The sequence below is a fragment of the Streptomyces spinosus genome, from assembly GCF_020400655.1.
Lineage (GTDB): Bacteria > Actinomycetota > Actinomycetes > Streptomycetales > Streptomycetaceae > Streptomyces > Streptomyces argyrophylli.
In genome coordinates this window covers 170,023-283,090 of sequence record NZ_JAINRC010000012.1, presented here as the reverse complement: position 1 = coordinate 283,090, position 113,068 = coordinate 170,023, and the positions used below count along the sequence as shown (strand labels likewise).

The following is a 113,068-nucleotide window of genomic DNA, read 5'->3' as shown; positions in this document are numbered from 1 at the left end:
AGCGGTGCGCGCGGTGGCGGTGCAGGGCCCTCCCCCCGGCCGGGCACGGCGCGCCCCACTCCGGTGCCGCGCGGCGGCGGTCCGCGCTCCGGTGGCGGCCGGCCCGCTCAGCGCGGTGGTTCCGGCCGGCCGGGGCAGCGCCCGGCGGGCAGCCTACGGCGGCCGGCCAATCCGCGGCTGCTGCGGCAGCGGCTGTTCGTGTTCGTGGTGGTGACGCTGCTCGTGGCGCTCGGCATCGCGGTGGCCCAGGGCTGCCAGGGGCCGGCGCGCGGGCTCGGCGACGACGGCGCCCCCCGGCAGCAGCAGACCCAGCCGGGCCACTCGCCGCTGGGCGACGCGACGTTCGTACCGAACCCGGACACGTCCGCCGTGAGCCGCGACGCCGGCAACTGAGGGCCGCCCGCGGGTCGGTTCGGCGGGCCGGGGTCTGCCCGGTCAGGACTCCGGCCGGCCCGTGGCAACCGCGTAGAAGGCGACCGCGGCCGCCGCGCCCACGTTGAGCGAGTCGACGCCGTGGGACATCGGGATGCGGACCCACTCGTCGGCGGCGACCAGTGCCCGCCTGGACAGTCCGTCGCCCTCGGCGCCGAGCATGAGCGCCACCCGGTCCATCCGGTGCGGGGCGGCCTCGTCCAGGGTGCGGGCCTTCTCGTCCGGGGTGAGCGCGAGCAGCGTGAAGCCGGCCTCGCGGACCGACTCCAGACCCTTGGGCCAGCTCTCCAGACGGGCGTACGGCACCGAGAACACCGCGCCCATGGAGACCTTGACGCTCCGCCGGTACAGCGGGTCGGCGCAGTCGGGCGACAGCAGCACCGCGTCCATGCCGAGGGCCGCCGCCGAGCGGAAGATCGCACCGATGTTGGTGTGGTCGTTCACCGACTCCATGACCACCACCCGGCGGGCGGAGCGGAGCAGTTCGCCGGCCGTCGGCAGCGGCTTGCGCTGCATGGAGGCGAGGGCGCCGCGGTGCACGTGGTAGCCGGTGACCCGTTCGGCGAGTTCGGGGCTGACGGCGTAGACCGGCGCCGGGAGTTCCTCGATGACGTCGCGCATGACGTCGATCCACTTGGCCGAGAGCAGCATCGACCGCATCTCGTAACCGGCGTCCCTCGCCCTGCGGATGACCTTCTCCCCCTCCGCGATGAACAGGCCCTCGGCTGGCTCGCGCCTGCGGCGCAGCTCCACGTCGGTCAGGCCCGTGTAGTCGGTCAGGCGCGGGTCGTCGGGATCCTCGACGGTGATGAGATCGGCCACGGGGTGATACTGCCTTGTCCTGGGTGTGGTGCCAACGGTCGGAAGAGAATGGGTTACCCCGGGTTACGCGTGCTCAGGCCGAGGTCAGGCCACCGGCGCGGGGCCGACCCGCACCACCTCGCCGATGACGATGACCGCCGGGGGCCTCACGTCCTCGGCGCGGACCGTCTCGGCGACCGTGGCCAGGGTGGCGTCCACGCGCCGCTGCGCGGCCGTCGTCCCCTCCTGCACCAGGGCGACCGGCGTCGCGGGCGACCTGCCGTGGGCGACGAGCGTCTCGGCGATCTTCCCGATCTTGTCGACGCCCATCAGGACCACCAGGGTGCCGGTGAGCCTGGCCAGCGAGGCCCAGTCGACCAGGGAGCGCTCGTCGTCGGGCGCCACGTGGCCGCTGACCACGGTGAACTCGTGGGCGACCCCCCGGTGCGTGACCGGGATGCCGGCCGCGCCCGGCACCGAGATCGAGCTGGAGATGCCCGGGACCACCGTGCACGGGATGCCGGCCTCGGCGAGCGCCTGGACCTCCTCCATGCCCCGGCCGAAGACGTACGGGTCGCCGCCCTTGAGCCGGACGACCGCCTTGCCCTGCTTGGCGTGCTCGACGAGCGCGTTGTTGATGGCCTCCTGGGCCATGTACCGGCCGTACGGGATCTTCGCCGCGTCGATCACCTCGACGTGCGGGGGAAGTTCCGCGAGCAGGTCGCGCGGGCCGAGCCGGTCGGCGATGACGACGTCCGCCTCGGCCAGGAGGCGCCGGCCGCGGACGGTGATCAGGTCCGGGTCGCCCGGGCCGCCGCCGACCAGGGCCACGCCGGGGGTGCGGGTGCGGTGGTGCGGGGCGACGAGGGTGCCGTCGCGCAGGCCCTCGACGACCGCGTCCCGGATGGCCGCGGTGTGCCGGGGGTCGCGGCCCCGCGCGTGCGTGGTGAGCACGGCGACGGTGACGCCTTCGCTGTGGCCGGTCGCCGGGGTCCAGGCGGTGGCCTGGTCGGCGTCGTCGGAGCGGACGCACCAGACACGGTGGCGCTCCGCCTCGGCGGAGGCGGCCGTGTTCGCCGCGGGGTCGCTGGTGGCGATGAGGGCGTACCAGGCCTCGGCGAGGTCGCCGTCCGCGTACCCGCGCCGCACCCAGGTGATCTCGCCCGCGTCCGCCATGGCCTCCACCGAGGGCGTCGCCTCCGGGGAGACCAGGACGATGTCCGCGCCGGCCGCGATCAGCGCCGGGAGGCGGCGCTGGGCGACCTGGCCGCCGCCGAGGACGACCACGCGACGGCCGGAGAGGCGGAGACCTACGGGGTAGGCGGGGTGTTCGGCCATGAGGGACGGCTCCTCGTGCAGCTGTGCGATGGGCGCGCTGCACCTTCGGAGCGGCCCTGACGTGCAGATTTTAAGCGGAGGGCAGGGCACGGGACACGGGTGGTCCGGCAGCTGAACACCGGACCGCCCGTGCCGTCCGGCCTACTTCTCCGTGACCCCGGCCGAATCGAACGTGGCCACCTCGTGCATGGCCCGCGCCGTGCTCTGCACCAGCGGCAGCGCGAGCAGGGCGCCGGTGCCCTCGCCGAGACGGAGGTCCAGGTCGACCAGGGGGCGCAGGCCCAGCTTGTTCAGGGCCGCCACGTGGCCCGGCTCGGCGCTGCGGTGGCCGGCGATGCAGGCCGCGAGGACCTCCGGGGCGATGGCACGGGCCACGAGGGCGGCCGCGCCGGCGCTCACGCCGTCCAGGATCACCGGCGTGCGCAGCGAGGCACCGCCGAGCAGCAGGCCCACCATGGCCGCGTGCTCGAAGCCGCCGATCGCCGACAGGACGCCGATCGGGTCGGCCGGGTCCGGCTGGTGGAGTTCCAGGGCCCGGCGGACGACCTCCGTCTTGCGGGCGAGCGTCTCGTCGTTGATGCCGGTCCCGCGCCCGGTCACCTCCGCCGGGTCGGCGCCGGTGAACACGGAGATCAGCGCGGCGGACGCGGTGGTGTTGGCGATGCCCATCTCCCCGGTGAGCAGGGCCTTGTTGCCGGCCGCCACCAGGTCGCGTGCGGTCTCGATGCCGACCTCGATGGCCGCCCTGGCCTCCTCACGGGTCATCGCGGGGCCGGTGGTCATGTCGGACGTGCCGCCGCGGATCTTGCGGGGCAGCAGGCCCGGGGTGGCCGGCAGGTCGGCGGCGACGCCCACGTCGACGACGCACACCTCGGCGCCGACCTGGCCGGCGAAGGCGTTGCAGACGGCGCCCCCGCCGAGGAAGTTGGCCACCATCTGGGCGGTGACCTCCTGCGGCCAGGGGGTGACGCCCTGGGCGTGCACGCCGTGGTCGCCGGCGAAGATGGCGACGGCGGCGGGCTCCGGGATCGGCGGCGGGCACTGCCGGGACAGCCCGCACAGCTGTGCGGAGATGATCTCCAGCATGCCGAGCGCGCCGGCCGGCTTGGTCATGCGCTTCTGGCGCTCCCACGCCTCGCCGAGCGCCTTGGCGTCGAGCGGGCGGATCTGTGCGACGGTCTCGGCAAGCAGGTCGTGGGGTTCCTCTCCGGGCAGGGCGCGGCGGCCGTACGTCTCCTCGTGCACCACCCAGGACAGGGGGCGTCGCTTGGACCAGCCGGCCTGCATCAGCTCGGGCTCGTCCGGGAACTCGTCGACGTACCCGACGCACAGGTAGGCGACGACCTCCAGGTGCTCGGGCAGGCCGAGCGCGCGGACCATCTCCCGCTCGTCGAAGAAGCTGACCCAGCCGACGCCGAGGCCTTCGGCGCGGGCGGCGAGCCAGAGGTTCTCCACCGCGAGCGCCGAGGAGTAGGGCGCCATCTGCGGCTGGGTGTGACGGCCGAGCGTGTGCCGGCCGCCGCGGGTGGGGTCGGCGGTGACGACGATGTTGACCGGGGTGTCGAGGATGGCCTCGATCTTCAGTTCCTTGAACTGCTTGGCCCGGCCCTTCGGCAGCGACTTGGCGTACGCCTCGCGCTGCCGCATCGCCAGTTCGTGCATGGTCCGCCGGGTCTCGGCGGACCGGATGACGACGAAGTCCCAGGGCTGCGAGTGGCCCACGGACGGCGCGGTGTGCGCGGCCTCCAGGACCCTGAGCAGCACCTCGTGCGGGATGGGGTCGCTGCGGAAGCCGTTGCGGATGTCGCGGCGCTCGCGCATCACCTTCAGCACGGCCTCGCGCTCGGCGTCGGCGTAGCCCGGCGCGGCGGGGCCGGCGGACCGGCGTGCCTCCGTCACCGGCGCCGTGTCCTCTTCCTGGTCGGCGCCTCCGGTCCGCAGGTCCTCCGCGTGCTGGACGACGTCGGGGGCGGGTACCGGGGCCGGCTCGCCGTCGTGGGGTACGGGCACGACGAGGGGGTGCGGCGGGGTGGGCGCGAGGTGCGGGGTGGTGGGGACCTGTCCCTCCACCGGCACGAACTCCCCGAGCGGGCGCGGATCCGCGCCCGCGGGGAGCCCGGAGGGCAGCGGCTGCTCCGGGTCCTGCGCGGGGTCCTGCGGGTGCGGGCCGTCGGGTACGGCGGCGTCCGGCTGCGGGGCGGCCGGGGCGTCGGCGGCGTGCGGGAGGCTCTCGGCGAGCTGCGGGCCCTGGAGCACGACCGGCTCGGCGACCCCTACGACTCCGGCGGCGCCGTCACCGGCGGGCTGGGCGGGTACGGGGGACTGCCCGGCGGGCACGGCGGTCTGTCCTGCGGCGGCTGCGGGTACGGCGGTCTGAGCCGGGTCGGCGTGGGGTGCGTCCGCGGCGGCCGGGAGGACCGACTCCGGCGCCTGGACGCCGTCACCGTGCGGTGCCTCCGCGACCGGCGCGGCGGTCTGCGGTGCCTGGGCGGCGACGGGGGGCTCGGCGACGGCCGGGGCGGCGCTGTCCGCGGTCGGCTGGACGGGCACGTCCTGAGGCTGGGCGGTGGCCGCTTCCCGGGTCGCGCCGGGGTTCCGGGCGGCGATCGCGTCGGCGGGCTCCACCGCGTCCTGGAGGGTGACGGCGGCTTGGGCTTCGGCGGGCGCCTGGGCTTCTGCCGGAGGGTGAGGCTGTGCGGCTCCGGCCGCGTGCGCGACGGCACCCGGCTGCGTTTCCGCACTCCACGGCTGGTCGGCTACCTGCTCGGCGCCGGTCGGCTGCGCGAAGCCGGCGGGGTGCGGGGCAGCGACGGACAGGGCGGCCCCGGCGGCCTGCCCGGCGGCGGCGAGCTGCACGCCGTCGGGGGTCTGGGCGACGTCGGCGGGGGTCTGGGCGACGTCGGCGGGCTGCGGGGCACCGGCGAGCTGCTCCGAGCCGGTCGGCTGCGTCGGCTCGACGGGCTGAGCCGCGTCAGCGACATGCCCGGCCTCGACTGCCTGCGGCACCTCGGCACCCTGCACGCCATCCGCAGTCCGCACCGCGTCAGGAGCCTGTCCGATGACCGCACCCTGCACCGGCTCGACGGGCTGAGCCGCTTCGACGGCGTGCGCGGCCTCAGCGGACTGCACGGTCACCTGTTCCCCGGGGACGACCTCCCCGGCACCGGGAACCTGTACGGCTTCTGCGACCTGCACGGGCTCCGCGGCCTGCGCGGGCTCGGCAAGCTGCACCGGCTCCCCGGCCTGCACGGGCTCCGTGGCCTGCGCGGGCTCCGTGGCCTGCACGGGCTCGGCCAGCTGCACCGCTTCGGCAGCCTGCGCGACCTCAGCGGACTGCACGACCACCTGCTCCCCAGGGACGGCCTCCCCGGCACCGGAAACCTGCACGGCCTCCACGACCTGCACAGGCTCCACGACCTGCACGGGCCCGGTCGGCTGCATGCCGCCGGCCGGCTGTACGCCGTCGGCCGGCTGCGCCGGTGTCGTCGGCTGAGCCGCGTCCCCGGCCACTTCCTGGGCCGGGGCACCGGCGACGGCGACCGCGTCCGCAGCCCCCTCCGCACCGGTGGCCTCCGAGGGCGGCGCGCCGGTCGGCGCGGCCTGTCCCGGCGCCGCCCCGTCCGCAACAGTCTGGGTCTCCGGAGCCGAAGGCGCCTCGTGTGCCGGCCCCGGCACCGCCTCGGCGGCCTGTACGGCAGCGGGCGCCGCGTCGGCGACGGCCCCCTCGTCACCGGAGGTCACACCCGTCGGATCACCCTCGGCGCCCGGCGTCGCCGGTGCCGTGTAGACCCCGTCGTGCGCGTGGGCCGGCTGGACCCCGTCGTGACCGTGGACGACCTGCACGTGGCCGGTGTCGGCCGGGGACGACGCCTGGCCGGTGAGCCGGGCCACGGCCGCCTGGGCCGCGTCGGACGGGCCAACCGTTTCGGCAGCCGGGGCCTGGGGGGCGACCTGTGCCGCACCCCAGGGAGCCGCGCTCTGCGGGGCCGCCTGCGACTGGGCTTCGAGGTATTCGGGGCCGCTCGCCGCCGGTCCGGGCTGCCGCACCGGCGCTCCCGCGGGGCCGCGGTCGGCGAGGGAGCGGACCGGGCTGGCGGAGGTGTCGGGGATCGGCGGGCCGAGGTGCAGCGGGCGGCGCGGCGGCTGCGGGGCGGCCGAAGGGTCGTGCGGCGCCGAGAGGATGGGCGACGGCGGCACCGACGCCGGTCCCGAATCGGGCAGGCGGACACCGCTGAGGTCGACCGAGCCGCTGTCACGTCCGGCCGTCTCGTGCGGGCCCGGCTCGTGGACGGCCTCCACCACCGGTTCCGGAGCGGGTGGCGGCACCTCGTTGCCCCACGCGCCCTGGGCACCCGGCAGCAGCAGGTCTTCGTCCTCGGCGGGAGCCTCGGCAAGGTAGGTGTACGCGCCGTGCGCGGGGACGCCCGGCTGCTCCACCATGCCTGCGCTCTCCGGCTGCCCCTCGGCCGGGACCTGGCCGGTGTCGGTCATGCGTACCCCTCGCCCATCGGTTAGTGCTCCTACGACCAGCTCACCCGGAACGGCGCACCGACCGCCCGCAGTGAAGAACGAGCGTCCGTGCCCAGCGGCACGAACGACCCGCCGGAAAAGGCGACAAAGCCATTCAGTGGCATTGTCCCGGTCGTCGTGCCGTCGCGACAGCAAGATCCGCGACAGCCCGCTGTGGACTGCGCCACGTTGCGCGTCCTCCGGCTCCGCCGTACCACACCCACCCCAAAACGGGCGTGCGTTCCGGACATTGGTGAACGAAGTTCGGCCCACCGGTGCGGTACAACGATCGGCCAGCCTACCGCGCGCGGTACGACAACAGGATCACGGGGCGCGGTCCGGCCGTCCCGTCCGTCGCCCGGCCGCCGCCCCTCAGCGAGGCGCTTCGCGCCGCCGCAGTTCCCCGCTGAGCAGGAACGCCACGTTCCGCTCGGTCTCCGTCCAGGCCTGGGTGTCGAGTTCGACGGACTGGAGCAGGGCGCACTCGACCCGGTATCCGTGCTCGGTCAGGTCGCGGCCGACGCGTTCGGCGACGTCCCGGGTGGCGGCGTGCGTGACGATCCGCTGCGGGCGCCGGTCGGCGACCGCGGAGACGACGGCCGGTCCCCCGCCGCCGACCCGTACGACGTCGGGCTCGTGCAGGTTTTCGAGGACGTGCGGGGCGCTGCCGTGCACGATCTGGAGCTGGACGCCGAAGCGGCGCGCGGCGTTCTCGGTGCGGGCGCAGGCGGCCGGGTCGTGGTCGACGGCGATGACGGCCGCGCCGGCGCGCGCGGCCTCGGTGGCGAACGCGCCGCTGCCGCAGCCGATGTCCCAGACGAGGTCGCCGACGCGCGGGCCGAGGCGGGCGAGTTGGGCGGCGCGCAGCAGCTGGTTCTCGCCCTCGCCGAGACCGCCGGCCGGGCCGGCACCGTAGCTCTCGTCGGGCTGGACCCAGCCGCGCGGTCCGGCGCCCGGGTCGCGTCCGGCGATCCAGCCGCCGTCCTCCTGCGCGCCGGCCGGTCCGCCGATGACGATGACGACGTTGGGGTCGCGCCAGGTGTGGTCGGCGGCCTTGTCGGAGGTGACGACGCTGACCTGCTCGCGTTCGGTGCCCAGTTCCTCGCAGATGACGAAGGTGCGGTGCACGCCCTCCAGGAGGAGGCCGAGTTCGGCGGGGCCGGCACCCGGCGAGGTGAGGACGGCGACCTTGGTGTGGGCGCGGCAGACGTTCACGGCCCGGCGCAGGCTGCGCGGGTGGGCGACGACGACCTGGGCGTCGTCCCAGGGCATGCCGGCGCGGGCGAAGGCGGCGGCGACGGAGGAGACGGCGGGGACGACCTCCACCTCCAGGCCGAACTCCGGGGCGCGCAGGGTGCGCACGACACCGAAGAAGCCGGGGTCGCCGTCGGCGAGCACGACCGCGGTGCCGCGGTGGGCGGCGATGCGGCGGGCGGCCAGGGCGAGGCTGCCGAGGCGGACGCGTTCGGCGGTGGGCGGGAGCTCGGGCAGCGCCAGGTGGTGGGCGGCGCCGGCCACGAGGGTGGCGGCTGCGAGGGCGGCCCGTGCCGCGTCGGTCAGCGGCGAGCCGTCCCAGCCGATCACCGTGACCCGGTCGGCCATCGTCGTCAGTCTCCAGTGGTTCTGCGCGGGGCTTGAGGGAGCCCGGGGCGGGCTCCGTGAGAGTACCTGGTGAAGCGGGGGAAGCTCAGTTCCAGTCCGAGTACGACGTGAATCCCCCGGTGTCGGCCGGCTGCTCGCCGGCCCCGGCGAGGTCCTCGGGGAGCAGGCTCCAGACGATGACGTCCGTGCGCACCTCGGTCCAGGAACCGTCCCCGGTCCTGGCGCGGGCTGTCCAGGCGTTGCGCAGGACGCCCTCGCTGATGCAGCCGATCTTCTGGGCCACCTGCTGGGAGGCGGTGTTGTCGGCGGCGGTGCGCAGTTCGAGCCGTTCGAACTTCTGGTCGTGGAAGAGCCACTGCGCGGTGGCGAGGACGGCTTCGGAGGCGTAGCCCTCGCCGCGCGCCCAGGGGGCGATGACGTAGGCGATCTGGCTGGAGCGTACGCGCCAGTCCGTGTTCCTGAGGTGGACGACGCCGACGAGCCGCTGGGTGAGGAACTCGGTGACGGCGAGGACTATCCCGCGCCCCGCGGTGCGTTCGTCGGGGGCGACGCGGGTGATCCACCGGTGGGCGTCGGCCTCGGTGTACGGGTGGGGGACGGTGGTCCAGGCGACGACCTGTTCGTCGTTCATCATGTCCGCCAGTGCGGGCCCGTCGTCCTCGTCGAGGGGACGCAGCACCAACCGCTCCGTGCTGATGGAGATGTTGGGGAAGGTGCTCGTCATGCGCCGCTCCGTAACCTTCGGAAATTCCTCGAGAGACCGTCAGGACCGTCAGGTCTGCTGAACTGCCCAGCATGCAGCATCGAACCACTGAACCGCACGACGGGGTCCACACCCGGTGAGGGAGTGGACCCCGTGCGTCGCCGAACGCGGTGCGGGTGCCGTCAGCCGCCGGTCGTCGGCAGGACGGACCCGCTGTACTCGTCCTGGATGAACCTGCGCACCTCGGGCGAGAGGAGCAGCTTCGCGAGCTTCTTCACCCGTGTTGTGGTCAGGCCGAGGGCCAGGGCCGTCACGGCGACGACGGGCACGCGCACCGGTCCGTTCCTCCCTCGCGGCTCAGAAGGACGGGATGACCGAGCCCTGGTACTTGTCCTCGATGAACTTCTTGACCTCGGGCGAGGTGAGGAGCTTGGCGAGCTTCTTCACGCGCGGGTCCTTCTGGTTGCCCTCCTTGACGGCGAGGAAGTTGCCGTACGGGCTGTTCTTCGCGGACTCCAGGACCAGGGCGTCCTTGGCGGGCTTGATGCCGGCGGAGATGGCGTAGTTGCCGTTGATCACGGCCGCGTCCACGTCGTCCAGGGAGCGCGCGGTCTGGGCCGCCTCGACCTCCTTGAACTTGAGGTCCTTGGGGTTCTTGGTGATGTCCTGCGGGGTCGCCTCGGTGCCGACGCCGTCCTTGAGGGTGATGAGCCCGTTGGCGGCGAGCAGCTTCAGGGCGCGGGCCTCGTTGACGGCGTCGTTCGGGACGGCGATGGTCGCACCGCTCTTGAGGGCGTCGGCCTTCTTGACCTTGTGGGAGTACAGGCCGAGCGGCTCCAGGTGCACCGTGACGACGGGCGCGATGTGGGTGCCGCGCTTCTTGTTGAAGTCGTCCAGGTACGGCTGGTTCTGGAAGTAGTTGGCGTCCACCGAGCCGTCCTCGGTCGCCGTGTTCGGTGTGATGTAGTCGGTGAACTCCTTGACCTCCAGGTCGAGGCCCGCCTTCTTCGCCAGCTTGTCCTTGACGAAGTTCAGGATCTCGGCGTGCGGGGTCGGGCTCGCGGCGACGACCAGCGGTCCGCTGTAGTCGGAGGAGCCGGAGTCCTTGTCCGAGCCGCAGGCGGTGAGCCCGAGGGTGACGGCTCCGGCGGCGAGGACGGCGGTGGTGAACTTGGCGGCGTTACGCACGAAAAGTGCCTTTCCTTAAGGGTGGTACTGCCCCGGATCAGGGGCTGCCGGCGCGGAGCGCCGTCGGTGGGGGGTGGTGGTCGGGTGACGGGTGGACGGACGGGGTGTCCGGGAGGGTGGCTTACGCGACCTTGCCGACGTCGGCCGCCGCCGGCTCCTTGGCCTTGAGCAGGCGCAGCCTGGGCGCCGGGCCCGACCGGCCGCCCCGGCTGTACAGGGAGCGGGCCGCGAAGTCGCCGGCGAACTGGATGAGGGAGATGACGACGGCGAGGATCGCGACGGTGATCCACATGAGCTGGGTCTCGAAGCGCTGGTAGCCGTAGCGGACGGCGAGGTCGCCGAGGCCGCCGCCGCCGACGGTGCCGGCCATGGCGGAGTAGCCGATGAGGGCGATGAGCGTGGTCGTGGTGGAGGCGATCAGCGAGGGCAGGGCCTCGGGGATCAGGACCTTGCGCACGACCGTCCAGGTGTTGCCGCCCATGGACTGCACCGCCTCGACCAGACCGTGGTCCACTTCGCGGACGGCCGTCTCGACCAGGCGGGCGAAGAACGGGATGCCGCCGATGGCGAGCGGCACGATCGCGGCGGTGGTGCCGATGGTCGTGCCGGTGACCCAGCGGGTGAAGCTCATCAGGGCGACCATCAGGATGATGAACGGCATGGACCGGCCGATGTTCACGACCTGGCCGACCACCTTGTTGGCGACGACGTTCTGGACCAGGCCGCCCCGGTCGGTGACGACGAGGAGGAGACCGAGCGGGAGGCCGGCCGCGACGGCGATCAGGGTGGACCAGAGCACCATCGTGAGCGTCTCGGAACACGCCTGGGACAGCAGCGGCTGCATCTCGGACCAGGTCACTTGGCACCTTCCTTCACCAGCGGGGCCTCCTGGCCCACCACGTCGATCTGCAGGCCCTGTTCGCGCAGGAAGCCGACCGGCACCACGTTGTCCTCGTAGCGGCCGGGCAGTTCGATGCGCATGCGGCCGATCTGGAGGCCGCCGACGGTGTCGATGGCGGCGCCGAGGATCGATATGTCGATGTTGTAGGTGCGCGAGAGCTGGGAGATGACGGGCTGGGTGGCGGCCTCACCGTGGAAGGTGACGTCGAGGACGGTCCGGTCGCTGCCGGTGGCCTCGCCGCCGACGGGGAACAGCGCGGCGGCCAGCTCCGAGCCCGGGGTGGCCAGCAGCTCGCTGACCGTGCCGGACTCCACGATCCGGCCCCGCTCCATCAGGGCGGCGGAGTCGCAGATCGACTTCACGACGTCCATCTCGTGGGTGATGAGCAGGACGGTCAGGCCCAGCTGCCGGTTCAGGTCGCGCAGCAGCTGGAGGATGGAGCGGGTGGTCTCCGGGTCGAGGGCGCTGGTGGCCTCGTCGGAGAGCAGCACCTTGGGGTCGCCGGCGAGGGCGCGGGCGATGCCGACGCGCTGCTTCTGGCCGCCGGAGAGCTGGGCGGGGTAGGCCTTGGCCTTGTCGGCGAGGCCGACCAGGTCGAGCAGCTCGAGCGCCTTGCGGGAGCGGGCCCGGCCGGACTGGCCGAGGATCTCCAGCGGCAGTTCGACGTTGTCCTGCACGGTCCGCGAGGACAGCAGGTTGAAGTGCTGGAAGACCATGCCGATCCGGCTGCGGGCCCGGCGCAGTTCCCGGCCGGCGCGCGGGCCGCGTCCGGCCAGGGCGGTGAGGTCCTGCCCGGCGACGGTCACGGTGCCGGAGGTGGGGCGCTCCAGCAGGTTGACGCAGCGGATGAGCGAGGACTTGCCGGCGCCGGACTGGCCGATGACGCCGTAGACCTCGCCTTCGCGGACGTGGAGATCGACGCCGTCGAGGGCGGTGACCTCACGGCCGCGGGAGCGGTAGACCTTGGTCAGGCCCGAGGTGGTGATCACGTGGGTTTCCGTCACTGTCGAGTGCGCGGGCGTGGGTGTGCCCGGGCACGGGTGCATGCGGTTCCGGCAAGGAAGCGGTGTGCGTCTCGTACGGCCTACGGCGCACGGACATGCCAGGGGTCTCGCTTCGGGGCTCCCCCACTCTCGCCTTCGCTCGAGCGGGGTCCCCCATGGCTCAGCTGATGCGGGGGCCCTCTAGAAGGTGCACATTCGACACATCAGGCGACACATACAACGAGCACCGGGCGTCGGGGTCGCCTCGGTCGCAAGGGTGCGGCAGCTCGTCGTGGTCATGTGAGAAGTAAAGCAGACGAACGGTGCTGACCAGCCGCCGCTGTCCGCATGCTGGACAGCGGCGGACAGCGGCGGTGGGACATCCGGCCAGGCACGATGACCCCCGCTCCCCCGCCCTTCACCAGTGCGGACAAGGGCGGCGGGGCCCTCCCACCGGGCCGGCGTCCGGCTCGGCCGCCCGGCGGGTTGTGGCCAATGCCACGATGGCCGCGTCGGACCGCGTACGGCGGGGGCGGGGACGATGGGCTGTTTCCGCCGTAATAAGGTCACGGCATGCTCAATGCCCTGACGCTGGTGACCGGGGTCGCCGCGCTGTTGCTCGCCGCCTGGTGCGGCTGGGCCGCCTACCGCGACCAGCCGACCAAGGACTGGCACTTCATCGGCATGGCCGTGGTGTCGCTGCTGGCCCTGGTGCAGCTGGTCATCGGGGTCGTGGCGCTGGCGCGGGGCGAGAAGCCGGAGCAGGGCACGACGATCTTCGTGGCGTATCTGCTGGGCGCGTTCGCGTGCGTTCCGGCGGCGGGCTTCATGTCGCTGGCCGAGCGGAGCCGCTGGGGCTCCGTGACGGTGGCCGCCGGCGGTGTGGTGCTGGCCGTGCTGGAAGTGCGGCTCTTCGACATCTGGGGAGGCTGAGGTGACGGTGGCGCAGGAGAAGCCGGCCCGTTTGATCAGCGGGCCGGGCATGCTGCTCGTCTGGTTTTACGGCGTGATGGTGGTCGGCGCCGTGTCGCGGTCCGCGTACCAGATCTCCACGGAGTTCGACCGGGCGCCGCTCGCGTACTCCCTGTCCGCCGTGGCCGGCGTGGTGTACGGGTTCATCACGTACACGCTGGTGCGCGGCGGGGAGACGGCTCGCCGGGCGGCGCTGGTGTGCTGTGCGGCGGAGCTCGCGGGCGTGCTGATCGTCGGCACGTGGACCCTGGTCGAGCCGTCCGCGTTCCCGGACGCGACGGTGTGGTCGAAGTACGGGATGGGGTACGTCTTCATCCCCGTGCTCCTGCCGCTCTCCGCGATGTACTGGCTGCGGAAGGCGTCGGTGCGCAGGGGCGCCTGAGGGGCGTGGGCCGGGGGCACGGCGCGGTCGCTCGCGCGGCCGGCCGCGCCCCTTGCGGGGCGCGCGCCCTCACGCCGTCTGCGCGTACGCGCCCGCCTGCTTCTCCAGGATGATCATCTCTACGCCGTCGGCGCCCTTGGCCCTGCCGACCGTCTCGTAGCCGGAGCGGCGGTACAGGCGGAGGTTGCCCTCGCTGCGGTGGCCGGTGAAGAGGCGGAACCGGGTGGCGCCCCGCTCGTCCGCCAGCGCGGCCTCGGCCGTGCGCAGCAGCCTCGCGCCGATGCCGTGGCCCTGCAAGCGGGGGTGGACGCAGAGCTTGCCGATGGCCGCCGCGCCGTCCTCGGTGACCCTGCCGCGCACCGAGCCGACCACCTCGTCGCCGAGGCGGGCGACGAAGACGCAGTCGGAGACGACCTCCTCGCGGACGGATTCCAGGGTCTGCACGAGCGGGTCGATGCGGTAGTTGCCGTACAGCGCCGCCTCGCTCTGGAAGCACAGGTACTGGAGCCGGAAGATCTGCTCCGCGTCCTGTTCGGTCGCCACCGAGATGGTCACGCTCATGCCCATGTGCGCATGCCTCCCGCTCACCTGATCACCTGTCGTCCCCCACTCCTATCCCCGCGCTTGGCGTGCCGCAACCTCCGGTGTGAGCAATCGACGCAGACATCCGAGACATCTGGAGCGTTCCGGGCCGAGACTGCCCTGTGAGATACCCAACTCCCCCGCGATCTCCCGGTAGGTGAGGTCGTCGGGTGAGAGCAGCGCTTCGAGGAGACGGGGGCAACGGCCGGGCAGGCGGCGGACCGCGTCCCGCAGGGCGCGGTACCGGGCGGTGGTCAGTGCGTGCTGTTCCGGCCCGGCGCGCAGGTCGTCGGCCGGGTCGGTGCCGTAGGGCCGTTCCAGGCGGGTGGTGCGGCGGGTGCGGCGGGCCTCGGCGCGCACCGCCTTGCGCAGCCAGCCGTGCGGGTCCGGTGGTGGCCCGTCGGTCTCCAGCCGCTCCAGGAGCCGGAGCCAGACGGCCTGCTCCAGGTCGCCCGGCTCACCTCCCCCGGCATATGCCTCGGCGGAGGCCTCGGCGGTGAGCAGGGGATGCAGGGAGGCGACCAGGTCGTGCGTCATATGCGGAACGACGAACCGCCCCGGCGGCGGGTTGCCGGGGCGGCGCACAGTCAGCCCGAACGGGGCGCCGGACGGCACGGCGTTGACGCGCGGGGTGCCGCCGGCCGTCCGGAAGGGGGCCGTCAGCCCTTCAGGAAGTCGGCGCGGGCCAGCACTCCGGTGTCGGCGTTGTCGGTGAACACGCCGTCGATCCCGGTCGCGAAGTACTTCTTGAAGGCGCCGAAGACGTCGCCGTAGGCGTCGGCCGCGGTGCCCTTGCGGTACTCGGCCGGCAGGAAGGGGTTCTCGTTCCGCATGGTGTAGGGGTGCAGGATCAGGCCGACCTTGTGCGCGTCGGAGACCAGCGTGGTCGGCTCGGCCAGGGTGCCGTCCGCCTTCTTCGGGATGACCAGGTCCAGGGTCGGGCCGATGCCCTGGGCGTAACCGGCGATCTCCCGCAGGCCCTTGGGCGTGATGAGGTCGGCGACCGTGCGCGGGTCGTTCGCCTCGACGAAGTCGTACGGGCGGCTGTCCGCCGAGGACAGCAGGACGACGAGGGGGTTGTCGACCAGCCGGTTCAGCCGCTGGATGCTGCCGGGCTCGAAGGACTGGAGGATGACCGGGGAGTTCCGGCCGTCCTTGCCGTACTTGCGCAGCAGCTTGGCGACCCGCTCCTCCAGGCCGAGGCCCAGCTTGCGGAAGTAGGTGGGGTGCTTGGTCTCCGGGTAGATCCAGACCTGCTTGCCGCGCTTGCGGGTCTGCTCGTCCTGCCACCGCAGGACCTCTTCGAAGGTGGGGATCTCCCAGCGGCCGTCGTAGAGGGTGTTGTGCGGACGGTTGGCGGGGACGCGCTCGACGGCGCGCAGCGTCTTCAGTTCGGCGAGCGTGAAGTCCTCGGTGAACCAGCCGGTGGTGGGGACCCCGTCGAGCACCTTGGTGGTCCTGCGGTCGGCGAACTCCGGGTGGGAGGCGACGTCCGTCGTGCCGCCGATCTCGGGCTCGTGCCGGCAGACCAGGTGGCCGTCCTTGGTGGGCACCAGGTCGCCCGCCTCGACCACGTCGGCACCCAGGTCCAGGGCCAGCTCGTACGAGCCGAAGGTGTGTTCGGGGCGGTAGCCGCTGGCACCCCGGTGGCCGATGACCGTCGGCACCGGCAGGCCCTTCAGCCCGCGTCCCCCGTGCCCGGCCGCCCGGGCCGTGCCGGACAGTCCGAGGACCGCTCCGCCCGCGCCGAGCACCGCGGCGCCGAGCAGCGCCCTCCGTCCCGTCGTCTGCGTCTGCTCGTTCGCCTGGTCGCTGTCCATGAGCGCCCTCCTGCCGCCTTCGTCCATCGGTGCGGCCCGATCGTAGGGGCGTGCACATGACGGGAGGGAGGCTCCGGTCCGAACACCCGGGTGCTGTCGGATGTCCTGCGAACGGCGGAAGGTGACGCGTCGTCGGGGGCGGCGGCTCGTGTGCGGCGCGATGTCCGTCACATCGGCGCACGGCGGTCACGCGCCGTTCAGCGCACGCCACCGCAGGTAAACCCGCGTCAACACTTCGTAAGACCTCGGTGAACCGGACGTCCCCGATGTGCGCGCGGCCCGGCGCCGCGAGTAATGTCCTCACCTGCACAGACTCATATCGCCCCCTTTGACATCGGAGGACCCGTTGTCCCGCTTCGCGCTCATCAAGGCAGTGCTCGGACCGATCATGCGCCTGATGTTCCGCCCACAGGTGGAGGGCGTGGAGAACATCCCCGGCGACGGTCCGGTGATTCTGGCCGGTAATCACCTCACGTTCATCGACTCGATGGTGCTGCCGCTGGTCAGCAAGCGGCAGGTGTGCTTCATCGGCAAGGACGAGTACGTCACCGGCAAGGGCTTCAAGGGCCGGCTGATGGCCTGGTTCTTCACCGGCGTCGGCATGATCCCGGTGGACCGCGACGGGGCGAGCGGCGGGGTGGCCGCGCTGATGACCGGGCGGCGCATCCTGGAGGAGGGCAGGATCTTCGGGATCTACCCGGAGGGCACGCGCTCGCCCGACGGACGCCTGTACCGGGGCCGCACCGGCATCGCCCGCCTCACCCTGATGACCGGTGCGCCGGTGGTGCCCTTCGCGATGATCGGCACGGACAAGCTCCAGCCGGGGGGACGGGGCATCCCGCGGCCGGGCCGGGTCACCGTCCGCTTCGGCGAGCCCATGGAGTTCTCGCGGTACGACGGCATGGACCGGGACCGGTACGTGCTGCGCGCGGTGACGGACTCGGTGATGGCCGAGGTGATGCGGCTGTCCGGGCAGGAGTACGTGGACATGTACGCCACGAAGGCGAAGGCCGCCTAGGGTCTTTCGTCCGAATCGGGCGAGGGCGGCCGGCCGGGCGGCGGGCCGGCCGCGGGGGCGGTGCCGCCGAGGCCGGCCGCGCGGGGCTCCCGAAGGTCCGTCAGACGGTCCCCGGACGCCTCGGCGGACCGGTGTTGGACCGGCTGCCGTCCGCCTGCCGGTGGAATCTGCCGCCGACACATCGGGCATTCGGCCGTATCAGACGGCCATATGACCACACAACATGTCTGATTCAGACATGTCCAAACCTTCTCGGCGTACTCTGCTCCGTACCCCGGTCGCCGTCGCCGGCGCGGGATTCCTGGCAGCCTGCACCAGCTTCGGTTCCGAGCCCAGTTCCGGCCCCCAGCACAACGGCGGGGAGAAGTTCGTCCCAGCCGGACCCCGGGGGTACGTCAACCCTTCGGATCCGGAGGTCCTGGCCGCCGAGCGCAAGCGCGGGTCCGGCCGCGAACGCACCTTCAGCTTCACCGCCGCCGAGGCCAAGCTGGACCTGGGCGGGCGTTCGGTCCGCACATGGGCGTACAACGAGGAGGTACCCGGCCCGCTGGTGCGGGTCACGGCCGGCGACATGCTCGACCTGACGCTCACCAACCGGCTGCCGGCCACGACCACGCTGCACTCCCACGGGGTGCGGCTGCGCTGCGACATGGACGGCGTGCCGGACCTGACCCAGCGGGCCATCCACCCCGGGACCGACTTCCGCTACCGCTTCGTCGTCAAGCACCCGGGCACCTACCTGCTCCACTCCCACGTGGGGATGCAGCCCGACCGCGCCCTGTACGCGCCGCTCATCATCGACGACCCCAAGGAGCCCCTCTCCTACGACAAGGAGTGGGTCGTGGTCCTGGACGACTGGCTCGACGGCGTGCAGGGCTCCACGCCCGAGGGCGTCCTGAGCCAGCTCAAGCCCGGCGGCGCCATGGACATGGGCGGTATGGCCATGGGGCCCGGCCACGGCGGCCCGAGCGCCCACGGGCCGGACGCTCACCGGTCGGGGTCCGGGAAGTCGGCGGCGAGGTCCACGGGCCCCAACCGGGTGCTGCACGGCTCCCACAGCCGCATGCTGCACGGTGAGGGCGGCAGCGTCGCCTACCCGTACTACCTGGTGAACGGGCGCCTGCCGGACAATCCGTCGGTGTTCCGCTGCCGTCCCGGCGACCGGGTGCGGCTGCGCATCATCAACGCCGGTTCCGAGACCGCCTTCCGGGTCGCGCTGGGCGGCCACGCGATGACCGTCACCCACACCGACGGCTACCCCGTGCAGCACCGGGGGACCGACGCCCTCCTCGTCGGCATGGCGGAGCGGTACGACGTGCTGATCACCGCCAAGGACGGGATGTTCCCCCTGGTCGCGCTGCCCGAGGGCAAGAAGGGCAGGGCCGTCGCCGTGCTGCGCACCGGCAAGGGCGGCGGGAACCCCCCGGCCGACGTCCACCCGAACGAACTCGACGGCAACACCGTCCCCGCGCGCCGACTCCTGCCCGCCGACTCGGTGGCGCTCGACGACCGGGACCCCGACCGGGAGATCCGCATCAGGATCACCGGCACCATGCAGAAGTTCGACTGGGGGTTCGACCACAAGCCCTACTCCCCGCAGCAGCGCCACCCCGTGCGCGCCGGTGAGCGGGTACGGCTCACCCTCATCAACGCCACGGACATGTGGCACCCGATGCACCTGCACGGGCACACGTTCTCGATCACCGGGCTGGATTCCGCCGGGGCGCGCAAGGACACCGCGCTGGTGCTGCCGCACCGCAAGCTGGTGCTCGACTTCGACGCCGACAATCCGGGGCTGTGGATGCTGCACTGCCACAACCAGTACCACTCGGAGAGCGGCATGATGACGGTGCTGGGGTACAAGCGCTGAGTCCGGGTGGCCCGGCCGTGGTCCGGGCGCGGTCGCGTGCCGGCTCGTGGCGCGGTCGCCCGCGCCCGTGGTCCGGCCGGATCACCCGGCGCCCTCCAGCGCCTGGTCCCTCAGCAGGAACCACGCCGCCGCCGACGCCGTCAGGAGGACCGCCGCCCCTGCCCCGCAGGCCAGGTGCAGGCCGTGGAGGAAGCTGTCCCGGGCCGCGTCCAGAAGGGCCTGAGCCCGGTGCGGGGACAGGTGCGCCGCCGCCTCCACCGCCGCGCCCAGCGACTCGTGGGCGCCGTCCGGGGTGCCGGACGGGCCCGCGAAGCCGCGGTAGACGCCGGTCACGATGGAGCCCAGCAGGGCGATGCCCAGGGCGGCGCCCAGTTCGTACGCCGTCTCGGACACCGCCGAGGCCGCACCCGCCTGGTCCTTGGGGACGCTGGAGAGGATGACGTCGGCGGTCACCGTGAAGGAGAAGCCCGCGCCGACGCCCACGACCAGCAGGGCGGTCCCGAGGACCGGGTAGCCGGTGGACTCGCCGAGCGTCGTCAGCGCGGCCAGGGCGGCACCGACCGCGGCCAGGCCGCCGCAGACCACCGAGCGGACCGAGAAGCGCCGGGCGGCGCGGCCCGCGACCAGGCCGGCCGCCACCGCGCCCACCGCGGCGGGCAGTTCGGCCAGACCCGCCTCGAACGGACGACGGCCCTGGACGAGTTGCAGGTACTGGGAGAGGAAGAACACCAGGCCCGACATGCCGAGGACGGTCAGCAGGTCGGCGAGGACCGCCCCGCTGAAGCCACGGCGCCGGAACAGCCGCATATCCAGCAGCGGGACCGGCATGGTCAGCTGGCGGTGGACGAAGCCGTACAGGGCCGCCGCGCCCAGCAGACCGGCGCCGAGGCCCGTCGGGGTCGCACCGTGGGTGGCAGCCTCCTTGACCGCGTAGACCAGGCCAATCATGCCGGCCAGCGAGAGCAGGACGCTGCCCAGGTCCCAGGGGCCGGGGTGCGGGTTGCGCGACTCGGGCAGGGTACGGATGCCGACCAGGACCAGGACCGCCATCACCGGCAGGTTGATCAGGAAGACCGAGCCCCACCAGAAGTGCTCCAGGAGGAACCCGCCGGCGATCGGGCCGACGGCCGTACCGGCGGAGGCGGTGGCGCCCCAGACGCCGACGGCGAGGCTGCGCTCGCGCGGGTCGTGGAAGATGTTGCGGATCAGGGCCAGGGTGGCGGGCATCAGGGTCGCGCCGGCGACGCCGAGCAGCGCCCGGGCCAGGATCATCAGTTCAGGCGTCGTCGCGTAGGCGTTGAGTACGGACAGCGCGCCGAACGCCGTGGCCCCGCCCAGCAGGATCCGCTTGCGGCCGACGCGGTCACCGAGGCTGCCCATGGAGACCAGCAGACCGGCGATGACGAAGGAGTAGACGTCACCGATCCACAGCAGCTGGGTGCCGGAGGGGTTCAGGTCCTCGCTGATGTAGGGGGTCGCCAGGCCGAGGACGGTGGCGTCGACGGCCACCAGCAGCACGGCCAGGACCAGGACGGAGAGCGCGACCCAGCGGCCCGGGCGCTTCACCGCCCCGGTCGTCCGAGCCGGCCGCACCGTGCTGGTCATGATTCCTCTCTTCGCACGGCGCCGCCGAGCAACAGCTCGGCGATCATGGTCGGGAAGTCCCGGGAGGCCACGCGGCCGTCCAGGGTGGCCCAGGCGCAGGAGGCGATCAGCCCGTACAGCGCCTCGGTGAGCCAGACCGGGCTGAGGTCGATGCGGAACTCGCCGTCGCGCTGTCCGCGCTGGAAGAGGGCGCCGATCCGGGCGTCCAGGCGCTGCCAGCCCTCGTTCTGCCGGTCGCCCTCCCACAGCTGGTTCTCGCCGTACAGGAACGCGAGCAGTCCGGCGGCCGGCTGGATCTCGCGGACCAGTCTGCGCACGGCCTCGGCGGCGGACCCCTCCTCCGGCCGGGCCCGGTTAAGCGCCCCCTCGCACTCCGCGATGCCGAGCTGCTCCAGGGCCCGGACCAGCGCGTCCCGGCCGGCGAAGTGGCGGTGCAGCGTGGCCCGGCTGATCCCGGCGGCCTTGGCGACCTCGTCCATGGTCGCGGTGGATCTGCGGGTCAGCAGGGCGGCGGCGCTGCGCAGCACGTGGTCACGGTCGAGAGCCATGAGACAAGGGTAGCTCATGCGAGACATCAATGTCTTAGACTGGGCACGGCCGCCTCACGCAGGGTGGTCGGGGCGGGTGCTCGTCAGTGCCAGGGCAGCTGTCCGCGCCGCTCCCAGTAGGCGCGGGGGTCCTCCGCCAGCGTGTCGAGGCGGGCCAGCTGGTCCTCCTCGAGGTCGACGGCGGGGGCGTGCAGGTTGGAGACGAGCTGCGGGACGGTCGCGGCACCGGAGAGCACGACGCCGGCCCAGGGCCGGCGCAGGATCCAGGCCAGGGCGACCGCGTCACTGCCCATGCCGGTCTCGGCGGCCACGGCCTTGAGCGCGTCCGGGGCGTGCGGCTCGGCCAGCCGGCCGTTCGCCATGCCCTCCTTGACGATCACGGTGAGCCCGGCGTCGTGCGCCTCGGCGAGGGCGGGGCCGGCCGACGTCTCCAGCGCGTTGTACGTCGACTGCACGGTACGGAAGAGGGGTTCGCCGTCGACCGTGACCGCGAGGGCGGCGCGGATGGCATCGGCCTGGGCCGGGCCGCTGGTGGAGAAGCCGACGGTGAGCCCCTGGGCGGCGGCTTCCGCCAGCCTGGCGTGCAGGTCCTTGTCGGTGAGGGCCGGGCTGTCCGGGGTCACCGAGTGGATCTGGTAGAGGTCGAGCCGGTCGCCGAGCAGGGCGTCGGTCTCGGCGCGCTGCCGTTCGTAGGTGGCGAGGCCGTGGTCCTTGACCTCGTGCCGCTCGGCGTCGGTGGACCAGCCGGCGGTGTAGGTGTAGCCCCACTTGCTGCCGACGACCACGTCGCCGGCCTCGGGGTGGGCGTGCAGCCAGTCGGCGAGGAACTCCTCGGAGCGGCCGTAGGAGCGGGCGGCGTCGACGTAGCGGACGCCCTGGGCGTAGGCGGCGTCGAGGAGTTCGTGGGTCCGGGTGCGCAGTGCCTCGACGCTGCGGTCGTCCCCGAGGTCCTCCTCACGGCCGAGGTTGATGTAGCCGGGGCGGCCCACCGCGGCCAGGCCGAGTCCGATGTGGCAGGTGGGGGTCGTCGCTGTGGCCAGTCGCGCGAAGGGCATCGCGGGCTCCGTTCGGTCGGCTCGGTGAGGCTCGCGACCAACGTAACCCGCGATGCCCCGGTGATCGCGGTGGAGGGACGGGGACCGTCCCTCAGCTCTGCTGCTTGGCCTGCGCCCACTGGTGCTGGGCCGCGACGTCCGCCTTGACCTCCGCCAGCTGGACCGCGACCGCGCTCGGGGCCGTACCGCCGCGCCCGTTGCGGGAGGCGAGGGCGCCCGGGACGTTGAGGACGGAGCGGACCTCCGGGGTGAGGTGCGCGGAGATCTTCGCGAACTGCTCGTCCGTGAGGTCGTCCAGCTCCTTGCCCTCCGCCTCGGCGACCTTGACGCACTCCCCCGCGACCTCGTGCGCGACGCGGAACGGCACCCCCTGCTTGACCAGCCACTCCGCGATGTCGGTGGCGAGCGAGAAGCCGGCCGGGGCCAGTTCCTCCATGCGCTCGCGGTGAACGGTGAGGGTGGCGACCATGCCGGTGAAGGCGGGGAGCAGCACCTCCAGCTGGTCGCAGGAGTCGAAGACCGGCTCCTTGTCCTCCTGAAGGTCGCGGTTGTAGGCGAGGGGCAGTGCCTTGAGGGTGGCGAGGAGCCCGGTGAGGTTGCCGATCAGACGGCCGGACTTGCCCCGGGCCAGCTCGGCGATGTCCGGGTTCTTCTTCTGCGGCATGATCGACGAGCCCGTGGAGAACGCGTCGTGCAGCGTGACGAAGGAGAACTCCTTCGTGTTCCAGATGATGATCTCCTCGGCGATCCGGGAGAGGTTCACGCCGATCATCGCGGTGATGAAGGCGAACTCGGCGACGAAGTCCCGGGAGGCCGTGCCGTCGATGGAGTTGGCGGCGCTGCCGTGCTCGAAGCCGAGGTCGCGCGCGACCGCCTCCGGGTCCAGGCCGAGGGAGGAACCGGCGAGGGCGCCGGAGCCGTACGGCGACACGGCTGTCCGCTCGTCCCACTGGCGCAGCCGCTCGGCGTCCCGGGTGAGGGACTGGACGTGGGCCAGGACGTGGTGGGCGAAGAGCACCGGCTGGGCGTGCTGGAGGTGGGTGCGGCCGGGCATCGCCACGTCGGGGTGGGCCTCGGCGAGGCCGATCAGGGCGTCCTGGAGGTCGGCGATCAGGCCGCCGATGATCCGGGCGTGGTCGCGCAGGTACATCCGGAAGAGGGTGGCGACCTGGTCGTTGCGGGACCGGCCGGCGCGGAGCTTGCCGCCGAGGTCGGGGCCGAGGCGCTCCAGGAGGCCGCGCTCCAGGGCGGTGTGCACGTCCTCGTCGGCGATCGTGCCGACGAAGGTGCCGGCCGCCACGTCGGCTTCCAGTCGGTCCAGTCCGGCGAGCATGCGCCGGAGCTCGTCCTCGGTGAGAAGCCCCGCCGTGTGCAGGACGCGCGCGTGGGCACGCGAGCCGGCGATGTCGTAGGGGGCGAGCCGCCAGTCGAAGTGGACGGACGCGGACAGCTTCGCCAGGGCCTCGGCCGGACCGTCCGCGAAACGGCCGCCCCACAGCCGTACGTCACCGCTGTTGCTGCTCACTTGCGTTGCTCCTCGAAGCTCTAGGTGTGCCACCGCCTCCCCGCCTTTCCAGGCGAGGAGGCGGCCGTCAGGCTGGTGCGTGTGAGGTGGACCCGTGCGTGTGACCGGTCGCGGCTACGCCAGGTCCCGCTTGGCCGCGATCTTCGACGACAGGCTGTAGATGTCGATGAAGCCCTTGGCCGCCGACTGGTCGAAGGTGTCACCGGTGTCGTAGGTGGCGAGGTTGAAGTCGTACAGCGACTCCTGCGAGCGCCGGCCGGTGACGACGGCGCGGCCGCCGTGCAGGGTCATCCGGATGTCGCCGGTGACGTGCTGGTTGGCCTCGTTGATGAAGCCGTCCAGGGCGCGCTTGAGCGGGGAGAACCACTGGCCGTCGTAGACCAGTTCGCCCCAGCGCTGCTCGACCTGCCGCTTGTAGCGGGCGAGTTCGCGCTCGACGGTGACGTTCTCCAGCTCCTGGTGGGCGGTGATCAGGGCGATGGCGCCCGGAGCCTCGTACACCTCGCGGGACTTGATGCCGACGAGGCGGTCCTCGACCATGTCGATCCGGCCGATGCCCTGGGCGCCGGCGCGCTCGTTGAGCTGCTGGATGGCCTGCAGGACGGTGACGGGCTTGCCGTCGATGGCGACGGGGACGCCTTCCTTGAAGGAGATGACCACCTCGTCGGCCTCGCGCGGGACGGCCGGGTTGGAGGTGTACTCGTAGATGTCCTCGATCGGGGCGTTCCAGATGTCCTCCAGGAAGCCCGTCTCGACCGCGCGCCCGAAGACGTTCTGGTCGATGGAGTACGGGGACTTCTTGGTGGTGGCGATCGGGAGCTGCTTCTCCTCGCAGAAGGCGATCGCCTTGTCCCGGGTCATGGCGTAGTCACGGACCGGGGCGATGCACTTGAGGCCGGGGGCGAGGGCGACGATGCCGGCCTCGAAGCGGACCTGGTCGTTGCCCTTGCCGGTGCAGCCGTGGGCGACGGTACTGGCGCCGTGCTTCTCGGCGGCGGCGACGAGGTGCTTGACGATCGTCGGCCGGGACAGCGCGGAGACCAGCGGGTAGCGGTCCATGTAGAGGGCGTTGGCCTTGATCGCCGGGAGGCAGTACTCGTCGGCGAACTCGTCCTTGGCGTCGGCGACCTCGGCCTCGACGGCGCCGCACGCGAGGGCGCGCTTGCGGATGACGTCCAGGTCCTCGCCGCCCTGGCCGACGTCGACCGCAACGGCGATGACCTCGGCGCCCGTCTCCTCGGCGATCCAGCCGATGGCGACGGAGGTGTCCAGACCGCCTGAGTAGGCGAGTACGACGCGCTCGGTCACGGGTTTCTCCTCACAGTGCATTCGCTGACATGCATGAGTATGCAGAACTCTGCATGATTCGTCAATCTCCCTGGGGGTTGAACACGGGCAACCGCTTTCTCGTACTCCCCGCCGAACGCAGGCGCCGCGTTCGTCCGACGACGACACTCCCCGACCCGAGTGAGGCATCCGCATGTCCAGGGCTCTTCCGAAGAACGACAAGCGTCGCGTGGCGGTCATCGGCGGCGCCGCCGCCGCGGTGCTGTCCGGCGCGCTGATCGCCGGCTCCGCCCTCGCCGGCACCCCCGCGGGCAACGACGGCTCGGCCGGTGTCCGGACCCTGGCGGGCCCCGGGACGATCACCTGCCCGGACGTCGCCTCGAAACTGCCCGCGATCCCCGCCTCCGCGCGCGCCGAGGTCGACCGGAACCTCGCCCTCCTCCAGACGCAGATCAAGGAGGCGAACACCCGGCTGGCCGACACCGTCGGCCAGGGCGGACCGAACTTCGTCGACAACGCGATCCTCGGTCCGCTGAAGGACAAGCGCGTGGCCACCGTCAACCGCATCGCGACGGCGATCGGACGGACGGCGGCCAAGCCCGCCGGGCTGGACGCGCTGGCGCCCTGCACCCTGAACGCGGGCGGCGGCGGGGCGTCCACCGGCGCGGCCCCGAGCGCTCCCGGCACCCGGCAGCCGGGCGGGGGCGGCACGGCGGCGGGCGGCGGCGCGGCCGGCGGGAACACCGGGGCGGGGACGATCACCTGCCCGGACGTCGCCTCGAAACTGCCCGCGATCCCCGCCTCCGCGCGCGCCGAGGTCGACCGGAACCTCGCCCTCCTCCAGACGCAGATCAAGGAGGCGAACACCCGGCTGGCCGACACCGTCGGCCAGGGCGGACCGAACTTCGTCGACAACGCGATCCTCGGTCCGCTGAAGGACAAGCGCGCCTCGGCCATCGACCGCATCGCCATCGCCATCGGCCGCACCTCCGCCAAGCCCACGGGGCTGGGCTCGCTGGCCGCCTGCACCCTCACCCGGTGAGGTGACAGGCAGCCGTGGCCGCCCCGTGGAAGCGCCGGCCGGGGCGGCCACGGTGAACCCTCCCGCGCCCGATCCGGCAATTACTTAGACAGCCGAAGAAGTTCCGCCGATACTCGGCAGACATGGGAAAGACCTATGAGCGCATAGACGGCAGGCTGCGCACGTTCATCGAGGAGCAGCCCCTCTTCTTCACCGCGACCGCCCCGCTCTCCGGCGACGGCACGGTCAACCTCTCCCCCAAGGGCCTCAAGGGCTCCTTCGCGGTCCTCGACGAAGTCACCGTGGCCTACCTGGACTTCGCCGGGTCCAGCGCCGAGACCATCGCGCACCTCCGGGAGAACGGGCGGATCACGCTGATGTGGTGCGCCTTCCAGGGCCCGCCGAACATCGTGCGCGTGCACGGCCGGGGCGAGCCCGTCTTCCGTGACGACCCGCGTTTTGCCGGACTGCTCGCCCGCTTCCCGGACATCGAGCCGAGCCGGCACGGGCTGCGCGCGGTCATCGTGGTGCACGCCGAACTGATCCGGGACAGCTGCGGATACGCCGTCCCCCACATGGCGTACGAGGAGGACCGCGAACTGCACGGCAGGCGCTTCGCCCGCGAGGACGACGTCTCGCTGAACGCGTACTTCGAGAGGAAGGAGCACATCGCCACCAGCCTGGACGGCCTACCCGGGCTGCCGTTGCCGCTGCCGCCCTCTACCGTCTGAACCATGCGCCCCGGTGTGGTCCCCGCCCTCGTCCCCGCCCTCGTCTGCGCCTCCGTCCTCGCCCTGCTCGGCGCCGCTCCCGGCCGCGGCCCGGTGCCGCTGCCCGCCGGGATGGCGGACACCGGCGGCGGCCGCCAGCTGATCGTCGCCCAGGCCCCGGGCACCGGGGCCACGACGGGCACGGTCAGCTGGTGGGACCTGCGGAACGGCCGGTGGGTCCGGGCCGGCTCCGCACCGGCCCGGTTCGGGGCGGGCGGGCTGGTCGACGGCGCCACCCGCGTGCAGGGCACGAACACGACACCGACCGGGCTGTACGGCCTCCCCTTCGGCTTCGGGATCAAGGCCGCGCCGGCCGGCACACGGGTCGGGTACCGCCCGGTCCGGGACAGTTCCTGGTGGTGCCAGGACAACGGCTCCCGCTCCTACAACCGCTGGGTCGACCCGCTCCCCGCCGACTGCCGCGCCACCGAGTCCGAGCACCTGATCGACTACGCCACCCAGTACGCGTACGGCCTCGTCGTCGCCTTCAACTACCACCGGCCCGTGCGCGGACGCGGAGCCGGCATCTTCCTGCACGTCAACGGCAAGGGCGCGACGGCCGGCTGCGTGTCGGTGCCACAGGACGCCATGCGCCGCATCCTCACCTGGACGGACCCGGCGGCGAAGCCGCACATCGCGATCGGCACGGAGAAGGGGGCCACGGCGGTCGGCCGTTACTGAACCGCGCGGCGCAGGGGCCCGTCAGGACGCCGTGGGCAGGCTCATCGTGAACGACGTGGCACCCGGACGGCTCTCCAGTCCCACGCTCCCCCCGTGCGCCTCCGCCACCGCCGCCACGATCGACAGGCCCAGGCCCGCTCCCCCGCCGGGGGCACCGGTGCGACGGCGGTGTTCCGCCCGGGTGAAGCGTTCGAAGACGGTGGGCCGGATGTCCTCCGGGACGCCGGGGCCGTCGTCGTGGACGCGGAGGACGGCGTGGGCGGTGTCCGCCTCCAGGGTGACCGTCACCTTGGTGCCGGCCGGGGTGTGCAGACGCGCGTTGGCCAGCAGGTTGGCCAGCGCCTGGTGGAGGCGGTGGGCGTCGCCGGGCAGCGTGACCGGTTCCTCCGGCAGGTCCAGGGCCCAGCGGTGGGCGGGGCCCGCGGCGCGGGCGTCCGTCACCGCGTCCAGGACCAGTCGGGTCAGGTCCACCGGCCGGCGCTCCAGCGGGCGTCCCGCGTCCAGGCGGGCGAGCAGGAGCAGGTCGTCGACCATCTCGCCCATGCGGGCGGACTCGGCCGTGATGCGGCTCAGGGCGCGGGTCACCTCCGGGGGCACCGGACCGGGGTGCAGGAGGGCCAGCTCGGCGTGGCCGCGGACGGAGGCGACCGGGGTGCGCAGTTCGTGGCTGGCGTCGGCGGCGAAGCGCCGCAGCCGCTCCTCCACGGCGTGCCGCTTGGTGAGCGCGTCCTCCACGTGGCCCAGCATGCGGTTGAAGGCCGTGGCCACCTGGCCGACCTCGCCGTGCGGGTCGGTGTCCGGGGCCCGCGGCGGCAGCGCGACCTCGCCGCTGGCCAGCGGGAGCTCACTGACCCGGGTGGCGGTGGCGGCGACCCGGCTGAGCGGCCGGAGCGACCAGCGGACCCAGCAGGCCCCGGCCACGCCCGTGACCACCAGGGCGAGGCCGAAGACGACGCCGGCCACCAGTTCCAGCCGGTGGACCACTGCCTGGACCGGCTCCAGGGGGAGGCCGACGAGCAGCACGTCTCCGTCCCGGCCCGGGGAGGCGACGACCCGGTAGTCGTGCAGGGCGGACAGGCCGACGGTGTGCGGTCTGCCGTCGGCAGGTACCCGGGCCAGCCGCTCGGTGTCCCGCGCGGTCAGGTCGACGTCCAGGTCGGCGGCGGGGTCGCCGGAGCGGATCAGCCCCGTGTTGGTGACCGTGCCGTTCAGCAGGCGGGCGCCGAAGGTGCCGGTGGCCATGCGGCGGGTGTCGCCCTGTTCGTCGCCGTCGTGGTCGTCGTGTGCGTGGGCCGGCCGGCCGTCGTGTTCCAGGCTCTCCGGGAAGCGGGTGCCGACCTGGGTGAGCTGTTCGTCCAGGCGCCGGGTGAGGAAGCCGTTCAGTTCCACGACCGCGGCCAGGCCGACGGCCGCGCAGCTCACCGCCAGCAGCGTCACCAGTCCGACGGTGAGCCGGGCACGGAGGGTGCGGGGACGCACGGCACGGCGACGCACGGCACGGGGGCGCGGCGGGGTCACCTGGTCACCGGCTTCAGGACGTAGCCGGCGCCGCGCACGGTGTGGATCATGGGCTCGCGGCCCGCGTCGACCTTCTTGCGCAGGTAGGAGATGTACAGCTCGACGACGTGCGCCCGGCCGCCGAAGTCGTAGGACCAGACCCGGTCGAGGATCTGCGCCTTGCTGAGCACCCGGCGCGGGTTGCGCATGAGGAAGCGCAGGAGTTCGAACTCGGTCGGCGAGAGGTCGATCAGCTCGCCGGCCCGGGTCACCTCGCGGGCGTCCTCGTCCATCACGAGGTCCCCGACGACCAGCCGCGGGCCCTCCTCCTGCGAGCGGGCCATGCCGGCCCGGCGCAGCAGGCCGCGCAGCCGGGCGACGACCTCCTCCAGGCTGAAGGGCTTCGTGACGTAGTCGTCGCCGCCCGCGGTGATCCCGGCGATACGGTCCTCGACCGCGTCCCGTGCCGTCAGGAAGAGCACGCACACGTCGGGCTTCACCTCGTGCAGGCGGCGCAGCACCGCGAAGCCGTCGGTGTCGGGGAGCATCACGTCCAGGACGACGGCGTCGGGCATCAGCTCGCGGGCGGCGGCGAGGGCGGCGGCGCCGTCTCCGGCCGCGCGTACCTCCCAGCGCTCGTAGCGCAGGGCTCCGGTGAGCACCTCCGCGAGGTCGGGGTCGTCGTCGACGACGAGGACGCGCAGCGGGGTGCCGTCGGGGCGGGTGAGTGCGGGGCGGCCGGAGGGGGTGGTGTTCATCGCGCCTCCCAGCATCGCCGGTGCGCGCCGCTCCGGGCGACCCGGCCCCCTCTGAGTTTCCTGTGAGTCCGCCCCGGGGGGCCTCACTCAGAGGTGTTTCAGAGGTTCGCCCCGCATGGTGGCCTGGCCGACGGACGAAAGGACGGCGACATCGTATGACCACCGTGGATACGCGGCGGGCGGCCCCGCCGCTGCCCGTGCCCGCGCGGCGCTCCCCCGCCGGGCCCGTGCTGGCCCTGCTGTGGGCGGGGGCGGCGGCCGTACTGGCGCTCTGGTGGGCGGACACCGGGTCCGTGGTCGGGGCGGCCGGGTGGCTGACCGGGGCCGGGCGGATCGCCGGTCTGCTGTGCGGGTACGCCTGCGCGGTGCTGGTCGGGCTGATGGCGCGGGTGCCGCTGCTGGAGCGGCGCGTCGGCTCGGACCGGGTGGCGCGCTGGCACGCGCTGGCCGGCCGGTACACCGTCTGCCTGCTGCTCGCGCACGTCGTGCTGATCCTCGCCGGGTACGCCGCCCAGGACCGGGCCTCCCTCTGGCACGAGACGGTGACCGTCGTCCTCGACTACCCGGAGATGCTGAAGGCCACCGCCGGCACGGTGATCCTCCTCGCGGTCGGCGTCACCTCGGCGCGGGCCGTGCGCCGCCGGACGAGCCACGAGTTCTGGTACTGCGTCCACCTGCTGACGTACGCGGCCGTCTTCCTCGCCTTCGGGCACCAGCTGGCCCTCGGAGACGAGTTCAACGGCGAACCCGCCGCGACCGCCGCCTGGTACGCGCTGTACCTGGGCGTGGCGGCGCTGGTGCTGTGGTTCCGGGTCCTCACCCCGGTACGGCTCAACCTGCGCCACCGCCTGCGGGTGGACTCCGTCCACCGGGAGGCGCCGGGGGTGTACTCGGTCGTCGTCCGGGGGCGGCGCCTGGACGAACTGGGGGCGCGGCCGGGCGAGTTCCTCCGCTGGCGGTTCCTCGCCGAGGGCATGCGCCGGACGTCGACGCCGTACTCCCTGTCGGCGCCGCCGCGCCCCGACCTGCTGCGCATCACGGTCAAGGCGCTCGGCGACCACAGCGCGGCCGTCTCCCTGCTGCGCCCCGGCACCCGGGTGTGGGCGGAGGGCCCGTACGGCGCCCTGACCGCCGACCGGGCCGCCGGCCGGCGCACCCTGCTGATCGCCGCGGGCGTCGGCATCACCCCGCTGCGGGCGCTGTTCGAGACGCTCCCCGGCGAGGTGACCCTGCTGTACCGGGCGCGCTCGGCCGAGGACCTGGCACTGGGCGGCGAGCTGGAGGCGATCGCCCGCTGGCGCGGCGGGCGGGTGCTGTACGCGCTCAACGGTCCGGGCGGGGAGCGCCCGCCCCTGACGGCGGCATCCCTGCGCGCCACCTTCCCCGGTCTCGCCGACGACCTCGACGTCTTCCTCTGCGGGCCGCACGGCTTCGCCCGGGACGTGTACCGGGCGCTGCGCGAGGCCGGGGTGGCGGACCGCCGCATCCACCACGAGTCGTTCGAGCTGTGAGCCGGGACAAGGCCCGCCGAGAGACGGAGAAGAACCGGACATGCACGCGTTGAACAAGAACCGTCCCCTGCGCCGCGTCGTGCTGGCGAGCGCCGCCACCGTCTCCGGAATGGTGCTGCTGCTCGCGCTGAAGCCGCACACGGCGCCCACGCCGGCCACGGCGGGCACCAGGCCCCCGGCCGCGTCGACCAGCCCGGCACCCGGCTCCGGCTCCGGCTCCGGCTCCGGCTCCGGCAGCGGTTCCGGCTCGGCGTCCGGGACCACGACGGCCACCGGGGACACCGTGCAGACCCGCTGGGGCCCGGTCCAGGTGCGCGTCACCGTGCGCGACGGCAGGCTCACCGACGTCGCGGCCGTCAGCTACCCGCAGGACAACCCGCGCGACCAGGAGATCAACAGCTACGCCCTGCCCCAGCTGCGGCGCGAGGCGCTGGCGGCGCAGAGCGCTCGGATCGACACGGTGTCGGGAGCGACGTACACCAGTGACGGTTACCGGCAGTCACTCCAGTCCGCGCTGGACTCGGCGGGGCTCTGAACACTCCCGCCGTGCGGCACGTATCTGTGGGCCAAGGGTCAAGTCCCCACGGAGGAACCGTGACCACCACGCTCGCAGGCGGACGTGCCGCCCGCCGACAGACGATGCGCCGCATCCGCCCGCGCCGCTCCCCGGCCGTACCGCTGCTGCTCGCCGTCTGGGCGGGCGCGGCGGCCGTGCTGTGGCTCTGGTGGCACGACACCCCGTCCATCGCCGACGACACCGGCCGCATCCTCGGCGCGGGCCGGATCACCGGTCTGCTGGCCGGCTACCTGATGGCGCTGGTCGTGCTCCAGATGGCGCGCGTGCCGGCGCTGGAGCGGCGGGTCGGCTCCGACCGGGTGGCCCGCTGGCACGCGATGAGCGGCCGGTACACGCTGTGCCTGGTCGTCGCCCACGTCTTCCTCGTCATGTGGGGGTACGCGCGCCAGGCCGGAAGGTCCCTCGGTGACATCGTCCAGCAGACCGCCGACTCCGTCGACCAGCTGCCGGACATGGGCAAGGCGGCCGTCGGCACGGGCCTGTTCGTGGTCATCGGGCTGACGTCGGCCGGCCCGGTCCGCCGCCGGCTGCCGTACGACACCTGGTACCACGTCCACCTGCTGACGTACGCGGCGGTGTTCCTGACGTTCTGGCACCAGATCACCACCGGCAACGACTTCGCGGTGGAGCCCGCCGCCAAGACCTTCTGGTACGGGCTGTACGGCGCGGTCACCGCGCTGGTGCTCTGGTACCGGATCCTCACCCCGGTCCGGCTGAACCTCCGGCACCGCATGTACGTGGAAGCGGTCATCGAGGAGACGCCGGGCATCGTGTCGGTGCTGATCGGCGGGCGGAAGCTGCACCGGATGGGCGCGGAGGCAGGCCAGTTCTTCCGCTGGCGGTTCCTCGCGCCGGGGATGCGGTTCAGCTCGCACCCGTACTCCCTCTCGGCCGCCCCGCGCCCCGGGATGCTGCGGATCACGGTGAAGGCGATCGGCGACCACAGCGCCCGGCTGCGCGAGCTGGCGCCCGGGACGAAGGTGTGGGCGGAGGGCCCGTACGGCGCGCTCACCGCCCAGCGGCGCAGCCGGGGCAAGGTGCTGCTGGTCGCGGGCGGGGTGGGCATCACGCCGATGCGCGCGCTGTTCGAGACGCTGCCCGGTGCCGCCGGTGACATCACGCTCCTGTACCGGGCGAACACCACCCAGGACCTGGCCCTGTGGGACGAGCTGGCGGCCATCGCCGAGGAGCGGGGGGCCCGGCTGATGTACGCGGTGAACAGCCCGGAGGGCGAACGGCCCGACATCTCCGCGGAGAACCTCCGGCGGAAGATCCCGGACGTCGACCGGCACGACGTGTTCATGTGCGGTCCGCCCGGGTTCGCGCAGTCGGTGTACGAGGCACTGCGCGAGGCGGGGGTTCCCGCCCGCCGTATCCACCACGAGTCGTTCGAGATGTGAGCGGAGCTGCGAACCGATGAGGAAGAGCCACCCCGTGCGGCGGGTCGTGCTGGCCACGGCCGCGACCGTGTCCGGTGTCGTGCTGCTGCTGGCGCTGAAGCCGGCGTCGGGTCCGGCCGGCGCGTCGGCGGCGGGCGCGGCCCCCCAGGCGACGGCGGCCGGGCAGGAGTCGCCGCAGGGCGGAGCACAGGGCGCGGCCCCGGCCGGTTCCGGCACGGTGACCGGTGACGCGGTGCGGACGCAGTACGGGGCCGTGCAGGTACGTCTGACCGTCAGCGGCGGGAAGATCACGAAGGCGGAGGCGGTGCAGGCCCCCAAGGGCGGGCTGAGCGACCAGAAGACCCAGCTCGCCGTCCCCCGGCTCAACCAGGAGGCCGTGGCCGCCGGAACGGCGGACATCGACGCCGTCTCCGGGGCGACGTACACCAGCGAGGGCTACAGGAAGTCGTTGCAGTCCGCGCTGGACAAGATCAAGCCGGCGTCGTCGGGCACCTCCGGCGCGGCCGGCTCGGCGCAGGCGCGGACCGTCACCGGGAAGGCCGCGCAGACCCCGTACGGACCGGTCCGGGTACGGATCACGGTCGCCGGCGGGAGGATCACCAAGGCCGAGGCGGTGCAGGCCCCCAAGGGCGGGCTGAGCGACCAGAAGACCCAGCTCGCCGTCCCCCGGCTCAACCAGGAGGCCGTGGCCGCCGGAACGGCGGACATCGACGCCGTCTCCGGGGCGACGTACACCAGCGAGGGCTACAGGAAGTCGTTGCAGTCCGCGCTGGACCAGGCCGGTGGCTGACGCGGTGGCCGAGGAGGCTCAGGCGCCCGCCGCGGTGCGTCACGCGGAGGAGGTCATGGGGACGGTCTTCTCCTTCGACGTCCGCGGCGGGGAACCGGAGGCGGTACGGGCCGCGCTCGCCGAGGCGGTCGCCGGGCTGCACCGGGCGGACGCGCTGTTCAGCACCTACCGCGAGGACAGCGAGGTGTCACGGCTGGCCCGGGGTGAGCTGGACGTCTCGCGGTGCGCCCCCGAGGTGGCCGAGGTGCTGGAGCTGGCGGCCGAGGCGGAGCGGGTGAGCGAGGGGTGGTTCAGCGCCCGTTACCGGGGCTCGCTGGACCCCACCGGCATCGTCAAGGGCTGGGCGGCCGAGCGGGCGGCACGGCTGCTGGCGGCGGTGTCCGGGGTGCGGGGGGTGAGCGTCAACGGAGGCGGGGACGTGCAGTTGCTCGGCGCGCCGGAGCCGCAGCGTGCCTGGCGGGTGGGGGTCTCCGATCCGCTCCGGCCCGGCGGGCTGGCGGCGGTGGTCTCGGCGGCGGGCACGCAGGAGCTGGCGGTGGCGACGTCCGGTACGGCGGAGCGGGGCGCGCACATCGTGGACCCGCGCACCGGCCGGTCCGCGGTGACGGACCTGGTGGCGGTCACGGTCGTGGGGCCGCGTCTGACGTTCGTCGACTGCTGGGCCACGGCCGCCTTCGCGATGGGTTCCCGGGCGGGGCTGGCCTGGCTGGAGTCCCTGCCGGACGTGGAGGCCCTGCTGATCACCGCCGGCGACGAGGTGAGGTGCACCGGGGGGCTGGCGGCACGGCTGGGCTGAGAGCGGCCCGCTCCCGGTTCACCGCGCGGGGGTTCAGGCGGCCTCACGGTTCCGACCGCCCGCGACGCCACGCGCATCCCGGTGCTGGGGCGCGGCTGCACCGGCTGCACACGGGAGGGGCGGGAGCGTGAGCGTCACCGCCGGGCCGGCCCGCCCCTGGCCCCGGCACCCCACCGGTCCCGGCGGCCCGGCGCCGGACACGCACGGGACGACGGCACGGGCAGCCGGGGTCAGCCGCTGGAACGCGGGGTGCCGCCGATCGCGTCCCTGCGGCGCTCCGCGACCCCTCTAGCGGCCACCGTCGACGGCTGCCTGCGTCCCCGTCCGGCGGTGCGGCCCCCCACCGTCACCGCACTCGGCACCGCGCTGAGAACGACCCCGCGGCCGAGCGGACCGGTGCTTCGGGTGCCGCACGGCCGGCCTGGCGGCGGCGCCGGGCCGGATCGTCCCCGGTGCGGGACCCCTGGGGCGCCGTCACCGCGCTCGGGCCTGCCCCTCACCTGCGGCGACGGCTGAGCGGGCCGGCTCACGTCGTCGGGGTGACGACCTTCGCCTCGCGCAGCTGCGCGGTGGCGAGGACGGTGCCGTCGGGCGACGTCAGACGGGCCCCGGAGTACCGGGTGAGGTCGACGGGGACGGCCACGCCCCAGGCGCCGTGGCCGTCGCGCACGGGGAAGTCGCCGACGCGGACGCTGGTGCCGTCGGCGCGCTCCAGGAAACAGGTGACCCTTCCGGTGTACCGGGTGCCGGGGCGGGTGAGCGCGACGGTCAGGAACATCCAGCCAGGGGTGCCGGGATGGGCGTAGACCTCGCCGGCGGACTGCCCGCCGCGCCCGGCCGGGGTCATGTCCCCGACGAGCACCGGCTCGGACTCGACGGCGGGCGGTGGCGAGGCGGTGACCTCCTCGACGGCGGTGCCGACCGCCCAGCCGGCGAAGCCGACGGCGACGGCGAGCGCGGCACCGACCGCGGCGACCCGTACCCGGGCCCGCCGGGCCTCGTGGCGCGGGCCCCGGCGCGGGCGGCCGAGGGGACCCGCCGGCCGCTGCCCCTCGGCTGCCGCCGACCGGACGAGGCCGCGCGCCACGCGGGTGTCGAAGCCGGGCGGCGGCTCGCGGTCCGGGAGCAGGCCGGCCAGCCGGTCGCCGACCAGGGTCAGTTGCCGGACGTACTCCCGGCAGTCCGCGCACCGGTCCAGGTGGGCGACCGCCTCGGCCCGCTCCCGGCCGGGCAGCACGCCCAGAGCCAGCTCGGCACCGAGCTCCCGCAGCTTCTCGCAGTTCGCGTCACCGGACATGGTCGCCCCGTTCCCGAGAAGCGACGGCGGCGCGCAGCCGTGCCATCGCCGTCCTGATCCGCGTCTTGGCGGTACCCAGCGGGATCCGCTCCGCGTCGGCGACCTGCCGGGCCGTCATGCCGTAGACGCCGGCCATCATCAGCGCCCTGGCCTGTTCCCGTGGCAGCCGCGCCAGGGCGGACCGGACCTGCGCGGACGCCTCGTCGGCCAGCGCCCATCGCTCGGGGGTCTCGGTGACGGCGTCCAGGAGGGCTTCGAGGTCCTCGGGAGCCACCGGCTCCGTCCGCCGGGCCCGGACCGCGTCGACGGCGAGGTTGTGCGCGATGGTCGTCAGCCAGGTCATGACCGAGCCGCGGCGCGAGTCGTAGATCTGCGCGTGGCGCCACGCGCGTTCGAACGTCTGCTGGGCGACGTCCTCGGCGAGCTGCCGGTCCCCGGTGACGGCCATGGCCACACCGAAGACCCGGTGCTGGAACCTCCGTACGAAGATGACGGCCAGCTCCGGATCTCCGGCGGCCAGCCCGGACAGCAGAGCCTCGTCCGGGAGGCGGCCAACGGGGAACCGATAGCCCGACACACCCCTGTGTACGTTCGACGGCCGCCAGGGGATTGCCCGTCCCCCTGGCCGCTCGCCGCGGAAGATCACATGCCCATTCTGCGTCGGCCGGCCGGGCCCCGCACGCGGTCAGTGCCCGTTCTGCGCCAGCCGCAGCAGATGGTCGGCCAGGGCCTGGCCCCCGCTGGGCTCCCGGCTGATCAGCAGCAGCGTGTCGTCACCGGCGATCGTCCCGAGGATGTCGTGCAGCTCGGCCTGGTCGATGGCGGAGGCGAGGAACTGCGCGGCTCCCGGAGGAGTCCGCAGGACCACCAGGTTCGCCGAGGCCTCCGCCGAGATCAGCAGCTCCTGGGAGAGCCGCCGCATCCGCTCCTCCTTCGCCGACTCCCCCAGCGGAGCGCGGGGCGTGCGGAAACCGCCCTCGCTCGGCACCGCGTAGATCAGGTCGCCGTCGGTGTTGCGGATCTTCACCGCGTTCAGCTCGTCGAGATCCCGGCTGAGCGTCGCCTGGGTCACGCTCAGCCCGTCGTCGGCGAGCAGCTTCGCCAGCTGGCTCTGCGACCGCACCGGCTGCCGGTTGAGGATGTCCACGATCCGCCGGTGCCGTGCGGTGCGGGTCTGCGGCACGGCGGGCCCGGCGCCGTTCGCGGCCTCGTGGTCCTGCGCCTCGCTCATCGTCGTCTCATTCTCCGGATCGTCCTTCCCCGTCGGCGGGGGTCGCCGCGTCGAGGATGCCGGGCAGCGCCCGGAGCAGCGCACCCGCCTCGTCGTCGCGCAGATTCAGCGGCGGCATGAGCCGTACGACGTCGGGGGCGGGCGCGTTCACCAGGAACCCGGCCTCCTGGGCCGCCTCCTGCACCTGCGGTGCGCGCGGCCCGGTGAGCACGATACCCAGGAGCAGGCCCGCACCCCGGACATGATCGACCAAGGGGTGCCCCAGGGCCTCGACGCCGTCCCGCAACCTCTCGCTCTGCCGCTTGACGTTGTCGAGCAGTCCCTCGCCCTCGATGGTGTCGAGCACGGCGAGCCCGGCGGCGCAGGCGACCGGGTTGCCGCCGAAGGTGGTCCCGTGCTGGCCGGGCCGGAGCAGCTCGGCGGCCCGGCCGAAGGCCACGGTCGCGCCGAGCGGCAGCCCCCCGCCCAGCTGCTTGGCGAGGGTGACGACGTCGGGCAGCACGCCCTCATGGGCCTGGTACTCGAACCAGGTGCCGGTCCGCCCGATGCCGGTCTGCACCTCGTCCAGGACGAGCAGCGCACCCGTGGCGGCGGTGATCGCGCGGGCCGCCTTGAGGTAGCCGGCCGGGGGCACGACCACACCGTTCTCGCCCTGGATCGGCTCGATGACCACCAGGGCGGTGTCCTCGGTGACCGCGGCGGCCAGTGCCTGCGCGTCGCCGTAGGGGACGTGGGTGACGTCGCCGGGCAGTGGCCGGAAGGGCTCCTGCTTGGCGGGCTGGCCGGTGAGCGCGAGGGCGCCCATCGTGCGGCCGTGGAAGCCGCCGTCGGTGGCGACCACGTGGGTGCGCCCGGTGAGCCGGCCGATCTTGAAGGCGGCCTCGTTGGCCTCGGCACCTGAGTTGCAGAAGAAGACCCGGCCCTCCCGGCCGAACAGCGTCAGCAGCCGTTCGGCGAGGGCGACGGTGGGCTCGGCCATGAAGAAGTTGGAGATGTGGCCGAGGGAGCCGATCTGCCGGGTCACGGCCTCCACGATCGCGGGGTGGGCGTGGCCGAGCGCGTTGGTGGCGATGCCGCCGACGAAGTCCAGGTACTCCCGGCCCTCGGCGTCCCAGACCCGGGTGCCCTCGCCGCGGACGAGGGGCAGCCGCGGGGTGCCGTAGTTGTGCATGAGCGCGCCCTGCCAGCGCTCGGTCAGCTCCTTGTTCCCCTGGTGGCCCGTCACTGCGCGTCCCCCTCAAGCTCGTCGGGCACGACCATGGTGCCGATGCCCTCGTCGGTGAAGATCTCCAGCAGGATCGAGTGCTGGACCCGGCCGTCGATGACGCGGGCGGTCGTCACGCCGCCCCGCACGGCGTGCAGGCAGCCCTCCATCTTCGGCACCATGCCGGAACTCAGCTCCGGCAGCAGCTTCTCCAGCTCGGAAGCGGTGAGCCGGCTGATCACCTCGTCGGAGTTCGGCCAGTCCTCGTAGAGGCCCTCGACGTCGGTGAGGACCATGAGGGTTTCGGCGCCCAGTGCCGCAGCGAGTGCCGCAGCCGCCGTATCAGCATTGACGTTGTAGACATGTCCGTCGTCCTGGGAGCGGGCGATCGAGGAGACGACCGGGATGCGGCCGTCGGCGAGCAGCGCCTCGATGGCGCCCGTGTCGAGGGCGGTGATCTCGCCGACCCGCCCGATGTCGACCGGCTCGCCGTCGATCTGCGGGGTGTGCTTGGTGGCGGTGATGGTGTGCGCGTCCTCGCCGGTCAGGCCGACGGCGAACGGGCCGTGCTGGTTGAGCAGGCCGACCAGCTCGCGCTGCACCTGCCCGGCCAGCACCATCCGTACGACGTCCATGGCGTCCTCGGTGGTGACGCGCAGGCCGGCCTTGAACTCGCTGACGATGCCGTGCCGGTCGAGGGCGGCGCTGATCTGCGGGCCGCCGCCGTGCACGACGACGGGCTGGAGACCGGCGTGCCGCAGGAAGACGACGTCCTGGGCGAAGGCGGCCTTCAGTTCCTCGTTCACCATGGCGTTGCCGCCGAACTTGATGACGACGATCTTGCCGTGGTGCCGGGTCAGCCAGGGCAGCGCCTCGATGAGGATCTGGGCTTTCGGCAGTGCCGTGTGTTTCCGCGTCGTGGTCATGAGGAGTAAGCGCTGTTCTCGTGGACGTAGTCGGCGGTCAGGTCGTTGGTCCAGATGGTCGCGGTCTCGGCGCCGGCGGCGAGGTCGGCCACGATGTGGACCTCGCGGTAGCGCATGTCGACCAGGTCGCGGTCCTCGCCGACGCTGCCGTTCTTGCAGACCCAGACGCCGTTGATGGCGACGTTGAGCTGGTCCGGCTCGAAGGCGGCCTTCGTGGTGCCGATCGCGGAGAGCACGCGGCCCCAGTTGGGGTCCTCACCGTGGATCGCGCACTTGAGGAGGTTGTTGCGGGCGATGGAGCGGCCCACCTCGACGGCGTCCTCCTCGCTCGCCGCGTTGACCACCTCGACCCTGATGTCCTTGCTCGCGCCCTCGGCGTCGCCGATGAGCTGCCGGCCGAGGTCGGCGCAGACCTGCCGTACGGCCTCGGCGAACTCCTCGTAGCCCGGGGTGACGCCGCTGGCGCCGGAGGCGAGCAGCAGGACGGTGTCGTTGGTGGACATGCAGCCGTCGGAGTCGACGCGGTCGAAGGTGACCTTGGTCGCCGCGCGCAGGGCCCGGTCCAGGGTCGCGTCGTCCAGGTCGGCGTCGGTGGTCAGCACGACGAGCATGGTGGCGAGGCCCGGGGCGAGCATGCCCGCGCCCTTGGCCATGCCGCCGACGGTCCAGCCGGCCTCACCGCTGACGACGGACGTCTTGTGGACGGTGTCGGTGGTCTTGATGGCGATGGCGGCCTTCTCGCCGCCGTGCTCGCTCAGGGAGGCGGCGGCCGTCTCCACGCCCCCCAGGACCTTGTCCATGGGGAGCGGTACGCCGATCAGGCCGGTGGAGCAGACGGCGACCTCGATGGCGCCCCGGCCGAGCACCTCGGCGGTCTTCTCGGCGGTGGCGTGGGTGTCCTGGAAGCCCTGGGGACCGGTACAGGCGTTGGCGCCGCCGGAGTTGAGGACGACCGCCGAGACCTGGCCGCTCTTGAGGACCTGCTCGGACCAGAGCACCGGCGCGGCCTTCACACGGTTGGAGGTGAAGACGCCCGCGGCGGCACGGCGCGGCCCGTTGTTGACCACGAGGGCCAGGTCGGGGTTGCCGTTCTCCTTGATCCCGGCGGCGATGCCCGCCGCCGTGAATCCCTTGGCTGCCGTGACGCTCACTGCTTCTCCTTGTTCGCTTCTCCGCCCGTGCAGCGCGGCGGTGCGGCCATCGTCGTCGTCTGCGGCCCGGCGGCTGCACGTACGTCGCTCACGGTGCGACTCCGATCGTGGAAAGCCCGGTGGTCTCGTCGAGACCCAGGGCGATGTTCATGCTCTGGACGGCACCGCCCGCGGTGCCCTTGGTCAGGTTGTCGATGGCGCTGATCGCGATGATGCGGCCCACGGCGGCGTCGTACGCGACCTGCACCTGAACGGCGTTGGAACCGTGGACGGACGCCGTGGCGGGCCACTGGCCCTCGGGGAGCAGGTGGACGAAGGGCTCGTCGGCGTAGGCCTTCTCGTAGGCGGCGCGCACCGCGTCGGCCGTGACCCCCTCGGCGGCGGACGCGCTGCACGTGGCCAGGATCCCGCGCGGCATCGGGGCGAGGGTGGGGGTGAAGGAGACCTTCACGGTCTCCCCGGCCACCCCGCTGAGGTTCTGGATCATCTCGGGGGTGTGCCGGTGGCCGCCGCCGACACCGTAGGGGGACATGGAGCCCATGACCTCGCTGCCGAGCAGGTGCGGCTTGGGGGCCTTGCCCGCGCCGGAGGTGCCGGACGCGGCGACGATCACCGCTTCGGGTCCGGCGAGTCCGGCCGCGTAGGCCGGGTACAGGGCGAGGGAGACGGCGGTCGGGTAGCAACCGGGCACCGCGATGCGCTTGGACCCCGTGAGCCGGGCGCGGGCGCCGGGGAGTTCGGGGAGGCCGTAGGGCCAGGTGCCGGCGTGCGGGGTGCCGTAGAAGCGCTCCCAGTCGGCCGGGTCCTGCAGCCGGAAGTCGGCGCCCATGTCGATCACGAGGACGTCGGGTCCGAGCTGCTCGGCGACGGCGGCGGACTGGCCGTGCGGCAGCGCGAGGAAAACCACGTCGTGCCCGGCGAGGGCCTCGGCGGTGGTCTCGGCCAGCACGCGGTCGGCCAGCGGCAGCAGATGCGGCTGGAGCGCGCCGAGCCGCTGTCCGGCGTTGGAGTTCCCGGTCAGGGCACCGATCTCGATCCCGGGGTGCGCGAGGAGCAGGCGTAGGACCTCTCCGCCCGCGTATCCGCTCGCCCCGGCCACCGCCGCACGTACCGCCATGTCCATCCTCCTCCTGGATGGCATGACTATACGTATCGCTGCACGTTTATGCAATCGTTCCGCGCACCATCACCCGGCGCGAGACGAGGAAGGTGACCGGGATCGCCGCGGCGGAGGCGAGCAGCGGGGCGAAGCGGCTGCCGGCGTGCAGCAGGTCGACGACGACGTAGACGCCCGCCGTGGTGACCAGGAAATTCGTCACGTTCGTCAGCGGGAACAGCAGGAATTTCCGCCAGGTGGGCCGGGTCCGGTAGGTGAAGCGCGCGTTCAGGAAAAAGGACCCGACCATGCTGAGCAGAAAGGCCAGGATGTGCGCGGCCAGATAAGGAAAGACGGTCAGGAACGACAGGTAAAGACAGTAGTAGGCCGCCGTGTTCACGACGCCGACCGCCGCGAAGGTCAGAATCTGCCGCATCAGGGGATGAGATCCTTCGTCCGTTCCACGTTGGTCGCCTTCACCAGGAAGTGCGGGCGCCCCTTCACCTCGTAGTAGATGCGGCCCGTGTACTCCCCGATGACTCCCAGCATGACCATCTGGACGCCCGCGAGGGCGGTGACGGCCGTGATGATGGTCACATAGCCGGGAGTCTGGACGCCGTGCACGAGCGCGGCGCCCACGATCCAGGCGGTGTAGAGGCCCGCGCACAGCAGCAGGCCCACACCGAGCCAGAGCGCGGCGCGCAGCGGGCGGTTGTTGAAGGACAGCAGGCCGTCGAGGCCGTAGTTGAGCAGGCCGCGCAGGTTCCAGGAACTGCGGCCGGCCTGGCGCGCGGCGTTCCGGTACTCGAAGGTGGTGCTCGGGAAGCCCACCCAGGCGAACAGGCCCTTGGAGAACCGGTTGTACTCGGTGAGCGCCAGCACCGCGTCCACCACCCGGCGCGACAGCAGCCGGAAGTCCCCCACCCCGTCGACGAGTTCGACGTCGACCAGGCGGTTGACGAGCCGGTAGTACAGCCGGGCGGTGAGGGTCCGGGTGAACCGGTCACCGGTGCGGGTGCGTTTGGCGATGACCTGGTCGTGGCCCTGTTCGCGCAGCTCGACCATGCGCCTGATCAGCGCCGGCGGGTGCTGGAGGTCGGCGTCCATGACGATCACCGAGTCGCCCGAGGCGTGCCGCAGGCCCGCGAGCAGGGCCGCCTCCTTGCCGAAGTTGCGGCTGAGGGAGACGTAGCGCACCCGGGAGTCGAGGTCCGCGAGCGACCTGAGGACCGCGAGCGTCCGGTCCCGGCTGCCGTCGTCGACGTAGACGAACTCCATGTCGTGGCCCAGGGGCAGCAGTTCCTCGGCGACCTTCTGGACCTCCTCGTGGAAGCGGGCGAGGACGTCCTCCTCGTTGTAGCAGGGCGCGACGATCGATATCAGCATGCGGGGTCCCCCCTGGGCGCGGTCAGTGAGCGGCGGTCAGGCGCTCACGCGGCGATGTGGTCGTGGGCGGCGCCGGGGCGCGCCGGCGGCGGACGGCGGTGAGGGCGGTGAGCACGACGAGCGTCAGCAGCGAGGCGGCGCCCACGGCCGTGCCCAGCCGGAGGCCGGGTGGGTGGAAGGTGCAGGTCAGGCTGGTGGCGGTGCCGTCGAGGGGCACGGCGATCAGACCGTGGAAGGCCCCGGCGGGCCGCTCGGGGCCGTCGCCGGTGGCGCAGCGCCAGCCGGCGATCCGGGGTGCCGCGACGACCGCGACGCCCTTGCTGCCGGCGCGCAGCCGGGCCCGTACCGTGGCACCGGAGACGGTCACGTCGGTGGCGCCGGCCGCCTTCAGGCGGGCGGCTGCCGCGGCCAGCCGGGCCGGGTCCAGGCAGCCGACGGCGGCGGACGGGATGCGTCCGGGCCGGTCCGGCCGCAGCTCGATCCGCAGCGGACCCGAGGCGGGGGCGGTGCCGAGCGGCTCCATGGCGGCGCGGGTGCGCGGGAACTGGGACCGGAACCGGGCGGGCTCCCCGGCGCCGGCGAGCCGCGCGGTGCCGGAGAAGTCCGGGGCCCACAGGTGGACCTGGGTGCCGGCCGGGCACCGGGCGGTGATCACCGGCCGGACCAGGGCGTTGCCGGTGCCGACCCGGCGGGACGGCACCGGCCGCCCGCCGTCGTCGCGCACGGTGACGCGGGACACGGTGTAGACGCGGCTGCCCAGCAGCAGTTCCTGGTTGCGGTACGGCGACGGTCCGAACGGTGTCCTGTCGGGCGCGGCCCGGACCGTGACCAGCGGCGGTACGTCCCGGCGGGTGACGGTCACCGGCCCGGCGTACGGGGACAGGTACTTCTGGTGCGGGTCGGGCGGGGAGTGCACCCGGGCGCCGACGGAGAAGACGACGTCCGTGACGGCGTTGTCCAGGCTCTGCAGGTTGCGGCCGCGCGAGGTCCAGCCGTCGCCGAGGGCGGTGAGGGTGCGGCTGAGGACGTCCGAGGTGAGGCTGCTGTAGTACTGGGCGCCCTCGCCGCCCACCAGCAGCGGGTCGTTGCCGACGGTCTGCTCGCGGCCGGGGTCGGTGCGGTACCGCGGCCAGTCGTCGGCCCCGGCGACCGCCGCCGCCTGCGTCCGCTGCCGTTCGCCCCAGGGTTCGTAGTCGTCGAGGTGGCCGAGGCGCAGCCGGGTGGCCACGGCCGAGGTGGCGGCCGTCTCGCCCACCTGGGCGCCCAGGAGGAGGACGACGGCCAGCCCGGCGAGCCGGGTGCGGTGTCCGGCGCGGCCCAGCAGGACCAGGCCGCCGACGGCGCCCGCCAGGGCGAGCAGCAGCACCGGCCAGGTGTACGGCCGCACCAGGGTGCTGCGGCTCGCGACGGCGGTGATCAGCACGAGCAGGGCGGCCGCCGCGCCGAGGGCGCGCCGGTCGGGCAGGCCGTACGCCACGGCGTGCCAGGCGGCGACGACCAGCAGGCCGCACAGCACGAACGCCTGCCGGTAGGCGCTGCCCTGCGGGGTGGCGAAGGCGTGCCACAGCAGGTGGGTGGGGCCCCACTGGAGGGAGAGGGCCACCAGGAGCACCGACGCCGTCCAGCCGGCGCGCACCCGGACCGGGACCGCGCGGTGGAAGGGCAGGGCGAGCGCGAGGAGCAGGGCGGTGACGCCGACGTAGAGGGCCGGGGAGCCGAAGCCGTAGGTGGCGGGCAGCAGCCGGGCGGCCACGTCCTCGGTGGGCACGGGGGCGAACCGGCGTACGCGGCCGGGGTAGGCGTGCCGTGTGCCGAAGTAGACGACCGTGACCAGCGGGGCGGCGAGGCCCATGCCGAGTGCGGTGGTGAGGGCGGCGCGGCCGGCGGTGGCGAGGGCCTGCCGGCGCGGCGGGCGCGTGAGCACCAGGCGCAGCAGCAGGACGAGGGCGGCGCCGAGGGTGGCCATGTAGGCGGTGTAGAAGTTGGCGGTCCAGGCGAGGGCGACGACCAGGACGCCGGTCAGGCGCCTGCGTCCGGTGAGCGCCCACTCGCCGACCAGGCACAGCAGCGGCAGGGCGATCAGGCCGTCGAGCCACATCGGGTTGTAGGAGGCGTCGGCCGTGCTCCAGCCGCACAGCGCGTACGAGGTGCCGAGCAGGCCCGCCGCCCACCAGCGGCCGGGGCGCAGGGTGAGCAGCAGCCAGGCCATGGCCGCGGCGGCGGAGGCGGTCTTCAGCACGGTGACGGCGTAGACGGCGAGGTCGATCTCGTCGCGTGGGAAGAGGGCGACGAGCAGGGCGTAGGGGCTGCCGAGGTAGGTGCCGAGGTCGGGCAGGAAGGCGGCTCCGTAGCCGGACTGCCAGTTGACGAGGAGGCCGCCGTGGCCCCTGCCGTGCAGCAGGTCCCACAGGTGGGCGTGGAAGGGCACGTACTGGTTGCCGAGGTCGTTGACGCTGCGGGTGCGGGGGCCGAAGGGATAGCTGCGCGCCAGCACGTCACCGGCGCAGAAGGCGGTGACCGTGACGGCGGCGGCGAGCAGGGCGGCGGCCTGCCGCGGCCGGGAGGCCGCTTTCACGCCCTGTTCCTGTCCGGGTGCCGCTGCGGGTTCCCGTGCGCGGTGCCGCTTTCGCCGGGCGGGGTATTGCGGTGCATTGTCGGCGGTCCTCACGGAATGTGTGCCCCATCGATTCGCCGACTTAGACGGAGCGGGATTCCGGATGGTTGCCCGCTCTCCGGAAAATGGGGCGGCCTTTTCCGAACACGGGAAACACCGGGTGAATTCAGTGACCGGCCGGAAAACATTCGCTTTCCGGCGGGTGTTCTCAGGGTGAACCGGCCTTGCGGGCCGCGTAGGCCCGGGCCGCCCGGACCCGGTTGCCGCACTTGGTGGTGCACCAGCGGCGGGCGCCGTGGGAGCGCAGGAACCAGCGGGCGCACCCCTGGGCGGCGCACTCGGTGAGCAGGTCCGCGTCGGCGCCGGTGAGCAGGTCGGTGGCGTCCTCGGCGAGCTGGGACAGCGCGGCGGCGGCCGGGTTGCCGGTGTCGGGGACGTCGGCGCGGCGGGGGCCGTCGGCGGTCCAGGCCAGCCGGGGCGTGGCGGGGGCGGCGGCGAGGGTGGCGTTGAGGGTGTCGAGGGCGTCGGCGGGCGGCCGCGTCCCGGCGGCCCGGGCGGCGAACAGGGCCCGCAGCGCCTCGCGCAGGGCCCGCAGCCGGCCGGACTGCCTGCCGTTCAGGCTCACCCGGTCGGGCAGGAGCGCGTGCCGGACCAGCCACAGGTGGGCGGCCTCGGTGTCGTCGAGCAGGTCGACCTGACCGTGGCTGACCGTGAACCGCGTGTTGACCAGCGCCAGCGCGGCGTACTCGTCCTCGCCGGGGACGGGGAGCTGGCGCAGGTGGACGGGGGCCTCGTGATGCACGGCTCTCATGGTAATCCTTGCGGTTCGGCGTGAGGAGGACTTAGCGTGTCTCACGGTGAATCGAGTACGAAACCGTGAGAGGTGAGCGTCGTGGGCTTCGACGTGGACGCACTGCGCGAGGACTTCCCGATCCTTCGGCGGACGGTGGCGAGCGGCGCGCCGCTCGTCTACCTGGACTCCGGGGCGACCACCCAGAAACCCCTCCAGGTGCTGGACGCCGAGCGGGACTTCTACCTCACGCACAACGCGGCCGTGCACCGCGGGGCGCACCAGCTGGCGGGCGAGGCGACGGAGGCGTACGAGCAGGCCCGGCACAGCGTCGCCCGGTTCATCGGCGCGGCCGACGACGAGGTGGTCTTCACCAAGAACACCACCGAGGGCATCAACCTGGTCGCCTACGCGCTGGGCAACGCCGGCCGGCTCGGCCCCGGCGACCGGATCGTGGTGACCGAGATGGAGCACCACGCCAACCTGGTCCCCTGGCAGCAACTCGCCGAGCGGACCGGCGCCACGCTCGACTGGTTCGGCCTCACCGACGACGGCCGCCTCGACCTGTCCCGGGCGGACGAGCTGCTGGACGAGCGCACCAAGGTGCTCGCCCTCACCCACCAGTCCAACGTCCTCGGCACCATCAACCCCGTGCGCGCCCTCGCCGACCGCGCGCACGCGCACGGCACCCTCGTGGTCGTGGACGGCGCCCAGTCCGTCCCGCACCGCCCGGTCGACGTGGGTGGGCTGGGCGCGGACTTCCTCGCCTTCTCCGGGCACAAGATGCTCGGCCCGAACGGCGTGGGTGTGCTGTGGGGCCGCGCCGGACTCCTCGCCGGGCTGCCGCCTTTCCTGACCGGCGGCTCGATGATCGAGATCGTGGAGATGGACCGCACCACCTTCCTGCCGCCGCCGCAGCGCTTCGAGGCGGGCGTGCCGATGACCGCGCAGGCGGTGGGGCTCGCGGCGGCGGTGGAGTACCTGGAGCGGCTGGGCATGGCCGAGGTGGCCGCGCACGAGGACACGCTGACCGCCCGCGCCCTCCATCTGCTCGCCGAGGTGCCCGGGGTCCGGGTGGTCGGCCCCGCGGACCTCACCGACCGCGGCTCGGCCGTCTCCTTCACGGTCGACGGCGTCCACCCGCACGACGTCGGCCAGGTGCTGGACGAGCGGGGCGTCGCCGTCCGCGTCGGCCACCACTGCGCCCGCCCGGTCGTCCGCCGCTACGGCATCCCGGCGACGACCCGGGCGAGCTTCTACGTCTACAACACCCTGGAGGAGGTGGACGCGCTGGTGGACGGCGTCCGGGCGGCGCAGAAGTACTTCGGGGTGTGACCGGCGGGCCGGGAGGGGAAGGTCCTCGCCGGGCACGGGCCGCCGCTCCTCGGACAGCGGCCCGTGCCGGACACCCGGCGTGGCCCTGTCGCCGTCCACGGCCTGCCCGACGGCGGCCGAGCGCGGCAACGTGGGCCACCGGCACCCCGCGCCCGGCGGCGCCGGTGGCCGCGTAAGCTCCGGGACATGCGTGAGTTCTGGCCGGTGCCCGACGTGCTGGCCCACCTGGCCGGTCGGTGGCGCGTCGAACGCGACGTGTTGGATCTGGCGGGCGGGGACACGGGGCACTTCACGGGGACGACCGTCTTCACCGCGCTGGACGGCGGCGGGCTGCTGCACGAGGAGTCCGGCACCTTCACCTGGCGGGGGGTGGCCCGGCCCGCCACCCGGACTCTGCGCTTCCTGCCGGGAGACGGTCCCGGCCGGGCCGACGTGCGGTTCGCGGACGGGCGCCCCTTCCACGAGCTGGACCTGACCACGGGCCGGTACGTCGCCGGGCACCCCTGCGCGGCCGACCTCTACCGCGGCGAGTTCACCGTCCGGGACGCCGACCACTGGCGCACCGTCTGGCGGGTCGGCGGACCGGCGAAGGACCTCGTCCTCACCACCGACTACGTGCGCGAGGAAGCGGCCCGCTACCCGCGGGAGGCCTGAGCCGGGACCCCGTCGAAGCGGAGGTTCCAGCGGCCGGCACGGCCCGTGACCGTCGTCGTGGACAGCGGGCGGACGTCGATGTTCCAGTAGGACGAGGGGGGCGCCTTCAGCGCGTAGACCAGGGCCGCCCGGATCACGGACGGCTCGGCCACGGCGACGATCCGGCCGCCGTCGTCGGCCGGCCGGGTGTCCAGCCAGCCGCCGACGCGGGAGATGAACGCCAGCAGCGACTCGCCGCCGTGCGGGGTGGACCGCGGGTCGGCGAGCCAGGCGTCCACCGCGTCCGGCTCCCGGGCCATCGCCTCGCCCAGCGTCAGCCCCCGCCAGCGGCCCATGTCGCAGTCCCGCAAAGCGAGCTGGACCAGCGGCGCGTAGCCCAGGGCGTCGCCGGTGGCACGGCTGCGCGGCGTCGGGGAGCAGTAGCGCAGCTCGGCCGCGGCCAGCGGCAGCAGGTCCCCGGCGACACGCTGCACCTCGTCCCAGCCGCCCTGGTCCAGCGGCCGGTCGTCCTCGAAGCGCTCCGCGAGCAGCGCGGCACCGCGCGCGGCGGCGACGAACGTCACCCTCAGTGGCATGCGGTGATGGTGGGCCCCGGCGCGCAGCAGGTCAAGAGAGGGCGCGTGGTCAGGCGTCGGCCGTCCGCCCGAAGGTGTGCACCATGTACAGCTCGGGACGGTCCAGCGGCCGGAAGCCCAGTTTCTCGTAGACCCCGTGCGCGTCCTGCGTCGCCAGCAGCAGCCGGCGCAGGCCGAGCGGCTCCAGGTGCGCGCGGACGCGGGCGACGAACGCCGTGCCGAGGCCCTTGCCGCGCACCGAGGGGTCGACGTACACGTCGGCGAGCCAGGCGAAGAGCGCCTGGTCGGTGACTACGCGCGCGTACGCCACCTGCTCCCCCGAGGACGTGTCGTACGCCCCGAAGTTCAGCGAGGACGCCATCGCCCGCTCGTGTTTCTCCCGCGGGCGGCCGACCGCCCAGTACGCGTCGGACGACAGCCAGCCGTGCACGCGCTCCACGTCGACCCGGTCGGAGTCGGCGGAGAACTCGTACCCCTCGGGAAGGGCGGGTGCATCGCTCATACGGTGATCCTCACAGGCCCGGCTGCTCGGTGACGAGCGGATTTCGCACGGTCTCGTCGTACGCCGCCCGCAGTCGTCGCACCCCCTCCGCGATCTCCCCGGTGCCGGCGACCGCCGCGAAGCTCAGGCGGAGGTGGGCGGCGGGGGGTTCGGCGCTGAAGTAGGGGCGGCCCGGGGTGACCGCGACGCCGGCGCGCAGGGCCGCCGCGGTCAGCGCGGCCTCCGCTCCGGAGCCGACGGAGCCGTCGGGCAGGCGCACCCACAGGTGGTAGCCGCCGGACGGGATGTGCGGCAGGGCCAGGTCCGGCAGCTGCCGGGCGAGCGCGCCGGTCATGGCGTCACGGCGGGTCTTCAGCTCGGCCGACAGCGCCCGCAGGTGGCGGGACCAGGCCGGGGAGCCGACGAGTTCCAGGGCGGCCTCCTGCAGCGGCCGGGGGACGAAGAAGCTGTCCACGACCTGGATGGCGCGCAGCCGTTCCAGCACCGGCCCGTGCGCGGCCAGGGCGCTGACCCGGAAGCTGGGCGAGGTCGCCTTGGTCAGCGAGCCGACGTGGACGACGACGCCGTCCGGGTCGTCGGCGGCCAGCGGGCGGGGCAGCGGGGCGGCGTCGGCGTGCACGAGCCGGCGGACGTAGTCGTCCTCGACGACGAACGCGCCGGCCTCGCGGGCGATGCGCAGCACCTCGGTGCGCCGGGTGGGAGCCAGCACCGCGCCGGTGGGGTTCTGGAACAGCGGCTGGCAGACGAAGACGCGGGCACCGGTGGCGTGGAAGGCGTCCGCGAGCAGGTCCGGGCGCACCCCGTCGGGGTCGACGGGTACCGGCACGGGCCGCAGTCCGGCCGCGCGGGCGAGGGCCAGCATGCCCGGGTAGGTGGGCGACTCCACGAGCACCGGGGCGCCGGGCGGGGCGAGCGCGCGCAGGGCGGTGGCCAGCGCGGCCTGGCCGCCGGCGGCGATCAGCACCTCGGCCGCGGTGACGGCGCCGCCGATCCCGCGCGCGAACCACTCCCGCAGCTCCGGCAGCCCCTCCAGCGGCGGTCTTCCCCAGGCGCCGGGCCGCCGGCCGGCCCGGGCGAGGGCCGCCGCCATGGCGCGCTCGGGCTGGAGCGAGGGGTGCAGATAGCCGCCGCTGAGCTCCAGGACCCCGGGGGGCGGCGCGGCGAGCGAGACCGTGACGCCGGAGGCGTCCACGGTGCGCGGTACGAGGTCCGCGGCGCCGTCGGCGCTCAGCGCGACCTCCTGCCAGGAGGTGTCCCCGGCGGGGGTCTCGCCGCGGTGCGGCCGGGCCCGGAACGCGCCCGCGCCGGGCCGGGTGACGACCAGGCCCTCGGCGGCGAGCCGGGCGAGCGCCCGGGAGACGGTCACGGGGCTCACCCGGAACCGTTCGACCAGCGCCCGACTCGACGGCAGCTTTCCACCAGGAGAGTAGCGGTCAAGCTCCCTCCTCAGCTGTTCCGTCAGTTCGCCCACACTGCTACGCTCGTGCATGAGAGTACAGAGTAGCGCTACTACCACGAGTCCGATAGCAGTCGGCGCCCCCGGGGAGTCCCGGGGACTCGGCACCGTCCAGGCCGCCCTCGGCGTGGTCGCCTTCTCCCTGACCTTCCCCGCGACCGCCTGGGGCCTGGAGAGCTTCGGCCCGTGGTCGCTGGTGGCGGTGCGCGGCGTCCTCGCCGCACTCGTCGCCGGCGGCTGTCTGCTCGCTCTGCGCGTTCGGCTCCCGGCGCGGCGGCACCTCGCCGGGCTCTCGGTGGTCGCCGCCGGAGTGGTGCTCGGCTTCCCGATGCTGACCACGCTCGCGCTGCAGACGTCCACCACCGCCCACGCGGCCGTCGTGGTGGGCCTGCTGCCGCTGACCACCGCCGTGTTCTCGGCCCTGCGCACCGGCGCCGGGCCCTCCCGCCGGTTCTGGCTGGCGGCCGTGGCGGGCGCGTCGGCCGTCCTCGCCTTCACCGTCGGCCAGAGCGGCGGCGCGCTCACCACGGCCGACGGCTACCTCTTCGGGGCGCTGCTGGTGTGCGCGGCCGGGTACACCGAGGGCGGCCGGCTGGCCCGGGTCATGCCGGGCTGGCAGGTCATCGGCTGGGCGCTGGTGCTGTGCCTGCCGCTGACCGTGCCGGCCGCGGCGCTGGCGCTGTCGTACGAGCCGGTGCGGCTGGGCGTGCACGGCGTGGCCGGCCTGGTCTGGGTGGCGCTCGGTTCGCAGTTCCTCGGGCTGGTCGTCTGGTACCGGGGCATGGCGGCGATCGGCATACCCCGGGCCAGCCAGTTGCAGTTGGCTCAGCCCCTGCTCACACTGGTGTGGTCGGCGCTGCTGCTGGGCGAGCACTTCACGGTGGCCGCTCCCCTGACCGCCCTCGCGGTGCTCGTGTGCATCGCCGTCACTCAGCGGTCGTGATCGTGAGGAGGGCCTGTAGATGCGCGCATCCAAGGGCGACAAGCTGGTCCAGCACGGCAGGGTGGTGGGTCAGCACGACCACGTCTCGGAAGTCGTAGAAGTGCTCGGGCAGGAGGGCAACCCGCCCTACCGCGTCCGTTTCGAGGACGGGCACGAGGCGATCATGTCCCCCGGACCCGACTGCCAGGTCAAGCACAGGGACGAGCAACAGCATTAGTCAGCGCGGTGGTTCCGCCGGCCCGGGATAGTGGTCGGCGACCACCCGTGCCATCGCCCCGATCGGATCGGCGGCCACGTCCGCCGCGGCGAAGAACACGTGCCCGTGCACCTGCGGGTACCGGGCGGCGAGGGTCAGATGCCGGGACAGTTCCACCGGGTCCCGCCAGGCCGACGACTCCCCGTCGGCGCCCGCCCGGTACAGGGCCTCGCCGATGTACAGCCGGGTGCCGGTGCCCTCGGCGGCCGCCGCCCACCACTCCAGGAGCCGGGCGTAGTCGGCGGCGGGGTCCCCGATGTGCCAGTAGAGCTGCGGGACGACGTAGTCGATCCAGTGGTTGCGGACCCAGGTGCGGGTGTCGGCGTACAGGTCGTCGTACGTCTCCACGCCCGCCTCGGTGTCGGAGCCGCGCGGATCGGTCGACGCGTTGCGCCACACCCCGAAGGGGCTGATGCCGAACCGGGTGCCGGGCCGGACCCGCTTGACGCCGGCGGCCGTCTCGCGCACGAGCGCGTCGATGTTGTTCCGGCGCCAGGCGGCCCGGGAGGAGAACGCGCCGCCGTGGCGGTCGTAGGCGTCGTCGTCGTCGAAGGTCTCCCCGTCGACCGGATAGGGGTAGAAGTAGTCGTCGAAGTGGACGGCGTCGACCGGGTAGCGGGCGACCGCGTCGAGGATCGCCTGCCGCACGAAGGCGCGGACCTCGGGCAGGCCGGGGTTGTAGTGGAGCCGGCCGTCGTAGGGCACCACCCAGTCGGGATGCCTGCGCGCGGGGTGCGAGGCGGTCAGCCGGCCGAGGTCGGTGTGCTGGGCGATCCGGTAGGGATTGAACCAGGCGTGCAGTTCCAGGCCCCGGGCGTGCGCCTCCTTCACGGCCGTGCCGAGCGGGTCCCAGCCGGGGTCCCCGCCCTGGGTACCGGTGAGGTACTCGGACCAGGGTTCGTACGGCGACGGCCACAGCGCGTCGGCCGTGGGCCGCACCTGGAGGATCACGGTGTTGAGCCGGTCGCGGACCGCGCGGTCGAGGTGGGTGATCAGCTCCTCGCGCTGCGCGCTCGCCGGGAGGCCGGTCCGCGAGGGCCAGTCCCGGTTGGCGACGGTGGCGATCCAGACGCCCCGCATCCGGCCGGCGGCACGCGGGGCGCGGCCGGTGGGGTGCGGCGCGGGAGCGGGCCCGGCCCGGCCCGGGACCGGCGCGCTCCGCGTCGGCACGGCCGGTACCGTGGCCAGCGCGGACAGCGCGCCCAGGGCCAAGGTCCGCCGCGTCATGCGCCCCATCGGCACACCCCCGTACGCTCGGGATCCGCTCCGTCACGGATCGCTTCGCGAGGGAGGATCCCCCACCCCGGCGATCGATCATCGATACTTGGCGGTAACGTGCACGATCGGAGCAGGCGCCGAACCCGGAGGTCTGCCAGCGAGCCGGAGAACTCAGCGAAGGGAACGATGTGACCGACATCGAGCGCGTCGGAGTCGTGGGCTGCGGCCAGATGGGCGCGGGCATCGCCGAGGTGTGCGCCCGCGCGGGACTGGACGTGAAGGTCGCCGAGACCACCGGCGAGGCCCTGGAGATCGGCCGTACCCGGCTGTACAACTCCCTGGCCAAGGCCGCCGAGCGCGGCAAGATCTCCGAGGAGGAGCGGGACGCCACGCAGGCGCGGCTGAGCTTCACCACCGACCTCGGCGAGTTCGCCGACCGTGACCTGGTGATCGAGGCCGTCGTCGAGAACGAGCAGGTCAAGACCGAGATCTTCCAGGTCCTCGACCAGGTGGTGACCCGGCCGGACGCGATCCTGGCCTCCAACACCTCCTCGATCCCGCTGGTGAAGCTGGCGGTCGCCACCTCCCGCCCGGACCACGTCGTCGGCGTCCACTTCTTCAACCCGGCCCCGGTGCAGAAGCTGGTCGAGCTGATCCCGGCGCTCACCACCTCCGAGGGCACGCTCAGCCGCGCCCAGGTCTTCGCCGAGAAGGTGCTCGGCAAGCACGCCATCCGCGCCCAGGACCGCTCCGGCTTCGTGGTGAACGCGCTGCTCGTGCCGTACCTGCTGTCCGCGATCCGGATGTTCGAGTCGGGCATCGCGAGCCGCGAGGACATCGACAACGGCATGGAGATGGGCTGCGCCCACCCGATGGGCCCGCTGAAGCTGTCCGACCTGATCGGCCTGGACACCATCGTCTCCATCGCCAACTCGATGTACGCCGAGTACAAGGAGCCGCTGTACGCCGCTCCCCCGCTGCTCCAGCGCATGGTGGAGGCGGGCCGGCTGGGGCGGAAGACCGGCTCGGGCTTCTACACCTACGGCTGATTACGAACAGCTACGCCAACGGGCCCGGCACCGGATTCCGGTGCCGGGCCCGTCCGTTTCACACACCGTGTGCGCGCCGGGCACGCATATGCCCGCCACACACGCTCCCCACGCGCCCACCAGGCGAGTTGACTCATCATGCGCATGCAAGGGATGCGGAACCATCCATTTCGACCACCGAAAGGAGCGGACCTGTGACCGCCGAACCGGAGCATCCCGTGGTCCATGGAGAACTCGCAGAGTTACGGCGCCGCCTCGACGTGGCCTACGCCCGTGTCGAGGGAGGACTGGCGCTGCTGCGTCACCGTACCGAGGAGACCGCCAAGGAGCTGGACGAGCTGAACACCCGGATGGCCTCGCTGGAACACGCACGCTGGCCGTTGCCCTCACTCGCCGCGCTGACCGCGCTCGGTGCGCTCGTGGTGACGGTGTGGCAGGCGCTGGCCGCCCGCTAGCCGCGGCGCCCTAGCCTTCCGCGAGCCTGAGGTGGTGCAGCAGGAGTAACGCGGCCGCCATGTTGGCGGCCGGGACCTCCCCACGGGCGATCAGGTCGGGGACGAGTTTCAACGGGACCCATTCCCGCCGGTCCGACTCGAAGTCGTCCACGGGGTGCCCGATGTACTCGCCCCGGTCGGACCAGTAGATGTGGTGCCGGGCGTCGGTGAGGCCGTTGGACGGCTCCACGCTCATCAGGTGGTGCAGGGGCCCCGGCCGCCAGCCGGTCTCCTCCTCCAGTTCCCGGGCCGCGGCGCTCGCGATGTCCTCGCCGTCCTCGACGACGCCCGCGGCCAGCTCCCAGCCCCAGCTGTCGGTGATGAAGCGGTGCCGCCACAGCAGCAGCACCTCGTTCGCCTCGTTGACGACCGTGGCCACGGCCACGGGGCGCAGCCGGATCAGGAAGTGGTCGAGGTGCCGGCCGTCCGGCAACGCGACATCCGCGAGATTGACGCGGAACCAGCGGTTTTCATAGACAGTCTGTTCGCTTTGTTTCGTCCACTGCACGGTTCTGCCACCTTCCGCCGAGTAAGTGGCAATATCGCAGCAGGGACGGTGTGCCCACAGGGGGCCTACAGCGGTACGCGCAGTGCCCCGTCGATGAGTTCGGCGGCTTCGGCGGTGCCGGCCGAGCCGCAGCGCACCAGGTGCTCGCGTACCGCGCGCAGTCTGTCGCGCAGCCGCTGCGACTCCATTCCCCGTGCCTGCTCCGCCATCCGCACGGCGGTGGCGACGGCCTTGTCGGCGTTGCCCTGGCGCAGTTCGATGGTGCTGAGCATGGCCAGCCGGTGCACCCGCCCCCGGTCGTGGGCCGGGTTGTCGACGGCCGCCGCCGCGTGCTCCCGGGCGGCGGCGAGTTCCCCGAGGCTCAGCAGCGCCTCGGCCACCTGGACGTTGACCAGCCCCGGCTGGACGTACCCGGTCTCGTCGGGCTCGTAGCCCCGCCGGATCCGCTCGGCCGCCGTCTCCGCCCGCCGGATGCACGACAGCGCGCTCGTGCCGTCCCCGAGGTGCGCGTACGCCTTGGCCTGCATCGCGTACAGGTCGGAGGCGAGCGCCGGGGTGATGTGCCGGCCGGCGGCGCGCAGCGCGGCCTCGGCGAAGGCGACGGCCTGCCGGTACTCCCGCATGAACAGGGACTGGTTGACCAGCAGCGCGATGACGTACGCCCCGAGACCGCGGTCACCGCTTGCCTTCGCCAGCCGCAGCGCCTGGTGGAAGTAGCGCTGGGCGAGCCCGTGCGCGTCGGAGTCGTACGCGCAGATGCCCGCGATCGCCACCAACCCGCCGGTGGCCCGGTGCAGTTGACGGCCGGTGGCGTCGGGGTAACTGCCGCGCAGCAGCGGCGCGGCCTCGGCGTTGAGGAACCCGACGATCCGGGAGCGGGTCGCGACACCGCCGGTCTTGCGGTACATCTGCTCGTAGTGCGTCCGGGCGGCGCGGAGCATCTCGATGTCGGCCGCGGTCACCGGGTGCCGGCCGCCCCGGGAGACGTCGACGTCCTCGGGCGGGTTCTCCCACTCCCACACCGGCATCACCGCCGGGGTCCCGGTGACGGCCGGGGCGCCCAGCACATGGGGCCGCTGCTGTTCGTCCGAGCGCCACAGGGCGGTGGCCCGCTCCACGAACCCGCCCAGCGAACCGGTGTGCGGGGTGCTGGGCTCACCGGGCACGCCGAGCCCGATGTCGTCGAGCGTGACCGGGCGTTGCAGCCGTGCCGCGAGCACCTCGCAGATCAGGTCCGGTACCTGGCCGCGGGGCCGCTGGCCCTTCAACCAGCGGGCCACGGCGGTGTGTTCGTAGCGCAGCGCGAGTCCGCGGGCGCGGCCCGCCTGGTTGACGTGGGCGGCGAGGCCGGCGTGCGAGATGCCCGCCTCGTCCAGGATGGCGTCGAGCAGGGTGTTGGGCTGCATGGGATGCCCCCCGAGTGGCGTGGTGCGCTCAGCGTAGTGGTCCGGCGTTCACACGGGGTGTGAACCGAGTGCCCGTATCCGTGGCGTACGCGCGCTGTTGCGGAGCGTGTCGATCCGGTTGACTGAGATGCCTCGCAAGAGGCCGGCCGGGCCGCCGGCTCCCCCTCGAACGACGGCGGCCCGGCCGGGTCCCTAGCGGTACGTCGTGGGCTGCGGGTGGGTGGGTGCCGTGCCCGCGCACGCGGCGGAGTCGCTGATGCCGTCGCCCCGCGCCCCCGGGGAGTCGCGGCCCGCCCCTCGCCGGCCGTTCCGCAGGACCAGTACCGCGATGTCGTCCGTCGTCCTGCCGAGCGTGTGGCGCAGGAGGCCCGTGAAGACGGTGCGCAGGACCTTCTGGGGTGAGACGGGCTGGTCGCGGACGGCCGCGCGCAGGGCCTCCGGCAGCGAGAAGAACCGGCCCCGGCCGTCCCGGGCGTCCTCCGCCCCGTCCGTGAAGAGGACCAGCGACTCGCCCGGACGCAGCCGGCCGCAGGGCTGGACCTCCAGCTCCGCCGGCAGCGGGAACGGTCCCAGCGGCGGAAGGGGGTCCGCGCCGGTCAGCTGCTCGACCCTGGTCCCCCGCAGCGCGTACGGCCACGGATGGCCGCAGTTGAGGACGCGCAGGTCGCCGTCCCCGCCGATCTCCAGGAGGAGCACGGTGACGAACTCCTCGGCGACGGGGTGGTCGAGGTCGCAGGGGCCGTGCGCGGGGTGCTCGGCGCGGGCGCGTTCGCGCAGGTGGCGGGCGAGGGCGCGGTCCAGTCTGCGGAGCACGCGGTCGAGTCCGGGCTCGTCGTGGGCGGCCTCGCGGAAGCTGCCGAGGAGGGCGGCGACGGTGCCGAGGGCGGGCAGTCCGTGCCCCCGTACGTCCCCCATCACCACCCGGACACCGTGCTCGGTGGCGACGGCCTCGTACAGATCGCCGCCGACGCTCGCGCCCCGGTCGGCGGAGAGCTGGGCGGCGGCGACGTCGATCCCGTCGAGCCGCGGCGGCAGCGGACGCAGGACGACGTCCTGCGCGGCGTTCGCCGCCCGCCGGGCGAGCCGCAGCTCCCGCAGCAGGGAGCGGCGGACATGGACTATGAGGCCGGTGCCGACCGCGAAGAACACGGCACTGGTGACGATGCGGGCCCCGAGCCCGTTCTGCTGGGCGAGCGGACAGCCGAACTTGTAGCCGACCGCGACGGCTCCCCAGACCGAGGGCAGTACTGCCACCCGCCCGGTGGGCGCCCGTGCCTTGATGCGGATCATGCCTCTGGTCCCCCATATGGGCCTGACAGAGGAATCGGACCGGCCCCGAAAGGCCGGTCCGATTCTGTCGACGGCGTGACCCGGACGGGGAGGATCACCCTCACTTCCCACCCGAACGAGTGAGCTTCCGTCGGTCAACCCGCATTTATGCAGTTGGCGAGGGCGTTCAGCCCCGGAGCACCGCCCCGGTCCGCTCACCCGCGAGGGCGACCGCCGCGTCCCGCGCGGCCGAGGCCTCGTCCACGGTCAGCGTGCGGTCGGCGGCCCGGAACCGCAGCGCGTACGCGAGCGACTTGCGGCCCTCCCCGAGCTGGTCGGCGTTCTCGTACACGTCGAACAGCCGGATGGACTCCAGCAGTTCACCGGCACCCTCGCGCAGCGCCGCCTCGACCTCCGCGGCCGGTACCGGCTTGTCGACGACGAGGGCGACGTCCTGCGTGGCGACCGGGAACGTGGAGATGCCCGGCGCCTGCGGAACGCCGTCGCCCACCGCCTCCAGGGCGTCCAGGTCCAGCTCCATCGCGCACGTGCGCTCGGGCAGACCGAGGGCCTTGAGGACCCGCGGGTGCAGCTCGCCCGCGTGACCCACGACCCGCTCGCCGCCGTCGGCGACGACCACCAGCTCGGCGCACCGGCCGGGGTGCCACGGACCGTACTGGCCCTTGCGGACGACCAGTTCGGCACCGGTTTCGCGGGCGACGGTACGCGCCGCCTCGACCGCGTCGGCCCAGTCGGCCGGACGGCCCTTGCCCCACCAGCCGGCCTGCTCGCGGGCGCCGGCGAGGACGACGGACACGTGCCGGGGCTGCTCGGGCAGCGCGGCGTTCAGCGCGGCGATCTCCTCGTCGGTGGGACGCCGGTCGACGGGCAGGTGCGTGGCGCCGTGCGACTCCTCGCGCGGCAGGAAGACCAGCCCGGTCTCGAACAGGGCGAGGTCGTGCGAGCCCCGGCCGTCGTTGCGCCGCAGGGCGCCGAGCAGGCCCGGCAGCAGCGTGGTGCGCAGCGCCGGCTCCTCGTCGCTGAGCGGGTTGACCAGCTTCACGACGCGGCGGGCCGGGTCACCGGCCTCCAGGCCGAGCTGGTCGAAGACCTGCTCGCTGACGAACGGGTAGTTCGGCGCCTCGACGTAGCCCGCGCCGGCCAGCGCCCGGCCGACCCGGCGGTGCAGCCGCTGGCGGTGGGTCAGACCGCGGCCCGAGGGCAGCCTGGGCAGCGTGGAGGGCAGGTTCTCGTAGCCCTCCAGACGGATGACCTCTTCGGCCAGGTCGTTCGGGTCGGCCAGGTCGGGACGCCAGGACGGCACGGTGACCAGCAGCTCGTCCTGCCCGTACACGTCGCAGCCGACCTGCTGGAGACGGCGTACGACCGTCTCGCGGCCGTAGTCGACGCCCGCGACCTTGTCCGGGTGGCCGGCCGGGAGGGTGATGGTGTGCGGGGCCGAGGGCGCGATGATCTCGGTGACACCGGCCTCCGCCGTACCGCCCGCGAGGAGGACCAGCAGGTCCACCGTGCGCTGTGCGGCGGCAGCGGCGGCCTGCGGGTCGACGCCCCGCTCGAAGCGGCGGGACGCCTCGGAGAGCAGCTTGTGACGGCGGGCCGTCCGGGCGATGGAGACGGCGTCGAAGTGCGCGGCCTCGATGACCACGTCCGTCGTGCCGTTGACGCCGTCCTCGGTCACCTCGTGGTCGGCGATCTCCGTGTTGGCGCCGCCCATCACCCCGGCGAGGCCGATGGGGCCGCGCTCGTCGGTGATGACCAGGTCCTCGGCGTGCAGCGTGCGCTCGACGCCGTCGAGGGTGACGAGCTTCTCGCCCTCCTGCGCGCGGCGCACGCCGATCGTGCCCTGGACCAGGGACCGGTCGTAGGCGTGCAGCGGCTGGCCCAGCTCCATCATCACGTAGTTCGTGACGTCGACGGCGAGCGAGATCGGGCGCATGCCGACCTTCTGGAGCCGGCGCTGGAGCCAGATCGGGGAGCGTGCCTCGGGGCGCAGGCCGGTGACCGTGCGCGCGGTGAAGCGGTCGCAGCCGAACGGGTCGGAGACCTGGACCGGGTAGCCGTAGGCGTTCGGCGCCGGGACGTCGATCAGGGCGGGGTCGCGCAGCGGCAGGCCGTAGGCGATGGCGGTCTCGCGCGCGACACCGCGGATGGACAGGCAGTCGCCGCGGTTGGCGGTGACGGCGATGTCCAGCACCTCGTCGACCAGCTCCAGCAGCTCGATGGCGTCCTTGCCGACCTCGGTCTCCGGCGGCAGCACGATGATGCCGTGGGTGCCGTCGTCGCCCATGCCCAGCTCGTCGCTGGAGCAGATCATGCCGTGGGACGTCCTGCCGTAGGTCTTGCGGGCGGCGATGGAGAAGCCGCCGGGCAGCGTGGCGCCGGGAAGGACCACGACGACCTTGTCGCCGACCTGGAAGTTGCGGGCGCCGCAGACGATCTCCTGGGGCTCGCCCGTGCCGTTGGCCTGGCCGACGTCGACGGTGCAGAAGCGGATCGGCTTCTTGAAGCCCTCCAGCTCCTCGATGGTCAGCACCTGGCCGACGACCAGGGGGCCCTTGAGGTCGGCGCCGAGCTGCTCGACCGTCTCGACCTCCAGACCGGCCGAAATGAGCTTGGCCTGGACGTCACGGCCGGTCTCGGTCGCCGGCAGGTCGACGTACTCCCGCAGCCAAGAAAGCGGGACCCGCATCAGATCTCCATCCCGAACGGCCGGGTGAACCGGACGTCACCCTCGACCATGTCTCGCATGTCCTCGACGTTGTGGCGGAACATCAGCATCCGCTCGATGCCGAACCCGAAGGCGAAGCCGCTGTACTTCTCCGGGTCGACGCCGCAGGCGGTGAGCACCCGCGGGTTGACCATGCCGCAGCCGCCCAGCTCGATCCAGCCCTCGCTGGAGCAGGTGCGGCAGGGCCGGTCGGGGTTGCCGACGGACTCGCCCTTGCAGACGTAGCAGAGCATGTCCATCTCGGCGCTCGGCTCGGTGAAGGGGAAGAAGTTCGGCCGCAGCCGGGTCTTCATGCCCTCGCCGAACAGCGACTGGACCATGTGGTCCAGGGTCCCCTTGAGATCGGCCATGGTCAGGCCCTCGTCCACGGCGAGCAGCTCGACCTGGTGGAAGACGGGCGTGTGCGTGGCGTCCAGCTCGTCGGTGCGGTACACGCGGCCCGGGCAGATCACGTAGACCGGCGGCTCGCGGTCGAGCAGGGAGCGGATCTGGACCGGCGAGGTGTGGGTGCGCAGCACGACACCGGAGTCGGCGCCGCCGTCGGGCCCCTGGACGAAGAAGGTGTCGGCCTCACCGCGCGCCGGGTGGTCCGGGCCGATGTTCAGGGCGTCGAAGTTGAACCACTCCGCCTCGACCTGGGGACCCTCGGCGACCTCGTAGCCCATGGCCACGAAGATGTCCTCGATGCGCTCGGAGAGCGTGGTCAGCGGGTGGCGGGCACCGGCCGGGACGCGGTCGTAGGGCAGCGTGACGTCGACGTCCTCCTCGACCAGCACGCGGGCGTCCCGCTCGGCCTCCAGTTCGGCCTGGCGGGCGGCGAGGGCCTTGTTCACGGCGCCGCGCGCCATGCCGACGCGCTTGCCGGCCTCGGCCTTGGCGTGCGGGGGCAGCGCGCCGATCTCGCGGTTGGCGAGGGCCAGCGGGGAGGCGGGGCCGGTGTGGGCGACCTTGGCCTCGTGCAGCGCGTCGAGGGAGTCCGCGGCGGCGAAGGCGGCGAGCGCCTCGTCCCGCATGCGCTCGATCTCTTCCGGTTTCAACGCCTCGACCTCGACAGGGTCGTACGACTTATTGGGTGCCGACATCTCTTCCCGTGCTTCCGATTGTCCCCCAGCTGACGCTGGGAGGTGCCCCCTGGCGGATGGTCCCCGTGACCGGCGTAGAGGGCCGTGCAGGACACAAAGGTGCCAAAGGCCGAGTCTAACGGGGTGGACGTAGACGAATGGCCCGTGGGCCGCTAGGCGAGATACGCCGGCGCGCTCACGGGCAACGTAAATCGGAACTCGGCGCCGCCGCCGGCGGCCCGGCCGACCGTGATCGTGCCGCCGTGGGCCTCCACGATGCCCTTGACGATGTACAGCCCAAGGCCCGTGCCGCCGCGCTTGCTGCCCCTCCAGAAACGGGTGAAGACGCGGTTCATGGACTCCTCCGGGATGCCGGGCCCCTCGTCGCTCACGGTGACCGACGTGCCGGTTTCCTCGCCCTCGCGCGGGGACGGCTTGGGCGTGACGTCAATGGTGACGGTTCCCTCGCCGTGCCGCACGGCATTTTCGATGAGGTTGCTGAGCACCTGGTCGATCTTGTCGGGGTCGGCCCACAGGGCGGGCAGCGGCTGCTCGATCCGCAGCAGGAACCGGTCGGCGGGCTGGCCGGCGGCGACGTAGGCCTGGATGTGCCGGGAGACGGCGGCCCCGATGTCGACGGGCTGGCGGCGCACCTCCAGCCGCCCGGAGTCGATCCGGGAGATGTCCAGCAGCTCGGCGATCAGACGGGTGACACGGTCCGCGTCGGCGTCGACGGTCTCGAGCATGAGGCGCTTCTGGTCGTCGGTGAAGCGTTCCCACTTGGCGAGCAGGGTGGCGGTGAAGCCCTTCACGGAGGTCAGCGGGGAGCGCAGCTCGTGGGCGACGGTGGCGATCAGCTCGGCGTGGCTGCGCTCGGTGCGGCGGCGGGCCTCGGTGTCCCGGAGGGAGACGACCACGCTGCGCACCGGCCCGAGCGGCGCGTCGCGCACGTAGCGGGCGGAGACGAGGACCTCACGGCCGCCGGGCAGCAGCAGGTTGCGCTCCGGCTGCCGGACCCGGATGGCGAGCCCGCCGTAGGGATCGGTGAGCTGCCACCAGCGGCGCCCCTCCAGGTCCTCCAGTGGCAGCGCCTTGTCCAGCATCTGTCCGAGGGCGTCGGCGGGCCGCACCGCGGTGATCCGTGCGGCGGCGGCGTTGAAGCAGGTCACTCGGCCGTGTGCGTCGGCGACGACGAGGCCGTCGGGCAGCTGATCGGGATCGACGCCGGAGCCGGCGCACCGGGACGCGGGCGCGCCCCGCGCGTCCCGTCCTTCCGGCGCGGCGCTCGTGCCGGCCACACTCATCCCCGTACCCCACCTCTCAGACGGCGCAGGGCCTCGCGCTGGTCACCCTACTAGCTCTCGGTGACGGAGCGGCACCCTCCGGAGGCGCGCTGTGCACGGGCCGACGCGTAGAGACATACGGCGGCGGCGGTGGCGAGGTTCAGGCTCTCGGCCTTCCCGTGGATCGGGACGCGTACGACGGCGTCGGCGAGGGCGCGGGTCTCCTCGGGCAGCCCCCAGGCCTCGTTCCCGAACACCCAGGCGGTCGGCCCGCCCATGGTGCCCCGGTCCAGTTCCTCGTCCAGGTCGCGGTCGCCGGCCCCGTCCGCGGCCAGGACGCGCACCCCGGCCTCTCGCAGCGCGGCCACGGCCCGCTCGACGGGGACGCCGACGGCCACGGGCAGGTGGAAGTGCGAGCCGACGGAGGCCCTCACGGCCTTGGGGTTGTACAGGTCCACGGAGGCGTCGGTGAGGACGACGGCCTCGGCACCGGCCGCGTCGGCGCAGCGCAGCACGGTGCCGGCGTTGCCGGGGTCCCGCACGTGCGCCAGCACGGCGACCAGCGTGGGCCGGGCGGCGAGGATGTCCTCGAACGGGGTGTCGAGGAACCGGCAGACCCCGACCAGGCCCTGCGGGGTCACGGTGGTGGAGATGTCGGCGATGACCTCTTCGGAGGCCAGGTGCACCCGGGCACCGGCGTCGCGGGCCGCGCCGATGATGTCGGCGTACCGCTCCGCGGCCTCCACGGTCGCGAACAGCTCCACGAGGGTGGGGACGCCGTCGGCCCGGTGTCCGGCCGCCTCCCGGACGGCCTGCGGCCCTTCGGCCAGGAACAGCCGGTCCTTGCCCCGCAAGTTCCGCCGGGCGAGCCGCCGGGCGGCGGAGACACGGGCGGACCGGGGCGAGATGAGCTCAGGGGTGGCGGGGGGCATCCTCGTACTTTCGCAAACTCGTGGCGCCCCCGAAGGGGCGCGGGGCTCTGTCGATGTGCGGCTCCGCCGCGTGGGCGCGACCAGCCCCCGCCGGCTGTCGGCGAAACGACCGCCGAGGGGCCCAACGACAGGACCCGCAAGCCATACAGCCTGCGGGTCCTCCAGTGAGCGTCGGCTCAGAGCCGGCGCGGCGTCACGCGGCCTTGGGCGCGTTCACGTCCGACGGCAGCGCCTTCTGCGCGACCTCGACGAGCGCCGCGAAGGCGTTCGCGTCGTTCACGGCCAGCTCGGCCAGGATCTTGCGGTCGACCTCGACGTTCGCGGCCTTCAGACCCTGGATGAAGCGGTTGTAGGTGATGCCGTTGGCGCGGGCAGCGGCGTTGATGCGCTGGATCCACAGCTGACGGAAGTCGCCCTTGCGCTTCTTGCGGTCGTTGTAGTTGTAGACCAGCGAGTGGGTGACCTGCTCCTTGGCCTTGCGGTACAGGCGCGAACGCTGACCGCGGTAGCCGGAGGCCTGCTCGAGGATCGCCCGGCGCTTCTTGTGGGCGTTGACTGCCCGCTTGACGCGTGCCACTTGTTAACTCCTTGTAGCGGGGTCGTGGTGGTCCTCACACGACCCGGAATCGATTCGGTCCCGGTCCCGACGCACGGCGCTCAGCGCGCCGCCGCGTCACTTGCCGAGAAGCTTCTTGATCTTCGCGGCGTCGCCCGGGGCCATCTCGGCGTTGCCGGTGAGGCGACGCGTGACGCGGGACGACTTGTGCTCGAGCAGGTGGCGCTTGCCGGCGCGCTCACGGAGCACCTTGCCGGAGCCGGTGACCTTGAAGCGCTTGCTGGCACCGCTGTGCGACTTGTTCTTCGGCATAGCGCCGTTATCTCCTCGTCGGTGGCGCTCCGGTGCCCGGTCGTGAAACCGGGCACTGTGGAGCGTCGCTCTCATCTTTCGGTTACATCCTCGGGGACGTACGGGGACGTACATCCCCCGGGATCACGCCTCGGCCGGCTCCTCGGACGGCGCCGCGGCCTCGGCAGGGTTCTGCGACTTGCCGGGGTTCGCCTTCGCCTCGGCCTTGCGGGCCTCCTGCGCCTGGCGGGCCTCGGCCATCGCCTCGGTCTTCTTCTTGTGCGGACCGAGGACCATGATCATGTTCCGGCCGTCCTGCTTCGGGTTCGACTCCACGAAACCGAGGTCCTGGACGTCCTCCGCGAGCCGCTGCAGCAGTCGGTAGCCCAGCTCGGGGCGGGACTGCTCGCGACCACGGAACATGATCGTGATCTTGACCTTGTCGCCCTGCTTGAGGAACCGGACGACGTGACCCTTCTTGGTGTCATAGTCGTGCGGGTCGATCTTCGGCCGGAGCTTCATCTCCTTGATGACCGTGTGCGCCTGGTTCTTGCGCGCCTCACGGGCCTTCATGGCCGACTCGTACTTGAACTTCCCGTAGTCCATGAGCTTGCACACGGGCGGACGGGCGTTCGCCGCGACCTCGACCAGGTCCAGGTCGTACTCCTGCGCAAGCTCCAGTGCCTTCGCGAGCGGCACGATGCCGACCTGCTCGCCACTGGGACCGACAAGTCGCACCTCGGGAACGCGAATCCGGTCGTTGATGCGGGGCTCGGCGCTGATGGATCCTCCTCGGTAGCACCACACGGCGGTCTGGCGGACAGCCGCGTAACGTCTCTTTTCGTGAGACCTAACCGCGCCGAAGCATAAAAAATGCCCCGGACGATCACAGGCGGGGCTCCAAACGACCGGAGCACCGCCGCGATGCCGCGGGGCGCGCTTTCGGGCGACTCCATCGTCCGTACGGAACGATGGCGGCCGCCTGACCGGGTGACCCGCCGTCCCGGGGGACGGTCGGGTGGGAGATCGGAGCCTCCACTTGTGGGCCGGACACAATCAGGTCCAGCCGGTCGTTCTCCAGATTAGCAGGATCGCTTGACAAGGGCGAATTCAGGGGCGCCGGGCGCGACCACCTATGGTGTGGGGCATGAGTGACACCCCTGCCGGGTCTTCCGAGGCCCCCGACTTCGACGCGATGACCCGGGACATCGCCGAGGTCCCCGCCGTCGAGGTGATCGTGACGGTCGCCGTCAACCTGATGAGCGCCGCCGCCGTGAAGCTCGGGCTCAGCGAGGAGGGCGAGAAGTACAAGGACCTGGACGAGGCCCGCAAGCTGATCACCGGGCTCGCCGGTCTGCTGGACGCGAGCGCGACCGAGATCAGCTCCTTCCACGCGGCCCCGCTGCGCGACGGACTGAAGTCGCTCCAGCTGGCGTTCCGCGAGGCGTCGATCGTCCCGGACGAGCCGGGCCAGGGGCCGGGCGAGAAGTACACCGGCCCGGTCTACGGCTGACCCGCTCCGCCCGGACCGGCCCGCGGCCGTCCTACTCCTTCACGTACAGGGGCTCGCCCGGAGGCGTGGTCCCGGCCGGCAGCAGTGCCAGGTCGAGACCGCGCACCAGGCGGGCCCGCAGTGTCTCGTCGGCCGCCAGCCGCTCGGCGACCGCACGGGCGGCCTCGGCGGGCGGCGCGGCCGGGTCGAGGACGAGGGCGAGGGTGCCGTCGGCCTGGCCGGGACCGAGGTGGGCGCGCAGCACGGCGGGCTCCGCCGCCACCGCCGTACGGACGGCCTCCACCACGGCCGGGTCGGCGAGCGGGTCGGTGCTGGTGCGGCCCTCGGCGAGGGCGAGCAGCGCCGGGCCGGTCAGCTCGAAGGGCACGGGTCCGGCGAGGTCGAGCACCACCGTGTCGGCCTTCTCGTGCGCGGCGGCCTGAAGGGCCTGGTGCAGGGGGACCGCGACCGGGCGGGCCGCGGGGTCCCAGCGGGCGAGGGATTCGGTGGAGGTGAAGGCGGGCAGCGCGGTGCGGTCGCCGGCCTTCAGGGTGGGTACGGCCATGTCGCTGGTCTTCTCGCGGCGCAGGCCGTTGTCGTCCTCCTCCACCTCGCCGAGCACGGCGACGACGGGGACCAGCAGGCGGGCGCCCCGGAGCGCCTCCAGGACGGGCCCGAGGGCGCTGCGGTCCTCGGCCCAGGCGGCCAGCGCCGCGCTCAGCCGGGGGTCGGCGGAGCCGTCGTCGTCGGAGAAGCCGGGGTCGGGGATGTTCTTGTTCGCCACGGTCCCCGACCCTATAGGGGGCGGGCTGCCGGGCTCGTCCGGGGCCGGGGCGCCGGCGTCAGCGCGTTCACAGGAATCCTGACCCGGCTCCCAGCTCCGTCCGACAGGGCGCACAGCCACCGCCCCGAGCATCGCGGCATGGAGTCCTTCGGAGCCCGCCGTGGCCGCCGCGCGCGCCCGCCCCGGCGCCGTGCCTCACTGCGCGCCGCCCTCGCCCTCGTCGCCGTGGCCGGGGTCACCGCCGGCGGAACGGTCTACGTGAAGGGCCGGGCACGTCCCGCCGCCGTGGCCGTATCGTCGGCGGCGGCGCCCACGGTCACCGCCTCGGCCGGGGCCGGAGAGGAGGCGTCCGTGCGGGAGCCCGCGACAGCGGACCGGAGCGCCCTGCTGAGCGCCGCCATGGCGCAGGTCGAGGTGCCGCCGGGCGCGCGGGTGTCGGCGGCGGTGCTGGCGCCGCGGTCCGGGGAGAGCGCCGTGTACGGCGACGCCTCCTTCGACACGGCGAGCATCGTCAAGGTCGACATCCTGGCCGCGCTGCTGCTCCAGGCGCAGGACGCCGGCCGGCGGCTGACGGCGCCGGAACGGGCGTACGCCACGAAGATGATCGAGAACAGCGACAACGCGTCCGCGACGGCGCTGTGGCGCACGATCGGGCGGGCCGCCGGGCTGGACGCGGCGAACGCGCGCTTCGGGCTGACGGAGACCTCCGGCGGGGAGGGTGGGCTGTGGGGGCTGACGCGGACCACCGCGGCGGACCAACTGGTCCTCCTCCAGCAGGTGTTCGGGGAGCGCTCGAAGCTGAGCGCGGCCTCGCGGACATATCTCCAGGGTCTGATGAAGTCCGTCGAGCCGGACCAGCGGTGGGGCGTGTCGGCCGCCGCCGAGGGCACCTCCTGGGCACTGAAGAACGGCTGGCTGCCGCGCGGCACGACGGGGTTGTGGGACGTCAACAGCATCGGCCGGGTGACGGTGGACGGGACCGACTACCTGGTGGCGGTGCTGTCCGACGGCACGGCGAGCCAGGCGCGGGGCATCACGTTGGTGGAGGCGGCGGCGAAGGCGGCGGTGGGGGTGTTCGGCGACGCATGACCCGTCGCGTCCGGCCGCAAAAGAACAGGCGACGGTGCATCAGATGATCTAGTGTGCACGGGACTTGACCATGAGCAGGCCGGACGTCCGCGATGTCCTCACCGGGCCGGCGTCCGGCCGCGGGAGGAGCCTGGTGCCTCCCGTACGCCCCACTCGCCGATCCCTCCTGACCGGTGGCCGGGCCGATCGAGCCCGAGCCGGTGGGTGCCGTGGAGCTGCACCTGGTCGACCGGTCGCGGACCGAACCCCGCTCGGGCCCGGGAGAGCCGCGTGAGCTGATGGTGACCGTGCACCACCCGGCCGCCGGCGTACAAGGGCACGCGCCGCTGCCGTGGCTGCCGTCCGGTGCCGAACGGGCGGTGAAGGCCCGCTTCGGCGGCGCGGTGGACGGCTACGCGCCGCCGTGGACGCACAGCGCGGACGGGGCGCCGGCCAGGCCGGGCCGCCGGCCGGTGCTGCTGTACTCGCCGGGCTGCACCGCGGACCGCACGTTCAACACCCTCGTCTGCGGCCCCGCCACAGGATCACCCCGGCCACCAGCAGGACACCGCCCGCGCCGCCCGCGAGCGGTGCCGCCCAGTCGGAGGGGCCGCTCGTGGACCTGGGGGTGTCCGGGCCGGCGCCGAAGTACTTCTCGCCGTAGGACGCGGGCCGCAGGTCCCGGGGCTGGACGCGGGCGGCCGCCCTGAGGGCCGCCGCCGGGTCGATCATGCCGAAGCCCCGGGAGTCGTCCCGGCCGCCGACCGGGGCGTCCCGGGCGGTGTCCTCCAGCAGCTTCTTGATCTGGGCCGGGGCGAGGCCGGGGTGGGCGGCCCGGATCAGGGCCGCCGCGCCGGAGACGAAGGCCGAGGCGGCGCTCGTGCCCCAGCCCGCGTAGTACTTGTGGTCGGGGTCGGCGATGACGACGTCGACGCCGGGCGCGCTCACGGCCGCGTACCAGCGGCGGGTGGAGAAGGCGGCGCGGGTGCCGTACTTGTCCACGGCGGTCGCGGCGATGACGCCCGGGTAGGCGGCCGGGTAGGAGACGTGGTCGCCCTTGTCGCCGCCGTTGCCCGCGGAGGCGACGACGACCACGCCCTTCTTCAGGGCGTACTGCACCGCCTCGTCCTCGCCGGGTTCGGGATGGGCCGAGTTCGAGTCGTCGCCGAGGGAGAGGTTGATGACGTCGGCGCCGTGGTCGGCGGCCCAGCGAATGCCGTCGGCGAGGGCGTTGCCCCGGGTGGTGCGGGCCTTGGCGCGGGCGGGGTCACCGTCCTCCAGGATCACCCGGACCGGCAGGATCTTCGCCTCGGGGGCGACGCCGACGACGCCGTCGGTGCGGCCGGGGCCGTGGCCGTGCCCGGCGATGATCCCGGCCATGGCGGTGCCGTGCCGGGCCCAGGTGCGGTCGCCGGGGCCGGAGCCGAAGCCGATCATGTCCTTGTCGGGCAGGACGTTGCCGGCGAGGTCCGGGTGGCCGGCCTCGACGCCGGTGTCCAGGACGGCGACGGTGACGCCGCGGCCCTTGGTGGTCCGCCAGGCCTCGTCCAGGTGGAGGGCGGTGAGGCCCCACTGCTGGGCGCGGATGGCGTCGGCGTGGGCGGCGGCGGACGGCAGCAGGGCGAGGGGGACGGCGAGCAGCAGGCTCAGCGCCGCCTGGGCGGCGTGCCTGACGGTGTTGTGCTGGGCGGCGGGCTCGGCCGCGTGCTTCATGAGGGCTTCTCCGTGGCCGTGCCGATGGTCTTGCGCAGGCGCCGTTCGACGCGGTCGGCCAGGCCCTGGGCCTCGTTGCCGAGGCCGGCCTGGGCCGGTGCCGTGGTCGCGCCGGAGTGGACGGCGTCCGCGGCGGGCTGGGGGGTGTCGACGGTACGGCCGTCGGCCCAGCCGGAGACGGCGTAGGCGACGACGGGGGCGTCGGTGAGCACGGAGACGGTCCACGACGCCCGCTGCCGGTCGCCGAACCCGGCGGCGGGCGTGCCGGCGGCGGCGTACGGCCGGGGCATCAGATCGGCGCGGCTGTCGAGGTGTTCGTCGCGGAAGCGGGCGGCGAGCGCGGACATCGCGGCGGGGTCGGCCTTGGTGAAGAGCAGTCCGACGGTGGTGACGTAGGTCTGGGTGGCGTCGGTGTAGGTGGCGCGCAGCAGCCGCTGGCAGCCGACGGGGGCGAGGGCCTTGTGCAGCAGCGGGTCGAAGGCGTGCGCGCAGTCGCCGTCCCGGGCGACGGCGATCCGGGTCCAGGTGCGGTCGGCGCCACCGGGGCCCGCGCCCGTTCCCTGGACGGTGGGCGGGAACAGGTCGTTCACGGGCACGCTGTGCCAGAGGGTGCGGGCGGTGCCGAAGGCGTTCCGGGCGCCGTCCGTGCCGCTGTCCCCGGTGAGCCAGCTCCCGGTCAGGGCACCGCCGATGAGGCCGAGTCCGAGCACGACGCAGGCAGCGGCGGCGACGGTGCGGGCCCCGACACGGGGACGCGTCCGCTCCCCGAACCGTTCGGGCTCGCCGAACGACACGAACGGCCGCCCGTCGCTTCCGGCGCCCCAGGACTGAGCGGGGTCGGGCGCGGGACGCACGGGGTGAGCGGGCCCGAGGGGACTCCAGCCCCCGGTCCCCGCCCGGTCGTCCCCCCGCCCGGGCGCCGGAACGACACCGGCACGAGCGCCGTCCGCCGGTCCGACGCCACCCCTGCGGGGCGCTCGGGACGGCCCCGGCGCAGGCACCCCGCCGGTACGGGCGTCACTCGCCTCCCCCGGCGCGAACACACCGGCACGCGGACCGCCGGCCTGCCCGGACACGCCGCCCCCGCGAGGGGCCTCCGCCTGCCCCGGCGCAGGCACCCCGCCGGTACGGGCGTCACTCGCCTCCCCCGGCGCGAACACACCGGCACGCGGACCACCCGGCTGCCCGGCCACGCCGTCCACCTGGACGGGGTCCGTCGGGTCGGGCGTCGGCACGCCATCGGTGCGGGGCGTCGCTGCCCGTCCCGGCGCCGGCACGCCCCGAGTTCGGAGGCCTCCCGCCTGACCGGGAGCGGACAGGCCACCGGTACGGGGACTGGTACGGGGACCGGTACGGGGCTGCTCCGCCGGTCCCGACGCGGGCATACCGCTCGTGCGAGGGGCCTCTGCGTGCCCCGGTGCCGGTGCGTCAGCCGTGCGGGGACGCTCCGCCTGACCGGGCGCGGACACGTCGGCGGTACGGCGGGCGCCGGGCGCGCCCACGGAGCCGGCCGGAGCCGAACCGGTGGGCGCGGTGGGGGCCGGGCCGGGGTGTCCGGGGCCGGATGACGGGCTACGCGGGGAATCCGGCGTACGCGACGGCACCGGCGGAGTCGGGGACACCGGCGCCGGTGAGGTCGCCGGGCGGATCGGGCGCAGCCGTGCCGTCGTCTCCGACGGGGTTCCGGCCGGGGTGCCCCGTCCCGCGGGCTCCCTGCCCGGGCGGAACCGGACCGTGTCGGTCTCCGTGGCCGTCTCCGCCGGGGTCACCGTCTCCGCCGGTGTCACCGAACCCACCGGAGCCGCCGAACCCACCGAGGTTCCCGAAGCCGTCGGACCCGGCGGAGCGGGTGTGCCGGTGGGGGTCGCGTTCGGCGGGCTGTCGGGGAACCGGGCCGAGGCGGGCGGTGGGGGCGGGCTCAGGGGGGCGGAGGCCTCGGGTACGGCCGAGGGGCGCGGGCGGTGGGCGTGCGGGACCGCTTCGGCTGCGGGCCGCCCACCGCGCGGGGTGAAGACCGACGGCTCCTCGTCGGGGTCCTCGTCCGGCCGCGCCGGCGGGCGCTGGGCCGGGGGCCCCGGCGGAGTCGACGGGCGTCGCGGGACCGGGGCGTGGCGGGCTCCCGTGCTCATGCACCCCCCGTTTCCTCGTGCCCGGGCCGTCTCCTCGTACGCGGGCCGTTCTGCTGCTCGGCCGCGCCCGGTGTGGAAGCTCCTCCCGGGCACGCATACCCGTACGGCCGGACGGGCATCCCGGTTCACCTGGTGACCGGGCGCGTTCCGCCGTACGTGCGCGTCACTCTACGGGTTGTCCGGGAGAGAGGGAGAACCAGTCCACGAGCCCGGGGCATCTGCCCGGAACGTCCCCTACCCTGCGGTAATCGTGTCTGGCACGCTTCCGTCATGACTGCGCGCGCCGCCGACCGGGCCCGTTACGACCGGGCCACCGCCCATCTCGACGCCCCTCTCGCGATCGTGGACCTGGACGCCTTCGACGCCAACGCGGACGACCTGGTCCGCCGCGCCGGAGGCAAGCCCGTGCGGGTCGCCAGCAAGTCGGTCCGCTGCCGGGCCCTGCTGGAACGCGTCCTGGCCAGGGACGGCTTCCAGGGCGTCATGTCGTTCACCCTGGACGAGTCGCTGTGGCTCGCGCGTTCGGGGTTCGAGGACATCCTGCTGGCCTATCCGTCGGCGGACCGGGCCGGTTTCGCGGAGCTGGCCGCCGACCCCAAGCTCGCCGGTGCCGTCACCGTGATGATCGACGATCCGGCGCAGCTCGCTCTCATCGACGCGGCGCGCGAGGGCGGACGTGAAGTGGTGCGGGTCTGCCTGGAGTTGGACACCTCGCTGCGGCTGCTGGGCGGGCGGGTCCGGGTCGGGGCACGGCGTTCGCCGCTGCACTCCCCCGCCCAACTCGCCGAGCTGGCCCGGTCCGTGGCCCGGCGGCCGGGCTTCCGGCTGGTGGGGATCATGGCGTACGAGGGGCACATCGCCGGGGTCGGGGACGCGGTCGCCGGGCGGCCCCTGCGCTCGCGGGCGATCCGGCTGATGCAGGCCACCGCCCGGCGGGAGCTGGCCGAGCGGCGGGCCGCGGTCGTCCGGGCGGTCCGGGCGGTCGCCCCGGACCTGGAGTTCGTCAACGGCGGCGGCACCGGCAGCGTGCAGCACACCGCCGCCGAGGACGCGGTGACCGAGATCGCGGCCGGCTCGGGGCTGTACGTGCCGCGCCTGTTCGACAACTACACGTCCTTCTCCGCCCGTCCGGCCGCCCTCTTCGCGCAGCCGGTGGTCCGGCGGCCCGGCGTGGGCGTCGTCACCGTGCTCGGCGGCGGCTACCCGGCCTCCGGCGCCGCCGGCCCCGACCGGCTGCCGGTGCCGTACCTGCCGGAGGGGCTGCGCTACGACCCGCAGGAGGGCCCCGGCGAGGTGCAGACCCCGCTGCTCGGCTCGCCCGCCGACGATCTGCTCATCGGCGACAAGGTCTGGTTCCGTCACGCCAAGGCGGGCGAGCTGTGCGAGCGGTTCGACACCCTGCACCTGGTGGAGGGGGACACGGTGACGGCTGCCGTGCCCACCTACCGGGGCGAGGGGCGGACGTTCCTCTGAGCCGCCCTACAGGGGCGTGACGTACGCGCCGGCGATCCCGCCGTCCACCAGGAAGTCGGTGGCGTTGACGAAGGAGGAGTCGTCGCTGGCCAGGAAGGCGACGGCGGCGGCGATCTCCTCCGCCTCGGCGAACCGGCCGAGCGGGATGTGGACGAGCCGGCGCGCGGCCCGCTCCGGGTCCTTGGCGAACAGCTCCTGCAGCAGCGGGGTGTTGACGGGGCCGGGGCACAGCGCGTTGACCCGGATGCCCTCCCGGGCGAACTGCACGCCCAGCTCGCGGGACATGGCGAGGACGCCGCCCTTGGAGGCCGTGTAGGAGATCTGGGACGTGGCCGCGCCCATCCGCGCCACGAAGGACGCGGTGTTGATGATGGAGCCCCGGCCCTGGCGGCGCATGTAGGGGAGGGCGGCCTTGCAGCACAGGTAGACGGAGGTGAGGTTGACCTCCTGGACCCGCTTCCAGGCCTCCAGCCCGGTCTGCAGGATGGAGTCGTCGTCGGGCGGGGAGATGCCGGCGTTGTTGAAGGCGACGTCGACGCTGCCGTAGGTGTCGTACGCGGCCTTGAACAGCGCCTCGACCTGCTCGGGGTCGGTGACGTCGGTCTTCACGAAGAGCCCGCCGACCTCGTCGGCGGCGGCCTTGCCGCGCGTCTCGTCGACGTCGGCGCAGACGACGTGGGCGCCCTCGGAGGCGAGGCGTCGGGCGCTGGCCAGTCCGATGCCGCTGCCGGCTCCGGTGACGACGGCGGTACGGCCGGACAGGCGGCGGCAGACATGGTTGTCGGTCACGCTGTTGTCGTTCACGGTGCGGGGACCTCCGTGCTGAGGAAGACGTTCTTGGTCTGGGTGAAGGCGGCCAGGGCGTCGGGGCCGAGTTCCCGGCCGAGGCCGGACTGCTTGTAGCCGCCGAACGGGGTCCAGTAGCGGACGCTGGAGTGGGAGTTGACGGACAGGTTGCCCGCGCGGACGGCCTGGGACACGCGCAGGGCTCGGCCCAGGTCCCGGGTCCAGATGGAGCCGGACAGGCCGTAGGGGGTGTCGTTGGCGAGGCGGATCGCATCCTGCTCGTCGGTGAAGGGCAGCAGGACGGCGACCGGGCCGAAGATCTCCTCGCGGGCCGCCGGGCTGTCGTGCCGCTCACCGGTGAGCACGGTCGGCGGGAACCAGAAGCCGGGGCCGTCGGGGGCCTTGCCGCGCAGGGCCGGGGCGTCGTCGGGGACGTAGGACCGTACGCGCTCCCGTTGCCGGCCGGAGATGAGCGGGCCCATCTGGGTCCGCTCGTCGGCCGGGTCGCCCACGACCACGGCGGCCAGCGCGTCGGCGAGGAGGGCGCGGGCCTCGTCCAGCACCGTCTCCTGGACCAGGACGCGGGTGCGGGCGCAGCAGTCCTGGCCGGCGTTGTCCAGGAAGGAGAAGGGGTCGAGGGCGGCCTGGAGGTCGGCGTCGGCGAAGACGACGTTGGGGCTCTTGCCGCCGAGTTCGAGGGTGACCGGCTTGACCAGGCGGGCGCAGCGCTCCATGACCTCGCGGCCAGTGCGGGTGGAGCCGGTGAACACGATCTTGGCGACGTCCGGGTGGTCGACCAGGGCGCGTCCGGCGGTGTCGCCGTGGCCGGGCAGCACCTGGAAGAGGTGCTCGGGCAGGCCCGCCTCCAGGGCCAGTCCGGCGAGGCGGAGCGCCGTGAGCGGGGTGGTCTCGGCGGGCTTGAGCAGGACCGCGTTCCCGGCCGCGAGCGCCGGGAAGGACCCCCAGGCGGCGATCGGCATGGGGAAGTTCCAGGGGGCGATGACGCCGACGACGCCCAGCGGTTCCTGGAAGGTGACGTCCCAGCCACCGGGGACCGGGATCTGCCTGCCGGTGAGGCGTTCGGCGCCGCCGGCGGCGTAGAGGAGCAGGTCGCGGGCGTTGCCGGCCTCCCAGCGGGCGTTCGCGACGGTGTGGCCGGCCTCGCGGACCTCCAGTTGGGCGAGTTCCTCGGTGTGGGCGTCGACCACGTCGGCGAAGCGGCGCAGCAGCCGGGCCCGGTCGGCGGGGGCGACGGCGGCCCAGCGGGTCTGGGCGCGGGCGGCGCGGGCGACGGCGGTGTCCACGTCCCCGGCGGTGGCGGCGGGGACGGTGGCGACGATCTCCTCGGTAGCGGGGTCGAGGACGGTCAGCTCGTTCGGGTCGGGCACGGGGTGACCTTTCACAGGCGTTCGAAGGAGCGGCGCAGCTCCCAGTCGGTGACCGCGGCGTCGAAGGCCTCCTGCTCGACGCGCGCCATGTTGCGGTAGTGGGCGACGACCTCGTCGCCGAACGCCGCCGCGGCGATCGGGCTGTTCTCCCACAGCTCGGCGGCCTCGCGCAGGGTGGTCGGCACCTGCGCGTAGTCGGCGGTGTAGGCGTTGCCGGGGCAGGGCTCGGGCAGCTGGAGCTTGTGCTCGATGCCGTACAGGCCGGCCGCGACGAGCCCCGCGACGGCGAGGTGGGGGTTCACGTCGCCGCCGGGGAGGCGGTTCTCGAAGCGCAGGGAGCGGCCGTGCCCGACGACGCGCAGGGCGCAGGTGCGGTTGTCGTGGCCCCAGGCGACGGCGGTGGGGGCGAAGGAGCCCGGCTGGAACCGCTTGTAGGAGTTGATGTTGGGGGCGTACAGCAGGGAGAAGTCGCGCAGCGCGGCGAGCTGTCCGGCGAGGAAGTGCCGCATCACCTCGGACATGCCGTCGGGTCCGGCCATCGCGTTGGTGCCGTCGGCGTCGGCGAGCGAGAGGTGGATGTGGCAGGAGTTGCCCTCGCGCTCGTTGTACTTGGCCATGAAGGTGATCGAGACGCCCTCCTGGGCGGCGATCTCCTTGGCGCCGGTCTTGTACAGGGCGTGCTGGTCGCAGGTGCGCAGGGCCTCGTCGTAGCGGAAGACGATCTCGTGCTGGCCGGGGTTGCACTCGCCCTTGGCGGACTCGACGGTGAGGCCGGCGCCGGCCATGTCGTTGCGCAGCCGGCGCAGCAGGGGTTCGATGCGGCCGGTGCCGAGGACGGAGTAGTCGATGTTGTACTGGTTGGCCGGGGTCAGGCCCCGGTAGTTCGCGTCCCAGGCCTGCTCGTAGCTGTCCTTGAAGACGATGAACTCCAGCTCGGTGCCGACCTGGGCGGTGTAGCCGTGCTCGGCGAGCCGCTGGAGCTGGCGGCGCAGGATCTGGCGGGGGGCGGCGGCGACCGGGGAGCCGTCGTTCCAGGCGAGGTCGGCGATGAGGAGCGCGGTGCCGGGGTGCCAGGGGACGCGGCGCAGGGTGGACGGGTCGGGGTGCATCGCGAAGTCGCCGTAGCCGCGTTCCCAGGAGGACATCGCGTAGCCGTCGACGGTGTTCATCTCGGTGTCCACGGCGAGCAGGTAGTTGCAGCCCTCGGTGCCGTGGTGCAGGACCTCGTCGAGGAAGAAGCGGGCGGCGAACCGCTTGCCCTGGAGGCGTCCCTGCATGTCGGGGAAGGCCAGGACGACGGTGTCGATCTCGCCGCTCGCGACCAGGGCGTGCAGTTCCTCGACGCTGAGCGGGGGTGTGCGGTCTGCCACGGGGAAGCCTCCTTGGGCGCCGTCGCGCTTCTTCGGCCGGGCCGGGAGCCATAAGGTATGGCTGCGGACCATTGCTTGGGAAGGGGGTGCGCCCGGATGTCGCGGGAGACGGACGTGCGAGGGGTGGGCGACCGGCTCGCCCCGGTGCTGCGGCCGGTGCGGGCGGGCAACGGCTTCGAGGAGGCCCTGGAGCAGATACTCCAGGTCGTCCGGCTCGGGCTGGTGCCGGCGGGCGAGCGGCTCCCGGCCGAGCGGGAGCTGGCGGAGCGGCTCGGGATCAGCCGGGTGACGCTGCGCGAGGTGCTGAAGGTGCTCCAGGACCAGGGCCTGGTGGAGGCGCGGCGCGGGCGGTACGGCGGAACGTTTGTGCTGCCCCGGCCGGACGGGGGCGGCGAGGACGGGCTGCGGCGCCGGATGGCCGAGGTCGACATCGAGGACGTGCTGCGTTTCCGTGAGGTGCTGGAGGTGGGCGCGGCCGGGCTGTGCGCGGCGCACGGGCTGACGCCGGAGCGGGCACGGCGGCTGCGGGAGGCGCTGGACCGCACGCACGAGGCCCCGCTGACGGACTGTCGCCGGGCGGACACGCTGCTGCACCTGACGCTGGCCGAGCTGTGCGGCTCGCCGTCGCTGACCGCGCAGTACGCGGCGGTCCGGGCCACGGTCAACGACCTGCTGGACCGCATCCCGCTGCTGGTGCGCAACCTGGAGCACTCCCAGCGCCAGCACACCGCGCTGGTGGAGGCGGTGCTGGACGGGGACGCGGACGGGGCGCGGGAGATCGCGCGTGAGCACTGCGCGGGTACGGCGGCGCTGCTGCGGGGTTTCCTGGCGTGAGGCCGCCCTGGACAGGCATTCCGGAAAGGTTCTCCACTGAACCTTTGAAAGCGAGGAGGGCAGCATGGCCGTACGGCCGCTGATCGGTGTGAGCACGTACCTGGAGTCCGGCGCGCGCTGGGGGGTGTGGGAGCTGGACGCGGTACTGCTGCCGGCCGGCTATCCACGGCTGGTGCAGCGGGCCGGCGGGCTGGCCGCGCTGCTGCCGCCGGACGCGCCGGAGCACGCCGGGGCGGCGGTGGCCCGGCTCGACGGGCTGGTCGTCGCGGGCGGCCCGGACGTCGACCCGGCCCGGTACGGCGCCGAGCGTTCGCCGCGCACGGGTCCGCCCGCGCCGGAGCGGGACGCCTGGGAGCTGGCGCTGATCGACGCGGCGCTGTCGGCGGGCGTGCCGCTGCTCGGGGTGTGCCGGGGCATGCAGCTGCTGAACGTGGCCCTCGGGGGCACCCTCGTCCAGCACCTGGACGGGCACGCCGAGGTGGTCGGCGCGTTCGGCGAGCACCCGGTGAAGCCGGTGCCGGGGACGTTGTACGCGGGCATCGTGCCGGAGGAGGTGACGGTGCCGACGTATCACCACCAGGCGGTGGAACGGCTCGGCGAGGGGCTGGTCCCGTCGGCCTACGCGGCGGACGGCACGGTGGAGGCCGTGGAGCTGCCGGCGGAGCGGGGCTGGGCCCTTGGGGTGCAGTGGCATCCGGAGATGGGCGAGGACCCGCGGGTGATGGCGGCGCTGGTCGCCGCGGCGGGCTGAGCGCCGTTCGGCCTTCGGCCGTGTGTTCCCCCGGGTCGGCGGGCGTGGACCGCGCACTCGTGGGCCGTGTCAGCCCCGGGTCAGGGACAGCAGTTCCCGGGCCGGGCCCGTGGGGCGATGGCCCGTCGGCCATACCGCTCTCAGGTCGCGGCGCAGGGAGACGCCCTCGACCGGGATGCTGACCAGGCGCCGCATCCCGAGCTCCTCCCCCACCGCGAGTTCGCTGAGGACGGACGGGCCCGCCCCGCTGACCGCGGACGCCTTCACCGCCGTCGTGGAGGACAGCTCGATCAACGGGCGGGCCAGGCCGCCGAGAGCCGCGTCCAGGACCTGACGGGTTCCGGAGCCCCGCTCCCTGAGGATGAGCGGGGTCGCGGCCAGTTCCGCCGCCGTCAGGGGCCGCCGGCGGCGGGCCCACGGGTGGGCGGGCGCGGTGACGACGATCAGCCGGTCGCGGGCGATGACCGTGGAGTCCAGTCCCGTGGGCACGGTCAGCCCCTCCACGAAGCCCAGGTCCGCCTCGCCGGCCAGCAGGAGTTCCGCGACCTTCGCCGAGTTCCCGGCGAGCAGCGAGACCGCCGTGTCGGGCCGTCCGGCGTGCAGCGCGAGGAGCCAGCCGGGCAGCAGGTACTCGGCGATGGTCATGCTCGCCGCGACCCGCAGCCGTGAGTCCCGCCGGTCCTGCAGCGCCCGCGCGCCCGCGTCGAAGGCCGCCGCCGCCTCCACGACCCGCCGGGCCCAGTCCGTGACCAGGGCGCCGGCGTCGGTGAGCCGGGAGCCGCGCGGCGAGCGGTCGACCAGCGCCACGCCCAGCTGCCGTTCCATGGAGCGGATGCGGCTGCTGGCGGCCGGCTGGGTGATGCCGACCTCGCGCGCCGCCGCGCCGAGACTGCCCAGCCGCGCCACCGCGAGCAGCAGTTCCAGCGCGGCGAGGTCCGGCACCCGATGCGCCAGCGACTGTGTGTGTCGCCCCTTCGCCTCGCTCATAAGACCAGCTTATGCCCTCATAGACCCGTGACCGCTGGTCCCGCGGGCCCGCCGGCAGGATCTTGGACGCATGGTCACCGCAGCCCAGCCCCTGCCCCCCGTCCGCGCCGCCCGGCTCCGGCACCTGGGCCCGAACTGGTACGCCTGCGTGATGGGCACCGCGATCGTCGGCACGGCCGGGGCCGCGCTGTCCGGCCCGGCGCCCGTGGCGCGCGGTGTCCTCGCGGCCGTCTGGGCGCTGTCCCTGCTCCTGCTGACGGCCCTGCTGACCGCCCGGGCCCTGCACTGGAGGCACCACCGCGACCAGGCCCGCGCCCATCTCCTCGACCCGGCCGTGGCCCCCTTCTACGGCTGCCTGGCCATGGCGCTGCTCGCGGTGGGCGCCGGCGCGCCGACGGCCGGCCGGGAGCTGATCGGCACGCGTGCGGCCGTCGCGCTGGACGCCGTGCTGTTCACCGCCGGTACGGCGGTCGGGCTCGGGGCCGCCGTGGCCGTGCCGTACCTGATGGCCGTGCGGCACCGGGTCGGCGCCGGACAGGCCTCCCCGGTGTGGCTGCTGCCGCTGGTGGCGCCCATGGTGTCGGCCTCGGCCGGTCCGCCCCTGGTGCACCGTCTGCCGCCGGGGCAGCCCCGGGCGACCCTGCTGCTGGCCTGCCTCGCGCTGTCCGGGATGAGCCTGCTGGCCGTGCTGCTGACGCTGCCGCTGGTCTTCGCCCGGCTGATCACCACGGGACCGCTGCCGCTCGCGCTGACCCCGGCCCTGTTCCTGGTCCTCGGCCCGCTCGGGCAGTCCACCACGGCCGTCGGGCTGATCGCGGACGCCGCTCCGGGCGTCGTCGCGGCCCCCTACGACCGCGGCCTCGCCGTCCTCTCGGTGCTGTACGGGGTGCCCGTCATGGGGTTCGCGCTGCTGTGGCTGGCGCTGGCCACCGCGCACGTGGTGCGGGCCGGGCGGCGGGGCATGGGCTTCACGATGACCTGGTGGGCGTTCACCTTCCCGGTGGGGACCTGTGTCACCGGGGCCGCCACGCTCGCCCGGCACACCGGTCTCGCGGTGTACGACGCCCTGGCGGCCGGGCTGTACGGCGTCCTGGTGGCGGCCTGGCTCGCGGCCGCCCGCGGCACCGTGCGCGGCCTGCTCAGCGGCGCGCTGCTCCCAGCGCCCCGGCGAGCACCCGCGGCGCCTCCGTCAGGGACGGGCCGTACCAGGTCAGATGCCGTCCGCTGACCAGGGCGCAGGGCAGCCCCGGGAAGGCCTCCGGGCCGTCGTCGGCGGTGAAGCGGTAGGGCTCGTCGGGCAGGACCACCAGGTCGGGCCGCCGGGCGCGCAGCTCGTCGAGGGGGATGCGGGGATAGCGCTCCGGGTGGTGGGCGTACAGGTGGTCCACGCCGAGGCGGGCGAGGACGTCACCGGCGAAGGTGTCCCGCCCGAGGACCATCCAGGGGCGCCGCCAGACCGGTACGACCGCCGTCCTGCGCCGTGCCGGGTCCGGCAGGGCCGCCCAGGTCCGCTCCGCCTCGTCCAGCCAGCCCGGCCGGCCCGCCGCGCCGCACGCGGTGAGCACCCGGTCCAGCTCGGCGACGGCCTGCGGCACGCTGCGCACCTCGGTGACCAGCACGTCGAGACCGGCCGCGCGCAGGGCTTCGAGGTCGGGCGCGCGGTTCTCCTCCTCGTTGGCGAGCACCAGGTCCGGGCGGAGCCCGGTGATCCTCTCCACGTCCGGGTTCTTCGTACCGCCGATCCGGACGACGTCCAGCCCTGCCGGACGACTGCACCAGCCGGTCGCGCCGACGAGGGCTCCGGGGATCGTCCTCGCCACCGCCTCGGTCAGTGAGGGGACGAGGGAGACGACACGCGCCGGCACAGGGTGCGATGAGCCGCGCGACCGGCCGCGGCGCACCCGCGCACGCCCGTGGTCCGGCACCGCCTCGTCCGGCGGGCGCTCAGCGTGCCCGATCCTGCACCGCCTCGATGTGCTCCGCCACCGCCACCACGATCACCCTCGTGTCCGGCACGGTCGCCCGCCACCGGTGCCGCACCCCGCCCGTCAGATACAGCGTGTCGCCGCGTCCGAGCCGGTACGCGCGCCCCTCGGCCTCGATCTCCACCGCCCCGTCGGCGACGTACATCAGCTCGTCGTTGCGGTGCTGGAACTCGCGGCCGGCGTCGTGGTCGCCGGTGAACTCCGAGGCGTGCAGCTGGTGGTGGCCGCGCACGAGGGAGCGGGTACGGGGGTCGAAGTCGCCCTCGGCGACGGCCTCGGCGCGGACGACGTCCACGCTGGCGGCCGGGTCGGCGGCGGCGAGGAGTTCGACGGCCGTGGTGCGCAGGGCGTCGGCCAGCTTCTCCAGGGAGGTGCGGCTCGGGCGGGCCCGGTCGTTCTCGACCTGGCTGAGGAAGGGCACCGACAGGCCGCTGCGCTCGGCCACGACGGCGAGGGTCAGTTCCAGCGCACGACGGCGCCGCCGGACGGCCGCGCCCACCCGCACGGGCTGCTGCTCTTTGTGGTCGCCCATCGCTCCGGCTCCCTCCCTCGCTCGTCGTGTCGCCTGCCGGGTGCCCGTTGTGGGGCACACCTCTTCCGATGACTTCTCTGCACCCTACGCATGTTCGGCAAACCGTTTCACGTGGCTGTCACATCCCTGACACTTCCAGGTCTCCCGAACCTCACGGTTCGCGCCAGCGCCGGAGGGCCGGGGAGCACTCCCGGACCCGCTCGCCCCGGCGGATGAACATGCCGTCCAACTGGGCCGGGACTCCGGGCACGGGCCAGGGTTCCTCACACCGGGTGATTGGCCTGAAGCCGACTGTGGGCCGCGCCGGGCCGCGGCCGTCGAAGCGCACGGTGCCCGGCCGTGACGCACGCGTTCCGGGAGCGGGGCCGCTGTCGGTGCCGTGCGGCATGATGCGGGGCGTGACCGGACGACTCATGCTTCTCGACACCGCCTCGCTGTACTTCCGCGCCTACTTCGGCGTCCCGGACTCCGTCAGGGCACCGGACGGCACGCCCGTCAACGCGGTGCGCGGGCTGCTGGACTTCATCGACCGGCTGGTCAAGGACCACCGCCCGGAGCACCTGGTGGCCTGCATGGACGCCGACTGGCGCCCGCAGTGGCGGGTGGACCTCATCCCCGGCTACAAGGCGCACCGGGTCGCCGAGGAGCACGAGGGCACGCCGGACGAGGAGGAGGTGCCGGACACCCTCGCCCCGCAGGTGCCGGTGATCGAGGACGTGCTGGACGCGATCGGTATCGCCCGTGTCGGGGTCGCGGGGTACGAGGCCGACGACGTGATCGGCACGTTCACCGCCCGGGCCGGCGGCCCGGTGGACATCGTCACCGGCGACCGCGACCTGTACCAGCTCGTGGACGACGAGCGCCGGGTCCGGGTGCTGTACCCGGTGAAGGGCGTCGGCACGCTCCAGCTGACCGACGAGGCGGCACTGCGCGAGAAGTATGGCGTCGACGGGCGGGGGTACGCGGATCTGGCGCTGCTGCGCGGCGATCCGAGCGACGGACTGCCGGGCGTGGCCGGCATCGGCGAGAAGACGGCCGCGAAACTGCTCGCCGAGTTCGGCGACCTGGCCGGGATCATGGCGGCGGTCGACGACCCGCGGGCGAAGCTCACGCCGTCGCAGCGCAAGCGGCTCACCGAGGCCCGGCCGTATCTCGCGGTCGCGCCGAAGGTGGTGCGGGTCGCCGACGACGTGCCGCTGCCGGACGTCGGGACGGCCCTGCCGCGCACCCCGCACGACCCGGCGGCACTGGAGGCGCTGACGCACCGGTGGGGCCTCGGCGGTTCCTTGCAGCGGCTGCTGCACACGCTCGCGGAGTGAGCCCGGCCATCTTCCGGCAAAAGGACCCCATCGAACACTCGATCAGAGGTGTCGCAGCGACGCGAGGTGCTAGCTTAGGTAAACCTAACCAACCTTGCAGGAGGCCGTGATGGCAGAGCGTCCGGGACGAAAGCCGCGCAAGCCCCGCACCGCCCAGGTGGTGCGCACCGAGCGGCTGACCCCGCACATGCAGCGCGTGGTGCTCGGTGGCGAGGGCCTGGCCGGATTCGCCGCGGACACCTGTACCGACCACTATGTGAAGCTGCTGTTCGGCGCCGCCGGGGTCGTCTACCCGGAGCCCTTCGACCTGGAGCGGATCCGCGCCGAGTTCCCGCGCGAGCAGTGGCCGGTGACCCGGACCTACACCGTGCGCGCCTGGGACCCCGAACAGTGCGAGCTGACCCTGGACTTCGTGATCCACGGCGACGAGGGCCTGGCCGGCCCCTGGGCGCTGCGCGCACGCCCCGGCGAGACCGTGCGCTTCATGGGCCCCGGCGGCGCCTACGCGCCCGACCCCGAGGCCGACTGGCACCTGCTCGCCGGGGACGAGAGCGCGCTGCCCGCCATCGCCCGCGCCCTGGAGACGCTGCCCGCCGGTGCCCGTGCGCACGCGTTCGTCGAGGTCTCCGGGCCCGAGGAGGAGCAGAAGATCGACTCCGAGGTGCCGGTCGTCTGGCTGCACCGCGGGGACCGGCCGGTCGGCGAGGCCCTTCTGGAGGCCGTGCGCGGGCTGGAGTTCCCGCAGGGCCGGCCGCACGCCTTCGTGCACGGCGAGGCGGGCTTCGTGAAGGAGCTGCGCCGGCTGCTGCGGGTCGAGCGCCAGATCCCGCGCGAGGACCTGTCCATCTCCGGTTACTGGCGGCTCGGCCACAACGAGGACGGCTGGCAGGCCTGCAAGCGGGAGTGGAACGCCCGGATCGAGGCGGAGCAGGAGGGCGGCCCGGCGGCGGCTGCCTGAGCGATCGGAGAGGGCGGCGGCATCCGGGGACGGGTGCCGCCGCTTCCGTCTGCCCGTCCCCCGCTCCCCGCTCCCCGCTCCCCGCTCCCCGCTCCCCGCTCCCGTGAAGTCCCGCCAGGTCAGTCGCCCCGTACCCGCGCGTGCAGGTGCATGTCGTGCCAGCCGTCCTGGTGGAGGTAGGCGCTGCGCTTGGTGCCCTCCAGGGCGAAACCGGCCTTGCCGGCGACCCGGCAGGAAGCGGGGTTGCCGATCGCGTGCAGGAGCTCCAGACGGTGGAAGCCGATCTCCTCGAAGGCCCAGCCGGTCAGGGCCGTCGCGGCACGCAGGGCGACGCCCCGGCCCCGCGCCCCCGCCACCGTCCAGTACGCGATCTCGGCGACGCCGTCGCTCAGCACGATCCGGCGCAGCGCCACCCGGCCCAGCAGCTCGTCCGTGGCCTCGTCCACGACGGCCCACTGCGCCTCCCGCTCGTCCGCCCACCCCCCGCGCCACTGAGTGATCCAGCCGGCGGCCTCGTCCGCGGAGTCGCAGGACCGGCCGTGCCAGTGGCGCAGCACCGGGTCCTCGAAGGCCGCGTGCACGGCGGGCGCGTCCCCGGCCCGCCACGGGCGCAGCAGCGTGCCGCCGGCGGCGGGGAGGGCGGGCTGCGGGATACGGGCGAGGACGCCGGGGGTCAGGACGGGGCTGGTGAGGAACGGCATGATCCCCATCCTGCCGACCACGGGGCCGGCGGACCGGCTCTTCGCGACGTCCGGCGGGGTGAGCGTGCCCCCGTACCCTTGACCCCGATGAGACGCCGTACCCCGCCGCCGCCCGCCCCGCTCCCCCAGCGCGAGGGCGTGGACCCCGTCCGCGTCCGGCTGCCCGTGGACGGGGCGTGGGCCACCGTGCGGGAGCATCTGGTGGAGCGGCTGACGGGCGCCCCGGCCGGGGTGGTCGAGTCGATGTTCGCCGCCGGGCTGGTGGTCGGGGCCGACGGGCGGGCCGTGGCGCCGGACGCCCCGTACCGTCCGGGGATGTTCGTCTGGTTCCACCGCGAGCTGCCCGCCGAGGTGCCGGTGCCGTTCCCGGTGGAGGTGGTGTACCGCGACGAGCACATCGTGGTGGCCGACAAGCCGCACTTCCTGGCCACCACCCCGCGCGGTGCGCACGTCGCCCAGACCGCGCTCGCCAGGCTCCGGAGTGAGCTCGGCATCCCGACGCTGACGGCGGCGCACCGGCTGGACCGGCTCACCGCCGGGCTGGTGCTGTTCACCGTGCGGCCGAACGAGCGGGGCGCGTACCAGTCGCTCTTCCGGGACCGGCGGGTGCGCAAGGAGTACGAGGCCGTGGCGCCGTACGATCCCGCGCTCGTCCTGCCCCGGACCGTGCGCAGCAGGATCGTGAAGGAGCGCGGCGTGCCGGCCGCGCGGGAGGTGCCGGGCGAGCCGAACGCGCGGACCCGGGTGGAGCTGCTCGGGCACCGGGCCGGGCTCGGCCGCTACCGGCTCCTGCCGACCACCGGGCAGACCCACCAGCTCCGGGTGCACCTGACCGCGCTGGGCGTACCGATCCTGGGCGACCCGCTGTACCCCGAGGTGACGGCCCCGGTACCGGCCGGCGACTTCCGCCGCCCCCTGCAACTGCTCGCGCGCGTGCTGGAGTTCACCGACCCGGTCACCGGTACGGATCACACGTTCACCAGCGCCCGCACCCTCCGCGCGTGGACGTCGCCCGAGGCGTGGACGGCCGGAAGCTAGAGCCGTTCGTTCGGATCACGCCGCGCCGGGCCGGCACCCGCCCCGGAGCGGGTGCCGCCGGCAGCGGCGCCGTGTCACTCTCCGCGCCACCAGTGCAGCAGTCGGCCCCACAGGCCCCGGGGGCGGGGCGGCTGCGGGGCCGGAGGGGTGGGGGGCGGCGGGACGGTCGCGCGCACGGGTGCCGGGGCCGGCTCGGCGGCCGGGGCCGGATCGCCGCCGAGGGTGCCGACCTGCCAGTCGGAGCGCGGCGACGGGATGGCCACGGCCCGCGGCGGCGTGTCGACGTCCTGCTGCGGCTTCGGTTCGAAGCGCACCGGCAGGGCCACCAGGTGCCGGGAGGCGATGGACGACCGCCAGCGCAGGTCCTCCTCGGCGCAGTCGAGCTGGATGTCGGACAGCCGGGTGAGCAGTGCGTCGACGCCCACGTCGGCGATGGCGCGGCCGATGTCCTGGCCGGGGCACTCGTGCGGGCCGCCGCCGAAGGCGAGGTGGGCGCGGTTGCCCTGCATGCTCGCGGAGAGGTCGGGCCGCACCCGCGGGTCGATGTTGCCCGGTGCCGGTGCGAAGAGCAGCCCGTCGCCCTTGCGGATCCGCCGCCCGCCCAGCTCGGTGTCCTGCTTGGCGTAGTAGCCGAAGACCGTGCTGAACGGCGGCTCGTCCCACAGGGACTGCTCGATCGCCTCCGGCACGGTCATCTGGCCGCCGTTGAGCTGGGCCCGGAAGCCGGGCTCGGTGAGGACCATGCGCAGCGCGTTGGCGAGGAGGTTCGCGGTGGCCTCGTAGGCGGCGAAGAGGACGACCCGCAGGTGTTCGCGTACCTCGTCGTCGCTGAGCCCGGCCGGGTGGGTGAGGAGGTGGCTGGTGAAGTCGTCCTCGGGCCGGACGCGCCGGCGGGTGGTGAGCCGGCCGAGCGCGTCCATGACGTAGGCGTGGCTCTGGATGGCGGTCTCGGTGCCCTTGAGGGCGTCACGCGCGGCCTGCACCATCCGGTCGTTGTACTCCTCGGGCATGCCGAGGATCTCGCACATCACGGCCATCGGCAGGTGCTCGGCGAACTGGGACACCAGCTCGGCCCGGCCCCGCTCGCAGAAGCTGTTGACCAGGATCTGGGTGTAGCGGCCGATGTGCCGGCGCACCCCGCGGTGGTCGATGGTCTCCATGGCCGCGGTGACCGCGCCGCGCAGCCGCTTGTGCTCCTCGCCCTCGGCGTGGGAGCAGATGGGCTGCCAGGCGATGTGCGGCATGAGCGGGTGGTCGGGTTTGACCATGCCCTCGCGCAGCGGGGTCCAGATCCGGCTGTCACGGGTGAACTGCGAGGGGTTCCGCACGAGTTGCAGGTTCTCGGCGTGGCCGAGGACCACCCACATCGGCACGTCGTCGTGGAGGAGCACGGGCGCCACGGGGCCGTGCTCGTCCCGCAGGCGCTCGTAGAGGTCGCCGAGGTCCTCCGCGTCGGGGCCGTAGAGCCGGCGCGGCCCCCCGGGGCCGAGGCCGTGCGCGGGGCAGCCCGGTGGCGGACCGGAGAGGGTGTCGGGTGTCCCGGTCGGTGAGGGGGATTCAGGCGTCACAGTGGTCGCTCCGGGGCGGAAGGGTCGGGGTCGGTGGGATGCCGGTCAGGTGAGGGCGCCGGACATGGCGAGGGAGTGCAGGAAGCCCATCAGGGTCATCAGCACGTCCTTGCTGGAGGCCCGGCGGCGCACATCGCAGTCGATGATCGGGATGTCCGGGCTCAGGTCGAGGGCGGTGCGCAGTTCCTCGACCGGGTAACGGGGCGCGTCGGGGAAGGAGTTGACGGCGACGACGAAGGGCACACCGCCCTCCTCCAGCCGGCCCATCACGTCGAAGCTGACCTCCAGGCGCCGGGTGTCGACCAGGACGACCGCGCCCAGCGCGCCTTCGAACAGGCCGTTCCACAGGAACCAGAAGCGCTCCTGGCCGGGGGTGCCGAAGAGGTAGAGGACCAGTTTCTCGGTGATGCTGATCCGGCCGAAGTCCATGGCCACGGTGGTGGCCGTCTTGGACTCGGAGCCGTAGTCGTCGTCGACGCCGATGCCGGCCTGGGTCATGGTCTCCTCGGTGGTCAGCGGTCTGATCTCGCTGACCGAACCGACCATGGTGGTCTTGCCGACGCCGAAGCCTCCGACGATCACGATCTTCACCGCGGCCTGCGCGGTGTGCGGCAGGTGGTCCTCGGTGCGCGGGCCGGGGAGGGTGTCAGAGCCGTTGAAGTCCATGCATCACCGCTTCGAGGAGTGAACGGTCGGGGAGCGCCTGGCGGACGATGGGGGCGCGCGCCTGCACCAGTTCGGCCGCGATCAGCTCGGTGAGCAGGACGGTCATCGTGCTGAACGGCAGTCGGAGGTAGGCGGACAGCTCCGCCACGGACAGGGGGGTCCCGCAGAGCCGGAGCACCGCCGCCTGCTCCGGGGTGGCGGAGACCGGGGGCCCGGAGCGCGCCACGATCAGGGTCACCAGGTCGAGTTCGGCGCGGGCTCCGTCGCCGGACCCGGTGACGGAGTACAGCCGCTCCGGGTTGTCGCCCGGTCCCTTGGCCCCCGCCGCGTCCCGCGACGGAGGCCGCGAGGGCTGCGGCAGCCGCGGGGGCTGCGGGGCGGGCGGGGGCTGCGGCCGGCGCCGCGTGCGTCGTGGAGGTGTCATACGGTCTGCCCGTTCCGCCGGGGCGGACTGGTGAGATGGGCGCCGATCCGGACGACGAGGTCGCGCATCATGCCGCTCATCCGCCCCGGTTCGCACGTCACGTCGGAGAGCACGGCGAGGTAGGCGTTGGGGCCGGCGTTCATGAGGTAGAAGTAGCCGCCGTCGATCTCGAAGACGACGGTCTTCATGTCGCCGGCGCCCGGCAGCTCCTGGACGATGGCGCCGGCCAGGCTCTGCACGCCCGCGCAGGCGGCGGCGACCCGGTCGGCGGCGTCGGGGTCGCCGCCGTAGCGGGCGATGCGCAGGCCGTCGGCGGACAGGACCACGATCATCTCGATGCCCGGCACGCCGTCGTTCAGCTGCTTGAGCATCCAGTCCAGGTTGCCTCGCTGCTGGATCACTGGGAGTCCCCCTCGTCGTCGGCCTCGGTGGCGCCCTGGACGGGGTCGGCCGAATCCTTGAGCAGATGCACGTACTTGGTGGGGTGGAGCGTGAAGTCGGTCAGTTCGTGGGTGGGGGTGTCCGGGGGCATGCCCTCGCGCAGACCGTCCCAGAAGGCCTCCATCCACATGCCCGGCGGCCGTTCCATGAGCTTCTTGCGCTCGGGGTCGATCTCGGGCTCGGGTTCCGGTTCCGCCTTCTTCTGGGACCAGATGGTCGGCCTGCCCTCGCGCTCGGCGCGTTCGATGGCGGCCTGTTCGGCGTACCGCTGGCTGAGCGGGGTCTTCACCCGGCTGCGGCGCTGCGGCAGACCGCCCGCGGTCCACTCGGTGACCTCGGGGACGTCGTCCTCCAGCGAGATCCCGGCAGGGATCTTCGGGCTGGTGGGGCGGCGCTTCTTGGGCGGGCGCTTGGGACCCTCGACGGCGTCCGCCGTGGGGATCTGGGCGGCGGCGGCACCGATGCCGTGCGCGGCGCCGACGCCGGGCTCGGTGGTCGTCATGACGCGCGGCACCACGAGGATCGCGCGGACACCGCCGTACGCGGACGCGCGCAGCGAGACGTCCATGTCGAACCGCTTGCAGAGGCGGCCGACGACGGCGAGGCCGAGGCGCGGGTTCTCGCCGAGGTTGTGCGCGTCCTCGCCGTTCTTGGCGTCCTCGATCATCCGCTCGATGCGGGCGCGGGACTCCTCGCTGAGGCTGACGCCGCAGTCCTCGATCTCGATGACGACGCCCGCCTGCACCTCGACGGCGGTGACGTGCACCTTCGTCGACGGCGGTGAGTAGCGCGTGGCGTTGTCGAGGAGTTCGGCGGCGGCGTGGATGACCGGCTCGACCGAGGTGCCCTTGATGTTGATGTTGACGATCGAGGCGAGGTTGATGCGGCGGTACTCCAGGATGCGGGACATCGCGCCGCGCAGCACGCTGTAGAGGGAGACCGGCTTGGGCCACTGGCGGCCGGGCCGGCCGCCGCCGAGGACGGAGATGGTGTCGGCGAGCCGGCCGATCAGCGAGGTGCCGTGGTCGATGCGCAGCAGGTCGTCGAAGACCTCGGGGTTGCGGCCGTGGTCCTCCTCCATCTCGCGGAGTTCGTACGCCTGCTGGTGGACGATGGCCTGCACGCGCCGGGCGACGCTCACGAAGGAGCGCTCGGTGGCGTCGCGCATCGAGATCTCCTGGTCGGCGCCGCGCAGCGCGATGCGCACCAGCTCGCGGTAGCCCTCGGGCAGGCCGCGCAGTTCGGGGTCCGCGTCGAACACGTCGCGCACGACGTCCCGCAGCACCTGGCCGCGGCGCAGCCGGTGGAAGCCGGCGGGCAGGACGTCGGTGGCGAAGCGCTCCATCAGATCGCTGTGCGCGGCGATCCGCTGCTCCAGGTGCGCGGCGTGGCGGGCGTGTTCGGCCCGCGCCTCGCGGAGCAGACGGCCGCGCCGGGCGGCCTCCCCGGCCGTGCCGAGGACCAGCAGGACGGCCAGCGCTCCGCACACGCCGACGGCGAGCCGGGCCGTGGGCGGTACCAGGGCGACGGCGGCCCCGGCCGCCGCGGCCATCACTATGGCCGGCGGCAACAGCACGCGCGCATAGGGACGTTCACGGCGACCGGGAGGCTTCTGAACACTCACCATGGATGCCTTCTGGGACGAATCGGCTGGGTTCGGGGGTGCATGTGGGGGGAAGGTACAAGGAACTGTTCGGGATATATTCCGCATTGGGGAACAGACGCACGATTCACCTCAACTCGGTGCGCCGCGGGCGAGCTTAGTCCGACCGGATCATCGCCGTGTCATATTCGGCAAGCACCTGAAATCGCCCCGCGAGGGGAGTACTCTCAACTCTCTTTGCACGCTGGGCTCTTACTCGCACACGAGGAGTAACGGCACACGGGCGTACGAACGTCGCTCACCGTGCCGGGTGACATGACGACGGGGGCCGCACCTCGGCGGGTGCGACCCCCGTTCCCCCACCGTGACCGCCGTCAGCCGGTCACGGCTCTGCCCTACGCCGTTGCCGGACGGGTCAGCCCACGGACGAGTAGGCGACCACACCCCGCAGCAACTGGTCGACGGCCTTGCGCGCCGCCTTGGCCACGGTCGACCCCTCCGCGGGAGCCGCGGCGGAGATCTGTCCGAGCACGTCGATGACCTGCTTGCACCACCGCACGAAGTCCCCGGCCGGCATCTCCGCCTCCCGCAGCACCTCGTCGAGCCCCTTGCCGGACGCCCACATGTACGCGGCCCAGGCGAACCCGAGGTCCGGCTCCCGCTGCCCGACACCCTCGGTCTGGCTGATCCGGAACTCCTCCTCCAGCCCGTCGAGCCGGCCCCAGATCCGGACCATCTCGCCGAGCGCGGCCTTGGCCTTGCCGGAGGGCAGCTTCGGCGCCATCGCGTCGTCGCCGACCCGGGCCTCGTACACCAACGCCGAGACACAGGCGGCGAGTTCGGCGGGGGCCAGCCCCTCCCAGACCCGCTCGCGCAGGCACTCGCTGGCCAGCAGGTCCAGTTCGCCGTAGAGCCGCGCGAGCCGCTTGCCGTGCTCGGTCACCTCGTCGCCGCGCAGGTAGTCCAGCTCGGTCAGCAGGGCCACGATCCGGTCGAAGGTCCGCGCGATGGTGTTCGTACGGCCCTCGATGCGCCGCTCCAGCTGCGAGGTGTCGCGCAGCAGCCGGTGGTAGCGCTCGGCCCAGCGCGCGTGGTCCTCGCGGTCGTTGCACCCGTGGCAGGGGTGCGCCCGGATCGCCGTCCGCAGCCGTGCGATCTCACGGTCGTCGGCGGCCTGCGACCGCTTCTTGCGCGCCCGCTCCGGCGGGATGTGCCCGGCCTTGGTCCGCAGCGCGGAGGCGAGGTCCCGCCGGGACTGCGGCGAGCGCGGGTTGAAGGTCTTCGGGATCCGCATCCGGTCCAGCGGCTCGACCGGCACCGGGAAGTCCATCGACGCCAGCCGCTTGACCTGCCGTTCGGCGGTCAGCACCAGCGGCCGCGGCCCGTCGTGGTGGTCGAAGCCGCGGTGGCCGTTGGACCGGCCCGCGGGCAGGCCAGGGTCCAGGACCAGGGCCAGGCCCGCGTACTTGCCGGTGGGCACGTGGATGACATCGCCCGGCTTCAGCTTCTCCAGCGCCACGGCGGCCTCGGCACGCCGCTCGCTCGCGCCCTGCCGGGCCAGCTCGGTCTCCCGGTCCTTCAGCTCGCGGCGCAGCCGCGCGTACTCCTCGAAGTCGCCGAGGTGGCAGGTCATGGAGGCCTTGTAGCCCTCCAGGCCCTCCTCGTTGCGCTGCACCTGGCGGGAGATCCCGACGACCGACTTGTCGGCCTGGAACTGGGCGAAGGAGGTCTCCAGCAGCTCGCGCGAGCGGTGCCGGCCGAACTGCTCGACCAGGTTGACCGCCATGTTGTACGACGGCTTGAAGCTGGAGCGCAGCGGGTACGTGCGCGTGCCCGCGAGCCCGGCGAGGTGCTCGGGGCTCATGCCGCGCTGCCACAGCACCACGGCGTGGCCCTCGACGTCGATGCCCCGGCGGCCGGCCCGGCCGGTCAGCTGGGTGTACTCGCCGGGGGTGATGTCGGCGTGCTGCTCGCCGTTCCACTTGACGAGCTTCTCCAGGACCACCGAGCGGGCGGGCATGTTGATGCCGAGCGCGAGGGTCTCGGTGGCGAACACGGCCTTGACCAGACCGCGTACGAACAGCTCCTCCACGACCTCCTTGAAGGTCGGCAGCATGCCCGCGTGGTGGGCGGCGATGCCGCGCTCCAGGCCCTCCAGCCATTCGTAGTAGCCGAGGACGTGCAGGTCCTCGGTCGGGATGGAGGCGGTGCGTTCCTCGACCAGGGCGCGGACCTGCTCACGTGCCTCCTCGTCGTTGAGCCGCAGGCCCGCGTACAGGCACTGCTGGACGGCGGCCTCGCAGGCGGCCCGGCTGAAGATGAAGGTGATGGCCGGGAGCAGGCCCTCGGAGTCGAGCCGTTCGATGACCTCGGGGCGGCCCGGGGTCCACACGCGCGAGCGCTGTCTGCGCTCGCGCTCCCGGTCGGCCTCCCGCATCGACCGTCCGCGCCTGCGGTCCTGGTACGACGGCCGGGTGGCCTCCATGCGGGCGAGGCGGACCAGGTCGGGGTTGACGGCCTTCTTGTGGCCCTCGCCCTCCTCGAACAGGTCGTACATCCGGCGCCCGGCGAGCACGTGCTGGAACAGCGGCACGGGCCGGTGCTCGGAGACGATCACGTCCGTGTCGCCGCGGACGGTGTCCAGCCAGTCACCGAACTCCTCCGCGTTGGACACGGTGGCGGAGAGCGAGACCAGGGTCACCGACTCGGGCAGGTGGATGATCACCTCTTCCCAGACGGCGCCGCGGAAACGGTCGGAGAGGTAGTGCACCTCGTCCATGACCACGTAGCCGAGGCCGAGGAGGGTCTGCGAGCCGGCGTAGAGCATGTTCCGCAGCACCTCGGTGGTCATCACGACCACCGGGGCGTCGGAGTTCACGCTGTTGTCGCCGGTGAGCAGGCCCACCTTCCCGGTGCCGTAGCGGCGGCACAGGTCGGCGTACTTCTGGTTGGACAGCGCCTTGATGGGTGTCGTGTAGAAGCACTTCTTGCCCTGCCGCAGGGCGAGGTGGACGGCGAACTCGCCCACGATCGTCTTGCCCGAGCCGGTGGGGGCGGCCACCAGGACGCCCTTGCCCGCTTCGAGGGCCTGGCAGGCCTCGATCTGGAAGGGGTCGAGGCCGAAGTCGTACATCTCGCGGAAGGAGGCGAGCGCGGTGGCCTGCTCGGCTGCCCGCCTGCGGGCTGCCGCGTACCGCTCGGCCGGTGAGAGGTCCTCTGTCATCGTGCTTTCGAGCGTACCGGGCCCCGCTGACAACAGGACGATCATTATCCGGATGACCCTCCGGACGACAGCCTGAAGGTAAGAGAACCGGAGGGTAAGAAGACCGGAAGAATCGCGGCGGACGGCCCGCGGGAACACGGATGCCCCCGTCCTCGGGGGGCGGGGGCATCGCGCGGCGGCTCGGTGAGGGATCAGGTCACGTCGTCGTATCCGTTGACCCGGTCGGTGCTCGCCTGCTCGGGCAGGGCACGGGCGGCCGGGACGGGCTCGACCTCGCCGATGTCCTCGGGCGTGAGGTCGAGCTCGGAGGCCTCGTCGTCGGCGGGACCCGCGGCCTCGCGACGGCGCCGGCGCTTGTCGTTGAGCAGGGAGAATCCGACCGCGCCGAAGTACAGCACCCAGATCGGCCCGGCGAGGGCCAGCATGGACAGCGGGTCGGTGCTCGGGGTGGCCACGGCCGCGAAGACCGTGATGCCGAGGATCATGGCCCGCCACCAGCCGAGCATGCGCCGGCCGGTCAGCACCCCGGTGAGGTTGAGCATGACCAGCAGCAGCGGAAGCTCGAAGGAGAGACCGAAGACGATCACCATGCGGGTGACCAGCTGGAGCAGGTCGTCGAGCGGCAGCAGGTTCTTGATGTCGCCGTTCGGCGTGAAGTCGATCAGCACCTTCGCGGTGGTCGGCAGCACCTTGTACGCGAAGAAGGCACCGGCGAAGAACAGCGGGGCGCCCGTGAAGACGAAGGCGTAGGCGTACTTCTTCTCGTGACGGTGGAGGCCCGGCGCGACGAAGGCCCAGAGCTGGTACAGCCAGATCGGCGACGCGAGCACGACACCCGCCATCAGCGAGACCTGGAGGGCCAGCGTGAACGGCGCGAGGAGACCGTTGATCGTGATCTCCGCGCACTGGGTCTTGCCGTCGGAGTGCGCCAGCTGGGCGAAGGACTCCTGGCAGCCGACCGAGTCGAGGATCGGCTTCGTCAGGAAGTTGATGATGTCGTTGTAGTAGAAGGCCGCGACGATCGTCACGATGACGATGGCCAGCATCGCCTTCGCGAGCCGGTTGCGGAGCTCACGAAGGTGATCCGCGAGGGGCATCCGCCCCTCTGGATCCTTCTCCTTCTTGCGGGCAGGCTTGAGCAACCCACGTCCTCATCTCGTGCGGCAGGCCGGGGGTTTCCGGCCGTGCGTCAGCGCTGGGTGGTGTCCGTCGGTTCGTTGACCGGCCGCGAGCTGGTCACGTCACCGGGGGCCGCCTGGATGGTGCGCTGCGCCGGGGGCTGCTCGCCCGTGGTGGGCGGCTGGGCGGACGTGCTGCCGCCCTCTTCCTTCATCGCCTTGGCCTCGCTCTTGAGGATGCGCGCGGACTTGCCGAGCGAGCGGGCCATGTCCGGAAGCTTCTTCGCGCCGAACAGCAGGATGATGACGACGAGGATGAGAATGATCTCGGGAGCTCCGAGCCTTCCGAACATAAGTCTTTACCTTCTCACCGAGGCGGCTGGGTGGGGTGCTGTCCGACCAGTCGGACATGTGTCCGATGGTCATGCTGGCAGCGATCGTAACGCTCAGGGGTAAACGTGAGGCAATCCCCGTGCGTACTCCCGGTCCACGATGCGGGCCTCGTTCTCCACACCGTGACCAGCAGCGTACCTGTCCCACAGGGCAGCATGACAGGGCGAAGTGACGCAAAGCGCTTGCGCCGCCGGTCTCACGGGCACCGCCCGGCACCGCTCAGAGCGCGTCCACGGCGCGGGCCGCGCGCTCGGACGCCCGCTCCAGATCCTCGGCGGCCCTGTTGATACGGCGTGCGGAGTCCGCGACCTGCTCCCCGAGGCGCCGCGCCTCCAGGAACACCCGCACGGCGAGCACCCCCAGGACGGCGACACCCAGGAAACCCATCGCTACCGCGAACATCGGCCAGAACATGACGCCGAGCCTAGACCGTCCGCCGACGGGCGACGCGGGGGGCTACACCGTGGAGTGCAGCCGCAGGGTCCGCACCCCGCCGCCGGTGAGCAGCTCCACGATCCGCTCCCCTGCGGGCTTGCGGACAGCGGCGCCGCAGTCGGGGCAGGTGAAGGAGTAGAACGTCGTCCGGCTGCTGGCGCCGATGGCGAGGCGCAGCGCGCCGGCGGCGAGTTCGAAGCGGCCGCGGCAGTCCGGGCAGCCGGCCCTGAACATCACCGGGACCGCTCGTCTCATGCCGGCGAAGGCGGTCGCCGCCGTCATCTCACCCGCACGCTCGCTCACAGGCCTCGCTCCTTCTTCCGGTCGTTCACCAGGGGCGTCGCTGGGATCGCCGCGTCGTGCCGTCGCGTGTGCGCGGCGCCACGGGGGTGTGCCGCGCGGTTCCCCGCCCCCCTGCGGACGCGCCTCACCGCGGGGAGCCCACCGACGGCTCGGCGTCGTACGCGGCCAACGCCTCCGCCGCCGCACTGCGGGCGCTGTCCGCCAGCTCCGGCGGGGAGACGATCCGGCCGTCGCGGCCGAGACGCAGGGCGAGCCGGCGCAGGGAGGCCGGCTCGGGGGTGCGCAGAGTGATACGCAGCCCGCCGTCGGGAAGCTCATCGGCGCTGTCGTGCGGGTAGTACTCGGCGACCCAGCGGCCACCGGGGCCGACCTCGACCACCACCTCGGGGTCCTCGGCGGCCGGCTGCACCAGACCCTCGGAGAGGTCGCGCAGTTCTATCTCGGGCGGGGCCGAGGGCGCGTCGAGGATCCTGATCTCGGCGACCCGGTCCAGGCGGAAGGTGCGCCGCGCCTCGGAGCGGCGACACCATGCCTCCACGTAGGTGTGACCCACGCTGACCAGGCGGATCGGGTCGATCTCACGCTCGGTGACCTCGTCCCGGGCCGGGGAGTAGTAGCGGATCCACAGCCGGCGGCGCTCGGAGATCGCCCGGTCGACATCGGCGAAGACGCCGCCCTCGGACTCGAAGGTCACCGACAGCCGGGAGCTGGCGCCGGCGGCCTCTCCGGCCGCGGCCTCCACCTTGGCGGTGGCCCGCAGCAGGGCCTGGCGGTCGCTCTCCCGCAGGCCGGGAAGGGTCGACACGGCGCGGGCGGCGACCAGCAGCGCGGTGGCCTCGTCGGCGGCGAGCCGGAGCGGTTCCGCCGCCTCCTCGCCGAGCGCGGCCGGGTTGTGCCACCAGATGCGCTCGCCGTCGGTGTCGATGTCCAGCAGGTCGCCGCCGCGGAAGCTGGTGCCGCACATGGGCAGCAGATCGAGGTCGGCGACCAGCTCGTCCTCCGTGATGCCGAAGGCGCGCGCCACGTCGGCGATCCGGGCACCGGGGCGCTCCCTGAGGTACGTCACCAGGGAGAGCATCCGCCGGGTCTGGTCGATCGCGTTGGCCGTCCTGGCCGGTCTGACTGCCACAGTCCCGCTCCCCCTCAGCCCTTGGCCACGGCGCGCAGCCGGTCCACCACGTCGGCCCGCAGCTCGGCCGGCTCCAGGACCACCACGTCCGGCCCGAACTCCACCAGCCAGGCGTCCAGGCCGTGCCCGTACGGAATCTCCAACTCGTCCCAGCCGTCGCCGAGTTCCCGGACCGCGGTGGCCTTCGCCCGAAGGGGGTAACCGGCGCCGGAGCGCAGCCGGATCAGGGCCGAGCGGTCGGCTATCTCGCCGGCCCAGCCGGCGACGGTCTCGCGCACGGTGACGACGTCCGGCACGGGCGCGGTGAAGCCCGTGCCGCGCGAGCGGACCTTTCCGGTGATCCGGGAGAGCCGGAAGACGCGCTCGGCGCCCCGGTCGCGGTCGAAGCCGGCCAGGTACCAGTGGCCGCGCCAGCACTCCAGCGCCCACGGTTCGACGTGCCGGGGCTCGGGGTGGGCGGCGGAGGCCTTGCGGTACTCGAAGACCACCGGGCGGCGGTCGCGGCAGGCCAGCATCAGCGGCTCGAAGGCGGCCTCGTGCACCGGGATGCGCGGCTCCAGGGCGCCGTGCGCCTCGTACGGGTCGACGTCCTCGGGGAGCCCGGCCGCGCGCAGCTTCTGCAGGGCGCCGCTGGCGGCCCCGGCCAGCCGGGCCTGCTGCCAGACCTTGGCGGCCAGGCCGAGCGCGGCGGCCTCCTCGGCGTCCAGGGTGATGGGGGGCAGGCGGTTGCTGTCGCGGCGGGCGAGGTAGCCGACCTCGCCTTCGAGGTTCTCGACCGTCTCGATGACCAGGCCCAGTTCCCGCAGGTCGTCCTTGTCCCGCTCGAACATGCGGTTGAAGGAGTCGTCACTGCCCGCTTCCAGGTACGCCTCGATGGACTCGCGCAGCTCCCGCTTGCTGAGCGGCCGCCGCGTCCCGAGCAGACACAGCGCGAGGTTCATCAGCCGCTCGGCCTTGGCAATGGCCATCGACGCCCTTCGCCTTCCCTATGGTGCTTCCGACCGACGACCGTACCGCTCCGCGGGTCGGTGACAAAAGCCGAGGGCCCATGCCCGAGCAGGCATGGGCCCCAGGTGGTCGGTTCCGGTCGGATCCGGCCGGTCGGCCTGGCGCGGATCAGACGCCGAGAAGGTCGACCACGAAGATGAGGGTCTCGCCGGGCTTGATCGCCGGGGTCGGGCTCTGGTTGCCGTAGGCGAGGTGGGCGGGGATGGTCAGCTGGCGGCGGCCACCGACCTTCATGCCCTGCACGCCCTGGTCCCAGCCCTTGATGACCCGGCCGGCACCGAGCGGGAAGCGGAACGGCGTGCCGCGGTTCCAGCTGGCGTCGAACTCCTCGCCGGTGCTGAAGGCGACGCCCACGTAGTGGACGGTGACGTTCTGGCCCGCCTGCGCGACCGGTCCGTCGCCCTCCCAGATGTCCTTGATCTCCAGGTCCGCCGGGGGCTCGCCGCCCGGGAAGTCGATCTCGGGCTTGTCGATGCTCACGTCAAAAGCTCCTGCTTGTGTACGACACGAAACGTGGACAGTCTTTCATCATCGCGGGCCTCCCGCCCGCCCCGGGCGTCCCGGGCGCTACATCGCCGCGAGGATGTCCACGGTGAACACGAGGGTGGCGCCCTTCTTGATGACTCCGCCGCTCGGCGGGTTGTCGCCGTACCCCAGGTCCGGCGGGACGACGATCAGGACCCGGCTGCCGACCTTCTTGCCGGTCAGGCCCTGGGCGAGGCCCTTGACCGCCTGCTGCATCTGCTCCAGCGAGAACTGGCTGAGCCGGCCGGAGCCGTACGTCCGCTGGAAGGTCTTGCCGCCGTCCCAGACCAGGCCCTGGAACTGGCACAGGATCGTCTGGTCGGCCTTCAGCTGTGGGCCGTCGCCCTCCAGGACGTACTCCGACACGAGCTTGTTCGGCGGGTCGGTCCTGGGCACGGTGACCTTGGGCACCTGGCCGTCGGTGTTGGTGGCCACCTTCGGCAGGGCCGCGTCGTTCTGCGGGACCGGCGTGCCCTTGGCGGAGCTCTTGGAGTTGAAGGAGTCGATCAGGTCGATGACGAAGACCAGGGTGTCGGTGCCCTTGATGCCCGCCTGCGCGTTGCCCTCCGTGCCGTAGCCCCAGGTGGGCGGGACGGCGAGCTGGACACGGCTGCCGGTCTTCTTGCCCGCCAGGCCGTACCGCCAGCCGTCGATGATGCCGCCCTGCGCGAGCTGGATGACCAGGGGGCGCTTGCGGTCGTAGGAGTTGTCGAAGACCTTGGCCGTGCTCCAGATCTGGCCGAGGTAGTTCGCCTGGATGAAGTCGTTCTCCGCGATCGTGCGGCCACTGCCCGCGATCAGCGTCTTCACCGCGAGGTCCTTCGACGGCTCGCCCGGCCCCTTGGCGACGGTCGGCTTCTCGCCGAACTTCGTGCCCGCCGTGACCGCCGGCAGCGGCCCGTCCACGATCTTGGGCGGGGGCGGCGCGGACGACGCCGAGGCCGACGGTGAGGCGCCGGTCTTGCCGGAGTCGGACTTGCCGTCACCGCATCCGGCGAGCGTGACCAGCCCTGCGGGAACGGCGGCGAGGAGGAGTGAGCGTCGGCGCACGGAAGAGCCTCGTAATCGGTCGGTCTTGCGGATGGCGTGCGCGCAACTCTACGACCCGAACAGGGCGCCGTACGGGAAACGTACGGCGCCCGTGTGGCGTTCCGGCCCGGTGTGCCGCAATGCCCGGCCCGCCTCCGCGTGACCTCGCGGTGACTACATACCGGCGATGAGCTTCTCCACCCGGTCGTCCACCGAACGGAACGGGTCCTTGCACAACACGGTGCGCTGTGCCTGGTCGTTGAGCTTGAGGTGCACCCAGTCGACCGTGAAGTCCCTGCGCTGTTCCTGTGCCCGCCGGATGAAGTCGCCGCGCAGCCGCGCGCGAGTGGTCTGCGGGGGAACCGACTTGCCCTCGAAGATCTTCAAGTCGTTGCAGACCCGGGCGGCTTGGCCCTTCTTCTCCAGCAGGTAGTACAGGCCACGACGGCGGTGGATGTCGTGGTAGGCGAGGTCTATCTGGGCGACCCGCGGATGCGACATCGTCATGTTGTGCTTGGCCCGGTACCGCTCGATGAGCTTGTACTTCATGACCCAGTCGATCTCGGTCTCGATGCGGTCGAGTTCCTCGTTCTCGATCGCTTCGAGGGTGCGGCCCCACAGCTCCAGGACCTGCGCGACCGTGCCGGTGCGGATGCCCCGGCGGTCGCAGAAGTCCACCGCCTTGTCGAAGTACTCGCGCTGCACCTCCAGCGCCGAGGCCTCCCGGCCGCTGGCCAGGCGCACCTTGCGCCGTCCGGTGATGTCGTGGCTGACCTCGCGGATCGCCCGGATCGGGTTCTCCAGCGTGAGGTCGCGCATCACGGTGCCGGCCTCGATCATGCGCAGCACCAGGTCGGTGGCGCCGACCTTGAGCAGCATCGTCGTCTCGGACATGTTCGAGTCGCCGACGATGACGTGCAGCCGGCGGTAGCGCTCGGCGTCCGCGTGCGGCTCGTCGCGGGTGTTGATGATGGGCCGGGAGCGGGTCGTCGCCGAGGAGACGCCCTCCCAGATGTGCTCCGCTCGCTGGCTGACGCAGTAGACCGCGCCGCGCGGGGTCTGGAGCACCTTGCCGGCGCCGCACAGCAGCTGCCGGGTGACGAGGAAGGGGATGAGGATGTCCGCGAGCCGGGAGAACTCCCCGTGCCGGGCCACCAGGTAGTTCTCGTGGCAGCCGTAGGAGTTGCCCGCCGAGTCGGTGTTGTTCTTGAAGAGGTAGACGTCGCCCGCGATTCCCTCCTCGTGCAGGCGTCGTTCCGCGTCCACCAGGAGTCCTTCGAGAATGCGCTCGCCGGCCTTGTCGTGGGTGACCAGTTCGATCACGTTGTCACATTCGGGGGTCGCGTATTCCGGATGTGAGCCCACGTCGAGATAGAGCCGGGCGCCGTTTCGCAGAAAGACATTGCTGCTGCGGCCCCATGACACGACACGGCGGAAGAGGTACCGCGCCACCTCGTCAGGAGACAGGCGGCGCTGTCCCCTGAACGTGCACGTGACGCCGTACTCGTTCTCCAGCCCGAAAATGCGGCGGTCCATGAGGGAACATTACGCCCGATCCCCCGAGCTGAAACGGGGTTCGGCAGCACGATTTGGATCATTTTCCGATGAAGCCGCAACGATCCCGCCCCGCGCGGGAGCTGCGAGGACCCCTCCGGTGGCCAGCAGGACCAGCAGCGACACGGCCCCGGCGGCACCCGGCAGCGCGAAGCCCCACAGGGTGCCACCGGCCTGGACCACCGGCCCTGCCAGGCCCGTTCCCACCGAGGCGCCCACGGTGAACGTGGTGACAAGCCAGGAGAACGCCTCGGTGACGGTGCCGCTCGGGGCGTGCCGGTCGACGATGATGAACGCGCAGGCGATGCAGGGCGCGAGGAACACACCGGCGACCACGCTGAGCAACACCATGGCCACAGGTCCGGGCGTCAGCATCAGCGGCAGGTAACACACCGCCAGGAGGGCCACCAGCACCCTGAGTCGCCGTTCGGGCGCGCCGCCCCACGCGCGGGCGCCGTAGACCGTCCCGCCCGCCAGGGCCCCGAGGCCCACCCCGGCCATCAGCCAGCCGTACACCGCGTCACCGCCGTGTCCGTCCGCGTACGACACCGAGGCGACCGTGATGGAACCCAGCGCGATACCCACGAACAGGAACGCGGCGAGCAGCACGAGCAGGCCGCGCGAGCGCAGGGCGCCCAGCCAGTGCGCCTCGCGCGGGGCCGAGCGCCACGCGCGCGAGGGCGGCGAGAGCACCACGGAGAGCGCGCCGAGCACGCCCACCAGGTTGAGCACGAGGAGGGCGGCGCGCTCGTCCCACAGGGTCACGCACAGGGTCACCAGCAGCGGGCCCGCGGTGAACATGACCTCCTGCGCGATGGCGTCCATGGCGTACGCGGTGTGCACCTGCTCCTCACGGCCCAGCACGGACGGCCACAGGGCGCGCAGACCGCCTTCCAGGGGCGGGGTGAACAGACCGGCCGCCGCGACGGCCGCGTAGGCGAGCGGCAGCGGGGAGGTGCCCGAGAAGGCGAAGAGGGTCATGGCCAGGGCGGCGAGGACGGCCGCGGGGAGCTGGACGCGCGGCTGGCCGTACAGGTCCACGAGGCGGCCCAGCACGGGCTGGCCGACGGCGTTGGCGACGCCGTACACGGCGGCCAGGGCGCCGGCGAGGCTGTAGGTGCCGCCCTCGGCGCGGACGAAGAGCACCAGGGCGATGGCGGCGGTGGCGTTGGGCAGCCGGCCCACCAGGGTGCCGGTGAGCAGCCGCAGGGCGTGCCTCGCCCTCAGGATGTCCAGGTATCCCGTGGCCATGTGCTGCCCTCCGCGGCTCGCCGGGACGCCGTGAGGGCCCCGAAGTGTTACGTATAACGTCTCTCGTTCATACGTACCATGTGCCCATTCGCACGTCCAGACGACCGGGAGTCATGTGGTGGCCCGCAGCAGCACGCGCCCGACCAGCCGGGACGTCGCCCGGGCGGCCGGGGTCTCCCAGGCCGCCGTCTCCCTGGTCCTGGGCGACAAGTGGCGCGGCCGGGTCTCCGAGACCACCGCCGAGCGCGTCCGCGAGGCCGCGCGCGAACTGGGCTACCGCCCCAACCTCGCCGCCCGCAACCTCCGCCTGGGCCGCACCCGCACCGTGCTGCTCGTGGTGCCCGCCCTGACCACCGAGTTCTTCGCCGGCGTCTACACCGGCGCCGCGCGCGTGGCGGCCGAACACGGCTTCGGCGTGGTGCTCTACCCCTCCCCCGAGGGCGTCGGCCCGGCCCGCGACCCCTTCGCCTCCGCGCAGGCCGCCCTGGACGGCGTCATCGCCTCCTCGATGGCCGCCGACGCACTCACCGCGATCCGGGGCGACCAGCTGCCCCTGGTCATGCTCGACAGCGACCCGGAGGGCAGCCTGGGCGCCGCGACCGTGAACCTGGACATCGCCGACGGCGTCCGGCAGGTCGCCGCCCACCTGCTGGCCCTCGGCCACCGCCGGGTGCTGCACCTCGCCGCCGACGTGCCCTCCTGGACCTTCGAGGTCCGCGCGAGGGAACTGGCCGCGCGCCTGGCCGCCGTGCCGGGCACCGAGGTCCGCACGGCCCGGGCCCCGATCTCCATCGAGGGCGCGCTCGCCGCCACCGAGGCCGCGCTCACCGCGCCGGGCCCCCGGCCGACGGCGGTGGTCTGCGACGACGACAAGCTCGCCGCCGGCGCCTACAAGGCGCTGCGCCGGCTGGGGCTGCGCGTCCCGGACGACATGTCCGTCACCGGCCTGGACGACCTGGCCCTGGCCACCGCGCTCGACCCCGAGCTGACGACGGTACGGCTGGACGCCGAGCTGTTCGGGGAACGGGGCATGCGGGCCCTGCTGGCCGTCCTGGAGGGCCGGGAACCGGACGGCGGGGACATCCCCGTCGAACTGGTCGTCCGGGGCTCCACGGCGCCGCCACGCCCGCCGGCGTGAAAAGCCGGGTGCCCCGGCCGGAGATCCGGCCGGGGCACCCGGCGACACGCGCGGGGGCGGCTACTCCTCGTCGGAGTCCTCGGCGCCGTCCGCGCTCTCCGCCTCCGTGCTCGCGCCGTCCGCCGCCAGCAGGCGGGCCAGCTGGCGCCCGACGATGCGCTTGAACTTGCGCTTCTGCGGGCGCGTACGGTCCAGGACGGCGACCTCCAGGCGCTCGGCGGGGATCTCCCGCTCACTGCCGTTGGTGTCCCGCGACAGGGCCTGCACGGCCAGCTTGAGGGCCTCGGCGAGGCTCATGCCGTCGCGGTGGCGCTGGTCCAGGAAACCGCTGATCTGCTCGGCGTTGCCGCCCACCGCGACCGAGCCGTGCTCGTCCACGATGGAGCCGTCGTGCGGCAGCCGGTAGATCTGGTCGCCCTCGGGGGTCTCCCCCACCTCGGCCACCACCAGCTCCACCTCGTACGGCTTCTCGGCCGCGGAGGAGAAGATCGTGCCCAGCGTCTGGGCGTAGACGTTGGCCAGGCCGCGGGCGGTGACGTCGTCGCGGTCGTAGGTGTAACCGCGCAGGTCGGCGTAGCGGACACCGCCGATGCGCAGGTTCTCGTACTCGTTGTACTTGCCGGCCGCCGCGAAGCCGATCCGGTCGTAGATCTCGCTGAACTTGTGCAGCGCGCGGGACGGGTTCTCGCCGACGAAGACGATGCCGTCGGCGTACTGCAGCACGACCAGGCTGCGGCCGCGGGCGATGCCCTTGCGGGCGTACTCCGCCCGGTCGGCCATGGCCTGCTGGGGTGAGACATAGAACGGCGTCGACACCGGTTATCCGTCCCTTTCTGTCATGGTCACTGGATCACCTTGATAAGAAACCGGGGCCCGCGCTCAGAGCAGGGCGGCCTTGGGGCCGTCGGGCTCCTCCAGGCGCTTCTGGAGCACCGCGCGGGCGATCTCCGACGACTCGTCCTCGGTGAGCCGGCGGAAGCCGTCCTCGGTGATCACGGTGATGATCGGGTAGATCCGGCGGGCGACATCGGGACCACCGGTCGCCGAGTCGTCGTCAGCCGCGTCGTAGAGGGCCTGCACCACCAGGGTGGTGGCCTGCTCCTCGGTCAGGTCGTCACGGAACAGCTTCTTCATCGCACCGCGCGCGAAGATCGAGCCGGAGCCCGTCGCCGCGAAGTTGTGCTCCTCGGAACGGCCGCCCGTGACGTCGTAGGAGAAGATGCGCCCCTTCTCGCGGTCCAGGTCGTACCCCGCGAAGAGGGGGACCACGGCCAGGCCCTGCATGGCCATGCCGAGGTTGGAGCGGATCATGGTCGAGAGCCGGTTCGCCTTGCCCTCCAGGGACAGCTGGGCGCCCTCGACCTTCTCGAAGTGCTCCAGCTCCAGCTGGAAGAGCTTGACCATCTCGACGGCCAGGCCGGCGGTGCCGGCGATGCCGACGGCCGAGTACTCGTCGGCCGGGAACACCTTCTCGATGTCCCGCTGCGCGATCACGTTGCCCATCGTGGCCCGGCGGTCACCGGCGAGCACCACGCCGCCGGGGAACGTCACGGCCACGATGGTCGTGCCGTGCGGCGCCTCGAGCACGCCCTTGGCGGGCGGCAGCTGCCGGTTGCCGGGCAGCAGCTCGGGCTGGTGCTCGGAGAGGAAGTCCATGAACGAAGAGGATCCTGGCGTCAGGAAGGCAGCTGGTAGACGCCCGGTGCCACGAGAGTTGGCTTCCACGAGGTTCCTTCCACGTATACAGCAGCCCGCCTTATGACGTCGGGCCGATCCTTGAACTGCCCCAGCGCTGCGTTGCAGCTGAAGCACAGTACGCCACGGACCCTACCCGTCTCATGGCAGTGATCCACATGAGCGGGCGGAGCCGAAAGACATATGCAGCAGACTCCGCCCTGAGCCGTGACCAACTCGTCCCGCTCGGCTTCGGTGAGGCCGTACTGACGCTTCAGATGTTGCTCCCGCCCCTGCGCCGCCCGACACGCCTTGCAGCGCGTGGACAGCCCGTCGGACGCGGTGGCGTTGCGGTGCCACTGACTGTGCGGCTTGATCTCACCGCACGTCCGGCAGAGCTTGTGCCCCGGTGGAACGTCCACCTTCTCCCGTACCGGCTTCCCCGAAGCCTCCCGGCGCCGCCGGTAGTACGCGGCCCCGTATTCCGCCACGCACTCCCGGCAGTCCGCCTGGAGGCCGTCACGCCGGTTCCTGTCCCGCGCGAATGCGACTGAAGGCAGGCCTCGCTTACATTTCCTGCATCGCTTCGCGTGCGCATCGCCAGCCACCCTTACCCCCCGCTACCTTCAATTCGAAGGCCTAAGGTGCCAGCGCCCTTTACTCTCCACCCTTTTGCACGAAGCTTCGCACGAAATCCTCGGCATTCTCCTCGAGTACGTCGTCGATCTCGTCCAGGACGGAGTCCACGTCGTCGGACAGCTTCTCGTGCCGCTCCTTGAGGTCCTCCGAGGCCTGCGCGTCCTGCGCCTGCTCCTCGACCTCCTCGGTCGAGCGCGTCGCCTTCTGCTGACCGCCGCCCGTGTCCTTGGTTGCCATAACCCTCACCCCGCTCAGTTCGCCTGCCGATCGGTGATGATCAGACCCTACAAGCCGGGTCCGACATCGGCCCCGCAGTTTCCGCAACGTACGGGGGCCATCCCGATGATTCCCGGGCGGTGGGGTTTCCACCCCGGCCGCCCGGGCGCACCGAGTACCCCTCTGGTTCCGCTCACCCGCCGGACAGGACCCTGACCAGGTCTTCCGCGGTACGGCAGCGGTCCAGGAGCTCCTTGACGTGATTTCGCGTTCCGCGTAGCGGTTCCAGGGTTGGAACGCGCTGGAGCGAGTCGCGGCCCGGGAGGTCGAAGATGACCGAGTCCCAGGAGGCGGCCGCGACGTCGTCCGCGTACTGCTCCAGGCAGCGTCCCCGGAAGTACGCCCGCGTGTCCTCCGGTGGCTTCCTGCGCGCCCTGTCGACCTCGGACTCCTCCAGCAGTCGCTTCATGCGCCCGCGGGCCGCCAGGCGGTTGTAGAGGCCCTTCTCGGCCCGTACGTCGGCGTACTGGAGGTCGACCAGGTGCAGCCGGGCCGCGTCCCAGTCCAGGTCGTCGCGGCGGCGGTAGCCCTCCATCAGCTCCCGCTTGGCGACCCAGTCCAGCTCGCCGGCCAGGCTCATCGGGTCGTTCTCCAGCCGGGTGAGGGTGTCCTCCCAGCGGCTGAGGACGTCCTTGGTCTGGTCGTCGGCGTCGGCGCCGAAGCGCTCCTCGACGTACTTGCGGGCCAGCTCGAAGTACTCCATCTGCAACTGCACCGCGGTGAGCGTGCGCCCGCTGCGCAGGGTGACCAGGCGCTTGAGGGAGGGGTCGTGCGAGACCTGGTGGAGGGTGCGCACGGGCTGGTCGACGGCGAGGTCCACCGCGATGAAGCCGTCCTCGATCATGGACAGGACCAGGGCGGTCGTGCCCAGCTTGAGGTACGTCGAGATCTCGGAGAGGTTCGCGTCGCCGATGATCACGTGCAGCCGGCGGTACTTCTCGGCGTCCGCGTGCGGCTCGTCGCGGGTGTTGATGATCGGCCGCTTGAGCGTCGTCTCCAGGCCGACCTCGACCTCGAAGTAGTCCGCGCGCTGGCTGATCTGGAAGCCGTGCTCGTGCCCGTCCTGGCCGATGCCGACCCGGCCGGCCCCGGCGAAGACCTGGCGGGAGACGAAGAAGGGCGTGAGGTGGCGCACGATGTCCGAGAAGGGGGTGTCCCGCTTCATCAGGTAGTTCTCGTGCGTGCCGTAGGAGGCGCCCTTGTTGTCGGTGTTGTTCTTGTAGAGGTGGATCGGCTGGGCGCCGGGCAGCTGCGCGGCCCGTTCGGCGGCCTCGGCCATGATCCGCTCGCCGGCCTTGTCCCAGAGGACGGCGTCGCGGGGGTTGGTGACCTCGGGCGCGCTGTACTCGGGGTGGGCGTGGTCGACGTAGAGGCGCGCACCGTTGGTGAGGATCACATTGGCCAGGCCGATGTCCTCGTCGGTGAGCTGGCTGGAGTCGGCGGCCTCCCGGGCGAGGTCGAAGCCTCGCGCGTCGCGCAGCGGGTTCTCCTCCTCGAAGTCCCAGCGGGCCCGTCGGGCCCGGTGCATCGCCGCCGCGTAGGCGTTGACGATCTGGGACGAGGTGAGCATGGCATTGGCGTTCGGGTGGCCGGGGACGGAGATCCCGTACTCCGTCTCGATGCCCATTACTCGCCGTACGGTCATGCGGCCCTCCTTGCCCGGCGGCACCCTCGGTCGTGGGCGCCGCTCACGTACCGCTGGCGCTCCGATGCGTGTGCGGTGCCCGTCCCCGCACGGCGCGACTCGGCGGCAGGAACGAGCCTAGAACGCCTTTGCGCTGGTGGGGAGATCATTTGCGTCATTGGCTGCTCCGGTCGTGGCCCGAAAAACAGTCGGCTGCGGGTACCCGCCGAGGGCACCCGCAGCCGCCCTGCCGTTACAGGTACTGACCGGTGTTCGCCACCGTGTCGATGGAGCGTCCGGTGTCCGCGCCCTGCTTTCCGGTGATGAGCGTACGGATGTACACGATCCGCTCGCCCTTCTTTCCGGAGATCCGGGCCCAGTCGTCCGGGTTGGTGGTGTTGGGCAGGTCCTCGTTCTCCTTGAACTCGTCCACGCAGGCCTGGAGCAGGTGGGAGACGCGGAGACCCTTCTGGTTCTTCTCCAGGAAGTCCTTGATCGCCATCTTCTTGGCGCGGCCCACGATGTTCTCGATCATGGCGCCGGAATTGAAGTCCTTGAAGTAGAGGACTTCCTTGTCGCCGTTGGCGTAGGTGACCTCCAGGAATCGGTTCTCCTCGGATTCGGCGTACATGTGCTCGACCGCGGTCTGGATCATGCCCTGGACCGTGGACCCCTTGTCGCCGCCGTGCTCCGCGAGGTCGTCCGCGTGCAGCGGCAGACGCTCGGTGAGGTACTTGCCGAAGATGTCCTTCGCCGCCTCGGCGTCCGGACGCTCGATCTTGATCTTCACGTCGAGCCGGCCGGGGCGCAGGATGGCGGGGTCGATCATGTCCTCGCGGTTGGAGGCGCCGATCACGACCACGTTCTGCAGGCCCTCCACGCCGTCGATCTCGGCGAGCAGCTGCGGGACGATGGTGTTCTCCACGTCCGAGCTGACACCGGAGCCGCGGGTGCGGAAGAGGGACTCCATCTCGTCGAAGAAGACGATCACGGGGGTGCCCTCGCTGGCCTTCTCACGCGCACGCTGGAAGACGAGTCGGATCTGCCGCTCGGTCTCGCCGACGTACTTGTTGAGCAGCTCGGGGCCCTTGATGTTCAGGAAGAAGCTCTTGCCCGCCGCCTGGCCGGTGACCTCGGCGACCTTCTTGGCCAGCGAGTTCGCCACGGCCTTGGCGATCAGCGTCTTGCCGCAGCCGGGCGGGCCGTAGAGCAGGACGCCCTTGGGCGGGCGCAGCTCGTGCTCCTTGAACAGGTCCGGGTAGAGGTACGGCAGCTCGACCGCGTCGCGGATGGCCTCGATCTGGTTGCCGAGACCGCCGATCTGCTCGTAGCCGATGTCGGGGACCTCTTCGAGGACCAGTTCCTCGACCTCGCTCTTGGGCACGACCTCGTAGACGTAGCCCGAGCGCGGTTCGAGCAGGAGCGCGTCGCCGGCGCGGATGGTGACGTCCAGCAGCGGCTCGGCGAGCCGTACCACCCGCTCCTCGTCGGTGTGCCCCAGTACCAGGGCACGCTCGCCGTCCTCCAGGATCTCCTTGAGGGTGACGATGTCGCCGACGCGCTCGAACTCCATGGCCTCGACCACGTTGAGCGCTTCGTTGAGCATGACTTCCTGGCCGCGCCGCAGCTCGTCGACCTCGACGCTGGGGCTGACGTTCACCCGGAGCTTGCGGCCGCCGGTGAAGATGTCTGCGGTGCCGTCCTCGTTGGCCTGCAGGAAGACACCGAAGCCGGCCGGCGGCTGAGCGAGCCGGTCGACCTCCTCCTTGAGGGCCACGATCTGGTCGCGGGCCTCACGGAGGGTGTTGGCCAGTCGTTCGTTCTGGGCGGACACGCCGGCCAGGTTGGTCTGCAGCTCGACGATCCGCTCTTCGAGAATCCTCGTGTGGCGCGGAGAGTCGGCGAGCTTGCGGCGCAGGACGGCGATCTCCTGCTCAAGGTAGGCGATCTGCCCGGCCGGGTCGTCGGACCCGCGTCCCGGGCGGATGCCGCGGTTCATGTCGTCGTCGTGGGCTGCCACGGTCCTCACCTCCTCCAAGGGGAGCTGGACGCTTCCAGACCCTACCTGGGTGGGTGTCGATTGAAACCCCTAGATCACAAAGACTGTCAAGGTGTGTCGTCGGTCACCCGGTGCACACTCCCTCGCACGGAGGGGATACCCACTCAACGTGAAGGGAAAGCCGCTTGTTCCATGCATGGCGTGGTCGAATCCCTTCATTACTGACCGGAGTTGTCCGCACCCGACCGATCGGCCCGTATTCGGGCAGCAGCCAGCGCGCTCGTACGATCATCACGCAGAGCGACGGTGTCGGCGGATGGCGTGACCGCCGTGGCGGCCTGAAGTGATCGACCCGGCCGCCGGGGAACCCCTTTCCCGGTCCGGCGCTGGTACCCGAGCGGGCCGGGCCGGAAACCCCGGACCGGTCCCACACGGCAACAAACCGGGCGGAGGTAGGGTCGGGGGTGTCCAACAGCCGCTGGAGCGGACCCGGCTGGCCCTCGGGGTGCCGGGACCGCCCGGCGAACCGACGGCAGGAGAGATGACCGTGCAGCAGGAGGCCCCGGGCGGCGAGGCGCTGGAGGTCTGGATCGACCAGGACCTGTGTACCGGCGACGGGATCTGCGCCCAGTACGCCCCCGAGGTGTTCGAGCTGGACATCGACGGGCTGGCCTACGTGAAGGGCGCGGACGACGAGCTGCTCCAGGCTCCCGGGGCGACTACCCCGGTGCCGCTGCCGCTCCTGACCGACGTGGTGGACTCCGCGAAGGAGTGCCCCGGCGACTGCATCCACGTACGCCGGGTTTCGGACAAGGTGGAGGTGTACGGGCCCGACGCGGAGTGAGCCCGGTTCAGACGCTCTGGGTCCCGGCCGGGGTGGTGCGCAGGAAGGCGCTGCCGTTCCACCGCCACGAGGCCGGGGTCTTCACGTCCGGGCAGCAACTGGGCACGTTGTCCGAGGAGTAGCCGAGGAGCGTGGCGGAGACCGCACGCGCGCGGAGCGCGAAGTCGGTGACCGTGAGCCGTTCCTTCGGCTCGACGAGGGTGGCGACCACGCGCGGCTTGCCGCCGTTCGCGGAGCGGGTGAGGACGTAGACCCCGTCGGGCGGGGTGCCCATGGGCGCGTCGCAGTGCACCACCGCGACGGTCTCCGGCCTGCCGTCGCCGTCCAGGTCTCCGGTGGCCTTCTTGACGACCACCGCCTTCACGGGACCGCAGTCCAGCGGGAACCGCACGCCGGCCGTGCCCGGCGGGGCGACGGCCGCCGCGGCGGGCCTGCCCTCGGGGGCGGGGGCGGACTGGGCCGCCGTGGCCGATCCGGGCTGGACGACCGAGGAGAGGGCCACGACACCCGCGACGGCCGTGGCGGTGGCGACCCAGTGGATGGGCCGGGTCTGGGTGTGCGCGAGCTCCGGAACGGCGGATTGCTGCACGAGGAGCGTCTCCTGTGAGGGCTGTGCCGGTGGGATGGGCTGCATGGTGCCACACGTCACAGTGCGCGGGAACGGCGGGGTCAGGGATTCCCGGCCGGACCGTGTGCGCACCCCCGCGCGCGTGGGAGGCGTCGATGCCGGTGCCGTGTCAACACGAGGGCGCCGCGACCGAGTTTCCGGATGCGGCCGGGAACTCGGGCACGGCGCCCTCGCGTTGTACCGGTGTGCGCCCGGTCAGCGGCCGGTGCCGCCGTCGGCGTTCGGTCCGGCGTAGTCCTCGCCGTAGGCGCCCTTGGCGGGGCGGCGGCGGCGCATGGGCGGCTCGACGCCGTCCGCGAGGCGGCGGGCGGTGAGCAGGAAGCCGGTGTGGCCGATCATCCGGTGGTCCGGGCGGACGGCCAGGCCCTCGATGTGCCAGTTGCGGATCATGGTCTCCCAGGCGGTCGGCTCGTTGAAGCAGCCGATCTCCCGGATGGACTCCACGGTCCGGGCGAGCTGGGTGGTGGTGGCCACGTAGCAGCACAGGATGCCGCCCGGGACGAGCGCCTTGGAGACGGCCTCCAGGCACTCCCAGGGGGCGAGCATGTCGAGGATGACGCGGTCGACGTCGGTGTCGGACAGGTTGTCCTGGAGGTCGCCGACGGTGAGCTGCCAGGCGGGGTGGGGGCCGCCGAAGTAGCGCTCCACGTTCTGCCGGGCGATGTCGGCGAAGTCCTCGCGGCGCTCGTAGGAGTGCAGCATGCCCTGGTCGCCGATGGCCCGCAGCAGGAAGCTGCTGAGCGAGCCGGAGCCGACGCCGGCCTCCACGACGCGGGCGCCGGGGAAGATGTCGGCGAAGGCGAGGATCTGCCCCGCGTCCTTCGGGTAGACGACGGCTGCCCCGCGGGGCATGGACAGGACGTAGTCGGGGAGCAGGGGGCGCAGCGCGAGGTAGGCGACGTTGCCGGTGGTCCGGACAACGCTGCCCTCGGGAGCGCCGATCAGTTCGTCGTGCGGGAAGGAGCCCTTGTGGGTGTGGAAGTTCTTCCCGGCTTCGAGCGTGAACGTGTAGTGGCGACCCTTGGGGTCGGTCAGCTGTACCTGGTCCCCGACCTTGAAGGGCCCGCGCCTGCGGGCGGCACCGGTCGGTTCGGACATGTGACCAGCCTACCGG

General features: G+C 73.0%; 107 protein-coding genes and 1 pseudogene (1 of these 108 cut by a window edge). 30 read left to right on the top strand and 78 right to left on the bottom strand.

Annotation, left to right across the window (positions count from 1 at the left end; all coding sequences use genetic code 11):
- Positions 1-393: the 3' portion of a serine/threonine-protein kinase gene (locus LG395_RS23835; RefSeq protein ID WP_171158079.1), read on the top strand. 1,047 nt of this gene lie to the left of the window's left edge; only the last 393 of its 1,440 coding nucleotides appear in the window; its start codon lies beyond the left edge, outside the window; the stop codon is at positions 391-393.
- Positions 394-435: 42 nt separating this feature from the next.
- Here LG395_RS23835 and LG395_RS23830 read toward each other — a convergent pair whose 3' ends face one another.
- From LG395_RS23830 to LG395_RS23790, 9 genes and pseudogenes are all read right to left on the bottom strand, one after another.
- Positions 436-1,254, bottom strand: a complete 819-nt coding sequence (locus LG395_RS23830) for a TrmH family RNA methyltransferase (RefSeq protein WP_225811138.1) — start codon at positions 1,252-1,254, stop codon at positions 436-438.
- An 84-nt stretch (positions 1,255-1,338) separates the two neighbouring features.
- Positions 1,339-2,571, bottom strand: a complete 1,233-nt coding sequence (cobA, locus tag LG395_RS23825) for a uroporphyrinogen-III C-methyltransferase (RefSeq protein ID WP_171158075.1) — start codon at positions 2,569-2,571, stop codon at positions 1,339-1,341.
- Between the two features lie 141 nt (positions 2,572-2,712).
- Positions 2,713-7,062 carry a nicotinate-nucleotide--dimethylbenzimidazole phosphoribosyltransferase gene (cobT, locus tag LG395_RS23820; RefSeq protein WP_225811137.1) on the bottom strand — a complete coding sequence of 1,450 codons (4,350 nt, stop codon included), beginning with the start codon at positions 7,060-7,062 and terminating at the stop codon, positions 2,713-2,715.
- A 390-nt stretch (positions 7,063-7,452) separates the two neighbouring features.
- Positions 7,453-8,682 (bottom strand): precorrin-6y C5,15-methyltransferase (decarboxylating) subunit CbiE, encoded by a 1,230-nt coding sequence (gene cbiE, locus LG395_RS23815; RefSeq protein ID WP_171158071.1) that lies wholly within the window; start codon positions 8,680-8,682, stop codon positions 7,453-7,455.
- A gap of 85 nt (positions 8,683-8,767) precedes the next feature.
- Entirely contained in the window at positions 8,768-9,406 is a 639-nt protein-coding gene (locus LG395_RS23810; protein ID WP_225811136.1) for a GNAT family N-acetyltransferase, read from the bottom strand.
- A gap of 161 nt (positions 9,407-9,567) precedes the next feature.
- Positions 9,568-9,666 (bottom strand): annotated as a pseudogene (locus LG395_RS41905) (MetQ/NlpA family ABC transporter substrate-binding protein); the annotation flags it as partial.
- A gap of 76 nt (positions 9,667-9,742) precedes the next feature.
- Positions 9,743-10,573, bottom strand: a complete 831-nt coding sequence (locus tag LG395_RS23800; protein ID WP_225811135.1) for a MetQ/NlpA family ABC transporter substrate-binding protein — start codon at positions 10,571-10,573, stop codon at positions 9,743-9,745.
- Positions 10,574-10,694: 121 nt separating this feature from the next.
- On the bottom strand, positions 10,695-11,432 hold the full coding sequence (locus LG395_RS23795) for a methionine ABC transporter permease (protein WP_225811134.1): 738 nt from the start codon (positions 11,430-11,432) through the stop codon (positions 10,695-10,697).
- Positions 11,429-12,463, bottom strand: coding sequence for a methionine ABC transporter ATP-binding protein (locus LG395_RS23790; protein ID WP_171158064.1), 1,035 nt, complete (start codon positions 12,461-12,463; stop codon positions 11,429-11,431). The genes LG395_RS23795 and LG395_RS23790 overlap by 4 nt, the downstream gene beginning before the upstream one ends.
- Before the next feature lie 567 nt (positions 12,464-13,030).
- On the opposite strand from LG395_RS23790, the gene LG395_RS23785 reads away from it, so the two are divergent.
- Positions 13,031-13,390, top strand: coding sequence for a hypothetical protein (locus LG395_RS23785; RefSeq protein ID WP_225811133.1), 360 nt, complete (start codon positions 13,031-13,033; stop codon positions 13,388-13,390).
- A 1-nt stretch (position 13,391) separates the two neighbouring features.
- A complete protein-coding gene (locus LG395_RS23780) occupies positions 13,392-13,811 on the top strand; it encodes a hypothetical protein (protein WP_171158061.1) in 420 nt (139 codons plus the stop codon).
- A gap of 69 nt (positions 13,812-13,880) precedes the next feature.
- Here LG395_RS23780 and LG395_RS23775 read toward each other — a convergent pair whose 3' ends face one another.
- The 3 genes from LG395_RS23775 to LG395_RS23765 all read right to left on the bottom strand — a co-directional run bounded on the left by LG395_RS23775 (position 13,881) and on the right by LG395_RS23765 (position 16,213).
- The gene (locus LG395_RS23775) at positions 13,881-14,378 is read right to left on the bottom strand and encodes a GNAT family N-acetyltransferase (protein WP_171160145.1); all 498 of its coding nucleotides are present in this window, start codon (positions 14,376-14,378) and stop codon (positions 13,881-13,883) included.
- A gap of 45 nt (positions 14,379-14,423) precedes the next feature.
- A complete protein-coding gene (locus tag LG395_RS23770; RefSeq protein ID WP_171158060.1) occupies positions 14,424-14,930 on the bottom strand; it encodes a sigma-70 family RNA polymerase sigma factor in 507 nt (168 codons plus the stop codon).
- 122 nt (positions 14,931-15,052) lie between these two features.
- Complete coding sequence (locus LG395_RS23765; protein WP_225811132.1) at positions 15,053-16,213, bottom strand: glycerophosphodiester phosphodiesterase; 1,161 nt, start codon at positions 16,211-16,213, stop codon at positions 15,053-15,055.
- Between the two features lie 388 nt (positions 16,214-16,601).
- On the opposite strand from LG395_RS23765, the gene LG395_RS23760 reads away from it, so the two are divergent.
- Together LG395_RS23760 and LG395_RS23755 are read left to right on the top strand one after the other, a co-directional pair.
- Positions 16,602-17,231, top strand: a complete 630-nt coding sequence (locus LG395_RS23760) for a lysophospholipid acyltransferase family protein (protein WP_372463465.1) — start codon at positions 16,602-16,604, stop codon at positions 17,229-17,231.
- 238 nt (positions 17,232-17,469) lie between these two features.
- A complete protein-coding gene (locus tag LG395_RS23755) occupies positions 17,470-19,101 on the top strand; it encodes a multicopper oxidase family protein (RefSeq protein WP_225811130.1) in 1,632 nt (543 codons plus the stop codon).
- 81 nt (positions 19,102-19,182) lie between these two features.
- On the opposite strand, the gene LG395_RS23750 is transcribed toward LG395_RS23755, so the two are convergent.
- From LG395_RS23750 to LG395_RS23730, 5 genes are all read right to left on the bottom strand, one after another.
- On the bottom strand, positions 19,183-20,706 hold the full coding sequence (locus LG395_RS23750; protein ID WP_225811129.1) for an MFS transporter: 1,524 nt from the start codon (positions 20,704-20,706) through the stop codon (positions 19,183-19,185).
- On the bottom strand, positions 20,703-21,254 hold the full coding sequence (locus LG395_RS23745; protein WP_171158055.1) for a TetR/AcrR family transcriptional regulator: 552 nt from the start codon (positions 21,252-21,254) through the stop codon (positions 20,703-20,705). Before LG395_RS23745 ends, LG395_RS23750 begins: the two co-directional genes overlap by 4 nt.
- An 83-nt stretch (positions 21,255-21,337) precedes the next feature.
- Positions 21,338-22,309 (bottom strand): aldo/keto reductase, encoded by a 972-nt coding sequence (locus LG395_RS23740; protein ID WP_225811128.1) that lies wholly within the window; start codon positions 22,307-22,309, stop codon positions 21,338-21,340.
- Between the two features lie 91 nt (positions 22,310-22,400).
- On the bottom strand, positions 22,401-23,834 hold the full coding sequence (gene argH, locus LG395_RS23735) for an argininosuccinate lyase (RefSeq protein WP_225811127.1): 1,434 nt from the start codon (positions 23,832-23,834) through the stop codon (positions 22,401-22,403).
- A 114-nt stretch (positions 23,835-23,948) separates the two neighbouring features.
- Entirely contained in the window at positions 23,949-25,142 is a 1,194-nt protein-coding gene (locus LG395_RS23730) for an argininosuccinate synthase (RefSeq protein ID WP_171158052.1), read from the bottom strand.
- 172 nt (positions 25,143-25,314) lie between these two features.
- Here LG395_RS23730 and LG395_RS23725 point away from each other — a divergent pair, with 172 nt between their 5' ends.
- The 3 genes from LG395_RS23725 to LG395_RS23715 all read left to right on the top strand — a co-directional run bounded on the left by LG395_RS23725 (position 25,315) and on the right by LG395_RS23715 (position 27,593).
- Positions 25,315-26,163, top strand: coding sequence for a hypothetical protein (locus LG395_RS23725; protein ID WP_225811126.1), 849 nt, complete (start codon positions 25,315-25,317; stop codon positions 26,161-26,163).
- A gap of 122 nt (positions 26,164-26,285) precedes the next feature.
- Positions 26,286-26,873, top strand: a complete 588-nt coding sequence (locus tag LG395_RS23720; RefSeq protein ID WP_225811125.1) for a pyridoxamine 5'-phosphate oxidase family protein — start codon at positions 26,286-26,288, stop codon at positions 26,871-26,873.
- A 3-nt stretch (positions 26,874-26,876) separates the two neighbouring features.
- Positions 26,877-27,593 (top strand): L,D-transpeptidase family protein, encoded by a 717-nt coding sequence (locus LG395_RS23715; protein ID WP_171158049.1) that lies wholly within the window; start codon positions 26,877-26,879, stop codon positions 27,591-27,593.
- A 21-nt stretch (positions 27,594-27,614) separates the two neighbouring features.
- Here LG395_RS23715 and LG395_RS23710 read toward each other — a convergent pair whose 3' ends face one another.
- Positions 27,615-29,072: a sensor histidine kinase gene (locus LG395_RS23710; protein ID WP_225811124.1), complete on the bottom strand. Its 1,458-nt coding sequence runs from the start codon at positions 29,070-29,072 to the stop codon at positions 27,615-27,617.
- Between the two features lie 35 nt (positions 29,073-29,107).
- Positions 29,108-29,848 carry a response regulator transcription factor gene (locus LG395_RS23705; RefSeq protein WP_225811123.1) on the bottom strand — a complete coding sequence of 247 codons (741 nt, stop codon included), beginning with the start codon at positions 29,846-29,848 and terminating at the stop codon, positions 29,108-29,110.
- A 155-nt stretch (positions 29,849-30,003) separates the two neighbouring features.
- Between LG395_RS23705 and LG395_RS23700 the strand changes: the two genes are divergently transcribed.
- The 5 genes from LG395_RS23700 to LG395_RS23680 are packed head-to-tail and all read left to right on the top strand — an operon-like array spanning position 30,004 to position 34,922.
- The gene (locus tag LG395_RS23700; protein ID WP_225811122.1) at positions 30,004-31,359 is read left to right on the top strand and encodes a ferredoxin reductase family protein; all 1,356 of its coding nucleotides are present in this window, start codon (positions 30,004-30,006) and stop codon (positions 31,357-31,359) included.
- Between the two features lie 40 nt (positions 31,360-31,399).
- Positions 31,400-31,894 (top strand): FMN-binding protein, encoded by a 495-nt coding sequence (locus LG395_RS23695; RefSeq protein ID WP_225811121.1) that lies wholly within the window; start codon positions 31,400-31,402, stop codon positions 31,892-31,894.
- Positions 31,895-31,953: 59 nt separating this feature from the next.
- On the top strand, positions 31,954-33,336 hold the full coding sequence (locus LG395_RS23690) for a ferredoxin reductase family protein (protein ID WP_171158044.1): 1,383 nt from the start codon (positions 31,954-31,956) through the stop codon (positions 33,334-33,336).
- A gap of 16 nt (positions 33,337-33,352) precedes the next feature.
- Entirely contained in the window at positions 33,353-34,126 is a 774-nt protein-coding gene (locus LG395_RS23685; protein WP_171158042.1) for an FMN-binding protein, read from the top strand.
- Positions 34,127-34,181: 55 nt separating this feature from the next.
- Complete coding sequence (locus LG395_RS23680; RefSeq protein WP_263982962.1) at positions 34,182-34,922, top strand: FAD:protein FMN transferase; 741 nt, start codon at positions 34,182-34,184, stop codon at positions 34,920-34,922.
- 526 nt (positions 34,923-35,448) lie between these two features.
- Here the strand turns inward: LG395_RS23680 and LG395_RS23675 are convergent.
- From LG395_RS23675 to LG395_RS23625, 11 genes are all read right to left on the bottom strand, one after another.
- The gene (locus LG395_RS23675; RefSeq protein WP_171158040.1) at positions 35,449-36,219 is read right to left on the bottom strand and encodes a zf-HC2 domain-containing protein; all 771 of its coding nucleotides are present in this window, start codon (positions 36,217-36,219) and stop codon (positions 35,449-35,451) included.
- Positions 36,209-36,796 carry an RNA polymerase sigma factor gene (locus tag LG395_RS23670; protein WP_171158039.1) on the bottom strand — a complete coding sequence of 196 codons (588 nt, stop codon included), beginning with the start codon at positions 36,794-36,796 and terminating at the stop codon, positions 36,209-36,211. The genes LG395_RS23675 and LG395_RS23670 overlap by 11 nt, the downstream gene beginning before the upstream one ends.
- Before the next feature lie 108 nt (positions 36,797-36,904).
- A complete protein-coding gene (locus tag LG395_RS23665) occupies positions 36,905-37,450 on the bottom strand; it encodes an arginine repressor (RefSeq protein WP_171158036.1) in 546 nt (181 codons plus the stop codon).
- Positions 37,451-37,457: 7 nt separating this feature from the next.
- Positions 37,458-38,675: an acetylornithine transaminase gene (locus tag LG395_RS23660; protein WP_225811119.1), complete on the bottom strand. Its 1,218-nt coding sequence runs from the start codon at positions 38,673-38,675 to the stop codon at positions 37,458-37,460.
- The gene (gene argB, locus LG395_RS23655) at positions 38,672-39,580 is read right to left on the bottom strand and encodes an acetylglutamate kinase (RefSeq protein ID WP_171158033.1); all 909 of its coding nucleotides are present in this window, start codon (positions 39,578-39,580) and stop codon (positions 38,672-38,674) included. The genes LG395_RS23660 and argB overlap by 4 nt, the downstream gene beginning before the upstream one ends.
- Positions 39,577-40,731 carry a bifunctional glutamate N-acetyltransferase/amino-acid acetyltransferase ArgJ gene (argJ, locus tag LG395_RS23650; protein WP_171158031.1) on the bottom strand — a complete coding sequence of 385 codons (1,155 nt, stop codon included), beginning with the start codon at positions 40,729-40,731 and terminating at the stop codon, positions 39,577-39,579. The genes argB and argJ overlap by 4 nt, the downstream gene beginning before the upstream one ends.
- Before the next feature lie 88 nt (positions 40,732-40,819).
- On the bottom strand, positions 40,820-41,848 hold the full coding sequence (gene argC, locus LG395_RS23645) for an N-acetyl-gamma-glutamyl-phosphate reductase (RefSeq protein WP_171158028.1): 1,029 nt from the start codon (positions 41,846-41,848) through the stop codon (positions 40,820-40,822).
- Between the two features lie 46 nt (positions 41,849-41,894).
- Positions 41,895-42,263, bottom strand: a complete 369-nt coding sequence (locus tag LG395_RS23640) for a GtrA family protein (RefSeq protein ID WP_171158026.1) — start codon at positions 42,261-42,263, stop codon at positions 41,895-41,897.
- Entirely contained in the window at positions 42,263-43,213 is a 951-nt protein-coding gene (locus LG395_RS23635; protein WP_225811118.1) for a glycosyltransferase family 2 protein, read from the bottom strand. The genes LG395_RS23640 and LG395_RS23635 overlap by 1 nt, the downstream gene beginning before the upstream one ends.
- Before the next feature lie 22 nt (positions 43,214-43,235).
- Positions 43,236-45,788: a YfhO family protein gene (locus tag LG395_RS23630; RefSeq protein WP_225811117.1), complete on the bottom strand. Its 2,553-nt coding sequence runs from the start codon at positions 45,786-45,788 to the stop codon at positions 43,236-43,238.
- A gap of 247 nt (positions 45,789-46,035) precedes the next feature.
- Positions 46,036-46,638 carry an ABATE domain-containing protein gene (locus LG395_RS23625; protein WP_225811116.1) on the bottom strand — a complete coding sequence of 201 codons (603 nt, stop codon included), beginning with the start codon at positions 46,636-46,638 and terminating at the stop codon, positions 46,036-46,038.
- Between the two features lie 81 nt (positions 46,639-46,719).
- On the opposite strand from LG395_RS23625, the gene LG395_RS23620 reads away from it, so the two are divergent.
- Positions 46,720-47,952 (top strand): cysteine desulfurase, encoded by a 1,233-nt coding sequence (locus LG395_RS23620; RefSeq protein ID WP_225811115.1) that lies wholly within the window; start codon positions 46,720-46,722, stop codon positions 47,950-47,952.
- 186 nt (positions 47,953-48,138) lie between these two features.
- On the top strand, positions 48,139-48,606 hold the full coding sequence (locus LG395_RS23615) for a DUF6314 family protein (RefSeq protein WP_225811114.1): 468 nt from the start codon (positions 48,139-48,141) through the stop codon (positions 48,604-48,606).
- Here the strand turns inward: LG395_RS23615 and LG395_RS23610 are convergent.
- The 3 genes from LG395_RS23610 to LG395_RS23600 are packed head-to-tail and all read right to left on the bottom strand — an operon-like array spanning position 48,588 to position 51,172.
- A complete protein-coding gene (locus LG395_RS23610; protein ID WP_171158015.1) occupies positions 48,588-49,181 on the bottom strand; it encodes a histidine phosphatase family protein in 594 nt (197 codons plus the stop codon). The genes LG395_RS23615 and LG395_RS23610 overlap by 19 nt on opposite strands.
- Positions 49,182-49,230: 49 nt before the next feature.
- Positions 49,231-49,683, bottom strand: a complete 453-nt coding sequence (locus LG395_RS23605; RefSeq protein WP_225811113.1) for a GNAT family N-acetyltransferase — start codon at positions 49,681-49,683, stop codon at positions 49,231-49,233.
- Between the two features lie 10 nt (positions 49,684-49,693).
- Positions 49,694-51,172 (bottom strand): aminotransferase-like domain-containing protein, encoded by a 1,479-nt coding sequence (locus LG395_RS23600; protein ID WP_171158011.1) that lies wholly within the window; start codon positions 51,170-51,172, stop codon positions 49,694-49,696.
- Here LG395_RS23600 and LG395_RS23595 point away from each other — a divergent pair.
- Positions 51,171-52,082: a DMT family transporter gene (locus LG395_RS23595; RefSeq protein WP_225811112.1), complete on the top strand. Its 912-nt coding sequence runs from the start codon at positions 51,171-51,173 to the stop codon at positions 52,080-52,082. The genes LG395_RS23600 and LG395_RS23595 overlap by 2 nt on opposite strands.
- 19 nt (positions 52,083-52,101) lie before the next feature.
- Entirely contained in the window at positions 52,102-52,299 is a 198-nt protein-coding gene (locus LG395_RS23590; protein WP_171158007.1) for a DUF1918 domain-containing protein, read from the top strand.
- Here LG395_RS23590 and LG395_RS23585 read toward each other — a convergent pair whose 3' ends face one another.
- Entirely contained in the window at positions 52,300-53,574 is a 1,275-nt protein-coding gene (locus LG395_RS23585) for a glycoside hydrolase family 10-like protein (RefSeq protein WP_372463462.1), read from the bottom strand.
- Positions 53,575-53,744: 170 nt separating this feature from the next.
- On the opposite strand from LG395_RS23585, the gene LG395_RS23580 reads away from it, so the two are divergent.
- Positions 53,745-54,605 (top strand): 3-hydroxybutyryl-CoA dehydrogenase, encoded by an 861-nt coding sequence (locus LG395_RS23580; RefSeq protein WP_171158003.1) that lies wholly within the window; start codon positions 53,745-53,747, stop codon positions 54,603-54,605.
- A 194-nt stretch (positions 54,606-54,799) separates the two neighbouring features.
- Complete coding sequence (locus tag LG395_RS23575; protein ID WP_171158001.1) at positions 54,800-55,060, top strand: hypothetical protein; 261 nt, start codon at positions 54,800-54,802, stop codon at positions 55,058-55,060.
- Positions 55,061-55,070: 10 nt separating this feature from the next.
- Here LG395_RS23575 and LG395_RS23570 read toward each other — a convergent pair whose 3' ends face one another.
- The 10 genes from LG395_RS23570 to infC form a co-directional block, all read right to left on the bottom strand.
- Positions 55,071-55,607 (bottom strand): NUDIX hydrolase, encoded by a 537-nt coding sequence (locus LG395_RS23570; protein ID WP_171157999.1) that lies wholly within the window; start codon positions 55,605-55,607, stop codon positions 55,071-55,073.
- A 65-nt stretch (positions 55,608-55,672) separates the two neighbouring features.
- Entirely contained in the window at positions 55,673-57,013 is a 1,341-nt protein-coding gene (locus tag LG395_RS23565; protein ID WP_225811110.1) for an NsdA family TPR-like regulatory protein, read from the bottom strand.
- 192 nt (positions 57,014-57,205) lie between these two features.
- A complete protein-coding gene (locus LG395_RS23560) occupies positions 57,206-58,303 on the bottom strand; it encodes a PP2C family protein-serine/threonine phosphatase (RefSeq protein ID WP_225811109.1) in 1,098 nt (365 codons plus the stop codon).
- Between the two features lie 166 nt (positions 58,304-58,469).
- Positions 58,470-60,992 (bottom strand): phenylalanine--tRNA ligase subunit beta, encoded by a 2,523-nt coding sequence (pheT, locus tag LG395_RS23555; RefSeq protein WP_225811108.1) that lies wholly within the window; start codon positions 60,990-60,992, stop codon positions 58,470-58,472.
- Entirely contained in the window at positions 60,992-62,113 is a 1,122-nt protein-coding gene (gene pheS / locus LG395_RS23550; RefSeq protein ID WP_171157991.1) for a phenylalanine--tRNA ligase subunit alpha, read from the bottom strand. The genes pheT and pheS overlap by 1 nt, the downstream gene beginning before the upstream one ends.
- A gap of 152 nt (positions 62,114-62,265) precedes the next feature.
- On the bottom strand, positions 62,266-63,396 hold the full coding sequence (locus LG395_RS23545; RefSeq protein ID WP_225811107.1) for a sensor histidine kinase: 1,131 nt from the start codon (positions 63,394-63,396) through the stop codon (positions 62,266-62,268).
- Positions 63,397-63,446: 50 nt separating this feature from the next.
- On the bottom strand, positions 63,447-64,307 hold the full coding sequence (locus LG395_RS23540) for a TrmH family RNA methyltransferase (RefSeq protein WP_171157986.1): 861 nt from the start codon (positions 64,305-64,307) through the stop codon (positions 63,447-63,449).
- A 193-nt stretch (positions 64,308-64,500) separates the two neighbouring features.
- Positions 64,501-64,884 carry a 50S ribosomal protein L20 gene (rplT, locus tag LG395_RS23535; RefSeq protein WP_006141703.1) on the bottom strand — a complete coding sequence of 128 codons (384 nt, stop codon included), beginning with the start codon at positions 64,882-64,884 and terminating at the stop codon, positions 64,501-64,503.
- 96 nt (positions 64,885-64,980) lie between these two features.
- Entirely contained in the window at positions 64,981-65,175 is a 195-nt protein-coding gene (gene rpmI, locus LG395_RS23530) for a 50S ribosomal protein L35 (RefSeq protein WP_004933563.1), read from the bottom strand.
- Positions 65,176-65,298: 123 nt separating this feature from the next.
- On the bottom strand, positions 65,299-65,961 hold the full coding sequence (gene infC, locus LG395_RS23525; RefSeq protein WP_132786483.1) for a translation initiation factor IF-3: 663 nt from the start codon (positions 65,959-65,961) through the stop codon (positions 65,299-65,301).
- Positions 65,962-66,301: 340 nt separating this feature from the next.
- On the opposite strand from infC, the gene LG395_RS23520 reads away from it, so the two are divergent.
- The gene (locus LG395_RS23520) at positions 66,302-66,667 is read left to right on the top strand and encodes a DUF1844 domain-containing protein (protein WP_171157984.1); all 366 of its coding nucleotides are present in this window, start codon (positions 66,302-66,304) and stop codon (positions 66,665-66,667) included.
- A gap of 31 nt (positions 66,668-66,698) precedes the next feature.
- On the opposite strand, the gene LG395_RS23515 is transcribed toward LG395_RS23520, so the two are convergent.
- Positions 66,699-67,430: an SseB family protein gene (locus LG395_RS23515; RefSeq protein WP_171157982.1), complete on the bottom strand. Its 732-nt coding sequence runs from the start codon at positions 67,428-67,430 to the stop codon at positions 66,699-66,701.
- A gap of 138 nt (positions 67,431-67,568) precedes the next feature.
- Here LG395_RS23515 and LG395_RS23510 point away from each other — a divergent pair, with 138 nt between their 5' ends.
- Positions 67,569-68,519 carry a serine hydrolase gene (locus LG395_RS23510; RefSeq protein WP_225811106.1) on the top strand — a complete coding sequence of 317 codons (951 nt, stop codon included), beginning with the start codon at positions 67,569-67,571 and terminating at the stop codon, positions 68,517-68,519.
- Positions 68,520-69,011: 492 nt separating this feature from the next.
- Here LG395_RS23510 and mycP read toward each other — a convergent pair whose 3' ends face one another.
- Together mycP and LG395_RS23500 are read right to left on the bottom strand one after the other, a co-directional pair.
- Positions 69,012-70,211 (bottom strand): type VII secretion-associated serine protease mycosin, encoded by a 1,200-nt coding sequence (gene mycP / locus LG395_RS23505; RefSeq protein ID WP_225811105.1) that lies wholly within the window; start codon positions 70,209-70,211, stop codon positions 69,012-69,014.
- Positions 70,208-70,921 (bottom strand): hypothetical protein, encoded by a 714-nt coding sequence (locus tag LG395_RS23500; protein ID WP_372463464.1) that lies wholly within the window; start codon positions 70,919-70,921, stop codon positions 70,208-70,210. The genes mycP and LG395_RS23500 overlap by 4 nt, the downstream gene beginning before the upstream one ends.
- 1,689 nt (positions 70,922-72,610) lie before the next feature.
- Here LG395_RS23500 and LG395_RS23495 point away from each other — a divergent pair.
- Positions 72,611-73,813 carry an amino acid deaminase/aldolase gene (locus LG395_RS23495; RefSeq protein WP_171157976.1) on the top strand — a complete coding sequence of 401 codons (1,203 nt, stop codon included), beginning with the start codon at positions 72,611-72,613 and terminating at the stop codon, positions 73,811-73,813.
- Positions 73,814-73,819: 6 nt separating this feature from the next.
- Here LG395_RS23495 and LG395_RS23490 read toward each other — a convergent pair whose 3' ends face one another.
- From LG395_RS23490 to LG395_RS23480, 3 genes are read right to left on the bottom strand one after another with little or no spacing between them, the layout of a single operon-like run.
- Entirely contained in the window at positions 73,820-74,602 is a 783-nt protein-coding gene (locus tag LG395_RS23490) for a 3-oxoacyl-ACP reductase (protein ID WP_171160139.1), read from the bottom strand.
- 11 nt (positions 74,603-74,613) lie between these two features.
- Positions 74,614-75,987: an aldehyde dehydrogenase family protein gene (locus tag LG395_RS23485; protein ID WP_171157974.1), complete on the bottom strand. Its 1,374-nt coding sequence runs from the start codon at positions 75,985-75,987 to the stop codon at positions 74,614-74,616.
- A gap of 11 nt (positions 75,988-75,998) precedes the next feature.
- Positions 75,999-77,357, bottom strand: a complete 1,359-nt coding sequence (locus tag LG395_RS23480; protein WP_225811103.1) for a glutamine synthetase family protein — start codon at positions 77,355-77,357, stop codon at positions 75,999-76,001.
- 96 nt (positions 77,358-77,453) lie between these two features.
- On the opposite strand from LG395_RS23480, the gene LG395_RS23475 reads away from it, so the two are divergent.
- Positions 77,454-78,191 carry a FadR/GntR family transcriptional regulator gene (locus LG395_RS23475; protein WP_171157970.1) on the top strand — a complete coding sequence of 246 codons (738 nt, stop codon included), beginning with the start codon at positions 77,454-77,456 and terminating at the stop codon, positions 78,189-78,191.
- Positions 78,192-78,255: 64 nt separating this feature from the next.
- On the top strand, positions 78,256-78,942 hold the full coding sequence (locus LG395_RS23470) for a gamma-glutamyl-gamma-aminobutyrate hydrolase family protein (protein ID WP_225811102.1): 687 nt from the start codon (positions 78,256-78,258) through the stop codon (positions 78,940-78,942).
- Between the two features lie 69 nt (positions 78,943-79,011).
- Here the strand turns inward: LG395_RS23470 and LG395_RS23465 are convergent, their stop codons facing one another.
- Complete coding sequence (locus LG395_RS23465; protein ID WP_225811101.1) at positions 79,012-79,929, bottom strand: LysR family transcriptional regulator; 918 nt, start codon at positions 79,927-79,929, stop codon at positions 79,012-79,014.
- A gap of 70 nt (positions 79,930-79,999) precedes the next feature.
- Between LG395_RS23465 and LG395_RS23460 the strand changes: the two genes are divergently transcribed.
- On the top strand, positions 80,000-81,157 hold the full coding sequence (locus LG395_RS23460; RefSeq protein ID WP_225811100.1) for a TDT family transporter: 1,158 nt from the start codon (positions 80,000-80,002) through the stop codon (positions 81,155-81,157).
- Here LG395_RS23460 and LG395_RS23455 read toward each other — a convergent pair.
- Together LG395_RS23455 and LG395_RS23450 are read right to left on the bottom strand one after the other, a co-directional pair.
- The gene (locus LG395_RS23455; protein WP_225811099.1) at positions 81,069-81,794 is read right to left on the bottom strand and encodes a helical backbone metal receptor; all 726 of its coding nucleotides are present in this window, start codon (positions 81,792-81,794) and stop codon (positions 81,069-81,071) included. The genes LG395_RS23460 and LG395_RS23455 overlap by 89 nt on opposite strands.
- A gap of 79 nt (positions 81,795-81,873) precedes the next feature.
- Positions 81,874-82,446 (bottom strand): helix-turn-helix domain-containing protein, encoded by a 573-nt coding sequence (locus LG395_RS23450; protein ID WP_171157960.1) that lies wholly within the window; start codon positions 82,444-82,446, stop codon positions 81,874-81,876.
- Between the two features lie 389 nt (positions 82,447-82,835).
- Here LG395_RS23450 and LG395_RS23445 point away from each other — a divergent pair, with 389 nt between their 5' ends.
- Positions 82,836-83,765 carry a 5'-3' exonuclease gene (locus LG395_RS23445; protein WP_225811164.1) on the top strand — a complete coding sequence of 310 codons (930 nt, stop codon included), beginning with the start codon at positions 82,836-82,838 and terminating at the stop codon, positions 83,763-83,765.
- A 109-nt stretch (positions 83,766-83,874) separates the two neighbouring features.
- Positions 83,875-84,723: a siderophore-interacting protein gene (locus LG395_RS23440; RefSeq protein ID WP_225811098.1), complete on the top strand. Its 849-nt coding sequence runs from the start codon at positions 83,875-83,877 to the stop codon at positions 84,721-84,723.
- 119 nt (positions 84,724-84,842) lie between these two features.
- On the opposite strand, the gene LG395_RS23435 is transcribed toward LG395_RS23440, so the two are convergent.
- On the bottom strand, positions 84,843-85,424 hold the full coding sequence (locus tag LG395_RS23435; RefSeq protein ID WP_171157955.1) for a GNAT family N-acetyltransferase: 582 nt from the start codon (positions 85,422-85,424) through the stop codon (positions 84,843-84,845).
- 87 nt (positions 85,425-85,511) lie between these two features.
- Between LG395_RS23435 and LG395_RS23430 the strand changes: the two genes are divergently transcribed.
- Complete coding sequence (locus tag LG395_RS23430) at positions 85,512-86,462, top strand: pseudouridine synthase (protein WP_171157953.1); 951 nt, start codon at positions 85,512-85,514, stop codon at positions 86,460-86,462.
- Between the two features lie 74 nt (positions 86,463-86,536).
- Here the strand turns inward: LG395_RS23430 and LG395_RS23425 are convergent, their stop codons facing one another.
- From LG395_RS23425 to LG395_RS23350, 16 genes are all read right to left on the bottom strand, one after another.
- Positions 86,537-88,030, bottom strand: a complete 1,494-nt coding sequence (locus LG395_RS23425) for a cytochrome P450 (protein WP_225811097.1) — start codon at positions 88,028-88,030, stop codon at positions 86,537-86,539.
- 45 nt (positions 88,031-88,075) lie between these two features.
- Entirely contained in the window at positions 88,076-88,696 is a 621-nt protein-coding gene (locus tag LG395_RS23420) for a GTP-binding protein (RefSeq protein ID WP_171157949.1), read from the bottom strand.
- On the bottom strand, positions 88,677-89,120 hold the full coding sequence (locus LG395_RS23415; protein WP_225811096.1) for a DUF742 domain-containing protein: 444 nt from the start codon (positions 89,118-89,120) through the stop codon (positions 88,677-88,679). Before LG395_RS23415 ends, LG395_RS23420 begins: the two co-directional genes overlap by 20 nt.
- Positions 89,117-89,521, bottom strand: coding sequence for a roadblock/LC7 domain-containing protein (locus tag LG395_RS23410; RefSeq protein ID WP_014671672.1), 405 nt, complete (start codon positions 89,519-89,521; stop codon positions 89,117-89,119). The genes LG395_RS23415 and LG395_RS23410 overlap by 4 nt, the downstream gene beginning before the upstream one ends.
- The gene (locus LG395_RS23405) at positions 89,518-91,188 is read right to left on the bottom strand and encodes a sensor histidine kinase (RefSeq protein ID WP_225811095.1); all 1,671 of its coding nucleotides are present in this window, start codon (positions 91,186-91,188) and stop codon (positions 89,518-89,520) included. Before LG395_RS23405 ends, LG395_RS23410 begins: the two co-directional genes overlap by 4 nt.
- A 391-nt stretch (positions 91,189-91,579) precedes the next feature.
- Complete coding sequence (locus LG395_RS23400; protein WP_171157945.1) at positions 91,580-94,432, bottom strand: DEAD/DEAH box helicase; 2,853 nt, start codon at positions 94,430-94,432, stop codon at positions 91,580-91,582.
- Between the two features lie 146 nt (positions 94,433-94,578).
- Positions 94,579-95,529, bottom strand: a complete 951-nt coding sequence (gene tatC / locus LG395_RS23395; protein WP_171157943.1) for a twin-arginine translocase subunit TatC — start codon at positions 95,527-95,529, stop codon at positions 94,579-94,581.
- A gap of 47 nt (positions 95,530-95,576) precedes the next feature.
- Positions 95,577-95,858, bottom strand: a complete 282-nt coding sequence (gene tatA / locus LG395_RS23390) for a Sec-independent protein translocase subunit TatA (RefSeq protein WP_171157941.1) — start codon at positions 95,856-95,858, stop codon at positions 95,577-95,579.
- A gap of 259 nt (positions 95,859-96,117) precedes the next feature.
- A complete protein-coding gene (locus LG395_RS23385) occupies positions 96,118-96,312 on the bottom strand; it encodes a hypothetical protein (RefSeq protein ID WP_171157939.1) in 195 nt (64 codons plus the stop codon).
- A 42-nt stretch (positions 96,313-96,354) separates the two neighbouring features.
- Positions 96,355-96,615 carry a hypothetical protein gene (locus tag LG395_RS23380; protein WP_171160135.1) on the bottom strand — a complete coding sequence of 87 codons (261 nt, stop codon included), beginning with the start codon at positions 96,613-96,615 and terminating at the stop codon, positions 96,355-96,357.
- A 145-nt stretch (positions 96,616-96,760) separates the two neighbouring features.
- Positions 96,761-97,714, bottom strand: a complete 954-nt coding sequence (locus LG395_RS23375) for a helix-turn-helix transcriptional regulator (protein WP_263982948.1) — start codon at positions 97,712-97,714, stop codon at positions 96,761-96,763.
- 65 nt (positions 97,715-97,779) lie between these two features.
- Positions 97,780-98,733 carry a helix-turn-helix transcriptional regulator gene (locus tag LG395_RS23370; RefSeq protein WP_171157935.1) on the bottom strand — a complete coding sequence of 318 codons (954 nt, stop codon included), beginning with the start codon at positions 98,731-98,733 and terminating at the stop codon, positions 97,780-97,782.
- A 148-nt stretch (positions 98,734-98,881) separates the two neighbouring features.
- Entirely contained in the window at positions 98,882-99,253 is a 372-nt protein-coding gene (locus tag LG395_RS23365) for an FKBP-type peptidyl-prolyl cis-trans isomerase (protein ID WP_103812397.1), read from the bottom strand.
- Between the two features lie 87 nt (positions 99,254-99,340).
- Entirely contained in the window at positions 99,341-100,348 is a 1,008-nt protein-coding gene (locus LG395_RS23360) for an FKBP-type peptidyl-prolyl cis-trans isomerase (RefSeq protein ID WP_225811094.1), read from the bottom strand.
- Positions 100,349-100,501: 153 nt separating this feature from the next.
- Entirely contained in the window at positions 100,502-101,863 is a 1,362-nt protein-coding gene (gene pafA / locus LG395_RS23355) for a Pup--protein ligase (RefSeq protein ID WP_171157931.1), read from the bottom strand.
- A gap of 9 nt (positions 101,864-101,872) precedes the next feature.
- Positions 101,873-103,132 (bottom strand): MFS transporter, encoded by a 1,260-nt coding sequence (locus LG395_RS23350; protein WP_171157929.1) that lies wholly within the window; start codon positions 103,130-103,132, stop codon positions 101,873-101,875.
- Between the two features lie 118 nt (positions 103,133-103,250).
- On the opposite strand from LG395_RS23350, the gene LG395_RS23345 reads away from it, so the two are divergent.
- Positions 103,251-104,270 carry a LacI family DNA-binding transcriptional regulator gene (locus tag LG395_RS23345; RefSeq protein ID WP_171157927.1) on the top strand — a complete coding sequence of 340 codons (1,020 nt, stop codon included), beginning with the start codon at positions 103,251-103,253 and terminating at the stop codon, positions 104,268-104,270.
- A 60-nt stretch (positions 104,271-104,330) separates the two neighbouring features.
- Here the strand turns inward: LG395_RS23345 and prcA are convergent, their stop codons facing one another.
- From prcA to arc, 6 genes are all read right to left on the bottom strand, one after another.
- A complete protein-coding gene (prcA, locus tag LG395_RS23340) occupies positions 104,331-105,086 on the bottom strand; it encodes a proteasome subunit alpha (protein ID WP_171157925.1) in 756 nt (251 codons plus the stop codon).
- Between the two features lie 63 nt (positions 105,087-105,149).
- Positions 105,150-105,995, bottom strand: a complete 846-nt coding sequence (gene prcB / locus LG395_RS23335) for a proteasome subunit beta (RefSeq protein WP_225811093.1) — start codon at positions 105,993-105,995, stop codon at positions 105,150-105,152.
- Positions 105,947-106,552 carry an endonuclease VII domain-containing protein gene (locus LG395_RS23330; protein WP_225811092.1) on the bottom strand — a complete coding sequence of 202 codons (606 nt, stop codon included), beginning with the start codon at positions 106,550-106,552 and terminating at the stop codon, positions 105,947-105,949. Before LG395_RS23330 ends, prcB begins: the two co-directional genes overlap by 49 nt.
- Before the next feature lie 49 nt (positions 106,553-106,601).
- Positions 106,602-106,820, bottom strand: coding sequence for a ubiquitin-like protein Pup (locus tag LG395_RS23325; protein ID WP_020939002.1), 219 nt, complete (start codon positions 106,818-106,820; stop codon positions 106,602-106,604).
- Between the two features lie 172 nt (positions 106,821-106,992).
- On the bottom strand, positions 106,993-108,504 hold the full coding sequence (dop, locus tag LG395_RS23320; RefSeq protein ID WP_372463460.1) for a depupylase/deamidase Dop: 1,512 nt from the start codon (positions 108,502-108,504) through the stop codon (positions 106,993-106,995).
- A gap of 232 nt (positions 108,505-108,736) precedes the next feature.
- Positions 108,737-110,503 (bottom strand): proteasome ATPase, encoded by a 1,767-nt coding sequence (gene arc, locus LG395_RS23315; protein WP_103812389.1) that lies wholly within the window; start codon positions 110,501-110,503, stop codon positions 108,737-108,739.
- Between the two features lie 520 nt (positions 110,504-111,023).
- Between arc and LG395_RS23310 the strand changes: the two genes are divergently transcribed.
- Positions 111,024-111,326 carry a ferredoxin gene (locus LG395_RS23310; RefSeq protein WP_171157918.1) on the top strand — a complete coding sequence of 101 codons (303 nt, stop codon included), beginning with the start codon at positions 111,024-111,026 and terminating at the stop codon, positions 111,324-111,326.
- 7 nt (positions 111,327-111,333) lie between these two features.
- Here the strand turns inward: LG395_RS23310 and LG395_RS23305 are convergent, their stop codons facing one another.
- Both LG395_RS23305 and LG395_RS23300 read right to left on the bottom strand, forming a co-directional pair.
- Positions 111,334-111,915, bottom strand: coding sequence for a hypothetical protein (locus LG395_RS23305; protein ID WP_171157916.1), 582 nt, complete (start codon positions 111,913-111,915; stop codon positions 111,334-111,336).
- A 234-nt stretch (positions 111,916-112,149) separates the two neighbouring features.
- On the bottom strand, positions 112,150-113,052 hold the full coding sequence (locus LG395_RS23300) for a tRNA (adenine-N1)-methyltransferase (RefSeq protein WP_061921269.1): 903 nt from the start codon (positions 113,050-113,052) through the stop codon (positions 112,150-112,152).
- Between the last annotated feature and the right edge of the window lie 16 nt (positions 113,053-113,068).

Bases quoted from the DNA above. Each gene is read 5' to 3' on its own strand.
- LG395_RS23725 (WP_225811126.1), top strand. From the start codon at position 25,315: ATGTCCAGGGCTCTTCCGAAGAACGACAAGCGTCGCGTGGCGGTCATC.
- LG395_RS23610 (WP_171158015.1), bottom strand. From the start codon at position 49,181: ATGCCACTGAGGGTGACGTTCGTCGCCGCCGCGCGCGGTGCCGCGCTG.
- LG395_RS23705 (WP_225811123.1), bottom strand. From the start codon at position 29,848: ATGAACACCACCCCCTCCGGCCGCCCCGCACTCACCCGCCCCGACGGC.
- pheT (WP_225811108.1), bottom strand. From the start codon at position 60,992: ATGCGGGTCCCGCTTTCTTGGCTGCGGGAGTACGTCGACCTGCCGGCG.
- LG395_RS23380 (WP_171160135.1), bottom strand. From the start codon at position 96,615: ATGACGGCGGCGACCGCCTTCGCCGGCATGAGACGAGCGGTCCCGGTG.
- LG395_RS23420 (WP_171157949.1), bottom strand. From the start codon at position 88,696: ATGGACTTCAACGGCTCTGACACCCTCCCCGGCCCGCGCACCGAGGAC.
- LG395_RS23640 (WP_171158026.1), bottom strand. From the start codon at position 42,263: ATGCGGCAGATTCTGACCTTCGCGGCGGTCGGCGTCGTGAACACGGCG.
- LG395_RS23540 (WP_171157986.1), bottom strand. From the start codon at position 64,307: ATGCCCCCCGCCACCCCTGAGCTCATCTCGCCCCGGTCCGCCCGTGTC.
- LG395_RS23700 (WP_225811122.1), top strand. From the start codon at position 30,004: ATGACCACCGTGGATACGCGGCGGGCGGCCCCGCCGCTGCCCGTGCCC.
- LG395_RS23510 (WP_225811106.1), top strand. From the start codon at position 67,569: ATGGAGTCCTTCGGAGCCCGCCGTGGCCGCCGCGCGCGCCCGCCCCGG.
- LG395_RS23475 (WP_171157970.1), top strand. From the start codon at position 77,454: ATGTCGCGGGAGACGGACGTGCGAGGGGTGGGCGACCGGCTCGCCCCG.
- LG395_RS23300 (WP_061921269.1), bottom strand. From the start codon at position 113,052: ATGTCCGAACCGACCGGTGCCGCCCGCAGGCGCGGGCCCTTCAAGGTC.
- pafA (WP_171157931.1), bottom strand. From the start codon at position 101,863: ATGGACCGCCGCATTTTCGGGCTGGAGAACGAGTACGGCGTCACGTGC.
- rpmI (WP_004933563.1), bottom strand. From the start codon at position 65,175: ATGCCGAAGAACAAGTCGCACAGCGGTGCCAGCAAGCGCTTCAAGGTC.
- LG395_RS23430 (WP_171157953.1), top strand. From the start codon at position 85,512: ATGAGACGCCGTACCCCGCCGCCGCCCGCCCCGCTCCCCCAGCGCGAG.
- LG395_RS23565 (WP_225811110.1), bottom strand. From the start codon at position 57,013: ATGCAGCCCAACACCCTGCTCGACGCCATCCTGGACGAGGCGGGCATC.
- LG395_RS23810 (WP_225811136.1), bottom strand. From the start codon at position 9,406: ATGACGAGCACCTTCCCCAACATCTCCATCAGCACGGAGCGGTTGGTG.
- LG395_RS23585 (WP_372463462.1), bottom strand. From the start codon at position 53,574: ATGGGGCGCATGACGCGGCGGACCTTGGCCCTGGGCGCGCTGTCCGCG.
- LG395_RS23440 (WP_225811098.1), top strand. From the start codon at position 83,875: ATGGCAGAGCGTCCGGGACGAAAGCCGCGCAAGCCCCGCACCGCCCAG.
- LG395_RS23695 (WP_225811121.1), top strand. From the start codon at position 31,400: ATGCACGCGTTGAACAAGAACCGTCCCCTGCGCCGCGTCGTGCTGGCG.
- LG395_RS23680 (WP_263982962.1), top strand. From the start codon at position 34,182: ATGGGGACGGTCTTCTCCTTCGACGTCCGCGGCGGGGAACCGGAGGCG.
- LG395_RS23685 (WP_171158042.1), top strand. From the start codon at position 33,353: ATGAGGAAGAGCCACCCCGTGCGGCGGGTCGTGCTGGCCACGGCCGCG.
- LG395_RS23625 (WP_225811116.1), bottom strand. From the start codon at position 46,638: ATGAGAGCCGTGCATCACGAGGCCCCCGTCCACCTGCGCCAGCTCCCC.
- LG395_RS23785 (WP_225811133.1), top strand. From the start codon at position 13,031: ATGCTCAATGCCCTGACGCTGGTGACCGGGGTCGCCGCGCTGTTGCTC.
- dop (WP_372463460.1), bottom strand. From the start codon at position 108,504: ATGACCGTACGGCGAGTAATGGGCATCGAGACGGAGTACGGGATCTCC.
- mycP (WP_225811105.1), bottom strand. From the start codon at position 70,211: ATGAAGCACGCGGCCGAGCCCGCCGCCCAGCACAACACCGTCAGGCAC.
- LG395_RS23665 (WP_171158036.1), bottom strand. From the start codon at position 37,450: ATGAGCGAGGCGCAGGACCACGAGGCCGCGAACGGCGCCGGGCCCGCC.
- LG395_RS23405 (WP_225811095.1), bottom strand. From the start codon at position 91,188: ATGGTGAGTGTTCAGAAGCCTCCCGGTCGCCGTGAACGTCCCTATGCG.
- LG395_RS23350 (WP_171157929.1), bottom strand. From the start codon at position 103,132: ATGGCCACGGGATACCTGGACATCCTGAGGGCGAGGCACGCCCTGCGG.
- LG395_RS23460 (WP_225811100.1), top strand. From the start codon at position 80,000: ATGGTCACCGCAGCCCAGCCCCTGCCCCCCGTCCGCGCCGCCCGGCTC.
- LG395_RS23740 (WP_225811128.1), bottom strand. From the start codon at position 22,309: ATGCCCTTCGCGCGACTGGCCACAGCGACGACCCCCACCTGCCACATC.
- LG395_RS23375 (WP_263982948.1), bottom strand. From the start codon at position 97,714: ATGCTCTCCCTGGTGACGTACCTCAGGGAGCGCCCCGGTGCCCGGATC.
- LG395_RS23770 (WP_171158060.1), bottom strand. From the start codon at position 14,930: ATGACGCACGACCTGGTCGCCTCCCTGCATCCCCTGCTCACCGCCGAG.
- LG395_RS23755 (WP_225811130.1), top strand. From the start codon at position 17,470: ATGTCCAAACCTTCTCGGCGTACTCTGCTCCGTACCCCGGTCGCCGTC.
- LG395_RS23675 (WP_171158040.1), bottom strand. From the start codon at position 36,219: ATGTCCGGTGACGCGAACTGCGAGAAGCTGCGGGAGCTCGGTGCCGAG.
- LG395_RS23775 (WP_171160145.1), bottom strand. From the start codon at position 14,378: ATGGGCATGAGCGTGACCATCTCGGTGGCGACCGAACAGGACGCGGAG.
- LG395_RS23400 (WP_171157945.1), bottom strand. From the start codon at position 94,432: ATGATCGTCCTGTTGTCAGCGGGGCCCGGTACGCTCGAAAGCACGATG.
- LG395_RS23545 (WP_225811107.1), bottom strand. From the start codon at position 63,396: ATGAGTGTGGCCGGCACGAGCGCCGCGCCGGAAGGACGGGACGCGCGG.
- LG395_RS23495 (WP_171157976.1), top strand. From the start codon at position 72,611: ATGACTGCGCGCGCCGCCGACCGGGCCCGTTACGACCGGGCCACCGCC.
- LG395_RS23445 (WP_225811164.1), top strand. From the start codon at position 82,836: ATGCGGGGCGTGACCGGACGACTCATGCTTCTCGACACCGCCTCGCTG.
- LG395_RS23720 (WP_225811125.1), top strand. From the start codon at position 26,286: ATGGGAAAGACCTATGAGCGCATAGACGGCAGGCTGCGCACGTTCATC.
- LG395_RS23760 (WP_372463465.1), top strand. From the start codon at position 16,602: ATGCGCCTGATGTTCCGCCCACAGGTGGAGGGCGTGGAGAACATCCCC.
- LG395_RS23435 (WP_171157955.1), bottom strand. From the start codon at position 85,424: ATGCCGTTCCTCACCAGCCCCGTCCTGACCCCCGGCGTCCTCGCCCGT.
- LG395_RS23450 (WP_171157960.1), bottom strand. From the start codon at position 82,446: ATGGGCGACCACAAAGAGCAGCAGCCCGTGCGGGTGGGCGCGGCCGTC.
- LG395_RS23750 (WP_225811129.1), bottom strand. From the start codon at position 20,706: ATGACCAGCACGGTGCGGCCGGCTCGGACGACCGGGGCGGTGAAGCGC.
- LG395_RS23560 (WP_225811109.1), bottom strand. From the start codon at position 58,303: ATGATCCGCATCAAGGCACGGGCGCCCACCGGGCGGGTGGCAGTACTG.
- LG395_RS23635 (WP_225811118.1), bottom strand. From the start codon at position 43,213: ATGCTGATATCGATCGTCGCGCCCTGCTACAACGAGGAGGACGTCCTC.
- LG395_RS23595 (WP_225811112.1), top strand. From the start codon at position 51,171: ATGAGAGTACAGAGTAGCGCTACTACCACGAGTCCGATAGCAGTCGGC.
- LG395_RS23520 (WP_171157984.1), top strand. From the start codon at position 66,302: ATGAGTGACACCCCTGCCGGGTCTTCCGAGGCCCCCGACTTCGACGCG.
- LG395_RS23600 (WP_171158011.1), bottom strand. From the start codon at position 51,172: ATGCACGAGCGTAGCAGTGTGGGCGAACTGACGGAACAGCTGAGGAGG.
- LG395_RS23310 (WP_171157918.1), top strand. From the start codon at position 111,024: ATGACCGTGCAGCAGGAGGCCCCGGGCGGCGAGGCGCTGGAGGTCTGG.
- LG395_RS23370 (WP_171157935.1), bottom strand. From the start codon at position 98,733: ATGGCCATTGCCAAGGCCGAGCGGCTGATGAACCTCGCGCTGTGTCTG.
- LG395_RS23765 (WP_225811132.1), bottom strand. From the start codon at position 16,213: ATGGACAGCGACCAGGCGAACGAGCAGACGCAGACGACGGGACGGAGG.
- tatA (WP_171157941.1), bottom strand. From the start codon at position 95,858: ATGTTCGGAAGGCTCGGAGCTCCCGAGATCATTCTCATCCTCGTCGTC.
- LG395_RS23715 (WP_171158049.1), top strand. From the start codon at position 26,877: ATGCGCCCCGGTGTGGTCCCCGCCCTCGTCCCCGCCCTCGTCTGCGCC.
- LG395_RS23745 (WP_171158055.1), bottom strand. From the start codon at position 21,254: ATGGCTCTCGACCGTGACCACGTGCTGCGCAGCGCCGCCGCCCTGCTG.
- LG395_RS23590 (WP_171158007.1), top strand. From the start codon at position 52,102: ATGCGCGCATCCAAGGGCGACAAGCTGGTCCAGCACGGCAGGGTGGTG.
- argB (WP_171158033.1), bottom strand. From the start codon at position 39,580: ATGACCACGACGCGGAAACACACGGCACTGCCGAAAGCCCAGATCCTC.
- cobA (WP_171158075.1), bottom strand. From the start codon at position 2,571: ATGGCCGAACACCCCGCCTACCCCGTAGGTCTCCGCCTCTCCGGCCGT.
- LG395_RS23465 (WP_225811101.1), bottom strand. From the start codon at position 79,929: ATGAGCGAGGCGAAGGGGCGACACACACAGTCGCTGGCGCATCGGGTG.
- LG395_RS23615 (WP_225811114.1), top strand. From the start codon at position 48,139: ATGCGTGAGTTCTGGCCGGTGCCCGACGTGCTGGCCCACCTGGCCGGT.
- argC (WP_171158028.1), bottom strand. From the start codon at position 41,848: ATGGCGGTACGTGCGGCGGTGGCCGGGGCGAGCGGATACGCGGGCGGA.
- pheS (WP_171157991.1), bottom strand. From the start codon at position 62,113: ATGTCGGCACCCAATAAGTCGTACGACCCTGTCGAGGTCGAGGCGTTG.
- cbiE (WP_171158071.1), bottom strand. From the start codon at position 8,682: ATGGCCGACCGGGTCACGGTGATCGGCTGGGACGGCTCGCCGCTGACC.
- LG395_RS23415 (WP_225811096.1), bottom strand. From the start codon at position 89,120: ATGACACCTCCACGACGCACGCGGCGCCGGCCGCAGCCCCCGCCCGCC.
- LG395_RS23605 (WP_225811113.1), bottom strand. From the start codon at position 49,683: ATGAGCGATGCACCCGCCCTTCCCGAGGGGTACGAGTTCTCCGCCGAC.
- LG395_RS23325 (WP_020939002.1), bottom strand. From the start codon at position 106,820: ATGGCAACCAAGGACACGGGCGGCGGTCAGCAGAAGGCGACGCGCTCG.
- LG395_RS23385 (WP_171157939.1), bottom strand. From the start codon at position 96,312: ATGTTCTGGCCGATGTTCGCGGTAGCGATGGGTTTCCTGGGTGTCGCC.
- LG395_RS23470 (WP_225811102.1), top strand. From the start codon at position 78,256: ATGGCCGTACGGCCGCTGATCGGTGTGAGCACGTACCTGGAGTCCGGC.
- cobT (WP_225811137.1), bottom strand. From the start codon at position 7,062: ATGACCGACACCGGCCAGGTCCCGGCCGAGGGGCAGCCGGAGAGCGCA.